Annotated in this window: 91 protein-coding genes, 13 pseudogenes and 1 riboswitch (2 of these 105 running past the window's edge); of the genes and pseudogenes, 57 read left to right on the top strand and 47 right to left on the bottom strand. The window is 59.3% G+C overall.

Annotated features, from left to right (window positions below; all coding sequences use genetic code 11):
- The 13 genes from tssM to J5M56_RS04845 all read right to left on the bottom strand — a co-directional run.
- Positions 1–1176, bottom strand: the beginning of a protein-coding gene (tssM, locus tag J5M56_RS04905; protein ID WP_207870053.1) for a type VI secretion system membrane subunit TssM. Its footprint begins 1317 nt before the window's first position; only the first 1176 of its 2493 coding nucleotides appear in the window; its start codon is at positions 1174–1176; its stop codon lies off the left edge, out of view.
- Positions 1173–2081 (bottom strand): type VI secretion system-associated protein TagF, encoded by a 909-nt coding sequence (tagF, locus tag J5M56_RS04900; RefSeq protein WP_060476444.1) that lies wholly within the window; start codon positions 2079–2081, stop codon positions 1173–1175. The genes tssM and tagF overlap by 4 nt, the downstream gene beginning before the upstream one ends.
- Entirely contained in the window at positions 2078–5878 is a 3801-nt protein-coding gene (locus tag J5M56_RS04895; RefSeq protein ID WP_207870051.1) for a type VI secretion protein IcmF/TssM N-terminal domain-containing protein, read from the bottom strand. The genes tagF and J5M56_RS04895 overlap by 4 nt, the downstream gene beginning before the upstream one ends.
- A gap of 30 nt (positions 5879–5908) precedes the next feature.
- Complete coding sequence (gene icmH, locus J5M56_RS04890; RefSeq protein ID WP_186477213.1) at positions 5909–6625, bottom strand: type IVB secretion system protein IcmH/DotU; 717 nt, start codon at positions 6623–6625, stop codon at positions 5909–5911.
- A complete protein-coding gene (tssK, locus tag J5M56_RS04885; RefSeq protein WP_060476441.1) occupies positions 6622–7965 on the bottom strand; it encodes a type VI secretion system baseplate subunit TssK in 1344 nt (447 codons plus the stop codon). The genes icmH and tssK overlap by 4 nt, the downstream gene beginning before the upstream one ends.
- The gene (tssJ, locus tag J5M56_RS04880; protein ID WP_207870049.1) at positions 7962–8681 is read right to left on the bottom strand and encodes a type VI secretion system lipoprotein TssJ; all 720 of its coding nucleotides are present in this window, start codon (positions 8679–8681) and stop codon (positions 7962–7964) included. Before tssJ ends, tssK begins: the two co-directional genes overlap by 4 nt.
- A gap of 24 nt (positions 8682–8705) precedes the next feature.
- Positions 8706–11303: a type VI secretion system ATPase TssH gene (gene tssH / locus J5M56_RS04875; protein ID WP_207870046.1), complete on the bottom strand. Its 2598-nt coding sequence runs from the start codon at positions 11301–11303 to the stop codon at positions 8706–8708.
- Entirely contained in the window at positions 11300–12370 is a 1071-nt protein-coding gene (gene tssG, locus J5M56_RS04870; RefSeq protein ID WP_186477215.1) for a type VI secretion system baseplate subunit TssG, read from the bottom strand. Before tssG ends, tssH begins: the two co-directional genes overlap by 4 nt.
- Positions 12334–14154, bottom strand: a complete 1821-nt coding sequence (gene tssF / locus J5M56_RS04865; protein WP_186477216.1) for a type VI secretion system baseplate subunit TssF — start codon at positions 14152–14154, stop codon at positions 12334–12336. Before tssF ends, tssG begins: the two co-directional genes overlap by 37 nt.
- A complete protein-coding gene (tssE, locus tag J5M56_RS04860; RefSeq protein ID WP_060476436.1) occupies positions 14154–14636 on the bottom strand; it encodes a type VI secretion system baseplate subunit TssE in 483 nt (160 codons plus the stop codon). The genes tssF and tssE overlap by 1 nt, the downstream gene beginning before the upstream one ends.
- Before the next feature lie 26 nt (positions 14637–14662).
- Positions 14663–16165, bottom strand: coding sequence for a type VI secretion system contractile sheath large subunit (gene tssC, locus J5M56_RS04855; RefSeq protein ID WP_207870043.1), 1503 nt, complete (start codon positions 16163–16165; stop codon positions 14663–14665).
- A gap of 14 nt (positions 16166–16179) precedes the next feature.
- On the bottom strand, positions 16180–16719 hold the full coding sequence (gene tssB / locus J5M56_RS04850) for a type VI secretion system contractile sheath small subunit (RefSeq protein WP_028697264.1): 540 nt from the start codon (positions 16717–16719) through the stop codon (positions 16180–16182).
- Between the two features lie 64 nt (positions 16720–16783).
- Positions 16784–17533 carry a hypothetical protein gene (locus J5M56_RS04845; RefSeq protein ID WP_207870039.1) on the bottom strand — a complete coding sequence of 250 codons (750 nt, stop codon included), beginning with the start codon at positions 17531–17533 and terminating at the stop codon, positions 16784–16786.
- A gap of 839 nt (positions 17534–18372) precedes the next feature.
- Here J5M56_RS04845 and J5M56_RS04840 point away from each other — a divergent pair.
- Both J5M56_RS04840 and J5M56_RS04835 read left to right on the top strand, forming a co-directional pair.
- Positions 18373–18465, top strand: a pseudogene (locus J5M56_RS04840) (RHS repeat domain-containing protein); the annotation flags it as partial.
- 194 nt (positions 18466–18659) lie between these two features.
- Positions 18660–19190, top strand: coding sequence for a DUF4303 domain-containing protein (locus J5M56_RS04835; RefSeq protein ID WP_060476434.1), 531 nt, complete (start codon positions 18660–18662; stop codon positions 19188–19190).
- A 366-nt stretch (positions 19191–19556) separates the two neighbouring features.
- On the opposite strand, the pseudogene J5M56_RS26695 reads toward J5M56_RS04835, so the two are convergent.
- Positions 19557–19732 (bottom strand): annotated as a pseudogene (locus J5M56_RS26695) (transposase); the annotation flags it as partial.
- A gap of 59 nt (positions 19733–19791) precedes the next feature.
- On the opposite strand from J5M56_RS26695, the pseudogene J5M56_RS04825 reads away from it, so the two are divergent.
- From J5M56_RS04825 to J5M56_RS04810, 4 genes and pseudogenes are all read left to right on the top strand, one after another.
- Positions 19792–20029, top strand: a pseudogene (locus tag J5M56_RS04825) (IS66 family transposase zinc-finger binding domain-containing protein); the annotation flags it as partial.
- Positions 20022–20468, top strand: a pseudogene (locus tag J5M56_RS04820) (type VI secretion system tip protein VgrG); the annotation flags it as partial. The pseudogenes J5M56_RS04825 and J5M56_RS04820, both read left to right, overlap by 8 nt.
- A 21-nt stretch (positions 20469–20489) precedes the next feature.
- Positions 20490–20806 (top strand): annotated as a pseudogene (locus J5M56_RS04815) (cytoplasmic protein); the annotation flags it as partial.
- A 231-nt stretch (positions 20807–21037) separates the two neighbouring features.
- Entirely contained in the window at positions 21038–21757 is a 720-nt protein-coding gene (locus tag J5M56_RS04810; RefSeq protein WP_207870037.1) for a hypothetical protein, read from the top strand.
- A 553-nt stretch (positions 21758–22310) separates the two neighbouring features.
- Here the strand turns inward: J5M56_RS04810 and J5M56_RS04805 are convergent.
- The 7 genes and pseudogenes from J5M56_RS04805 to J5M56_RS26690 all read right to left on the bottom strand — a co-directional run bounded on the left by J5M56_RS04805 (position 22311) and on the right by J5M56_RS26690 (position 26045).
- Positions 22311–22655, bottom strand: a pseudogene (locus J5M56_RS04805) (hypothetical protein).
- A 60-nt stretch (positions 22656–22715) separates the two neighbouring features.
- Positions 22716–23204 (bottom strand): hypothetical protein, encoded by a 489-nt coding sequence (locus J5M56_RS04800; protein WP_225915531.1) that lies wholly within the window; start codon positions 23202–23204, stop codon positions 22716–22718.
- Positions 23205–23275: 71 nt separating this feature from the next.
- The gene (locus tag J5M56_RS04795) at positions 23276–23455 is read right to left on the bottom strand and encodes a hypothetical protein (protein ID WP_060476427.1); all 180 of its coding nucleotides are present in this window, start codon (positions 23453–23455) and stop codon (positions 23276–23278) included.
- Between the two features lie 206 nt (positions 23456–23661).
- On the bottom strand, positions 23662–23958 hold the full coding sequence (locus tag J5M56_RS04790; protein WP_207870032.1) for an immunity protein Tsi6 family protein: 297 nt from the start codon (positions 23956–23958) through the stop codon (positions 23662–23664).
- 132 nt (positions 23959–24090) lie between these two features.
- Positions 24091–24222, bottom strand: a complete 132-nt coding sequence (locus J5M56_RS27030; protein WP_261745542.1) for a hypothetical protein — start codon at positions 24220–24222, stop codon at positions 24091–24093.
- A gap of 125 nt (positions 24223–24347) precedes the next feature.
- Positions 24348–24611 carry a hypothetical protein gene (locus J5M56_RS04785; RefSeq protein WP_020190029.1) on the bottom strand — a complete coding sequence of 88 codons (264 nt, stop codon included), beginning with the start codon at positions 24609–24611 and terminating at the stop codon, positions 24348–24350.
- Positions 24612–24620: 9 nt separating this feature from the next.
- Positions 24621–26045 (bottom strand): DUF6861 domain-containing protein, encoded by a 1425-nt coding sequence (locus J5M56_RS26690; protein ID WP_230849722.1) that lies wholly within the window; start codon positions 26043–26045, stop codon positions 24621–24623.
- A 712-nt stretch (positions 26046–26757) separates the two neighbouring features.
- Here J5M56_RS26690 and tssI point away from each other — a divergent pair.
- From tssI to J5M56_RS04730, 10 genes and pseudogenes are all read left to right on the top strand, one after another.
- Positions 26758–28614 carry a type VI secretion system tip protein TssI/VgrG gene (gene tssI / locus J5M56_RS04775; RefSeq protein ID WP_207870029.1) on the top strand — a complete coding sequence of 619 codons (1857 nt, stop codon included), beginning with the start codon at positions 26758–26760 and terminating at the stop codon, positions 28612–28614.
- 10 nt (positions 28615–28624) lie between these two features.
- The gene (locus J5M56_RS04770; RefSeq protein ID WP_207870027.1) at positions 28625–29221 is read left to right on the top strand and encodes a DcrB-related protein; all 597 of its coding nucleotides are present in this window, start codon (positions 28625–28627) and stop codon (positions 29219–29221) included.
- A 33-nt stretch (positions 29222–29254) separates the two neighbouring features.
- A complete protein-coding gene (locus J5M56_RS04765) occupies positions 29255–29722 on the top strand; it encodes a DUF1795 domain-containing protein (RefSeq protein ID WP_060476422.1) in 468 nt (155 codons plus the stop codon).
- Positions 29723–29728: 6 nt separating this feature from the next.
- Positions 29729–33955 carry an RHS repeat-associated core domain-containing protein gene (locus J5M56_RS04760; protein ID WP_207870025.1) on the top strand — a complete coding sequence of 1409 codons (4227 nt, stop codon included), beginning with the start codon at positions 29729–29731 and terminating at the stop codon, positions 33953–33955.
- On the top strand, positions 33952–34587 hold the full coding sequence (locus J5M56_RS04755; RefSeq protein WP_347709414.1) for a DUF1629 domain-containing protein: 636 nt from the start codon (positions 33952–33954) through the stop codon (positions 34585–34587). The genes J5M56_RS04760 and J5M56_RS04755 overlap by 4 nt, the downstream gene beginning before the upstream one ends.
- A gap of 217 nt (positions 34588–34804) precedes the next feature.
- A pseudogene (locus J5M56_RS04750) lies at positions 34805–37375 on the top strand (RHS repeat-associated core domain-containing protein); the annotation flags it as partial.
- Positions 37369–37848, top strand: coding sequence for a hypothetical protein (locus tag J5M56_RS04745; RefSeq protein WP_186477222.1), 480 nt, complete (start codon positions 37369–37371; stop codon positions 37846–37848). The pseudogene J5M56_RS04750 and the gene J5M56_RS04745, both read left to right, overlap by 7 nt.
- Before the next feature lie 118 nt (positions 37849–37966).
- Positions 37967–40470, top strand: a pseudogene (locus tag J5M56_RS04740) (RHS repeat-associated core domain-containing protein); the annotation flags it as partial.
- A gap of 119 nt (positions 40471–40589) precedes the next feature.
- Positions 40590–40865: a hypothetical protein gene (locus J5M56_RS04735; protein WP_207870023.1), complete on the top strand. Its 276-nt coding sequence runs from the start codon at positions 40590–40592 to the stop codon at positions 40863–40865.
- On the top strand, positions 40866–41276 hold the full coding sequence (locus J5M56_RS04730; RefSeq protein ID WP_207870021.1) for an immunity 22 family protein: 411 nt from the start codon (positions 40866–40868) through the stop codon (positions 41274–41276). It abuts the gene before it with no gap.
- Positions 41277–41571: 295 nt separating this feature from the next.
- On the opposite strand, the gene J5M56_RS04725 is transcribed toward J5M56_RS04730, so the two are convergent.
- Entirely contained in the window at positions 41572–42819 is a 1248-nt protein-coding gene (locus J5M56_RS04725) for an IS256 family transposase (RefSeq protein ID WP_207870019.1), read from the bottom strand.
- A gap of 53 nt (positions 42820–42872) precedes the next feature.
- Here J5M56_RS04725 and J5M56_RS04720 point away from each other — a divergent pair.
- The 8 genes and pseudogenes from J5M56_RS04720 to J5M56_RS04685 form a co-directional block, all read left to right on the top strand.
- Positions 42873–43495: pseudogene (locus tag J5M56_RS04720) on the top strand (type IV secretion protein Rhs); the annotation flags it as partial.
- A gap of 220 nt (positions 43496–43715) precedes the next feature.
- Positions 43716–44891, top strand: a complete 1176-nt coding sequence (locus tag J5M56_RS04715) for a M20 aminoacylase family protein (protein ID WP_207870017.1) — start codon at positions 43716–43718, stop codon at positions 44889–44891.
- A gap of 84 nt (positions 44892–44975) precedes the next feature.
- Positions 44976–46286, top strand: coding sequence for a citrate-proton symporter (locus J5M56_RS04710; RefSeq protein WP_207870015.1), 1311 nt, complete (start codon positions 44976–44978; stop codon positions 46284–46286).
- Positions 46283–47740: an amidase gene (locus tag J5M56_RS04705; RefSeq protein ID WP_207870013.1), complete on the top strand. Its 1458-nt coding sequence runs from the start codon at positions 46283–46285 to the stop codon at positions 47738–47740. Before J5M56_RS04710 ends, J5M56_RS04705 begins: the two co-directional genes overlap by 4 nt.
- Before the next feature lie 68 nt (positions 47741–47808).
- Complete coding sequence (locus J5M56_RS04700; protein ID WP_060479513.1) at positions 47809–48582, top strand: IclR family transcriptional regulator; 774 nt, start codon at positions 47809–47811, stop codon at positions 48580–48582.
- A gap of 60 nt (positions 48583–48642) precedes the next feature.
- Positions 48643–49302 carry an ABC transporter ATP-binding protein gene (locus tag J5M56_RS04695; RefSeq protein ID WP_207870011.1) on the top strand — a complete coding sequence of 220 codons (660 nt, stop codon included), beginning with the start codon at positions 48643–48645 and terminating at the stop codon, positions 49300–49302.
- A complete protein-coding gene (locus tag J5M56_RS04690) occupies positions 49299–51746 on the top strand; it encodes an FtsX-like permease family protein (protein WP_207870008.1) in 2448 nt (815 codons plus the stop codon). Before J5M56_RS04695 ends, J5M56_RS04690 begins: the two co-directional genes overlap by 4 nt.
- Positions 51736–52800, top strand: coding sequence for a lipocalin-like domain-containing protein (locus tag J5M56_RS04685; RefSeq protein WP_060479516.1), 1065 nt, complete (start codon positions 51736–51738; stop codon positions 52798–52800). Before J5M56_RS04690 ends, J5M56_RS04685 begins: the two co-directional genes overlap by 11 nt.
- A gap of 12 nt (positions 52801–52812) precedes the next feature.
- Here J5M56_RS04685 and J5M56_RS04680 read toward each other — a convergent pair whose 3' ends face one another.
- Entirely contained in the window at positions 52813–53808 is a 996-nt protein-coding gene (locus J5M56_RS04680) for an aldo/keto reductase (protein ID WP_186477233.1), read from the bottom strand.
- A 249-nt stretch (positions 53809–54057) separates the two neighbouring features.
- Here J5M56_RS04680 and J5M56_RS04675 point away from each other — a divergent pair, with 249 nt between their 5' ends.
- The 8 genes from J5M56_RS04675 to J5M56_RS04640 all read left to right on the top strand — a co-directional run bounded on the left by J5M56_RS04675 (position 54058) and on the right by J5M56_RS04640 (position 63237).
- Positions 54058–54792, top strand: coding sequence for a gluconate 2-dehydrogenase subunit 3 family protein (locus J5M56_RS04675; protein WP_186477234.1), 735 nt, complete (start codon positions 54058–54060; stop codon positions 54790–54792).
- Positions 54793–54795: 3 nt separating this feature from the next.
- Positions 54796–56580, top strand: coding sequence for a GMC family oxidoreductase (locus J5M56_RS04670; RefSeq protein WP_186477235.1), 1785 nt, complete (start codon positions 54796–54798; stop codon positions 56578–56580).
- Positions 56581–56592: 12 nt separating this feature from the next.
- Complete coding sequence (locus tag J5M56_RS04665; protein ID WP_207870006.1) at positions 56593–57831, top strand: cytochrome c; 1239 nt, start codon at positions 56593–56595, stop codon at positions 57829–57831.
- 255 nt (positions 57832–58086) lie between these two features.
- Positions 58087–59109: a LacI family DNA-binding transcriptional regulator gene (locus J5M56_RS04660; RefSeq protein ID WP_207870004.1), complete on the top strand. Its 1023-nt coding sequence runs from the start codon at positions 58087–58089 to the stop codon at positions 59107–59109.
- A gap of 68 nt (positions 59110–59177) precedes the next feature.
- Positions 59178–59963: an AP endonuclease gene (locus J5M56_RS04655; protein ID WP_207870002.1), complete on the top strand. Its 786-nt coding sequence runs from the start codon at positions 59178–59180 to the stop codon at positions 59961–59963.
- The gene (locus tag J5M56_RS04650; RefSeq protein ID WP_186477238.1) at positions 59956–60906 is read left to right on the top strand and encodes a sugar kinase; all 951 of its coding nucleotides are present in this window, start codon (positions 59956–59958) and stop codon (positions 60904–60906) included. Before J5M56_RS04655 ends, J5M56_RS04650 begins: the two co-directional genes overlap by 8 nt.
- 63 nt (positions 60907–60969) lie before the next feature.
- The gene (locus J5M56_RS04645; RefSeq protein ID WP_207870000.1) at positions 60970–62262 is read left to right on the top strand and encodes an MFS transporter; all 1293 of its coding nucleotides are present in this window, start codon (positions 60970–60972) and stop codon (positions 62260–62262) included.
- A 9-nt stretch (positions 62263–62271) separates the two neighbouring features.
- Positions 62272–63237, top strand: a complete 966-nt coding sequence (locus J5M56_RS04640; RefSeq protein WP_207869998.1) for a D-glycerate dehydrogenase — start codon at positions 62272–62274, stop codon at positions 63235–63237.
- Positions 63238–63245: 8 nt separating this feature from the next.
- On the opposite strand, the gene cprA is transcribed toward J5M56_RS04640, so the two are convergent.
- Positions 63246–64394 (bottom strand): cationic peptide resistance protein CprA, encoded by a 1149-nt coding sequence (gene cprA / locus J5M56_RS04635; protein WP_207869996.1) that lies wholly within the window; start codon positions 64392–64394, stop codon positions 63246–63248.
- A 413-nt stretch (positions 64395–64807) separates the two neighbouring features.
- Here cprA and J5M56_RS04630 point away from each other — a divergent pair, with 413 nt between their 5' ends.
- Positions 64808–65179, top strand: a complete 372-nt coding sequence (locus J5M56_RS04630) for a hypothetical protein (protein ID WP_060479526.1) — start codon at positions 64808–64810, stop codon at positions 65177–65179.
- Positions 65180–65218: 39 nt separating this feature from the next.
- On the opposite strand, the gene J5M56_RS04625 is transcribed toward J5M56_RS04630, so the two are convergent.
- Positions 65219–66406, bottom strand: coding sequence for an MFS transporter (locus tag J5M56_RS04625; RefSeq protein WP_060479527.1), 1188 nt, complete (start codon positions 66404–66406; stop codon positions 65219–65221).
- An 88-nt stretch (positions 66407–66494) separates the two neighbouring features.
- The gene (locus J5M56_RS04620) at positions 66495–67865 is read right to left on the bottom strand and encodes an APC family permease (RefSeq protein ID WP_207869994.1); all 1371 of its coding nucleotides are present in this window, start codon (positions 67863–67865) and stop codon (positions 66495–66497) included.
- A gap of 308 nt (positions 67866–68173) precedes the next feature.
- Here J5M56_RS04620 and J5M56_RS04615 point away from each other — a divergent pair, with 308 nt between their 5' ends.
- Both J5M56_RS04615 and J5M56_RS04610 read left to right on the top strand, forming a co-directional pair.
- Positions 68174–69667, top strand: a complete 1494-nt coding sequence (locus J5M56_RS04615; RefSeq protein ID WP_207869992.1) for an aldehyde dehydrogenase — start codon at positions 68174–68176, stop codon at positions 69665–69667.
- Positions 69668–69808: 141 nt separating this feature from the next.
- On the top strand, positions 69809–70309 hold the full coding sequence (locus tag J5M56_RS04610) for a peroxiredoxin (RefSeq protein ID WP_207869990.1): 501 nt from the start codon (positions 69809–69811) through the stop codon (positions 70307–70309).
- Between the two features lie 27 nt (positions 70310–70336).
- Here the strand turns inward: J5M56_RS04610 and J5M56_RS04605 are convergent, their stop codons facing one another.
- Positions 70337–72877 (bottom strand): HWE histidine kinase domain-containing protein, encoded by a 2541-nt coding sequence (locus J5M56_RS04605; RefSeq protein ID WP_207869988.1) that lies wholly within the window; start codon positions 72875–72877, stop codon positions 70337–70339.
- 209 nt (positions 72878–73086) lie between these two features.
- Here J5M56_RS04605 and J5M56_RS04600 point away from each other — a divergent pair, with 209 nt between their 5' ends.
- Complete coding sequence (locus J5M56_RS04600) at positions 73087–73719, top strand: dTMP kinase (RefSeq protein ID WP_207869986.1); 633 nt, start codon at positions 73087–73089, stop codon at positions 73717–73719.
- Here the strand turns inward: J5M56_RS04600 and J5M56_RS04595 are convergent, their stop codons facing one another.
- Positions 73720–74727, bottom strand: a complete 1008-nt coding sequence (locus J5M56_RS04595) for a zinc-binding alcohol dehydrogenase family protein (protein ID WP_207870152.1) — start codon at positions 74725–74727, stop codon at positions 73720–73722. It lies immediately after the preceding gene.
- A 304-nt stretch (positions 74728–75031) separates the two neighbouring features.
- On the opposite strand from J5M56_RS04595, the gene J5M56_RS04590 reads away from it, so the two are divergent.
- Both J5M56_RS04590 and J5M56_RS04585 read left to right on the top strand, forming a co-directional pair.
- Entirely contained in the window at positions 75032–75445 is a 414-nt protein-coding gene (locus tag J5M56_RS04590; protein WP_207870149.1) for a DUF393 domain-containing protein, read from the top strand.
- 56 nt (positions 75446–75501) lie between these two features.
- The gene (locus tag J5M56_RS04585; protein WP_207869984.1) at positions 75502–75957 is read left to right on the top strand and encodes a DUF3429 domain-containing protein; all 456 of its coding nucleotides are present in this window, start codon (positions 75502–75504) and stop codon (positions 75955–75957) included.
- Between the two features lie 25 nt (positions 75958–75982).
- Here the strand turns inward: J5M56_RS04585 and J5M56_RS04580 are convergent, their stop codons facing one another.
- Both J5M56_RS04580 and J5M56_RS04575 read right to left on the bottom strand, forming a co-directional pair.
- Positions 75983–76465: a DMT family transporter gene (locus J5M56_RS04580; RefSeq protein ID WP_207869982.1), complete on the bottom strand. Its 483-nt coding sequence runs from the start codon at positions 76463–76465 to the stop codon at positions 75983–75985.
- Between the two features lie 11 nt (positions 76466–76476).
- Positions 76477–76902, bottom strand: a complete 426-nt coding sequence (locus J5M56_RS04575; RefSeq protein WP_186477250.1) for a DMT family transporter — start codon at positions 76900–76902, stop codon at positions 76477–76479.
- 122 nt (positions 76903–77024) lie between these two features.
- Between J5M56_RS04575 and J5M56_RS04570 the strand changes: the two genes are divergently transcribed.
- Complete coding sequence (locus J5M56_RS04570; protein WP_186477251.1) at positions 77025–77954, top strand: LysR family transcriptional regulator; 930 nt, start codon at positions 77025–77027, stop codon at positions 77952–77954.
- An 84-nt stretch (positions 77955–78038) separates the two neighbouring features.
- Here the strand turns inward: J5M56_RS04570 and J5M56_RS04565 are convergent, their stop codons facing one another.
- From J5M56_RS04565 to nikA, 7 genes and pseudogenes are all read right to left on the bottom strand, one after another.
- Positions 78039–80132: an acyltransferase family protein gene (locus tag J5M56_RS04565; RefSeq protein ID WP_207869980.1), complete on the bottom strand. Its 2094-nt coding sequence runs from the start codon at positions 80130–80132 to the stop codon at positions 78039–78041.
- A gap of 593 nt (positions 80133–80725) precedes the next feature.
- Positions 80726–80926: pseudogene (locus J5M56_RS04555) on the bottom strand (sigma-54-dependent Fis family transcriptional regulator); the annotation flags it as partial.
- A gap of 44 nt (positions 80927–80970) precedes the next feature.
- Positions 80971–81786, bottom strand: coding sequence for a nickel import ATP-binding protein NikE (gene nikE, locus J5M56_RS04550; RefSeq protein ID WP_207869976.1), 816 nt, complete (start codon positions 81784–81786; stop codon positions 80971–80973).
- A complete protein-coding gene (gene nikD / locus J5M56_RS04545; RefSeq protein ID WP_207869974.1) occupies positions 81783–82553 on the bottom strand; it encodes a nickel import ATP-binding protein NikD in 771 nt (256 codons plus the stop codon). The genes nikE and nikD overlap by 4 nt, the downstream gene beginning before the upstream one ends.
- Positions 82554–83399: a nickel ABC transporter permease subunit NikC gene (nikC, locus tag J5M56_RS04540; RefSeq protein WP_207869972.1), complete on the bottom strand. Its 846-nt coding sequence runs from the start codon at positions 83397–83399 to the stop codon at positions 82554–82556.
- Complete coding sequence (gene nikB, locus J5M56_RS04535; protein WP_207869970.1) at positions 83396–84337, bottom strand: nickel ABC transporter permease subunit NikB; 942 nt, start codon at positions 84335–84337, stop codon at positions 83396–83398. The genes nikC and nikB overlap by 4 nt, the downstream gene beginning before the upstream one ends.
- Before the next feature lies 1 nt (position 84338).
- Positions 84339–85913, bottom strand: a complete 1575-nt coding sequence (gene nikA / locus J5M56_RS04530; protein WP_207869968.1) for a nickel ABC transporter substrate-binding protein — start codon at positions 85911–85913, stop codon at positions 84339–84341.
- Positions 85914–86000: 87 nt separating this feature from the next.
- Here nikA and nikR point away from each other — a divergent pair, with 87 nt between their 5' ends.
- The 5 genes and pseudogenes from nikR to J5M56_RS27210 form a co-directional block, all read left to right on the top strand.
- Positions 86001–86417, top strand: a complete 417-nt coding sequence (nikR, locus tag J5M56_RS04525; RefSeq protein ID WP_207869966.1) for a nickel-responsive transcriptional regulator NikR — start codon at positions 86001–86003, stop codon at positions 86415–86417.
- Between the two features lie 52 nt (positions 86418–86469).
- A riboswitch (cobalamin riboswitch) is annotated at positions 86470–86677 on the top strand.
- A gap of 104 nt (positions 86678–86781) precedes the next feature.
- Positions 86782–88920, top strand: coding sequence for a TonB-dependent receptor (locus J5M56_RS04520; RefSeq protein WP_207869964.1), 2139 nt, complete (start codon positions 86782–86784; stop codon positions 88918–88920).
- 48 nt (positions 88921–88968) lie between these two features.
- Positions 88969–89148: pseudogene (locus tag J5M56_RS04515) on the top strand (ATP-binding cassette domain-containing protein); the annotation flags it as partial.
- Positions 89149–89164: 16 nt separating this feature from the next.
- Positions 89165–89362 (top strand): annotated as a pseudogene (locus J5M56_RS04510) (integrase core domain-containing protein); the annotation flags it as partial.
- Positions 89363–90226: 864 nt separating this feature from the next.
- Positions 90227–90344: pseudogene (locus tag J5M56_RS27210) on the top strand (VOC family protein); the annotation flags it as partial.
- 199 nt (positions 90345–90543) lie between these two features.
- On the opposite strand, the gene J5M56_RS04505 reads toward J5M56_RS27210, so the two are convergent.
- The gene (locus J5M56_RS04505; RefSeq protein ID WP_207869962.1) at positions 90544–91107 is read right to left on the bottom strand and encodes an ImmA/IrrE family metallo-endopeptidase; all 564 of its coding nucleotides are present in this window, start codon (positions 91105–91107) and stop codon (positions 90544–90546) included.
- A 528-nt stretch (positions 91108–91635) separates the two neighbouring features.
- Positions 91636–92538 carry a LysR family transcriptional regulator gene (locus tag J5M56_RS04500; RefSeq protein WP_207869959.1) on the bottom strand — a complete coding sequence of 301 codons (903 nt, stop codon included), beginning with the start codon at positions 92536–92538 and terminating at the stop codon, positions 91636–91638.
- A gap of 101 nt (positions 92539–92639) precedes the next feature.
- Here J5M56_RS04500 and J5M56_RS04495 point away from each other — a divergent pair, with 101 nt between their 5' ends.
- Together J5M56_RS04495 and J5M56_RS04490 are read left to right on the top strand one after the other, a co-directional pair.
- Positions 92640–93632, top strand: a complete 993-nt coding sequence (locus tag J5M56_RS04495) for a zinc-binding dehydrogenase (RefSeq protein ID WP_207869957.1) — start codon at positions 92640–92642, stop codon at positions 93630–93632.
- Between the two features lie 28 nt (positions 93633–93660).
- Positions 93661–93963 (top strand): putative quinol monooxygenase, encoded by a 303-nt coding sequence (locus J5M56_RS04490; protein WP_207869955.1) that lies wholly within the window; start codon positions 93661–93663, stop codon positions 93961–93963.
- Positions 93964–94139: 176 nt separating this feature from the next.
- Here J5M56_RS04490 and J5M56_RS04485 read toward each other — a convergent pair whose 3' ends face one another.
- The 5 genes from J5M56_RS04485 to J5M56_RS26680 all read right to left on the bottom strand — a co-directional run bounded on the left by J5M56_RS04485 (position 94140) and on the right by J5M56_RS26680 (position 99624).
- Entirely contained in the window at positions 94140–95120 is a 981-nt protein-coding gene (locus tag J5M56_RS04485; protein ID WP_207869954.1) for a TerC family protein, read from the bottom strand.
- Positions 95121–95496: 376 nt separating this feature from the next.
- Complete coding sequence (folE, locus tag J5M56_RS04480; RefSeq protein ID WP_207869952.1) at positions 95497–96057, bottom strand: GTP cyclohydrolase I FolE; 561 nt, start codon at positions 96055–96057, stop codon at positions 95497–95499.
- Positions 96058–96066: 9 nt separating this feature from the next.
- Positions 96067–96456, bottom strand: a complete 390-nt coding sequence (locus J5M56_RS04475) for a DCC1-like thiol-disulfide oxidoreductase family protein (protein WP_243430499.1) — start codon at positions 96454–96456, stop codon at positions 96067–96069.
- 405 nt (positions 96457–96861) lie between these two features.
- Positions 96862–98175 (bottom strand): PAS domain-containing methyl-accepting chemotaxis protein, encoded by a 1314-nt coding sequence (locus J5M56_RS04470; RefSeq protein ID WP_207869950.1) that lies wholly within the window; start codon positions 98173–98175, stop codon positions 96862–96864.
- Between the two features lie 1179 nt (positions 98176–99354).
- On the bottom strand, positions 99355–99624 hold the full coding sequence (locus J5M56_RS26680) for a DUF6555 family protein (RefSeq protein WP_243430497.1): 270 nt from the start codon (positions 99622–99624) through the stop codon (positions 99355–99357).
- Positions 99625–100042: 418 nt separating this feature from the next.
- Here J5M56_RS26680 and J5M56_RS04465 point away from each other — a divergent pair, with 418 nt between their 5' ends.
- Together J5M56_RS04465 and J5M56_RS04460 are read left to right on the top strand one after the other, a co-directional pair.
- Positions 100043–103807: a CheR family methyltransferase gene (locus J5M56_RS04465; protein ID WP_207869948.1), complete on the top strand. Its 3765-nt coding sequence runs from the start codon at positions 100043–100045 to the stop codon at positions 103805–103807.
- 81 nt (positions 103808–103888) lie between these two features.
- On the top strand, positions 103889–104287 hold the full coding sequence (locus J5M56_RS04460) for an NUDIX domain-containing protein (protein WP_207869946.1): 399 nt from the start codon (positions 103889–103891) through the stop codon (positions 104285–104287).
- A gap of 12 nt (positions 104288–104299) precedes the next feature.
- Here the strand turns inward: J5M56_RS04460 and J5M56_RS04455 are convergent, their stop codons facing one another.
- On the bottom strand, positions 104300–104851 hold the full coding sequence (locus tag J5M56_RS04455) for an ATP-dependent Clp protease proteolytic subunit (protein ID WP_186477258.1): 552 nt from the start codon (positions 104849–104851) through the stop codon (positions 104300–104302).
- 211 nt (positions 104852–105062) lie between these two features.
- Here J5M56_RS04455 and J5M56_RS04450 point away from each other — a divergent pair, with 211 nt between their 5' ends.
- Genes J5M56_RS04450 through J5M56_RS04435 form a run of 4 tightly spaced genes read left to right on the top strand, consistent with a single transcriptional unit; the run spans position 105063 to position 108905 of the window.
- The gene (locus J5M56_RS04450) at positions 105063–105980 is read left to right on the top strand and encodes a DUF72 domain-containing protein (RefSeq protein ID WP_347709413.1); all 918 of its coding nucleotides are present in this window, start codon (positions 105063–105065) and stop codon (positions 105978–105980) included.
- Positions 105977–106762 (top strand): endonuclease/exonuclease/phosphatase family protein, encoded by a 786-nt coding sequence (locus J5M56_RS04445; protein ID WP_207869942.1) that lies wholly within the window; start codon positions 105977–105979, stop codon positions 106760–106762. The genes J5M56_RS04450 and J5M56_RS04445 overlap by 4 nt, the downstream gene beginning before the upstream one ends.
- Positions 106759–107961: a cardiolipin synthase ClsB gene (clsB, locus tag J5M56_RS04440; protein WP_186477261.1), complete on the top strand. Its 1203-nt coding sequence runs from the start codon at positions 106759–106761 to the stop codon at positions 107959–107961. The genes J5M56_RS04445 and clsB overlap by 4 nt, the downstream gene beginning before the upstream one ends.
- Positions 107961–108905, top strand: coding sequence for a lysylphosphatidylglycerol synthase domain-containing protein (locus tag J5M56_RS04435; protein WP_207869940.1), 945 nt, complete (start codon positions 107961–107963; stop codon positions 108903–108905). The genes clsB and J5M56_RS04435 overlap by 1 nt, the downstream gene beginning before the upstream one ends.
- A gap of 59 nt (positions 108906–108964) precedes the next feature.
- Here J5M56_RS04435 and J5M56_RS04430 read toward each other — a convergent pair whose 3' ends face one another.
- Positions 108965–109432, bottom strand: a complete 468-nt coding sequence (locus tag J5M56_RS04430) for a phosphotransferase system, HPr-related protein (RefSeq protein ID WP_207869938.1) — start codon at positions 109430–109432, stop codon at positions 108965–108967.
- A 124-nt stretch (positions 109433–109556) separates the two neighbouring features.
- Here J5M56_RS04430 and ligD point away from each other — a divergent pair, with 124 nt between their 5' ends.
- The 5 genes from ligD to J5M56_RS04405 are packed head-to-tail and all read left to right on the top strand — an operon-like array spanning position 109557 to position 115084.
- Positions 109557–112037: a DNA ligase D gene (gene ligD, locus J5M56_RS04425; protein WP_207869936.1), complete on the top strand. Its 2481-nt coding sequence runs from the start codon at positions 109557–109559 to the stop codon at positions 112035–112037.
- Positions 112034–113077, top strand: coding sequence for an acyl-CoA dehydrogenase family protein (locus J5M56_RS04420; RefSeq protein WP_207869934.1), 1044 nt, complete (start codon positions 112034–112036; stop codon positions 113075–113077). The genes ligD and J5M56_RS04420 overlap by 4 nt, the downstream gene beginning before the upstream one ends.
- Complete coding sequence (locus J5M56_RS04415; protein WP_186477266.1) at positions 113074–113829, top strand: PIG-L family deacetylase; 756 nt, start codon at positions 113074–113076, stop codon at positions 113827–113829. Before J5M56_RS04420 ends, J5M56_RS04415 begins: the two co-directional genes overlap by 4 nt.
- A gap of 11 nt (positions 113830–113840) precedes the next feature.
- Positions 113841–114440, top strand: a complete 600-nt coding sequence (locus J5M56_RS04410) for a class I SAM-dependent methyltransferase (RefSeq protein WP_060477373.1) — start codon at positions 113841–113843, stop codon at positions 114438–114440.
- Complete coding sequence (locus tag J5M56_RS04405) at positions 114437–115084, top strand: glycosyltransferase (protein WP_060477372.1); 648 nt, start codon at positions 114437–114439, stop codon at positions 115082–115084. The genes J5M56_RS04410 and J5M56_RS04405 overlap by 4 nt, the downstream gene beginning before the upstream one ends.
- 17 nt (positions 115085–115101) lie before the next feature.
- On the opposite strand, the gene J5M56_RS04400 is transcribed toward J5M56_RS04405, so the two are convergent.
- On the bottom strand, positions 115102–115343 hold the 3' portion of the coding sequence (locus J5M56_RS04400; protein WP_207869932.1) for a Ku protein. The gene runs 598 nt beyond the window's last position; the window shows 242 of its 840 coding nt (coding positions 599–840); the start codon falls outside the window, past its right edge — the gene reads right to left on this strand; the stop codon is at positions 115102–115104.

The raw sequence follows: 115343 nt of genomic DNA, 5'->3' as shown, positions 1-115343 counted from the left end.
CTCTGCCACATGTTGGCCGTGGCTACCCCACCGGGCCTGGTCCGCCTCCAGGGCAGCAGTGAAGTAGAAACCACGCAGCATTTCTGCGGGTTGGTACGGGTTGGTGCGCAGCAGGCTATCGACGAACTGTTCAAGGCGCGGTTTAAGGGCTGCCAATTCCAACGGGAAACGGTAGGCAGCGTCGTTTTGCCGAGTGACCTGAATGTCCTGCTGCACCAACTGCTGGTTCGCCACCTGCTGCCAGTAGCCGGTCAATTCATCCATCGCTTTGGCAAAGCGTTGGCCCCAATTGGCCTGTTCGTAGCCTTTGTGCGAGAAGGTTTTACCCATCACCTCACCCCGTGCAGCGTCATCCAGCTGGCGGTAGAACGGGGTGAAACCGGCAATCAGGTCGCTCTTGGTGAACACCAGGTAGATCGGCAAGCGCACTTCCAACAGCGCGCAGCTCTCCTGAATGCGCTCACGCAGGCGTTTGGCCACGCGCTCCAGGTCTTCAGGTGAACCCTGCAGGATGTCGGCAATGCTGACGCTGACGATCAGACCATTGAGCGGACGACGTTGCCGATGCTGGCGCAGCAGTTGCAGGAAGCCGCGCCATTTGCCGGCTTCTTCCGGGCTGTTCATGTAACGCCCGGCGGTGTCCAGCAACACTGCCTCAGCACTGAAGAACCAGTCGCAGTTGCGCGTACCGCCCAGGCCCGACACCCGGGCGCCTTCACGCTCGGCATAGGGAAAATTCAGGCCCGATTGCAGGATCATCGTGCTTTTGCCCGCCGCCGGCTGGCCGATCACCAAGTACCAGGGCAGGGCGTATAGCGCATCTTTGGCAGGGGTGCCGCGCGGCTTGTTGCTGTGCAGGCGCTCAAGGCTCTGCAACAGGCGTTCGCGTAGCAGGCTCACCTCTTCGCGGTCGGCCGGGGTGGCATTGAGCACTGCCTGGTCAGCGTCATCGCGCAGCAGGCCCTCAAGGTTATGGTGCTGGCCGGCGCCGCGGTAAAGCAGCAGTACATAGCCTGCCGAAAGCAACAGAAATACCCCGATGCCCGCCAGCAGGCTGTGCAGCGAGGCGAAGCCCAGGGCACGGCCAATCGCCCAGACCAGGAAGATCGCCAGGAAGAACGCCACCCCCAGCAGGTAGGGTTGATAACGCAGGCAGTAGTACTTGATCTTGTTCATACAGGCGTCGTATCCAGCGCTTCGACGAATTGGTCGATGATGTGTTCAAGAGGTCGGTCGTAATCGTAGGTGCACGGTGTTGCTGCCAGCGGGTTCAGCAGCTTGCGGTGCTGCTGCGCATCGGCGCAGCCCGTCAGCAGGCGATAGGCGCTGTTGGCATGGCGTGATGAAAAGCAGAACAGCCGCGGGTGCATGAAGTCGTCGGCCAGCAGGTTGACTGCCGGCACGCCTGGGTGCCCGCTCATGCGCATCAGCCAGTCCAGCCAGAGATCCGCCGTGGGGTTTTTCAGGCCGCGTTCTGCTGGCAATGGCAGCTCGATGCCGCCTTCGAAGTCGCCGTGCAGCGAGGCCCAGCAGGCCTTGAGCTGCGCCAACGCATTGGCGCTGTCGAAGTTGGGCCAGGAGCCGTGCAGGGCGCGGGCCACATCGGCAAAACTGAAGTCGCGAAGAAACTTGCCATGCACCCGGCGGAACAGGTCCAGGTCCTGTGCCTGAAGCGGTCGCAGCGCTTTGACCTGTTCGAACAGCAAGGTGCGATCGGCCCCCAGTACTGCCTGATGCAGCAACGGCTTGATCTGTGCACTGAACAGTTCACCGAGGGTGAACGGGTTGACCAGTGCCGCCCCTGGCTCGCCTTTGAGCAGTTGGAAGATAAAGAACGGGTAACGCCGCTGGCTGGCATCACGCGAACTCAGCAGGCCACCCAGTAACCAGTTGCCATTGCGCGCTCGGTAGTTGAAAAAGCACATCGGCAGTGCGTCGAACAACGCCTGCCAGTCCTCACGGTGGCGCATTGCCGCCAGTGAGGACTGCAGCCAGGCGTCGAATTCGCAGACTTCTTCCGCCGCGCCATGCAGGCTGACGAAGTCCGCGCTCGACGGCAGTTTGCCGAAGCAACCAATCATTGTGCGCCCCTGTCATTGAGGGCGCTGAGGGCCTTGACCTCACCCAGGTCGGTCAGCTTGACCCCACCGAAGTTACGCACGACCAGGCTCACCCGGCCGTTGGCAGTGTTCCAGCTGAAACGCTGCTGGATGCCGTCCAGGTCATCGACGCGGGCGCTCTCGTTCATGCGCAGCAGGCCCCAACGCCCAGGGAAATCGAACACTGTGACGCGGGTGCCGCTCAAGGTCACGACATCCAGGCGGGCGCCAGGTGCATTGCTGGTGCCGGGCCAGGCGAAGCGGCCCCAGCTGCTGCGGCCATTGCGGTAGTGCTGTTCCTGGCCGTCAAGGGTGAACACGATATCGGTGAAATTGGCCGAAGGCTCGAGCATGATCTCGAACCCGTTATCGCGATCAGACAGGCTGGCGATCACCTGGCCCACCGAACTTGCCTTGTCGATGCTGTTGAGCATGCGCGGATTGACCAGCGCAGGCCCCTTGCCGTTGCCGGCGCCCAGGCCTTCGCCACCTGCCAGGTTACCGATTTCATTGCGTTTGAAGGCTGGTAACAGGCCGCTCTCGGGGTCGACGAACCGTTGCAGGTCTTTGACCGAGGCCTCGTTGCGGCTGCCACCGGCAATCGGATAGCGGTGCGCCATGACCTGTTCCCAGGGCTTGGCGATCTGTTGCGCCCAGGCTTTGGCGATCTGCTGGCCGGCGGGGTCACGCAAGGTCGCCCAGGCGTACTGGATCGGCAGGCTGAACAGCGCCTGCAGCGAGCGCGACAGGCCGTCCTGGCTGGTGTCCACACTGCTTTCCACGTAGTTGCGCACGGTGGTGACTTCGCTCGGCTGGCCTTCGAGAGTTTCGCTGATCAGTTGTTTGCTGCTCTTACCCACATCCTGCGAGCGCTGGATGTTGTTCATGCGCACTTTGAGCTTGCGCAGCGCAGCCAGGTAACGGTCCATGATGGTGCTGTCAGCGCCTTCGGCGTTGTTCTCGGCAAACACCCGTGCCACCGGCTCGAAACGCTTGGCCAGGCTGCCGTCGTCGACTGCCGGCAGGGCAGGGGCGACATGGGTGGGCGACGCCTCTTTGGTATCGAGTAGCCCGGTAACCTTGCTCCAGAAACCATCGTCGCGGCTCGCACCTGGGGTGGGGACCGCGTGCTTCACAGGCAGGTCCCATTGGGTGTTCTCGTTGACCGCTGCCAGCAGGTTCTTGACCGGCGAATGCTGTACATCGCTGAGCAGGCCCAGATGCTCGGTGGCCGATGCCAGGTCGGCGAAATGCCGTACGCCAACGCTGCTGACCATCTTGTACCAGGCCTGGGTGTAGTCGCGCTTGTAGCGGGCCATGAACTCGCGAACGAAGTTGGCCTTCTGCACGATGGCATCACCCCCCTCACCGTCGAGCACCCAGTCCGATTCGTTGCGCAGGTTGCCAGACACCAGCTTGATCAGCTCGGGCTTGACGAAGCTGTCCCAGCCCTGACGGGTGTAGATCGCAGGTACGCCTGCCGAGCCATACAGCAGCGCCCGGCCTGGTTGCGGCACCAAGTCATTGAGGCTGAGTACGGGGAACTGGCGGCTGGATTCAAGCTGCAGGCGTAGGTACTCCCGATCCACCAGGGTGCTGGAGATCATGAACGATTTGAGGTTTTCCCGGGTTTCGGCGATCAGTTGCTCGTTGCGCGGTAGCGACGGTGCCTCGCCCTGTTCCAGCAGTTGCACATAAAGCGGTACGTTTTCATCGATCAGGCTGGCCTCTGCTGGCGAGCCCTGGGCCGCGGCACTGGCCCAGGCTTGCGGGAGGCTGGCGGCGATGAAGGCCGGCTCCGGATGGGCTTGGGGCTCGGTCAGCAGCAGGTAGAGCTTGAGCGTGTTGTAGGCGTCGATGATCGACGCCACCTGCTGCTCGTCCAGGCGTCCGAGCATTTCTTCGGAGAGCGACAGCCCGCCGGTCGTGGCCGACAAATCGGCCGCATCGCTTGCGGTGGCCAGGTTGACCTTGGCGGCGTAGGCGCCGACGCGGGTCTTGCTCAATGCCGCCTGGGCCTTGGCCGCCACGGCCGGTGCCAGGGGTTTGCGGCCGAGCTTGGTCGGGGGCGCAGCGGGAGTGAAGTCCAGGTCTTGGTTGATGCTGCTGGCAAAGGTGTTGAATGCGCGCATCTGCATCTGCAGATTGCGAGCAATTGGCTCCAAGGCCTGGCTGCGCAGTTGCGTCAGGTAAGCGGAGCGAGCCACCTGGTGGATCGCCTCGCCATGGTACAAGCCTGCGCTCAGTTGCAGCGGCACACCTTGCAGGCGATGGGCCTCAACGATAGCCATCTGTTCGCGCAGCAGTTGCAGGCCCTTGCCGGCGGCCAGTACCTGCTCGCGATCCTCTGCCTGCTCGATTTGCGCCAGCTGCCCGCGCAAGCTGTCCAGCCATTGGCGATTGTTGGCGAATGACAGAGCTTGCCAGCCAACGAACAGCACACCGGCGGCTGCCGCAAGGCCCAATATCAATGGGCTGAAAGCACCCTGGCCACCCTGGCGCGATTGGAACAGGGTCAGGTCGCGGTCAGGGAAGATCACTTTGCGGAACGTATCGGTGATGAAGTAGCTGCGGTTGCCGGCCACCTTGCCCGTACTGGCGGTGTCTTCATCGTAGGCGGCCTTGAGGGCGAATTCATCGGCGATGGCGTCTTCGTACACCTGCCCCAGTTGCTGATCGGTCTGCAGCGCGCTGGTGAAGTAAACACCGCGCAGCAGCAGCGCAGCGCTTTGGTGGGTACGTGTGAAATGTTCGAGGAACTGTTCGAGCACCCCGCTCAGGGCAGCGAAGTACTGCGGGAAGTTCAGCAGCGTGCTGTCGGCCTCGGCACCCAGCGCGATCATCTGCGCGTCGACGTGCTGGCGGACGTGGCCTTGAAGGTTTTTCAGCCGGGCTTGCAACACGGCATGCAGGCCGTTGTTGCGTATCTCTGACAGGCCGAAGGTCATGCCCAGTGGCTGCTGGCGTTGCTGTAGGTCCAGGCCGTCGAAAGCCTGATTGAAGCCAGGCAGTTGGTCGGTCTTGCTCAGCATCAGGTAGACCGGTGGGTTGGCGTCAAGGCACTGCGCGTATTCTTGCACCCGCGCCACCAGTTGTTCGGCCAGGGCGTGACGCTCCTCGCTGTTGGCAGCCAGCAGCTCAGGCAGGCTGACCACCAACACCAGGCCATTGATCGCCGATTTGCCACGTTGCTTGCGCAGCATGCGCAGGAACGCGGAGAACTCGCTGGCCGATTGGTCGTCACGCAGGTAACGCCCGGCGGTATCGATCATCACCGCATCAGGGCTGAAGTACCAATCGCAGTGTTGAGTGCCGCTTTCACTGTCGTTAGCGGTAGCGATACTGGCCGACAGCCCGGAATGGGTCAGCAGCGAGGTCTTGCCGGCCGCCGACATGCCGATCACCAGGTACCACGGCAGGTCGGACAACGCCGCTTTGCCGCCGCCACCGGCTGAGCGGTCGGTACGCAGCATGGCGATGGCATGCTTGAGGCGCTCGCGCAGCACCTGCTGATCTCGGAATTCGCCGGTGGCATTCCACGAGCGGTCGACCTCGATCTGCAGCAGGTTCTCCAGGTTGTGCTCGGCACGAATCCGCTGGTACTGGCGCAACACCACCACCAGCAGGAAGCAGGCACTGATGATCGCCAGTGCCTCAGGCACGTGGTGACGCAAGACCGGTACCAGCGGCGCTATCAGCCAGCAGATCAACAGGCTCGCCAACCACAGCAGTGGCAGGAGAATCCAGAAACTCTTCAATAGACGCAGTAATGTTTTCATGTCTTCCTGACTCGGCTACCTGAAAGGGGCTCAGGCACTGAACAGCTGGCGGATTTGTTCGGAAAGGGCGGCAACGTCCTTGTCCAGTAACCAGTCGAGGGTCAGGTACAGCGCAACGCATACCAGCGCAATCAGCGCGATGTACACCCACAACGGCACTTCATGGCGCAGCATCTGCGACACCTGGTCAGGCAAAGCCCAATCTGGTGACAGGGCTTTGGGCGCCTTGCGATAGCGTGCGATGTCCTGGCCGAGGGTGTTGGCCAGATAGCGCAGTTGATCTTTCTGGCCAATGCTGAACTTGCCCTCGAAGCCCAACGCCAGGCACAGGTGGTATACCTCCAGCACATCGATGTTCTGCTTGACGTCGCCGCGCAGTGCCTCGATCTTCTCGAAAAAGCCTTCACCGGCCAGGTGCACGCCGAAGTAGCGGAACTGCAGAGGTTGCAGTTCGAAGTGCCGGCGCAGTTCGTTGTCACCGGAGCGCAAAACACTTTCGTCCAGGAAGGCGCACAGTGCGTATTGGGTATCCTTCACTTGCTCGACGCTGTAGTTGGCGGCGCGAGCATCACGCTCAAGGTTGGCAAAGAAACGCTCGACGCTGCCTTCGAAGGCTTGCACCGAAGTCACCTGGCGGCCACGGCGCACGATCAGCGCCATGCTGATGAAGTCCTGGACCAGGTCCTTGAGCGTAGGTTTGTCGTTGGCGGCCGCGACGGCGCCCTGTTGCAGTACGGCTTCGGTCATTTGAGCACCGCCATCAATTCAAGCTTGAGGTTGGTAAACGCGCTGGGCGCGTAGAAGCAGATGCTCTGGGCATTCATCATTCGCTCATACACCGGGCCATGTGGCTCGATGGCGAAATACTGGTTGTCCAGGCGCACCGGGATCGCATTGGGCAGGCGCGCAGCGTGGTTGAGGGTGACGCCGGGCATCGCGCTATTGACCACGACTTCGATGTCTTCCGGTGAGCCGACTTTGAACGCACGCGGTACCAACTCCAGCAGGCTGGCACCTGGCATATCGGCGTGCACGGCGATGTAGAAGTCGGCTTCGACCAGCCGTGGGTCGCGCAGCTGGCCCTGCCAGTGGGACGGTTTGGTTTGAGTGAGGTCGATGACGATGCACTGGTTGGGCACCACATTGTCGAGCATCACCCGGATCATCTCGTCCAGCTTGACCAGCGAGGCAGCTGGGTCGTGGTGGTCGTACTCGGGCAGGTCGCTTAGCTGGGTATCGAGGGTGAACGTCAACAGCCCGCCGGCGAGGTCGGCGAGGAACAGATACAGGCGCTCCGGATGCAGACGCGGGTGGGTCAGCAGGTGTGCAAGTTGCGGATGCGCGCGGTTGACCGTGTTCAATAGCCAGAACAAGGTGACGTCGCTGGAGCCGAACTCGGCAATTTGGTCGGCCCGCTCACGCCGGCGCCCCGACAGAGCCTTGCTCTTGGCCTGCAGCGCACCCAGTAGGCGTTTGCCGATACCCGCCAATGTCTCATGGCTGCCCAAGTGCAAGGTGGGGTGAACGAAATGGGGGTCGAGGTTGAAGCCGCCCATGCTGTTGCGCGTGAGTTTCGCCAGCGGGCAATGGCTGTAGCCGTCAAGGCTGTCACCGTCGACCAGCAGCACGACATTCAGGCGCAAGCTGGTGATTTCGTTCTCAAGGTCGCCCTCGTTGAGGTCGGGCAGGGTGTCGAACTGTTTGCGAAAGCGCCTGGCGACCTTGTCCGCCTGGCCGTCCTCGACATAATTCAAACCGAACGGCTCGGGCAGCTTCAAGGCAGCGTAAACCTTCAACTCGTTGGCTTTGAGCAGGTCTTTGAGGTCCCGCGCGGCCGGCAGGGGATCGTGCTGCGGCGCGTCGTACAGGCTGCCGTCGGGGAATACCAGCTTCAGCCGCTTGAGTTGCAGCGAACCGTTGGCCAGGGCATCTTCGTCTACCTGCAATACCTGCACACCAAAGTGGAATGGGGTGCTGCGCAGGGTCGCCTCCGCCAATTGGTGCTGGTGAAACTCATCCTGGTACTGGAAGTGCTGGGGCAGCAGGAACATGCCTTCCGACCACATCACCCGGCTCTGCTTGCTCATTTAACGCTATCCACTAAAGAGTTGAGGGTTTTGTCCGCTGTGTTCTGGGCCGATTGGCCGGCCATGTCACGAGCCTTGTCGAGCGCTGCGTCCTGCACCTGGTCGGTAAAGGAGGGTTCGGCTTGGCCTGCCTTCTGCGCAGCCAATTGGTCAGCGGTCGGTGGCTTGTTGAGCACGTCAACGCCGCGGGTGGCGTGAATTTCGGTTTTGTCCACCAGCACCCGCAAGCCATCGGACGAGAACCAGATACCGTCCTTGCGCAGCGAGTCGGCGTCGAAGGCAACCTTCCAGCGGGCGTTCTGGTCATCGCGGAAAAACGCCGCCACGCCCACATAGCGCGCATTCTTGGCCAGCGGCCACTGGTCGATCTGGCCGATGCCGGGCAGCAGAATGATTTCCCGCGCCTCTACCAGGGTATTGCCCAAGGCCTTATCCGGGGCGTCCCACAGGGTGTCGGCATCGCTTGCAGCGAAGCGCTCCAGGTCGGTCAGCTGATACACGCGCATCACCACCGACAGCGGTTTGCCATCGCTATCAGGGTTGAGTTGGTTGCCGCCATCGGAGGTGAGGATGACTTTCTCGCTGTCGGCCAGCATGTCGGCCGCCCAGCTGTCATCCATGCGCTTGCCGATACGGTCGGTAACCCCGCAGCCAACCAGCGCCAATAACAGAGCAGCGGTGGTCAGGTGCTTGAGGGCGGTGTGCTTGTGTTGCATGACGGCTAAACCTCCTTGTACGGCTCAGGCCAGGCGATAGGCGAAATCGCCATCGCTGCCCAGCTCGATCGTCAAACGCTCGATCGGCGCGTCCTGGGCCATGCGCTCGAGTACGCGCTGCGCGAGTTCAGGCATCAGGGTCTGGGACAGAATGTTGTCGATGTTGCGAGCACCGCTGTCCACCTCTGTGCAGCGGGCGGCGATGGCCTTGATCAGCGCCTGGTCATAGCTCAATTGCGCGTTATGATTGCGGGCCAGGCGCTTGGCGATACGCTCAAGCTTCAGGGCCACGATGCGTTCCAGTATCTGGTCCTGCACTGGGTAGAACGGCACGATGCTCAGGCGGCCGAGGAAGGCTGGCTTGAACACCTGGTTGAGCTCGTCACGCAAGCCCTCGACGATGGCGGCCGGCGTTGGCAGCTCGGTGGCGTTCAGGCACGTCTGCATGATGTGCTCGGTACCGGTGTTGGACGTCAGGATGATCACCGTGTTGCGGAAGTTGATCTCGCGGCCTTCACCATCGTCCAGCACACCTTTGTCAAATACCTGGAAGAACAGTTCGAGCACATCCGGGTGGGCTTTTTCCACTTCGTCCAGCAGCACCACACTGTAGGGTTTGCGGCGCACCGCTTCGGTCAGCACACCGCCTTCCCCGTAACCGACGTAGCCGGGCGGCGAGCCTTTGAGGCTCGATACGGTGTGCGCCTCCTGGTACTCGGACATATTGATGGTGATCAGGTTGCGCTCACCGCCATACAAGGTGTCGGCCAAGGCCAGGGCAGTTTCGGTTTTGCCGACGCCGCTGGGGCCCAGCAACAGAAAAACCCCGATTGGCTTGTTCGGGTCTTCCATGCGCGCTCGGGAAATCTTGATGCGTTTGCCGATTTCCTGCAGGGCGTGGTCCTGGCCCAGCACCCGCTCGCCAAGCAAGGCTGGCAGGCGTTGCACGGTGTCGATCTCGTCACGCAGCATTTTGCCCAGCGGAATGCCGGTCCAGCCGCTGATTACTTGGGCAATGGCGCCGCTGTCGACCAGCGCGTGGACCAGCGGCTGGTCTGCTTGCACGCGCGCAAGTTCCGCGCGCAGGGTGTTGAGCTGCGTGGCATCTGCGTCATTGGCGGCATCCAGCGCCTTGAGCTGCTCGACCAACGCCAGTTCCTGCTGCCATTGCTCGTTCAGCTGCTGTTCCTGCAGCTGTTCAGCCTGCAGGGCCGCTTGGAGTTCGCCAAGGCGGCGGGCGTGGTCGTGACCTTTGTCGGCCTCATGGCCGAGCACGGCGATTTCGGCCTGCAGGTTGTCGATCTGCCGGCGGCAGTCCTCCAGTGCTCCGGGCTGCGAAGACTGCGCCAGGGCGATGCGTGCACAGGCCGTGTCGAGCACGCTGACGGCTTTGTCGGGCAGCTGGCGGCCGGTGATGTAACGGTTGGACAAGCGCACGGCCTGAACCAGCGCCTCGTCCATCACCGCCACCTTGTGGTGCTCGCGCATCTTGCCGAGCAGGCCACGCAGCATGTGGATGGCTTTGTCCTCGTCAGGCTCTTCGACCTTGACCACCTGGAAGCGGCGGGCGAGGGCGGCGTCCTTCTCGAAGTACTTCTTGTATTCAGCCCAGGTGGTGGCGGCAATGGTGCGCAGCTCGCCGCGGGCCAAGGCCGGCTTGAGCAGGTTGGCTGCATCGTTCTGCCCGGCCTGGCCGCCGGACCCGATCAGGGTGTGCGCCTCATCGATGAACAGGATTATAGGGTGCAGGCTGCGCTTGACCTCTTCGATCACGGCCTTCAAGCGGTTCTCGAACTCGCCCTTGACCCCGGCACCGGCCTGTAGCAGGCCAAGGTCGAGCGTGTGCAGGGCCACATCCTTGAGTACGCCTGGCACATCGCCTTGAGCGATGCGCAGCGCCAGGCCTTCGACCACTGCGGTCTTACCCACCCCGGCTTCGCCGGTCAGGATAGGGTTGTTCTGCCGGCGGCGGGTGAGGATGTCGACCATCTGCCGGACTTCGAATTCACGGCCCAGCACCGGGTCGATACGGCCTTCTCGGGCACTTTGGGTCAGGTTGACAGTGTACTGGTCAAGCGCTGGGGTTTTACCGCCAGGCTTGGCACTGCTGGCGGGCGTTGCTGCAGGGTTCGCCAGGGCGCTGGCCTGCTTCGACTCGGCACTGCCTTCGACCAATGCGGCCAGGTTCACACGCAGGTCATCGGCGTTGATTTTTTCAAGCTCTGGGGCCGAGGCAATCACCACCCGGCGCAGTTCGGCATCGTCGAGCAGGGCCTGGAGCAGGTGGCCGCTGCGGACCTGTGCTACGCCGTATTCGATCGATGCCAGCAGCCAGGCTTGTTCGATCATGCGGGTGATGTGCGGCGACAGCGCCGGGGTGCGGTTATTGCCCTTCTTGAAGGTGCCCAAGGCGGTTACCAGCTGCGCCTGCAGGCGCTCTGCGACGACGTCGTAGTGACGCAGGATCGGCGCCAGGTCGCTGTCGCTGTTGTCGAGCAGTTGCAGCAGCAGGTGCTCGACCTCCACATCATAGTGGTGCTCGGACAGGCACAGGGCCGCCGCGCTTTCGGTGGCCGTGCGGCTGGTTTCGTTAAGCTTGGCGAACAGAGACTTCAGGTTCACAAGGCGACCCCATCGTAAGGAATGTGGAAAACGGCGCACCGCGAAGGTTGCGCATCACGCTCAGGGCGTTTGAGCCAGCCCAGCCAGCCCAATGCAACATTGCCGCTGCGCCCCAGCTGGGCGCGGGGCACAGCCTCGCGCTTGAGGCGCGGGGCGATTTCGAAGTCCAGCTCGGCGCCTATATAGAAGCGCACCAGCTCGAGCAGTTTGCGGTAGCACTCGGTGCCCGGCTGGAACCGCTGGTAGTCGGCAAGGTTCAACGGGCCTAGCTCGATGCGGATGCAAGACTGGTAGTCCCAAACGCGGTTACCCGCGACCGCGCTTTGCCCCAGTTGCGCGTTCTTGCGCCCCAACTGGGTGCGTTGCTCTGGCTCTAGCCTCAGCCAGCGGCCAGCGAACTGCTTTACCTTGATTGGCAGCGCGAAATAAAAGCCGAGCATTACCTCAAGGTTGAGGGCGTTACGCGGCTTCTGGCTGAGCAGGCCGGCAAAGTAGTTGAACAGCTCGCGTGGCAGCGCCGAGGGTTGCTCTTCGAATTTGAGCTTCTGCGCCCGCGGGCCGAGCCCGACCAGATTGAGCAGATAGCCATCGAACCCGGAGGCGCCGTTGCGCTCGTGCTCGATGTGAAATTTGTACTTTTGCCAGGCCTCGTAGAACAGCGTGGTCATGCGGTGCGAAAAAATATCCAGAAACGCATGGGCAGCGTCGTCGCGATACTGCACGTGGCGCTCGAGCAAAAGCTCGGTATACGGGCGCGGCAGTACCCCCGATGGCCCCACCAGGCCCATGAACGTGACTTGCACTTCGGACAGCGGCAGGCCCGCCGTGGACACCTTGCCCTCGCGCTCGAAGTGCAGGTCGCTGACCTCGCTAGCGGGGAAGGCCAGGGACAGCTGGGTGCGAAAACGCAGCGGGTCTTCGTGCGGTCGGGTCGCCAAGTCCATGCGCCCGGTACGGCTGTAGTGCAGGCGGAGCAAGCGCACCAATTGGAAAAATTCGAATCGATGCGGTTCGGCTCGTGCCTGATCGATCAGACCAGGGGCTGATCGCCAGTGCGTGCTGGCCATTGGACGATTCTCTTCTCTCGTTGTTGGGAGCGCAGGCTCAGTTGGGTGAAGCTGTTCATCGAGCAGTACTGGCCGAAGAAGTGGTCCAGCACCATGCCAAACAGAAACACGCCACTGCCGATGAACTGGCTTTCGTCAAGGGTGAGGGTGATGCCAACGCCCCTCACGAAGTTCGGCCGCGGGTGGCCAATACGCGCTACGGCCGGTTCGCTGCTGATGGCTTTGATGCCGTTGATCTGTTTGCGAATGGCCGAGACATTGCGGTAGTTGTACAGCGACAGCAGCTCGAGCAGCACTTCGCGGCCCTGGCTGACCAACGACAGGTGGTTCAGCGACAGGTGCGCGATCAGCCGCCAGATCAGCCCCTTGCCCAGGGGCACACGCACTGTGGCAGTAGGTTTGCGCAGGCAGCGGATGTCCTTGATCACCGAGTTGGCCGGAATGTTGAATTCGCCGCGCTCGCCACCGAAGGGCAGCATCAAGGGCACATCACGGTTGCTGCAGGTCAGGCCGATGCTCAGGGTATCGCTGCTGGCGTCGATCAGTTCCAGGTCGCGGTCAACCACACGGATGCTCATGGCGGTGGCATCGCCCTGGTTGCGCCGGCGCGCAATCCAGAAGCTGGTGTGCGGGCTTTGCTCGCCGCGCGGCTCGAAGAACGGTTGGCAAGTCGCCACCTGGTCGATGCCGCCGAGCTTGCGAACACGGCGCACCCGGTCGATCGATACCACTTCGGCGGCATTGTGCAACCGCGTATCCGGGATGACCGGATACTCATGCTGGGTGTGGGTCAGCTTGATCGGCTCCGCCTGTTGGCGGAACAGATTGATGATGGGGGTGCAGTTGAGCTTGAAGTTGTTGCGCCCAACGTTTTGGCTCAGCCGCACCAGGCGGTCGCTGAGGTCGTAATCGCTGAAGTAGAAATTTACCTCGACCTGCTCGATCGCTTTGCCTGCAAGGATGCGGGCCAAACCACTGAGGTCGAAGAACATGAATTTGTCGGGGAAAGTGAAATACTCGTGCAGCAGGCGGTAACCCAGGAACGAGCGCTCGGAGTAATCCACCAGCCCTTCATCGCGCGCATAGCCCACTGCCTTGAGTGCTGCGGCCGGCAGGGCAACCTCGCGGGTGCGCCCCTCGTCCTGGAAGCTCAGGGTGGCTTTGGCCAAGTTGTTGAACAGCAGCTCATACAGCTGCAGCATCAGGGTCGCCTCACCGTCCAGGAAGAACCGCAAGCGGTCGACTTCCATCTGGCCAAACAACGCCTCGCCCGTTGCTTGCAGGCCGATGCGCAGGCGCGCCACCAGGTCGGCGCTGTGGCCGTTGAACGCTGAACGTTCCATTTCCACGAAGGACGCCTGATGGACGCTGATCGGCCACAGCTCCACCGGGTAACAGGTGCGGAACTTACACACCACACCTTCCACGGCGTTGGCCTGCATTTCAGTATGGCGAGGCACCAAGTAGGCCTCGGTCACTTTCTCGTGCTTACCCAGGCTCAACTCGGCAATCGACATCGAGGGTGTTGGGCGTAGGTAATGCGGGTACAGCACCTCAAGGAAGGATTCGACGATTTCCGGAAACTCGTCATCGAGCTTCTTGTGGACGCGCGCAGAAAGAAACGAGAACGCCTCGATCAGGCGCTCGGTGTGCGGGTCTTCGCAGTTGTCGCCTTCGATCAGCAACCGCGAAGCAATTTTCGGGTACTGCGCGGCAAACTCCTGGCCGAGGAAGCGCAGGTGCGACAGTTCCTTTTCGTAGTAGGGCAGCAGTTCGTCGAGCATCAGTTAAGGTTCTGCACTTTGTATTCCTGGGTGTTGACCTGCAGCACGGCGTCAAACGACACCTGGCGGCTGATGTCCTGCAGACGCAGCACGGCGTCGACACGGAAGGTCAACATACGGTGGCCATTTTCCTGGGCCAGCAATTGCACCCGCACTCGGCGAAAGCGCCGGTCGCCGGTGCTGATCGCCCGCTCCAGCTGTTGCTGGATGAGCCGGCGATCGTGAGGGTCGAGCACACTGCGGCTGATGAAGTCGGGCATGCCGTATTCAAGGATGGAACCACCGAGCTGCTTGAAGCGGTCGAGCTCCTGCGCGACCAGGGACTGGCGGGTATTTACCAGCACTTCAAGGTCGCGCACGATGCTGGCCTTGTACTCGGCCAGCGAACAGGTGCGCTGGGTGGCGGCTTCGGCCGACTGATGCGGACGATCGTCCAGCAGCCGGTCGAGCAGCGAGGGCAGCAGGCGGGCCTGATTACTCATGTGTCATCCCTGTACACAGTGGCCGATCAGCCGCGAGCGCCTTGCGGCAGCTCTGCCACCAGGCGCAGCGAGGCGGTCAGTTCGTCGAGCTGATAGTGCGGGCGCAGGTAGGTCACGGCTTTGTAAACCCCAGGCTTGCCGGGCACCTCGAACACCTCGGCGCGGGCTTCGCGCAGCGGGAACTTGGCCTTGGCTTCTTGGCTTGCGGTGTCGTCGAGCAGCACATAGCTGGCCAACCACTGGTTGAGGAAACGCTCGACATCCATGCGCGAGGCGAAGCTACCAATCTTGTCGCGCATGATGGCCTTCATGTAATGAGCGATGCGCGAGGTGGCGAAGATGTACTGCAGCTGTGCCGACAGGCGTGCGTTGGCGTTGGCGATGTCGGTGTTGTACTGCTTTTGCTTCTGCGCCGACTGGGTGCCGAAGAAGGCGGCATAGTCGGTGCCCTTGCAGTGCACCAGCGGGATGAAGCCAAGGTCGGACAGCTCTTTTTCGCGGCGATCGGTAATCGCGATTTCGGTGGGGCACTTGAGGGCGATTTCGCCATCGTCGGTCTTGAAGGTGTGGGTGGGCAGGCCTTCGACCAGGCCGCCACCTTCCACGCCGCGAATCGCCACGCACCAGCCGTAGCGGGAGAAGGCATCGGTAACGCGGGTGCCGAGCGCGTAAGCAGCGTTCATCCACAGGTACTTGTTGTGGTCGCGGCCATCGACGCTTTCGACGAAATTGAATTCTTCGACCGGCGAGGTATCCGGGCCGTATGGCAGGCGGCCGAGCACGTGGGGCAGGGTGAGGCCGACGTAGCGCGAGTCTTCCGAGGCGCGGAACGACTTCCACTTGGCGTATTCGACGGTGTCGAAGATTTTTGCCAGGTCACGCGGGCCGGACATCTCGGTGAACGAGTCCCAGCCGAACAACTCGGGGGAAGCTGCCGAAATGAACGGCGCGTGGGCTGCAGCCGCCACGTGCGAGATCTCTTCGAGCAGGTACATGTCTTCTGGGCTGCGCTTGAACTCGTAGTCGCCGATCAACATGCCGAACGGGGCGCCACCGAAGGTGCCGTACTCTTCTTCGTAGACCTTCTTGAACAACGCGCTTTGGTCGAATTCGCTGGCCGCTTTGAGGTCGCGCACCAAGTCTTTCTTCGACGCGTTGAGCAGGTGAATTTTCAGCGTGGTGCTGGTTTCGGTCTGATCGACCTGATACTTCAGGCCACGCCAAGAGGCTTCCAGTTGCTGGAATTCACGGGCGTGCATGATTTCGTTCATCTGCTCGGAGAGCATCGAATCGATTTCAGCGATGCGCGCATCGAGTACCGCGATCAGGTCCTTGCTCGGGGTCATTTCGCCCTCGAGCACTTGGTTCACCAACTCGCCGATCAGGTCGCGGGTGCGATTACGCTCGGTGTCGGAGCGGGCCACGCGGCTTTGCGAAATGATGCTGTCGAGCAGCGAAGGCTGTGGTGCGAAGTTTTCCACTTCGACCAGGTCGCCGGCCTGTTGCGATGCGGTTTGCTTGTCGGTCATATTCGGGCTCCTGCTCAGGCGCGATCGTCGCTGGACGGGTCTTTCACTTCGGCCTCACGGCCGAACTCCTTGCCCAACGTCTTGAGCTTCTCGGTGTTCTGCAGCACGTCCATCAGCAGCTCTTCGAGCTTGTCGTTGCCGCCCATCTTGTTGCGCAGGTCAGCCAGCTTGTTGCGCACTTCCAGCAGCTTGCGCAGCGGCTCGACCTGCTTGACCACGTTCTGTGGCTCGAAATCTTCCAGGCTGTTGAAGTTCAGCTCCACACCCAACTGCGTGCCGTTCTTGGCCAAGGTGTTGTCGACGCGATACGTCAGGCGTGGCTTGATGCCTTTGAGCACGCCATTGAAGTTGTCGCGGTCGATGAAGACGAACTTGCGGTCCTTGAGCTTGGGCAGCGGCTCCAGCGGGTTGCCCGAGAAGTCGCCCAGCACGCCAACGACGAAGGGCAGCTCCTTTTTCTCGATGGCATCACCGATGTCCACGTCGTAAGTGATATGGACCCGAGGCGCGCGAACGCGGTCGAGTTTGTGCTGAGTGCTTTCCTTCTTCGCCATCGTGTTCTCCAGTGCGAGCAATTCGCTGCGAATCATTGCGCGGCCCGTGACCGGGCGCGGCGCGTTACAGTCCTTCGATCGTCAGCAGCAGGCGCTGACGGATTTCATCGTTCATTTCCAGGATATTGTCGCGGCCCACCAGTTCTTCGAAGCTGGTGTTGCCGGCTATCTGCGTGCTGCTACGGATGACCGAATCGTCGGGAAGTTCCGAACGTACCGGTGAGCTGATGACGCAGAACGGCAAGTCGCCAAAGCCCTTGAGGCGCTCGAAACTAAGGCCGTAGCGCAGGCCTTCGAATAGCCGGCCGAGGCCTGGCGACTTGCTCAGGCAGTAGAACAAAACCAGGTAGTGCACCACGAAGCGGTACAGCTCGGCGCTGCTGCGGTTGGGGTCTTTGATGACGTTGCGAAACTGCGCCAGGTCGAAGGCGTGAAAACCCACCACCCAACGGGTGGGGCTGGTGATGCGAATGACCTGGCCGCTTTGCTCGAGCACCTTGTCGTATTCGAGCGGGAACAGTTCGGGGGTGGTGCTGATCAGGTTCAGTGGCACTTCCAGCTCACTGACCAGCTGGAACGGGGCGGCCGAACCGATGCGCTCGTAGAGCTCGATCAACGACTGGAAGTGGCCCTGGGTTTCGCGCCCGCTGCTGCGCTGGGCGCCTTGCAGGTATTCGCCGAACAGGGTCTGCGGACGGATCAGCGGCGCCACGGTTGCGAGGTAATCCGCCGCCTGCGCTTTCAACGCATCGGAGATCGCTCGCGTTTGGCTACGCAGCTTGATCAGTGCTTCGACATCGAGAGTCTGTGTCATCGGTGCATTGTCCATGAACCTGCTTGATCGTCCTGAAAAAACCAATGGCGTGGACCTGAAGTCGCGCCTTCAAACTGCGGCAAAATCGAATGCTGGCACATGAATATCGTGTTGCCAGTAATGCCGAGTAGGGCACCTCACTGGGCAAGAAGTTCCGGTGCCGGGTGCGATTCTTTCCCTGTTCTGTGAACTTGCGCAATGATGGCCTGATGCTGGCTATGGAAGCTTTTCGCCACAGATACCGGGACTTAGCCCTTTAAAGAAAGGGGCCATAAGCAGGATGAACACGCATAACGTAACCAGGAAAAATTTTTTGCAAGTAGTGAACTGCATCTCATTTTTGCGCGCCAGGACCACTTCGATGGAGCGGCTAAGAGGGCTGCCGAAATGATGGCCATGCGACGGAATGTGGCGCACCTCCAGCGCTTGCATGGCGGTGAGAGCGTGCTATTGGCAACTTGCAAAACACATTGGCCAAGCCCGTTGAGGTGATAAGCGATGGGCCACCCTCCAGCACGCTAAGCCTGGATTCTATCGGCGGATTTTCGCCGCTAACCGGAGGCCGCAGGGCGCGTGCTGAAAGAGGGACCGAGTCAGCTGAGCTTCATCGCGTCAGGGTCTTGAGCTTTTAGGCTGTCGATATGAGGCGCAGCTTGAGCGCTCATTGCTTGAAGGTTTCGCGCATTGATCAACAGCCTTACGGGATGAAACGCGAACTCGGGGATGCCAGTGATGAACAGCGCTCATCGGTCGGCAGCAAAGAAGCTTAGCGGTTCAATGGCACGCTCGAAGGCTCATCTCCGCGTTCAGTTAGGCTTCACGTTCGCAATACCTTCAAGTACGACGAGTTTGCCCGCCTGCTCGAAGAAACCGACCCGCTGGGCCGCAAGATCCAGTATGAATATCACCACCTGCCCACGCCGGTGACTTAGGGCGCCTACCTAGACGGCTGCACCTGGCGAGCGATTAATGCCGTAGCAAATGCAAAACCTGACGCGAGTTCGTTGGGAGCATCGGATAAAGTGATTAAGATCCAGAATTTACCCTTCAAAAGGGCGGCTTCTACAATGAGGAGCGACTTGCTAAAGTTGGCGTTGAGGATTCTGGTGACTTATAGGAGGCAACGATGGATTGGAAAGAGTTTGAAGTTGAGATTTTGAATTCTGTTAAGCGGGCAATTCAGGATTTGCTTGAGGAGCAGCCAAGCGAGCATTTTTATGCATTTGCTCTCTATACCGATAGTAGCGCTATGACTGTTGCTTTGGCGGCCAACTCTATTGAGGCGCTGGAGCTGAAACTACAGGAAGAGGACGAGGAGGAGCGCGATGAATGCCGCCCTTACTATCAATGGGCCACCTCTGAGTGGAAGTATGAAGGGTGGCGTAGTGATTTTTTTAGAAAAGCATCAGCGGAGCTGAGAGAGTCTGTTTTTCGAAATGATATTGAGGCATTCAGAAAAAATCTTTATTCGGCCATGACCAGCGTGCTCGGAGAGCTCCGGCGCTCTGATTTTTTCCATGGGTTCGTACTGAAAAATCCGACGCTCTTCGTCTCCGTCACAGATGACGATACGGCTGAGCTTGTGGAAAACCATTCGGCAAGATTGTTGAATGCGTCTAACGACTATGTCGACTTTATTAAAAGATATGAAGGGTGATGACGCACAGTCTTTGTCCCTTGGCTTGTTAAATGTGTAAAAGCATTTAGACTGCAAGCATACATGGTGGTTCTCTCTTATCCAGTGTTGCCATAACTGGCTATATTAACATTGCGAGATGGCTGCAAGCTAAGTCACCAGTAGTACTACGGCAGTGGGCATCTGCAACAGCTGAGTCTGAGGGTCAAGTGATCACCGACACGAAGCACGATGATCTGCACCGCGAGGTCTACCCTACCCAAGGCAAGCTCAGCAGTTGCTTTGGCTACGACCCCAGGGCGCGCAAGGGGCAGTTAAGGCGTTTAAATACTATTTTGAAAATGACGCTTTCTTAGAATTCTAGCTTGCAAAGCGTACTAAGATTTTTCAGGTTCTGTACGGAAATAGATGTCGGAAGCACCGTATGGAGAAAGCCAGTGAGATCATTGATGCGTAGCTTTTCGCGAGCTTCTCGAAGCGTAACACCATACAACGGCTCTCTTTCAGGGGCCAAACATGCGCTCAATGATATTACGCTGTCGGTATTATAGCCGGTCAAACAGTCAAGCTGCCGATCTTCGACGACACCGAAAGCCTGGCCGAGCTCTTGAATGAGGTTGACGACGAAGAAGTCGTTGCGCCAACCAAACTTCGCGGCAAGCGCAAGCTGCTGCCAGATGATTTGCCGCGTATCGAAGTTTTCCACGAACTGCCCCCTGCATGAACTGACTTGCGCATTTGGCTGCCGTGAACATGCCATCGGTGAAGAAGTCAGCGAACAGCTTGAAATCGTCCTGATGCAAATTCGCGTCATCCAACATGTTCGCCAAGTGTACGGCTGTCGGGACTGTGAGTCAGCGCAACACCCCGCCATGGTCTCTGCCGGCGAACAAGACCCTGAGTGGGGTCCTGACGCGCTCCACCAAAGGCAAATGCTCAAACGCCAACTTCTTCCGCTTCGAGGATAAAGCGGGCGCTGAGCAGATTATCATGCACGCCGAGCGCAACCTGGATACTGAGGTTGAAGCAGATGACAGTCTCATGATGGGCAGGAATCGAACGATCACCGTCGAAGGCAAACATTCCGAAACGATCAAGCTGGAGACCAGCATTGCGGTGGAGGAGGGTTCGTATTTTGTAACGGTGGATCAAGGGGCAGTGAAAATTAAGTCTGCAACGTCCATCACGTTGGAGGTCGGAAGCAGCAAGCTGGAAATGAAATCAGATGGCATGATAACCCTGTCGGGCATCTCCGTGGACGTTGCAGGCAGCAAAATAACTAATTTGAACAAGTCTTGATCAGCGACAAGGAAAAGTCCCATGCGTAACATCTACGACCGATTATCTGAACGGCGTGAACGTGAAGAGCACCTCGAACGTGAGCGTTTGGAAGAGGAGGCCCGTGATGCAGAACCCCCTCTGCCAGAGCGCTTTCTTACAAATGAATTGAGTTTCGTTCGTTCAGAAAGTTTAAAAGACAAAACATTTCACATCTTTACTATGACTGACGTCGGGCCGAGCCCATTCTCGTTTGTCGGCGGGCGGTCGCCGGTGGAGACGGATACGGACTTGGAGACGCATTAACACTATCCAAGATGAACCTTATGCAGGGAAAATCCTCACACATGACATGGATGTTGTCCACAGAAATGATCCGCTAATCAAAATTGAGCACAACAAGCCAGTCGTTGAACACTGGAGCGAGCAAGGCTATAATCCTAATCGCGCTGTGCGGAATAATTTATATAATGAAGTAGATAATATGAGTATTCGACTGCGCTCTGCTAATAGTTCCGATGGCGCTAAAATGGCTGCGGATGGCGTGAGGTATAGGCAGGACGTTGGGCCCGATTATGAATGAGCTTGGTATGTTCTCTAAAGATGACTTATTGCAGTCCTTTCCTTGTGTGGAAGAATACGAAGGGTGCTATTTTTTTCAGCACAAGCTTCCAAAGGTTACTTACAACTATTCTTTGAAAAGTACAGAAAATAAAGATCTTCTGGTTATATCGGAGGGCGTAATTGATAGGGCGTTTTCAGTAGCGGCTGTTGAACAAGCGCCTGATTCATTGAGTCAGGGCACGACCGTAATATTCGATATTTCTCCCAATGCTTATGGGTTTAGTCATGTGTTGGTAGTACCCAATACTTACCATGGCAGCCTTAAGGGACGACTGGAAGGTAAGCGAGATAACTTGTATCTTTGTATCCCTATACATCGATGTGAATTCTCGGGCGGCGAATCAGAGAGTGAGTTTAAGGAAATGATTCAGCGTATGATTCCTGTCTTTCGTTGGGGTAGGAGTGTTTGCCCTAAAATTAAAGTGTACTTTGATAATCCAGAAACTGAAGCCGGCACTGTCGAGGCTGGCGTGTTGATGAAGTTTCCTACCCTGCTGACAGAGATAGATAACTTGAATGATGTGGTGAATGGTTTTGTTGAAGTTACAAACTATAAGGGCGAAGTGGTGGAAGTTCTTTCTCCAAGTAAAGAAGTGTTTACGCTGATTCGTAATCGGAAAGATGAAGAAGTGCTCTCGCACTCTCAACTGGTCGAGGCGCTTAGCAGTTTTGTACTTGCTGGATGATGGGGTTTACTGGGCAGAGGTTTCTGGGTTTGACGGTTCTTTAGATGCAAATTCTTGGTCGCAACGCATTCGTAATTTGGCGAGTCGAATATTTGAACTTACGCCACCGGTTGGTGAGTTGGTTGAGCTTACTTAGGGTAGGCATTGAAAGTTCTGTATGTAGGTTGCGTGCCCTCGGGTCCCGCAGGTTATGCACGATTAGCGCTCTATGTTCGAATTATCAAATGGATTGAATTCATGTTCACCGTTGAGCGCTTTCTTGCAAAAACTTGGTCCGCGTGGCTGCTGAAGGTAATCATAGCGGTGTTGATGATTTGAGCCTGTATATATCGCGAAAGCACTGGCAATGACACAAGCGAGCATCACAGGCGGGGCCATGAGCAAGCCAAAAGCTCTATACGGGACTTCGATAACAGACGCGAGACGTCACATCCGGCCGTAAATGGGAAGCACGTGTGTGATTAGCCAATAAACGGCGAGCAGACCCACGCTTGCACACATGAGCAAGGTCAGAACAGCTCGAAACCTGAATGCTATTGTCCCAGTTTCGCTGCTAGACGAGGGGTTTGTGTCCGCCTTGAGATCCCAGCGACGGCTTGTTCCCCATACGCGCCTTGAGCTTCCGCAGGGTAGGCGATTCGCCCCCTGTCAGCTCGATGCGAAACTCGGCAAAGGCGTGCTCGAGATCGGCATGCTGCTGCAGCCCCTCTTCGGTGAACAGCTAGCGCCCAGGGATGTCGCCCCACTCCATCGGGATGCGGATGCGTTCCTGATCTGCCGCCTTCAGCAGTGGCTCCAGTTCGACGCTCAACTTCGTCGCGCAAGGGTCTTGCGCCTTCAGGCTGTCGATGATCAGGCGAAGCTTTAGAGACTTCTGTTTTAGGGTTTCGATATTCATGTTCAACCCTGCTGAGGCGGTTTCAACGAGTGAGTGCAGCATCCGCTCATTAGCTCAACTTCAGCGGCCATCGACCTGTACGCAAACGTCCTTGCCGTCGATGACTTTGCATGGCCAGTTGTCGTTGATGTAGTGATCGGGCTTGAAGCACACGCGCTCATCGTTGACCCAGAACAGCTGCCAGGCAGAGCCCGATATCAGCAGCTTCGGGCAGGGGGAGTAGCCTCTGCCAAGCAGTGCAAGGGTCGTCAGAATCATCACGGCGGGGACCACGTAGAGCAGCGTCTTCAGCGAAAGCCCGAACATCAGTGTCTGGAAGCGGTGCAGGCGTGAGCCTTCAGACGGGTCGAATTTTTTCCCGGTCCAGATACATACCGCACAGCCAACCAGCAGAATTGCCAGCGCCGGCGGTGCCATCAGCAGGCCGAACGCGAGGTAAGGCGTTTCCACCACAGGCGCGCCACGCAGTAACCTGCCGTATAGCGGGAATAGGTAGTTGATGTAGGCGTAGATCGAGAGGGCCGCGACCAACAGCATGGCGATGCTCATGCCAGCAGCCAGTAGCCTGATCTTGAGGGGCGAAAGCCCAGCGGACATTGGTGAAGAGTGTGTATTCATCGTCAGAATTTAGGCAGGTTGAACGTGGGCAGCGATGGCAGGGAGGGCATCGACGGCAGCTTGGGGGCGCTCGGCCAGCTTGGCAGATCGATCCCGTCGGGGCGCAGCTTGCGGATGACCCACCACTTGGCTTCATCGTAAAGCTCGTCGGCAATTCTACCCGCGATGTTTTTGGATGCCATAGCGTGGCGCATTGAGGGTCTTGCGCGCTCGACCTCGATTGGCGCTTGGCGGGTAGATCAACTCATGGTCCATCTGGCGTTTCCGGCTCTTGCTGACCATCGCAGGTGCGGTGCTCGGCCGCTGCAGCTAGGCATCGAACGGTGCCTGTTCGATCCAATAATACTCTTCGTAATCAACCAAGGTATGAACTCGCTAGTGGCCGAGTTCAATCAGGTAGTTGAATCGTCAAGCCGCGGGCCGACTGAATGGCCACGTAGTAAGCGTCCTTCAATACCCTGGCCAGCTCCGGGTCATTTTCCTCGAATTCCTTTGATGCAATAGCTCCAATCGTTAGCCTGTGCAGCTTGGATTTATCTTTTTCGGTATCGTCGAAAACTGCCCTGATGTACTTTAACTGGTCGACTATAGTCGCGTAAATCGTAAAGCCAGGAATGCGCTTTTGTCGGTCAATCGCCAGCGCAATTGCTTTATCTACATACTCCAGTGGTGTGGCTGGTTTCATTTCTCACCTGCTCATATTAGTTTGAAAAGTTTATTTCCGGTACAGGTTATTTGCGTCGTTCCACGGAATGGATTTCGGTCCACGTGATGTGCATGAGTTGTATCTATATGTGTTTCACTTGGAGGCATGGGGCTATTGGTCTGCGGCTTTCAGCAGTGGCTCCAGTTCGACGCTCAGCTTCATCGCGGCAGGGTCTTGCGCCTTCAGGCTGTCGATGATCAAGCGAAGCTTGAGTAATTTCTGCTTGAGTGTTTCGGTGCTCATGGTCAGTCCTGATTGGGGTAAGGTACTGCACCACTTCACCGCAGCGTAAGAGGGCGCCACTCATTTGTTGGTAGGGTCAAACGTTCATGCAATGTCGGATTTCGTCAGCATTTATCTATGTGGCACTAGATGGCCGTGCCCCGATTTTTTCCCGGCTTGATGATAAGTAATTCATCGAGTTGTCTTTTGCGGCATTTTATCACGAAAGCCAGCGCCGAATCAGGGTCATCCATGAAGGCATCAAATGTAGCTGGAGCGATGGCGTAATATTCTTCGTAGTCAACCATGCCGTTGCTGACGGGGAACGAAACGTAATACTGACCAGCGTCTTCTTCGATGCCGATTGAGTACATGTGCTGACGACTGATGAAAAGATCTTTGAATTTCATAGGGGGCCTTCAAAAAAGGGGAGCGGTATTGAACATCTTGGCGGCAATACCCGCCGCGTCTATGACGGCTTCACTGTTGCCGTCAGGTAGCTTGCCACCAGGGATCCAGAATTCGTTAGCACCGGCTTCATTTCCTGATGGAATCCGTAGATTCAACTGCTTCGGATCAGGGATATCTACCCGGACCAGTGCATTGGTATCAAGAAAATTCTCAGGCAAGCCAAGGGCTTGCTCCAACGCGCGCTTGTCACCTGCTGTCTTGGCAAGTAGTTCGGTTGCTTCGTGGCCTGGCATGATGAACGACGTACCATCTCTCTGTGCGATGCCGTATTTCTCAAGGTTGGTCTGGGTCATGAAGCGTGAGGCGCCATTTTCGAATTGGGCCAAGTGTTGCGCGACATAATCTGGGTCTAGATAAGTGGTGGGGTCGGGCCTTTCGCCTTTGGCGATTGCAAGAATATCTTCTTCGGTGAATCCAGGTTTGTATTTGGGTTTTGGCGGCTCAACAGCCTTCTGCGATAGCTCGCGAGAGCGTTCGTTGGCAGGTAGTGGTTCAGTTTCTGCACGCTTGAATGGTGTGGCGTCACGTGCTTGAAGTTCACTATGTGCCAGCAGCTTTTGCTCGTTTTTTGCCAGCCAGGCGGCCAGTTGCTTGTTGGACATTTCCGCCTGCAGCCGGGCACTGCGTATGGCGGGCGTTTCCATATTCCTCAGAATGCCCGCCTTTATCTGCCCGCGGGTCAGGTAGGTGACAATGGCCGTCAGCAGCAGCAACACCAGTTGCTCCTGGCCGCGGGCCAGTTGGCGCGCCGCACGCTCGATACGCTCCTGGGCCTGCGCTGCGGAACCGCCGCTCGGGTCCAGGCCAGCAGGCTTGAGGCCATCCTCGGCGAACCAGGCCGTGGCCATGCCTTGCTGAAGGGTCGACAGGCAGGCCGGCAGGCCCTGATAAAAATACTCGGCGATGGCGGACAGCCCCAGGCCCATGAGGATCAGGTTGCCGACCTGCAGGCCAATGCCGGCGCCGGCCACGGCCCCAGGTGCCGCGCCAACACCGAACGCGAACGCCCCGGCCACGCCGCCGGCCAGTGTACCGACCGCCACGCTGCCACCAAGGATCATCGAAACCTCTTTGACCAGTTGCAGCAGCACCGGCAGGATTTGCTCGATACCTATCGAGGACCACTTGCGCTTGAGGTTGTCCTGAATGATCGGGTAGGACAGGGCCATGGCCTGGCGCACGTTGTCGATACGCTGGCCACCGAAGTAGCCATAGGCCTGGTTGGCGCCATTGCTCACTCGCCGGCTGAAACCGTCCCAGGCTTCATGGGCGCTGTTCAGGCCGCTGTCGACGCTCTGGTTGAGCTCGCTGAATTTCTGCTCGAGATTGCGTTCGATGTCTCCCCAACTGGGGATGTTGGCTAAAAGATCCATTTTCGCTTCACTGTCCATGGAAGTGGCGGCGCTCGGCGGCGAGCGCAGCATGTCGCGTCAGACCTCAGGATGGGGGCGAAGTCCGGCGCAGAGCCCATTGTTCTCATGACAGGCGTGCGCGGCAATGATGGCAATTGAGTATCACTGCGCGGTTTTGTGGCTGGCCGCGTCCCGCAAGTGCCATTACGACCGCGTTGGCGATGACCATTTGCCGGAATTGGCCAGTGGCGAAAAATTTGAACCAATCCACGTTATGAAACATTTTTCTCCGCCAGTGGAGCTGATGCGTCAGGTAGCGAGACAGTTCGAGTTGGAGCTGTCAGGCATGGGCTCTGATCGACACCTCAAGGACCTTCTGCGACAGGCCGTTCGGCGGTAGCCGGAGCGCTTCCGGGCGCCAGTGAGGAATATGAAGGATGGCGATATGACATTGCCCTGCAGGGCGGTATTGCCCGGTTTTTCAAGGCCTGTAGTGAGTTGACAGGGCAGCTTTTGCCGGTGTTTCCTTTGGGGCTTTCTGCCTGCCTGGCATTCGGGAATGTGAACCATGTCGCATTAATTTCAATGCATGATGGCACTTTCCTTTCTGCAGGCAGTCGCATGATTCCGCAGAGCACGCGCGTTATGCGCGCATGCAGAATACGCCCGCAAGATCAGGGTTGCAGCTGAGCATCGCAAGCGCGTGCTGGCCGTGTTTTCAAGGAGATTTCGCATGATCATGGACCTGGCCTCCACGCTGCTGTCGCCGCAGAACCGCCGCCTGTTCAAGTTTCACAACCTGGCCAACCCCGAGCAGGAACTGCTGCTGGAAACCTTCAAGGGCACCGAAGCCCTGTCGCGGGCGTTCAACTACGAACTGCTGCTGGTCTGCGAAGACTCCGGCGTGCCGCTCAAGTCCATGATGGGCCAGCATGTCAGCATCGAGATCGAACTGGCCGAAGGCGGCCCGCGCTACATAACCGGCTACCTCACACGCTTTGCCAGCATTGGCAGCGACGGCGGCATGGCGCGCTATACCGCAACCCTCAACCCGTGGTTCTCGATGCTGAAGAACCGCTTCGACACGCGGATCTTCCAGGGCAACACGGTCGAGGAAGTGGTTACCGAAGTGTTCGCCCTGTGCCCGGCGTTCTCTCGTCACGAGTTCCGCCTGACCCGTCCGCAGAAGCGCTACACCTACATCACCCAGTACCGTGAAACCGACTTCAACTTCGTCCAGCGCCTGTTGGAGGAAGAGGGGATGTTCTACTACTTCGAGCACACCGCCGAAGGCCACACCATGATCATCTGCGATGACTCCAGCGCGCTGGTGGACATCCCCGAGCAACCGCAAATCCGCTTCCACAGCGCCTCGGTCACCGAGACTGCCGACTCCATCACCCAGTGGAGCGGCAACCGCCAGTTGCAGTCCGGCAAGATGGCCACGCAGACCTTCGACTACCGCCAGCCCAACAACCGCCTGCCGGTGGCGCTGAACAGCGTGAACAAGCAGGGCGATGTCGAGAACTTCGAGATCTACGACTTCCCCGGCCAGTACACCCACGGCACCTACGACGAGGGCGAAACCCTGCTGCGCCTGCGCATCGAGGCGCTGGAGCTGCGCGGCAAGAAATTCGAAGGTGCCAGTAACTGTCGGGCCATGAAGCCGGGCTACACCTTCGAGCTGCTGCAGCACTACATCCACGACCAGGGCCCGGTAGAAGACCGCCAGTTCCTGCTGATGAGCGTGGAAAGCGAAGGCCACAACAACTACCTTACCGGCCAGCAGGCCAGCTACTTCAACACCTTCAGTTGCGTGCGCAAGAAGATCCCGTTCCGGCCGCAGCTGAGCACGCCCAAGCCGACCATCGCCGGCCCGCAGACCGCGATCATCGTCGGCCCACCCGGTGAGGAGATCTTCACCGACGAGCTGGGCCGGGTGAAGATCCAGTTCCACTGGGACCGCAATGGCAAGTACAACGACCACAGCTCGTGCTGGGTACGCGTCGCCCAATCCGGTGCCAGCGGCGGCTTCGGCAGCATCCAGATCCCACGTGTAGGCGACGAAGTGGTGGTGGTGTTCCTCGACGGCAACCCCGACCGCCCGCTGATCATGGGCAGCCTGTACAACAGCACCAACACCCCGCCATGGTCGCTGCCGGCGAACAAAACCCAGAGCGGCTTCCTGACCCGGTCGATGAAGGGTGACGGCGGTACCGCCAACTTCTTCCGCTTCGAGGACAAGGCCGGCGCCGAGCAGATCATCATGCACGCCGAGCGCAACATGGATACCGAGATCGAGCTGGATGAAACCCATGATGTGGGGAACAACCGGACGATCACGGTGGGTGGCACGCACACCGAGCAGGTCAAGAAAGACACCGTGGTGCAAGTAACCGAAGGCTCTTATACGCTCCAGGTGGACAACCAGTTCATTCAGGTGGCAGCCAAGCAGCACATCATCCTCCAGGTGGGCGACAGCAGCATCACGCTGACGCCGGAAGGCATCGAGATCAAAGGCAAGGTCATCACCACCACCAGCTCCGACATCACCAAGATCACGGGCGCGCCGGTGCGAATCAACGACTGAGGCCAGGCGTATGTACAAACCCTCGATCTATGACCGCATTTCCGCCCGGCGCGAAGCGCTGGAGGAGCAAGAGCGTCTAGCCAAGTTGGCAGAGGCAGACCAGGCGGCCAGTGCGAAACCAGAACAAGAGCCAGAAGCCGTGCCAGTGCCGGTAGCGCTGCGGAATGTTGCCAGCGGGTTCACCTTCTGCGGTTTCCACTTGCAGTTTCCGGGTGGTTTTCGTTTTCGCGACATCCAGACAACGATCGAACACGAAGGCGAGCTCGTCACTCTGAACATCCGCCGCCGTGACGTGCGCGCTGGCCAGGATTTGGAGCACTTGTTCGAATCGGCAGTTCGGTCCTTGCGCGAGTCGAACCCGCAAATGCGCGTGATCCGCCAGCGCGATTGTCATGTGGCAGGTAGCCCGGCAAAGGTGCTCGATTTCCATTTCAAGGCCGGGCAGCAGCCCCGTCACGGCCGCCTTGTTGGCGCACTGGTCCCTGTCGAAGGCAGTGAAATGCCGCAGTGGCTGGATATCGCCTGCGTAATCGATCCCACCAGTTCAGGCTTGAGCCAGTGGTTGGCTGAGTTCGACCGCATGCTCGATGGCCTCGCACTACGCTGACCTCACTTTATTGTTATCAGGAATTTTCATCGCATGGATTACGAGTTGCAGGAAGGCAGCATCGCGCTGCCAACAGGTTTCGAGGACCGCACGGTCAATATGTTTGTCCTTGGCGCCAGCGTCCCGGCACCGTTGAGCATCACCATCTCCAGGGACACCTTGCTGCCCGATGAGGCGCTGCAGGCCTATGTAGAACGTCAGATCAAAATGCTCACCTCGAAGCTGCGCGGTTACACCCGCATGGGCAACAAGGCCGTTTCACTGTCGGCAGCCGCGCCGATCGCCGGCATCCAGATCGACGCCTACTACATGAACCAGGGCCGCCCGCTGTACCAGCGCCAAGCCGCCTTCATCATCAGCCCCGGGCGTGCGCTGATCTTCTCGACCACTGCACAAGCGGACTTCAGCGCGCAGCAGAACCAGGATTGGGACAATCTGCTTGCCAGCTTCACTGCGCGCACCCCGGCACAAGCCAGCGCCGAGTCCGGCGAACAGGAGTAAACCCTCATGTTCGAAGCGGCCAGGTTCGGCGACGAGATATCGCACACCAGCGCACTGGGGGGCTTTCTAATTGGAGCCGCCTTGGGCATCGCGCTGGTGGCCACGGTAGCCATTGCCACATTCACCTGCGGGTTTGGCGTGGCCTTGTTGGCCGGCCTTGCAGCCGGTATCGGAGGCAGCCTGCTGACCGCCGCCGGAGAGGCGATAGGCAGTATGTTCTCGTCCCCCTCAGGGACGATAACCACTGCCTCACACAACGTATTCATCAACAGCCTGAAGGCCGCCCGCGTCGAGAAAAGTATCGGTGCCTGCGACAAGCATCCCGGGCCTGTGCAAATCGCCGAAGGCTCGACCAACGTCTTCATCAATAGCGTTGCCGCTGCACGCAAGGGTGACAAGCTGACCTGCGGCGCGACCATTTCCGGCGGCTCGGCTAACGTCATCGTTGGCGGCGGTACCTACCGCTACTTGCCTGTGGATGACGAAATTCCTCAGTGGCTGCGTACCACCGTCGATGTGCTCATGGCCATTGCCGGCGCCGCTGGCGGTATCGCCCAATTGATCAAGGCTGGCACCCAGGCCGGCATGAAGGCCGTCATGCCTTGCGCCCTGAAATTCACGGCAGGCTTCATCGCGGGGGAGGTGGCCAGCCGCTACGTGGTCGAGCCTGTGGTCCGCAGGGCCATCGGTGGCCTGGTCGGCAACCCTGTCGACCTCACCACTGGGCGCAAGCTGATCCCCGATGAGATCGACTTCAGCCTGCCGGGCCTGATGCCTATCGAATGGTCACGCTTCTACGCCAGCGACCTCACTGTCGACAGCGTGCTGGGGCGCGGCTGGGTACTGCCTTGGGAGCAAAGCCTGCGCCGCCAGGGCTCGTTTATCTACCTCACCGACAACCAGGGCCGCGAGGTCCCATTCGTGACCCTGCAGCCGGGTGAGCGCATCTACAACCCGCACGAACAGGTGTACCTGGTGTGTACCGAGGGTGGCCATTACATCCTGCAGACCCTCGACAACCTGTTCTTCTACTTCGGCGAAGTCCCCGACAGCAACACCGAAGTGCCGTTACAACGCATCGAGAATGCTCTGGGCCACTTCCTGCACTTCACCCGCACGCCCGACGGCACCCTGACCGACGTCAGCGCCACCGGCGGCACCCGCATCCACCTGCACTACGATAACCCCCTGGGCCGCCTGACCGACATCAAGCGCGTGATCGACAACCAGGCGGTCGAAACCCTCACCCAGTACCGCTACGACGAACACGGCCAGCTGAGCGCGGTGATCAACCGCAACGGCGACACCGTGCGCAACTTCAGCTACGCCGAAGGCCTGATGGTCACCCACAGCAACGCCCTGGGCCTGGGCTGCCACTACCGTTGGGAAACACTCGGCGATAAACCACGCGTGGTCGAGCACTGGACCAGCGATGGCGAGCACTACCATTTCCGCTACGACCTCGATGCCCGCACCAGCTGGGCCACCGATGTGCTCGGCCGCGAGCTGGAAGTGCAGTACAACGCCGACCACCGTGTCATCGCCAGCCGTGACTACGGTGGCGAGCGTTACGCCATCGAGCTGGACGAGCAGGGCAACATGGTCGGCCTGGACCTGCCGGACGGCAACCGGCTCGCCTTCCAGTACGACGAATTCGCCCGCCTGCTGGAAGAAACCGACCCGCTGGGCCGTAAGATCCAGTACGAATATCACCACCTGACCACGCTGGTGACTCAGGTCACCTACCCAGACGGCAGCACCTGGCGAGCGCGCTACGACGACAAGGGCAACCTGCTTGCCGAATTCGATGCCCTCGGCCAGATGACCGAGTATCTGAACAGCGACGACGGCCTGCCGCACACCATCATCGATGCCACCTACAAGTCCAAGTACCTGTGGTGGAACAGCCTGGCCCAGGTCGAGCGTTATCAGGACTGTTCGGGCAAGAGCACTTACTACCGCTACGACGAGCGTCAGCACCTGGTAGCGGTGACCGATGCGCTGAGCCAGACCACCACCCTGGAGCGCAAGCCGGACGGCGAGGTGGTGCGCATCAGCCATCCGGACGGCACGAAGGAAACCTTCAGCTACAACGTCTACGGCCAGGTGCTCAGCCATACCGACGGTAAGGGCCAGACCACCCGCCTGATGCGCACCGCACGCGGTTTGCCCAGCAGCCGCGAGGATGCCAAGGGCCAGCGAGTACGTTACGAGTACGACAAGGCCATTCGCCTGACCGCGCTGGTCAACGAGAACAACGCCACGTACAGCTTTGCCTACGACGCTTCGGATCGGCTGAGCGAAGAGGTGCGGGTAGATAACCTTACCCGGCGTTTCAGCTACAACGTCGGTGGCCACCTGACGCGACTGGATGAAATCGGCTACGGCGAAAATGCCGAGCGCCCCGAGCGGCACACGCTGTTCGAGCGCGACACCATTGGCCGGTTGGTCGGCAAGATCAATCTCGATTCTCAGCAGCAGTTCACGTATGACGAGGTTGACCGCTTGCTGAGCATCGAGCGGCAGCCCAGTGGTATGGGCAAACAGCTTGGGGTGACCGAGGAAAAGCTGGAGTACGCCTACGATGTGCTGGGAAGGCTGACACAAGAGATCACGCCCGATGGCACGCTGGGTTATGAGTACGATCCGCTCAGCAATCTGACCACTCTGACCCTGCCGGATGGGCGCAAGGTCAACCACCTGTACTACGGCAGCGGTCACCTGCACCAGTTGAACCTGGACGGCCAAGTGATCAGCGACATGGAGCGCGATGACCTGCACCGTGAGGTCTACCGCACCCAGGGCAAACTCACCAGTTGCTTTGGCTACGACGCCATGGGGCGCAAGGCTTGGCAGTTTGCTTCTACCTTGCCCGCTGACAAGCTGTCCCAGGTGCACAACACGGGTATCAATACCTCGCTGCTGGTGGAGCATGCGTACAACCCGATCCACCGCCGTTACCAGTACGACCCGGCCGGAGAACTGGTGCGTACCCTCGACAAGCTGCGGGGCGAGATCAAATACGAGTACGAAGCCAACGGGCAACTGCGCAGCCGTGATACCGGTTCACTGGTGGGCAGCGAGGAGTTTCGCTACGACCCGGCGGCGAACAGGCTGGACTTCAATGCGCGGCAGTTTGACAAGGTCAAGGACAACCGGATCAAGCAGTGGCGGGACCAGGAGTATCGCTACGATCCTTGGGGCAACCTGATCGAGAAGCGCTCGGGGCGCAGCAAGCTGCAGAGTTTTAGCTACGACTGCGAGAACCGGCTGGTGCGGGCGCAGACGCTGGTTAACGGTAAGCTGGAGAGTACCGGGCAATACCGGTACGACAGCCTGGGGCGGCGGGTGGCCAAGCAGGCTGAGATCAACGGCGAAGTCGAACAGAGGCGCTTCCTGTGGCAAGGGTTGAGGATGTTGCGGGAGGAAACGCCTGGTCAGAGCATTTTGTACCTGTATGAGCCGGGTAGCTATGCGCCGTTGGCGCGCGTGGATCAGGTTGAAGGGACAGAACAGAAGGTCTACTACTTCCATACGGATCAGATTGGTACGCCGTTGGAGCTGACGGATAGCGAAGGCCAGATCGTTTGGCAAGCGACCTATCGTTCTTGGGGGGAGATAGAGCAGCTGGCCATTAGTGAAATCGAGCAGAATCTCCGCTTCCAAGGTCAATACTTTGATAGTGAAACGGGACTGCACTACAATACGTTCAGATTCTATGATTCCGAGGTTGGGCGTTTCATTACCCAAGACCCCATAGGGTTGGGTGGTGGCATTAATGTTTATTCATATGCTACAGATCCAATTCAAGAAGTTGACCCGCTAGGATGGTGCTCGACAAAGCTGGGCAACAATATGGGGGCCAGGAAGGGTGATGGCATGGCGAATCATCACCTCATCCCTGAAGAAATCATGAAGAAGCCGCGTTATGCAAAAATGTTTAACAAGCTTCGATCAATGGGCTTTGGCGACGACGGCGCATCCAATGGAATATTCTTGCCTGGTAGCAAAAAACTGACGGAGAAAATTGACCTCCCAGGGCACTGGTCTAATCATGCTAAATATACAAAAGTAGTGGAGACTAAAGTCTCGGCTTTGAATGATGCATTTAGGGCTGGCAAAGTTTCTGATACTCAGTTGGTGCTGGGTATTGGAAAGATTCAGAATTTCGCAAGAGAAAATCTCATGAATAATAATTTTGTAGTAGATGCTGTCACTGGGAGGCTTTTGTGAGCAGTTCCAAATATTACGTTATGCGATACTGCTCGCAGGATAGTGGCTGTCCTATTGTATTGTCGGGCTTTTTCAATTGTGATGAGTTTGAGTGGGATTCTTTCGAGCTCAATCCGATGGCGCTAAACATAGAGAACAGATATTCATTAGAGCTTTCTGGTTTGGAAATGTCACTTGGTGATCTGGATTTTGACTATTACCAATTGGGTGAGACTTTTGTCTCCAAAAAATTTTTAGGTGTCTGCGATAAGCTGGGAGCAAAGTACAAGGCTATCCCATTGGAGATTTCCTTTAAGGGGGATTCTCGGAAAGATGAGTTTTTTATATTTCTTCCTGGTGAAAGCTTGGCGGCATTAGATAAAGCCAAGTCGGTATTTGAGGTATCTAAAGACATGGAGAGCGGCGTCGAAATTGAAAGTCCGATTTATCCAGGCTCTGTGAGTATTGATAGTATTAAGAAATTTGTCATCTCTCCAACGCTGGATGCGGATATTTTTAGATGTCAGGAAACTTTAGAGTTATTCTGCAGTGACAGCTTTAAGTCTGCTGCAGGCGATTTGAAGGGTCTTGCATTTGAGGCTATTGATGAAAATTATACATACGACGCGTGGGCAGAATTAAATGATATTTGATTGTATTTTTAGTTGCTTTTAAAGTCAGTGTGAGATGCGGTTGTCAGATAGTTAGGAAGGCTCTTTAAAGCTGTGAGGCAACGTTGGTGCTATCTAAACTCAGGTGGCCCATTGTTCTGCTAGGCCTTACTGGAAAATTAGTGCAGCGAGCACAACTCCGTCGCATCCAGTTGTGGAACTTGGCAGTTTAAGTTATCCCATAGATCAAGGCGAGTAGGGCAACATGGTCGGCCTGAGCCCGCCGCACGGCAACCGGCTCACGTTCCAGTACGACGAGTTCGCCCGCCTGCTCGAAGAAACCGACCCGCTGGGCCGCAAGACCACCTACGAATATCACCACCTGACCACGCTGGTGACTCAGGTCACCTACCCAGACGGCAGCACCTGGCGAGCGCGCTACGACGACAAGGGCAACCTGCTCGCCGAATTCGATGCCCTCGGCCAGATGACCGAGTATCTGAACAGCGACGACGGCCTGCCGCACACCATCATCGATGCGACCTACAAGTCCAAGTACCTGTGGTGGAACACCCTGGCCCAGGTCGAGCGCTATCAGGATTGCTCGGGCAAGAGCACGTACTACCGCTACGACGAGCGTCAGCATCTGGTGGCCGTGACCGATGCGCTGAACCAGACCACCACGCTGGAGCGCAAGCCGGACGGTGAAGTGGTGCGCATCATCCATCCCGACGGTACCAATGAAACCTTCGGCTACAACGTCTACGGCCAGGTGGTGAGCCACACCGACGGCAAGGGCCAGACCACCCGCCTGATGCGCACCGCACGCGGTTTGCCCAGCAGCCGCGAGGATGCCAAGGGCCAGCGAGTACGCTACGAGTACGACAAGGCCATCCGCCTGACCGCGCTGGTCAACGAGAACAACGCCACGTACAGCTTTGCCTATGACGCTTCGGACCGGCTGAGCGAAGAAGTGCGGGTGGATAACCTGACCCGGCGTTTCAGCTACAACCTCGGCGGCCATCTGACCCGACTGGATGAGATTGGCTATGGCGAAAATGCCGAGCGCCCCGAGCGGCACACGCTGTTCGAGCGCGACACCATTGGCCGGTTGGTCGGCAAGATCAATCTCGATTCTCAGCAGCAGTTCACGTATGACGAGGTTGACCGCTTGCTGAGCATCGAGCGGCACCCGAACGGACTCGGCAAGCAACTTGGGGTGACCGAGGAAAAGCTGGCGTACACCTACGATGTGCTGGGGCGGCTGACGCAAGAAATCACGCCCGATGGCACGCTGGGCTACGAGTACGATCCGCTCAGTAACCTGACCACCCTGACCCTGCCGGATGGCCGCAAGGTCAACCACCTGTACTACGGCAGCGGTCACCTGCACCAGCTGAACCTGGACGGCCAAGTGATCAGCGACATGGAGCGCGATGACCTGCACCGTGAGGTCTACCGCACCCAGGGCAAACTCACCAGTTGCTTTGGCTACGACGCCATGGGACGCAAGGCTTGGCAGTTTGCCTCAACCTTGCCTGCAGACAAGCTTTCACAGGTGCACAACACCGGTATCAATACCTCGCTGCTGGTGGAGCATGCGTACAACCCGATCCACCGCCGTTACCAGTACGACCCGGCCGGAGAACTGGTGCGTACCCTCGACAAGCTGCGGGGCGAGATCAAATACGAGTACGAAGCCAACGGGCAACTGCGCAGCCGTGATACCGGTTCACTGGTGGGCAGCGAGGAGTTTCGCTACGACCCGGCGGCGAACAGGCTGGACTTCAATGCGCGGCAGTTTGACAAGGTCAAGGACAACCGGATCAAGCAGTGGCGGGACCAGGAGTATCGCTACGATCCTTGGGGCAACCTGATCGAGAAGCGCTCGGGGCACAGCAAGCTGCAGAGCTTTAGCTACGACTGCGAAAACCGGCTGGTGCGTGCCGAGACGCTGGTTAACGGTAAGCTGGAGAGTACCGGGCAATACCGGTACGACAGCCTGGGGCGGCGGGTGGCCAAGCAGGCTGAGATCAACGGCGAAGTCGAACAGAAGCGCTTCCTGTGGCAAGGGTTGAGGATGTTGCGGGAGGAAACGCCTGGTCAGAGCATTTTGTACCTGTATGAGCCGGGAAGCTATTCGCCGTTGGCGCGCGTGGATCAGGTTGAAGGGGAAGAACAGAAGGTCTACTACTTCCATACGGACCAGATTGGTACGCCGCTGGAGTTGACGGACAGCGAGGGTGAGATCGTTTGGCGGGCGAGCTACCGCTCGTGGGGTTCGGTAGAGCAGCTGGCCGTTAACGAAATCGAGCAGAATCTGCGTTTTCAAGGGCAGTATCTTGATAACGAAACGGGACTGCACTACAACACTTTCCGTCACTACGATCCTGAGGTAGGGCGTTATGTTTCTCAGGACCCTATTGGTTTAGATGGTGGGCTAAATCTTTACCGCTATGGTCAAAATCCGATAGGTTGGATTGACCCATGGGGATGGGAGTGTTGGAGTACTGCACGAAAAAACTATTGGAAAGCTGAAGCCAAAGCACCTAGTCGGACTTATTCACCTGCTAATCTGGTGCGTATGGCTGAGGGGAAGGCGCCCAAGATGACGGTTGAAGTGATTTCTCGTAAAACAGATAAGATATCAATAAGAGAATATACTTTAGAACTTCATCATAATGATATCCCTCAGCGAGTGGGTGGGGAGGGTGTTCATGATTCGTCTAATTTGCTTGCGCTTACTCCTTGGGAGCACGAGGCTGTCGATCAATTTAGGCATGTAGGATCGGATCTGATTAGGGTAATAAAAGGAGTTGATGTATGGTAGTCGACAGTGGTTTGTTGGCGGAGCGTATAGTGGGATCGCCCATTTATAAAAAATTGCTCTCGGAGCTTGTTGATGTTTTACATATTGAGGTTGAGTCGGAATACACGGAGGTATTTGCTAGGCTTGACTCTGCTAAGGTTGCAAGGGCAAAAGTCGATATTGATGAGTTAATGTTAGCGTTAACTGATAACTTCGACCTGTTACGGGGATATTCTATTTCTAAATTCCGGGCATTATCCGCTGAAGAAGAGGATGAGGAGGAATACCCCGCTGGAGCAGAACCTTCAGAGGACGAAAAAAGCAAGACCCTTTCAGTTGGAAAGTACTCGCAAGGGTTTCTGTTGACAAATCTCATTGAGTATGTATTGGCGAAGTCTAGTCGCGAGCAACTACTAGAATATCTTAAGCTTTCGAGAATCCCTCGAGCGAAAAAATATGCTGACCAGCTGTTTAAGTTGGTAAAACTCGTGTGATGTAGATTATTTAACTGGCACTTATTGCTCGGAGTGCTTCGTAGTTGTTATTTTTCGGTACGAGTTGGTGGCTCTCTAAAAATGTACTAGCTTGGATTTCGGGATTAAACCCCCGAAATACGCCGAAGGCCTGATGGTCACTCACAGCAAAGCCCTGGGCCTGGGCTGCCACTACCGCTGGGAAACCCAGGTGGCAAACCACGGGTGGTCGAGCACTGGACCAGCGATGGCGAGCACTACCATTTCCGCTACGACCTCGACGCCCGCACCAGCTGGGCCACCGACGTGCTCGGCCGCGAGCTGGAAGTGTAGTACAACGCCGACCACCGCGTGCTCGCCAGCCGTGACTACGGTGGCGAACGCTACGCCATCGAGCTGGACGAGCAGGGCAACATGGTTGGCCTGGATTTGCCGGACGGCAACCGGCTCGCCTTCAAGTACGATGAATACGCCCGCCTGCTGGAAGAAACCGACCCGCTGGGCCGCAAGACCACCTACGAATCTCACCACCTGACCACGCTGGTGACCCAGGTCAGCTATCCGGACGGCAGCACCTGGCGAGCGCGCTACGACGACAAGGGCAACCTGCTCGCCGAATTCGATGCCCTCGGCCAGATGACCGAGTATCTGAACAGCGACGACGGCCTGCCGCATACCATCATCGATGCGACTTACAAGTCCAAGTACCTGTGGTGGAACACCCTGGCCCAGGTCGAGCGTTATCAGGATTGCTCGGGCAAGAGCACTTGTTACCGCTACGACGATCGTCAGCACCTGGTGGCGGTGATCGATGCGCTGAACCAGACCACCACCCTGGAGCGCAAGCCCGACGGCGAAGTGCTGCGCATTAGTCACCCGGACGGTACCGCGGAAACCTTCACCTACAACGTCTACGGCCAGGTAATCAGCCACACCGACGGCAAGGGCCAGACCACACGCCTGATGCGTACGGCGCGTGGCCTGCCGAGCAGCCGCCAGGATGCCAAGGGCCAGCGGGTACGCTACGAGTACGACAAGGCCGTGCGCCTGATCGCGCTGGTCAATGAGAACAACGCCACGTACAGCTTTGCCTATGACGCTTCGGACCGGCTGAGCGAAGAAGTGCGGGTGGATAACCTGACCCTGCGTTTCAGCTACAACCTCGGCGGCCATCTGACCCGACTGGATGAGATTGGCTATGGCGAAAATGCCGAGCGGCCGGAGCGGCATACGCTGTTTGAGCGTGACACCATTGGCCGATTGGTCGCCAAGATCAATCGCGATGCGCGTCAAGACTATGCGTACGACGACGGCGACCGGTTGCTGAGCATCGAGCGGCAGCCGACCGGGATCGGCAAGCAGCTTGGGATCACGGAAGAGAAGCTGGAGTACGCCTACGATCTGCTGGGGCGGTTGACCAAAGAAATTACCCCCGACGGCACGCTCGGCTACGAGTACGATCCACTCAGCAACCTGACCACATTGACCCTGCCGGATGGCCGCAAGGTCAACCACCTGTACTACGGCAGCGGGCACCTGCACCAGTTGAACCTGGACGGCCAAGTGATCAGCGATATGGAGCGCGACGACCTGCACCGCGAGGTGTACCGGACCCAGGGCAAGCTCACCAGCTGCTTTGGCTATGACGCCATGGGGCGGAAGGCCTGGCAGTTTGCCTCGAACTTGCCGGCCGACAAGCTCTCGCAGGTGCACAACACCGGTATCAATACCTCGCTGCTGGTGGAGCATGCCTACAACCCGATCCACCGTCGCTATCAGTACGACCCGGCGGGTGAACTGGTGCGCACGCTGGACAAGCTGCGTGGCGAGATCAAGTACGAGTACGAAGCTAACGGCCAGTTGCGCAGCCGCGATACCGGCTCGCTGGTGGGCAGCGAAGAGTCCCGTTACGACCCGGCAGCCAACCGCCTGGACTTCAATGCGCGGCAGTTCGACAAGGTCAAGGACAACCGGATCAGACAGTGGCGGGATCAGGAGTACCGTTACGATCCGTGGGGCAACCTGATCGAGAAGCGCTCGGGGCACAGCAAGCTGCAGAGCTTTAGCTATGACTGCGAGAACCGGCTGGTGCGGGCGGAGACACTGCATAACGGCAAGCTGGAAGGCCGGGGTGAGTATCGCTACGACAGCCTGGGGCGGCGGGTGGCCAAGCAGGCGGAGATCAACGGCGAAGTCGAACAGAAGCGCTTCTTCTGGCAAGGGTTGCGGATGCTGCGTGAGGAGACGCCGGGACAGAGCATACTGTACCTGTATGAGCCAGGCAGCTATGCGCCGTTGGCGCGGGTCGATCAGGCGGAAGGGGAGGAGCAGAAGCTTTATTACTTCCATACTGACCAGATTGGCACGCCGTTGGAGTTGACGGACAGCAATGGCAAGATCGTTTGGCAGGCGACGTATCGTTCTTGGGGGGCGATAGATAGTCTGCCGGTCAGGGAAGTCGAGCAAAACCTACGGTTCCAAGGTCAGTATTTTGATTGCGAATCGAGCCTGAATTACAATACTTTTCGGTTCTATGATCCAGAAATTGGGCGATTTGTCACTCAAGATCCAATAGGTGTCAGAGGCGGTGCTAATTTATATGTTTATGTGCCGGCGCCGACTACTTGGGTTGACCCTTTGGGTTGGGTGCCTTGGGAGAAAAACGGGTTTGATAGCTGGTTTAATAGCGTCTCAGTTCAAGATATTGTTGATAATAAAAAGCTGTAGAAGCCGCCTTTAGAAATCCGGGAGGTAAACATGAGATGTTCCCTGTCTCTATAGCGTCGAAGGCAAAAGAACTTGGCTTTACCGCTCAAGAGCTTAAAGAAATGACAGTGCCAACCAAAGATATTACTTTTGTGGGTGTGACAGACAAACATGGTAATCCTGTGCCGGACGGTCCGCACCATGGTAGTAGGGCTGGAAGGCTGTTCCATAATAATTTAATTAAAGACCTGAATGATGCGAAAAGCAAAGCTCAAGCGCTTAGCGTGATCGATTCACATCACAGCAAACACATGAAGCTAGGAGCATGCTAAATGGATTCTTATGATATTGATCGGTATGAAAAAGTTCATGTTTGGGTAGGTACAAATTTTTCTTCGGAGGATGAATATCTAAAGTATTTTGAATTGGACTATTCTGTGGATTTGGATGGTCCAGCATATAAGGTTTGTGGGTTTTGCAAAGATATTGGTTTGAGATGGTATGACGAGGATTTCATAGGGATTATGCCAAGAAAAGCGGAGGAGGTGAATTTAGAGGAGATCTTGCTTGAATCTGCGGTTGATTCCAGTTGCATTGCAGATCTAAAGGCGGAGTGTTTGAGACTTGGAATTACTAAGGCTAATGCAATTTTCTGGTACTCTGATGGTGGCACGGAAATTTCCAAACCGCTAAAGTCGAATTATAATGGTTTGAAGTATGTTGGGTTATATGAGGGCGAATAAGCTCGACGAAGGTCCAGAAGAACCTGGAATTGGCGCTCTGCGTCAACATTTTTAGTGTTTGGATCTGATTTTCGATGTGCGGTTATGTGTTGTTTTTAATTTAAAGTTTTTGTTGTGAGTACTAGGGTAATAAGGATTCGAACTTTAATAACTAATAGTTTATTTGGCTCTGCCAAAGTATAGGTAGAGCCGATATTCTTTCACTGCATGTGCCGCCGGGCGCATCTACAACCGGAAGTGTCAGATTTTTTGTGTGCGGGCCGGTAACGGCCTGCCGTCAGGCAGGCCCTGACTTTCACCAAGTCGCCCTGATGAACCGATCTCCGTACAAAATCGCGAATTGATTCATTGCACTTTTCCAATCATGCGCCGCTGAGCCCCAGTTCGCCGTGATGTTTCGCAGCCCCAGCCAGATCAGCTTGGTAGCTGCGTCATCGTTCGGGAAATGGCCTCGGGTCTTAATGATCTTGCGCAGCTGGGCATTGATACTCTCGATGGCGTTGGTGGTGTAGATCACTTTCCGGATGGCTGGCGGGAAGACAAAGAAGGGAATCACTCGATCCCAGGCGCGTCTCCAGGCCGCAACGACCGTTGGATACTGCTTGCCCCAGGGCCCGTTTTCAAACTCATCGAGTGCCTGCTCAGCCGCTTCGGCGTTGATGGCCTGGTAGATCGGCTTGAGCGCCTTGGCCAGTGCCCGGCGCTTGTCCCAGGCCGCGTAGTCCAGGCTGTTGCGGATCAGGTGCACGATACAGGTCTGCAGCGTCGCCTCTGGAAACACGGCGCTGAGAGCCTCTGGCATGCCTTTGAGGCCATCGGTCACGGCAATCAGCACATCCTCGACACCACGTGTCTTGAGATCGTTGAAGACCTTCATCCAGAACTTCGCACCCTCGGTGTTCTCGATCCAGATGCCCAAGATATCGCGCGTCCCGTCGGGTAGAACGCCCAGCGCCAAGTAAATGGCCTTGTTGCGCACCAAGCCTTCTTCGCGGATCTTCACCCGCAGCGCATCGAAGAAAATAACCGGGTACATCGGCTCCAGTGGCCGTTGTCGCCACGTGCCAATCTCTTCCATGACCTCGTCTGTCACAGAGCTGATGAAGTCGGGTGAGACCTCTGTTCCATACTGCTCGGACAGAAAGGCCCGGATCTCTCTGACCGTCATGCCACGGGCGTACATGGCGATGATCTTGTCATCGAAACCGGTGTACCGCCGCTCATGCTTGGGGATGAGAATGGGCGCAAAACTGCCGTCTCGGTCACGAGGAATTTCCAGCCGCAGCGGGCCATCACCGGTCAAAACCGTCTTGCCACTCTTGCCGTTACGCTGATTGGTTTCATCCTCTGGGCGCTGCGCGCCCGGCGGATAGCCCAGGTGGTGGCCAAGTTCGGCATGCAGAGCGCGCTCGATCAAGGCCTTCTTGAACGCCGCAGAGGCATCCTCGATAGCCTCTGCGGTCATCAGACCCTCACCGAACTGCTCCAGCAGCTCTTTGGGGATTTTGGGCAGGTCACGCAAGGGTTTCTTTTTGGTTGGCATACATGCACCTCTTACTCATGTTATGCCCGAACACAAAATTTCTGACACCCTCCTACAACCCGCACGAACAGGTGTACCTGTATGCACCGAGGGCGGCCACTACATCCTGCAAACCCTCGACAACCTGTTCTTCTATTTCGGCGAAGTGCCAGACACCAACAGCGAAGTGCCGCTGCAACGCATCGAAAACGCCCTCGGCCACCTCCTGCATTTCACCCGCACGCCCGACGGTACGCTGACCGACATCAGCGCCACCGGCGGCACCCGCGTGCACCTGCACTACGACAACCCGCTGGGTCGCCTGACCGACATCAAGCGCGTGATCGACAACCAGGCGGTCGAAACCCTCACCCAGTACCGCTACGACGAACACGGCCAGCTGACCACCGTCATCAACCGCAACGGCGACACCGTGCGCAGCTTCAGCTCCGCCGAAGGCCTGATGGTGACCCACAGCAACGCGCTGGGCCTGGGCTGCCACTACCGTTGGGAAACCCAGGGTGGCAAACCACGGGTGGTCGAGCACTGGACCAGCGATGGCGAGCACTACCACTTCCGCTACGACCTCGACGCCCGCACCAGCTGGGCCACCGACGTGCTCGGCCGCGAGCTGGAGGTGCAGTACAACGCCGACCACCGCGTGCTCGCCAGCCGTGACTACGGTGGCGAACGCTACCGACATGCCCGCGACCGCCAGCATCCCCTTACACCTGCAGTGCAGCGCAAATCCTCGCCTACTGCCCTATGTGCGTACCACTAGTTCCACCCCGTGGAACCACATTAGTTTGTACTCCCTCACCACTCGCGCTTATCTGTCGCCTAACACGACCTGCCAGCTCCGTCGTGATCTCAAGCGAACAACAAGAACCGGGCCCCACCCGCGCGAGGAGATTCCCATGCAGCGACATCAGCACATCCTGGCTTGGCTTAACGACGTGGCCTGCGACCTGCACGCCATCCGCCACGACATCCACGCCCACCCTGAACTGGGTTTCGAAGAAAGCCGCACGTCGGCGCTGGTTGCCTCGCTGCTGCAGCAGTGGGGTTATGAGGTGCATACCGGTATCGGCAAAACCGGTGTGGTAGGGGTGCTGCGCAATGGCAGCAGTACGCGCAAGCTGGGGTTGCGTGCCGATATGGATGCGCTGCCCATTCACGAAGCTACCGGTGCGGCCTACAGCAGCCGTCACCAAGGCTGTATGCATGCTTGTGGGCATGATGGGCATACCACCATGCTGCTCGGTGCAGCGCGTTACCTAGCTGCGACGCGGCAGTTCGATGGCACGTTGACGCTGATTTTTCAACCTGCGGAGGAGGGCCAGGGCGGGGCCGAGGCGATGCTGGCCGATGGCTTGCTGCAGCGCTTCCCCTGTGACGCGCTGTTTGGCATGCACAACATGCCGGGGCTGCCGGCCGGGCATTTGGGCTTGCGGGAAGGGCCGATGATGGCCTCGCAAGACTTGCTCAGCGTGACCATCGCGGGTGTTGGCGGGCATGGTTCCATGCCGCATCTGACTGTCGACCCCCTGGTGGCCGCAGCCAGTGTGGTGATGGCGTTGCAGACCGTGGTGGCGCGCAATATCGATGCCCAGGAAGCGGCGGTGGTAACCGTTGGCGCGTTCCAGGCAGGCGAGGCTGCCAATGTGATCCCGCAGCAGGCGTTGCTGCGCCTGAGCCTGCGTGCGCTGGATGCGCAGGTGCGGGCGCAGACTCTTGAGCGGGTGCGGGCGATCATCGTCAGCCAAGCGCAAAGCTTTGGCTGCACGGCCAGCATCGAGCACCGCCCGGCCTACCCGGTGCTGGTCAACCATGCAGCAGAAAATGCCTTCGCCGAGCAGGTGGGGGTAGCGCTGCTCGGTGCTGACAAGGTCGATGGCAACACCCGCAAGCTGATGGGCAGCGAGGACTTTGCCTGGATGCTGCAGCGCTGCCCCGGTGCCTACCTGTTCATTGGTAACGGCATGCAAGGGCCGATGGTGCACAACCCCGGCTACGACTTCAACGACGACATTCTGCTGACCGGCGCCGCCTACTGGGCCGCGCTGACCGAGAGCTGGCTCAAGCCTGCCTGATTGCCCCTGTGTTGACGACTGCCGCTCGGCCCTGGGCGCGGCTGCGCCTGGGCGATCACTTGAACAAAAAAGGGAGCGTTCCCCATGCAGATTTCCAACACAGGCGCCTCGCGTACCCGGCAAGTGGTCGCGGCGGTCATCGGTAATGCGCTGGAGTGGTATGACTTTATCGTGTATGGCTTTCTGGCGAGCATCATCGCCCGCCAGTTTTTCCCTTCTGACGACGAATACGCTTCGCTGCTGATGGCACTGGCCACCTTTGGCGTGGGCTTTTTCATGCGTCCGGTGGGTGGCGTGCTGCTGGGGGTTTACGCCGACCGCAAGGGGCGCAAAGCGGCGATGCAGTTGATCATTCGCTTGATGACGGTGTCGATCGCCATGATCGCGTTCGCCCCAAATTACCTGGCCATTGGTATGGGCGCGCCGCTGTTGATCGTGGTCGCGCGGATGCTGCAGGGCTTTGCTACCGGAGGCGAGTATGCCAGCGCCACGGCGTTTCTGGTGGAGAGTGCGCCGGCCCATCGCAAGGGGCTGTATGGCTCGTGGCAATTGGTGGGGCAGTGCCTTGCGGTGTTCAGTGGGGCGGCGATGGTCGCACTGGTCACTCACCTGTGTACGCCCCAGGCGCTGGATAGCTGGGGCTGGCGAATTCCGTTCGTGTTCGGCTTGCTGATCGGCCCGGTGGGTCTGTGGATTCGCCGGCACATGCAGGAACCGGAGGAGTTTCTGCAGGCTCGCAAGCAGGCCAAGGGCCAGGCGCCGGGCCTGTGGCGGGTGCTGCGCGAGCACCGGCGCAGCCTCCTGGTGTCGATGGGCCTGGCCTGTGGCGCGACGGTGTCGTTCTATGTGGTGCTGGTGAACATGCCCACCTTTGCCCACAAGAACCTTGGGCTGCCGCTGGATCAGGTGTTGCTGGTACAGATGCTCGCCGTCGGGGTGATGACCGTGGTCATCCCCCTGGCCGGTGCGCTCTCGGATCGGCTGGGGCGTCGGCCCGTACTGATGGCCTTCACCCTGGCATTCTTCGTCATGGTGTACCCACTTTATGTATGGGTGGCCGCCGCACCTTCGGTACAGCGCTTGCTGGTGATGCAACTGCTGCTGTGTTCGGTCATTGGAGGCTTTTTTGGCCCGGCACCCACCGCACTGGCCGAGCAGTTCCCGGTAGAGGTGCGCTCTACCGGTGTGTCGGTGGCGTACAACGTGGCGGTGATGGTGTTCGGTGGCTTCGCGCCGTTGATCGTGACCTGGCTTAGCCAGGTTCTAGGCACACCCGTGGCCCCCTCGTTCTATGTGCTGTTCGCCTGCCTGCTGACCCTGCTTGGCACCTATTGCCTGAAAGAAGCACCGCGCGCCGGCAAGGCCGGGAACTACAACCTTGGAGTGAAACCGTGAACGCGCTTGCCCTCGACCCAATCGTTGCCCTTGATGCCGAGGCCTTGTCTCAAGCCATTCATGCTCGGCAGGTCAGTTGCCGTGAGGTGATGCAGGCTTACCTGGGCCACATCGAGCGCTGCAACCCCCAGGTCAATGCCTTGGTCTCGCTGCGCTCGCCCCAGGCCCTGCTGGCCGAAGCCGAAGCGTGCGACCTGGAGCTGGCGTGCGGGCAGTCCCGCGGTTGGATGCATGGCATGCCCCAGGCAATCAAGGACCTGGCCGCCACGGCCGGGCTACGCACTACCCTGGGCTCGCCGCTGTTCGCCGAACACCTGCCGGCCCACGACGCCATCAGCGTGGCGCGGGTGCGGGCCAGTGGCGCGATCATCATCGGTAAAACCAACGTGCCGGAGTTCGGGCTGGGCTCGCAGAGCTACAACCCGCTGTTTGGCACCACCACCAATGCCTACGATGCCAGCCGTGTGGCCGGAGGCAGCAGCGGCGGCGCTGCGGCAGCGTTGGCCATGCGCTTGCTGCCAGTAGCCGATGGCAGCGACATGATGGGCTCGCTGCGCAACCCGGCTGCGTTCAACAACGTGTTCGGCTTGCGCCCGTCCCAAGGCCGGGTGCCGTATGGCCCGGCTCCGGAGCTGTTCGTGCAGCAGCTGGCCACCGAGGGGCCAATGGGGCGCAGCGTGACCGATGTCGCCCGCTTGCTGACAGTGCAGGCTGGGTATGATCGGCGGGCGCCGCTGTCACTCAATGATGGCGAGCGGGATTTTGCGGCGGGGCTGCAGCGGGATTTCACCGGTGTGCGAATTGGCTGGCTGGGCGATTACGACGGCTATCTACCCATGGAAGACGGGGTGATGGCCCTGTGCGAAGCAGCCCTGGCCGATTTTGCCACCTTGGGCTGCAACGTCGAGGCTTGTCAGCCGGCCTTCGACCTGGCGCGTTTGTGGCAATGTTGGCTCACCCACCGCCACTTCCTGGTGCACGGCAGCCTGGCGGCGGCCTATGCCGACCCTGGCAAACGGGCGCTGCTCAAGCCCGAGGCGCAATGGGAGGTGCAGGGTGGCCTGCAGCTTAGCGCTGCGGCGGTCTATCAAGCGTCGCTGGATCGCAGTGCGTGGTACCAGGCCTTGCTCAGCTTGTTCGAGCGTTACGATTATCTGCTGCTGCCATCTGCCCAGGTGTTCCCTTTCGACGCAGCCCTGGCCTGGCCTGAAGTGGTTGGCGGGCGGCCCATGGACACCTATCACCGTTGGATGGAGGTGGTGATCGGGCCAACCCTGGCGGGCTTGCCAAGCATGAGCGTGCCGGTCGGTTTCAATGCCGCAGGCCTGCCGACGGGCCTGCAGATCATAGGCCCGGCCCAGGCAGACCATGCTGTGCTGCAACTGGCTTACGCCCATGAGCAACTGACCCGCTGGGTGCAGCGGCGCCCACCGCCAAGCCTTGTGAGCGGCTGAAGGGCTGACGCGGCCCGTATCTTGCTGGGCATGATGATCATCCACGCAGCGCCAGGGAGGTCACAGACATGGGCATAGCGACAGACACCGGTGGCGTGCGTTCGGTCGAGCGCGCGCTGGCCATCGTCGAATTGCTGGGTGAGCATCAGGCATTGGGGTTGGAAGAGGTGCATTACCTCACCGGCCTCCCGAAGGCTACAGCGTCACGCATGCTCGCTACCTTGCAGGAGCAAGGCTGGGTCTACCGTGGTTTGAATGACCGGCGCTACCGCCTGTGCGCCCGCCGCTTGTTCGGTGACCGCCAGCAACGTTTCAAGCGCCAGTTGGTGGAAAGCGCAGCGCCTTTGTTGCTGGAGCTGAGCGAGCGCACTGGGCTGGTGGCCGACTTGTCGTGCTTCGATGGTGAGCGCCTGGAGGTGATGGAAAGCGCCATACCGCAAGTTTTGCGCAAGCGTTATCCGAACAACTGCCATATCGTTGGCCAGCATGCCAGCCTGTTTCACTCGGCCATGGGCAGGGCGTGCCTGACAGAGCTGGCGCAAGAAGAGGTTCAGCGCCTGGCAGCCCATGAGCCAATGGCTGCCGAGGCCGTGATGGATGACCTGGAACGGGATGTCAAAAAGGGCTTTGGCCAACGTACCGAGGGCTATTGGGAGTATCCAGTGCGGCTGCCGTTTCTGATCCGGGCAATTGCCTTGCCGGTGCGGATACATGGGCAATTGGCAGGCAGCATTGCTCTGCACTGGCCGTTGGACCAAGCGCCAGTGGAGCAAGTGTTGGACCTGCATCTGAGCAGCCTGGCGGCGACTGTCGTGGACGTGCAGCATGCCTTGTTGAACTAGCGCGTGCCGGCCGGTTCTACCGTCGGCAAGCACTAGTACAACAGCCAAGGTACCTTTCCAATGCTGGTCATCGAGCACCTGCACAAGGCTTTCCACACCGCCCAGGGCCCACTCCCGGTGCTGCGTGGCGTTGACCTGGCCCTGGCAAGGGGGGCAAGCCTGGCCCTGATGGGTGAGTCCGGCAGCGGCAAAAGTACCTTGCTGCACCTGGTCGCCGGCCTGGACCGCGCCGACAGCGGGCGCATCCTCATCGACGGCGAGCCCTTGGCAGCCCACGGCGAGAGCACCTTGGCCCGTTGGCGGCGCGAAGGAATAGGTTTGGTGTTCCAGCAATACAACCTGATCAGCAGCCTGGATGTGGCGAGCAACCTGGCTTTTCAAGCGCGCTTGGCCAAACGCCTAGACCGGCAGTGGGTAGCCTACCTGGCCGAGCAGTTGGGGTTGACCAGCTTGCTCGGGCGTTACCCGGAGCAGCTTTCCGGAGGCCAGCAGCAACGTGTGGCGATCGGCCGAGCACTGGCCAGCCGCCCGGCGCTGTTACTTGCCGACGAACCCACCGGCAGCCTTGATGAAGCCAGCAGCGACGAAGTGCTGGCATTGCTGCTGCAACTGGTCAGCGATGCCGGTAGCAGCCTGCTGATGGTGACCCACAGCCCACGTCTTGCCGCCTGCCTACAGCAGCGCTGCGTGCTGCACCAAGGCCGGGTGCAAGGGGCATGAACACGCTACGGGTTGCCCTGCAGGCCCTGGCCAGCCACTGGTGGCGGCACCGCTTGCAAGGCGTCAGCCTGTTCACCGGGCTATGGCTGGCAACCGCTCTGTGGACTGGGGTGCAGGCCCTCAACACGCAAGCGCGCAGTGACTATGCCCGGGCCAGCGCTTTGTTGGGAGGGCCGGCACATCCGCAGATCGTTGCGCGCGACGGGCAGCGCTTCGACCAGAGCCTCTATGTGCAACTGCGCGGCCAAGGGTGGCCTGTGACGCCTGTGCTGGAAGGGCGCCTGAGCTTGCCGGGCGAGGCGGCGGTGGCCATCCGCCTGATTGGCATAGAGCCGCTGAGCATGCTGCCGGGTATGGGGGTTGCCGGCGGCGAGCTTGCCAACTTTGACCTGCAGGCTTTCATCGGCCCAGGCGGGCAAGCGCGGGTAGGGCCGGACACCCTGGGCCAATTGGCCGGTATCCAGCGCACAGCCGACGGGAAGGCGCTACCGCCTTTGCTGCTCGACCCACAGTTGGCTCCCGGCGTGATGCTGGTCGATATCGGCGTCGCCCAAGCCTTGCTGGGTGCGCCAGGCCAGCTTTCGCGGTTGGTCAGTGGCTGGGACCAGCCATTGCCGCCGGCTGTCGCTGAGCGGCTGAAAGTCCAGCCTGCGGGTGATGACACTGACCTGCAACGGCTCACCGCAAGCTTCCACCTGAACCTGACTGCGTTGGGCCTGCTGGCATTCGTGGTTGGCCTGTTTATCGCCCATGCTGCTATTGGACTGGCGCTGGAGCAGCGTCGGGGGCTGATCCGCACCCTGCGCGCTTGTGGGGTCAGCCTGAAGGTGCTCTTGGCCGCATTGGCGCTGGAACTGGGCCTGTTCGCCGTGGCTGGCGGCCTGGCAGGGGTGCTAGCCGGTTATTGGCTGGCAGCGCTGTTGCTGCCGGACTTCGCGTCCAGCTTGCGTGGGTTGTATGGCGCGCAAGTCTCTGGGCAGTTGCATCTACCGTTGTCTGGCTGGCTGCTGGGTATTGCGGTCAGCCTATTTGGCGCGCTGCTGGCGGGCCTGGACAGCCTGCTGCGGGCCGCGCGCCTGCCCTTACTGGCCGTTGCCCAGCCCCAGGCTTGGCGATTGGCGCAATTGCCTTGGCTCAAGCGCCAGGCGCTGGCGGCCTTGGCCTTGGCCGTGTTGGCTTTGGCCTGTGGGGTATTGGGCAACAACCTGCCCAGTGCCTTTGCGCTGCTCGCAGCCCTACTACTGGCTGCGGCATTGGCACTGCCGGGGCTACTTGCGCTGTTGCTGGCCGGTTTGGCGCGGGTAGGGCGCCGGCCTTTGGTGCAATGGTTCATCGCTGATAGCCGCCAGCAGCTACCGGCACTGAGCCTGGCGCTGATGGCACTGTTGCTGGCCTTGGCTGCCAGTGTCGGTGTGGGTGGCATGACTGAAGGGTTTCGCCGCACGTTCGTGGGCTGGCTCGACCAGCGCCTGGCTGCAGACCTGTACGTCACCCCACGGGACGATACCCAGGCGCTGCAGCTCTATCAGCAGTTGCAGCACGACCCCGATGTGGCTGCAGTGCTCCCGGGCTGGCGCGCGCAATGGCGTATGCAGGGCTGGCCAGTGCAGGTGCAGGGGGTGATCGACCATCCTTTCTACCGTGACCATTGGCCGCTTCTGGAGCAGGCAACCGATGCCTGGGGGCAACTGGCCAAGGGGCAGGCGATCATGCTCAGCGAGCAATTGGCGCGGCGCCTGAATGTGAAGCTTGGGGATACGATGCAATTGCCGGTCGAACCTCCCCAGCTGGTGAACGTGGTCGGGATCTATGCCGACTACGGCAACCCGAAGGGCCATGTACTGGTCAATGCCCACTGGCTTGGCCAGCAGGTTGCAACGGCCACCTTGAGCGGCCTTAGCCTGTTGATCCAGCCAGGCCAGGTTGCCAGTGTCGAGGGTAAGTTACGCCAGCGCTATGCCCTGGATGACACGCAATACGTCGAGCAAGCCCGCCTGAAAGGCTGGTCGACACAGGTATTCAGCCGCACCTTTGCGGTCACTGCGGCCCTTAATAGCCTTACCCTTGGCGTTGCCGGGTTGGCGCTGTTCATCGGGCAGCTCACGTTGGGCCAGCAACGGCTCGGGCAGCTGGCGCCGCTGTGGGCGCTAGGCGTGCCGCGCCGCTGGCTGGCCTGGCTAAGCCTTGGGCAGACGCTGATGCTCAGCGGCTTCACCGTGCTATTGGCCATTCCCCTCGGTTTGCTGCTGGCCTGGTGCTTGGTGGCGGTGGTCAACGTGCAGGCGTTTGGCTGGCGGCTGCCTTGGCATGTGTTTGTCAGCCAGTTGGCGCAATTGGCTGCGCTGGGGCTGTTCACCAGCCTGCTGGCCAGCGCCTGGCCATTGTGGCAACTGGCCCGGCGCCAGCCAGGCGACTTGTTGCGAAGGTTCGGCGATGCGAGTTGAAACCGGGGTGTTGCTGGCCTGCCTTTGGCTGGCGGGGTGCGATGCGCCTGCGCCGCCGGCCAACAGCTACGCCGGCCTGGGTGACGAGGCGGCGGCCTTCAAGCAGGTGAGCCGTGGTACGCCGTTGGTATTCCCGCAAGATCACGCCGCCCACAATGGCTACCGCATAGAGTGGTGGTACGTCACCGCCAACCTGCAGGATGCCCAAGGCCAGGATTGGGGCGTGCAATGGACGCTGTTTCGCTCAGCCCTGCGCCCCGGCGCCGAAATCCTTGACTGGAGCAGCCCCAACCTGTGGATGGGCCATGCAGCCTTGACCAGCCCCCAGGGCCACCAGTTCAGTGAAACGCTAGCCCGAGGTGGGGTCGGCCAGGCCGGCGCTGAAACTGGGCCGTTTCGGGCATGGATCGATGATTGGTCGCTGCAGGGCGATGACGGCCTCCAACGCTTGCAGATGCGCGCCAGCGGCCCAGGCTTTGGCTATGACCTGACCCTGGCCAGCGACCATCCGCTGGTGCTTCAGGGTGACCAGGGTTATAGCGAAAAATCCGGCAAAGGGCAGGCCTCCTACTATTACAGCCAGCCGTTCTACCGTGTTCGCGGTGAGGTCGAACGGGGCGGGCAGCGCATAGCGGTCACGGGGCAGGCGTGGCTGGACCGGGAATGGAGCAGCCAGCCGTTGGCCGCCGGGCAAAGTGGTTGGGATTGGTTTTCGCTGCACCTGGAACGTGGCGCCAAGCTGATGCTGTTTCAGGTGCGTGAGGACCAAGCCCAGCCCTACCGCGCGGGTACCTGGGTGGGCCCGGATGGGCAGGTGCATGCATTGCAGGGGGCGCAGGTGGCGCTCACGCCGCTGGCCTGGAGCGAGCAGGGCAACGGTAAGCGCGTGCCGACCCGCTGGCGAATACAGGTGCCCTCCACAGGCTTGGATGTCACCGTCGAGGCGGTGCAGCCCAAAGCCTGGATGGGCACCCGTTTCCCCTATTGGGAAGGGCCGGTGCGCGTCACTGGCAGCTCAACAGGCCGAGGCTACCTGGAAATGACCGGCTATTAGACAGTGGGCCGCTCACTTGAAGCCCGTCACCTGGTGGGGCACATAGGGCGCTTCGAGCCTGGCGATTTCCTCAGCACTGAGTTGGAACGCCAGCGCTGCAATCGCATCGTCGAGTTGTGCAACTTTCGAGGCGCCAACGATCGGCGCCGAGACACCGCTTTTGCCCAGCACCCAGGCCAGCGCCACCTGTGCCATCGGCACACCGCGCTCGGCTGCGACTTGCTCGACCACATCGATGACCCGGCCATCTTCCACTTCGGTTTTTTCGTAGAACGACTGCCCGGAAATATCGCTGCGGGTGCGCGCGGTCTGCTGGCCATGCGGGCGGGTCAGCCGGCCGCGAGCCATGGGGCTCCAGGGCATCAGGCCAACACCCATGTCCCGGCACATCGGGATCATTTCACGCTCTTCTTCACGGTAGATCAGGTTGAGGTAGTTCTGCATTGACACGAAGCGGCTCCAGCCGTTGCAGGCTGCCACCTGCTGCGCTTTGGCGAACTGCCAGGCGTACATCGAGGAGGCGCCGATGTAACGGGCCTTGCCGGCTTTCACCACATCGTGCAGGGCCTCCATGGTTTCTTCGATGGGCGTGTGGTAGTCCCAGCGGTGGATCTGGTACAGGTCGACGTAGTCAGTGCCCAGGCGGGTGAGGCTGGCATCGATGTTAGCCATGATGGCCTTGCGCGACAGGCCCTGCTCGTTGGGGCGGTCGCTGCCCTGCCACATGTTGGCGGGGTAGAACACCTTGGTGGCGATCACCGTTTCGTCGCGGCGGGTGAATTCCTTCAGCAGCTTGCCAAGGATCAGTTCCGAGGTGCCGGCCGAATAACTGTTGGCCGTGTCGAAGAAGTTGATGCCTTGCTCGACGGCGTGGCGGATGATCGGGCGGCTGTCGGCTTCGCCCAAGGTCCACGGGTGGGTCCCGGCATCGGGTTCGCCGAAGGTCATGCAGCCCAGGCAGAGTTTGGAGATATCCAGGCCGGTGTTGCCCAGTTTGACGTATTGCATCTGCTGATCCTCAGTGGTGGGTGGGGCGCCGCATACACGCTTAGCGATGCCGGCGTGTGAGTAATGCTGCAGCGCACGCGGTCCATAGTTCGGCTGCACGGTACTGGAAGGGTACGGTACACCCCGATGAAACCGGTTTCAAAACATTTCCAAAGCGGCTAGATTACTCGGCTTTCTCGAGGGCGGGTGCCCTCGGCCGCACTCCAGATGGCGCAACCCAAGGCCACCCATTGCTGATGAGGATTACAAATGGCTGAGCAAGCCCCTGACAACCCGCGCCGGGATTTCCTGCGCAAGACCTTGACCCTGATCCCGGTGGTCACCGTGGCCAGCACCGGCTTAGGTGCCAGCCAGTTGCTGGCTGAGCCTGCGCACGAACCCAAGGTGCCGGCCACACCAGCGGCCGGGGCTTACCAGCCCAGCTTTTTCACCGCAGAGGAGTGGGCGTTCGTGCAGGCAGCGGTATCGCGCATCATTCCCGCCGATGAGCTTGGCCCTGGTGCGCTGGAGGCTGGCGCCGCCGAATTCATCGACCGGCAGATGAACACGCCTTACGCCACCGGGGCTCAGTGGTACATGCAAGGCCCGTTCAATGCCGATGCCGCCCCAGAGCTTGGCTATCAGCTGCAACTGAGCCCTCAGCAAATCTGGCGCCTGGGTATCGCCGCCACCGATGCATGGTGCAAGAACGCCAGCGGCAAAACTTTTGCCGAGCATGACAGCGCTACCCGCGACAAGGTGCTGACCAAGCTAGAAGCCGGTGAGATCGTTTTCGAACAGCTGCCAGCCAAGGTGTTCTTCAGCCTGTTGGTGCAGAACACCCGCGAGGGCTTTTTCTGCGACCCGATTCATGGCGGCAACAAAGGCATGGTTGGCTGGACGCAGATCGGCTTCCCAGGCGCGCGCGCCGATTTCATGGATTGGGTGGAGCGCAACGAGCCGTACCCGTTCCCGGCAGTTTCCATCCGTGGTGAGAGGGCATAAGGCATGGCCAACGCAATGAAAAAGGCCGACGTAGTGATCGTGGGCTTTGGCTGGACGGGCGCGATCATGGCCAAGGAACTCACCGAAGCAGGGTTGCAGGTAGTCGCCCTGGAACGTGGGCCGATGCAGGATACCTACCCCGATGGCAGCTACCCGCAGGTGATCGATGAGCTGACCTACAGCGTGCGCAAGAAGCTGTTCGTCGATGTTTCCAAAGAAACCGTGACCATCCGCCACAGCGTCAACGATGTCGCACTGCCCAACCGTCAGCTTGGCGCCTTCTTGCCGGGCAAGGGCGTCGGCGGCGCGGGCCTGCACTGGTCGGGCGTGCATTTTCGCGTAGACCCGATGGAGCTGCGCATGCGCAGCCATTACGAGGAACGCTACGGCAAGCGCTTCATCCCCGAAGACATGACCATCCAGGACTTTGGTGTCAGCTACGAAGAGCTCGAGCCGCATTTCGACTTTGCCGAGAAGGTGTTCGGCACCTCGGGCCAGGCGTGGACGGTCAACGGCAAGCTGGTGGGCGAGGGCAAAGGCGGCAACCCCTATGCGCCAGACCGCTCCAACCCGTTCCCACTGCCGGCGCAAAAGAATGTGGTGTCGGCCAAGCTGTTCGAGCGCGCCGCCGCAAGCCTGGGTTACAAGCCATACAACCTGCCGTCGGCCAACACGTCCGGCCCTTACACCAACCCGTATGGCGCGCAGATGGGCCCCTGTAATTTCTGCGGCTTCTGCAGCGGTTACGTGTGCTACATGTACTCCAAAGCCTCGCCTAACGTGAACATTCTGCCGGCCTTGCGCCAGGTGCCGAATTTTGAGCTGCGGACCAACGCCCATGTGCTGCGGGTGAACCTGGACGACAGCAAGCGCAAGGCCACAGGCGTGACTTATATTGACGCCCAGGGCCGCGAGGTCGAGCAGCCGGCGGACATCGTGATCCTGGCCGCCTTCCAGTTCAACAACGTGCGGCTGATGTTGCTCTCGGGCATCGGCAAGCCTTACGACCCAGTCAAGAACGAAGGTGTGGTCGGGCGCAACTTCGCCTACCAGAACATGGGTACGGTCAAGGCGTTCTTCGACGAGAACACCTATACCAACAACTTCATCGGTGCTGGCGGCAACGGTGTGGCCATCGACGACTTCAATGCCGACAACTTCGACCACGGCCCGCACGGCTTCGTCGGCGGCTCGCCGATGTGGGTCAACCAGGCGGGTAGCCGGCCGATCTCAGGTACTGCCAACCCCCCCGGCACGCCAGCCTGGGGCAGTGCCTGGAAGAAGGCCACGGCGCAGTATTACACCCACCAGGTATCGATGGATGCCCATGGTGCGCACCAGTCCTACCGTGGCAACTACCTGGACCTGGACCCAACTTATCGCGATGCCTACGGCCAGCCGCTGCTGCGCATGACCTTCGACTGGCAAGAGAACGACATCAAGATGAACCAGTTCATGGTCGATAAGCTCAGCAAGGTGGCCCAGGCGATGAACCCAAAGTCCATTGCCATTCTGGGCAAGAAGGTCAAGGAGCATTTCAACACGGCCAGCTACCAGACCACCCACCTCAACGGCGGCGCCATCATGGGCACCGACCCCAAGACCAGCGCATTGAACCGCTATCTGCAAAGCTGGGACGTGCACAACGTATTCGTCCCCGGTGCATCGGCATTCCCCCAGGGCTTGGGCTACAACCCCACCGGGCTAGTGGCGGCGCTGACCTACTGGTCGGCCAAGGCGATCCGCGAGCAGTACCTGAAAAACCCCGGCCCGCTGGTAGCGGCTTGAGGAGCGATGCACATGAAAAACCTGTTGATCGCAACCCTGCTGCTGGGCACCAGCGCCGCCGTGCACGCTGACGATGCTTTGGTGAAAAAAGGCCAATACCTGGCCCGTGCCGGTGACTGTGTGGCCTGCCACACCGCCAAGGGCGGCAAGCCCTTCGCTGGCGGGCTGGCGATGCAAACGCCGATTGGCACCGTGTATTCCACCAACATCACGCCGGACCCTAGCGGCATCGGCCATTACAGCTTCGCCGAATTCGACCAGGCCGTGCGTAAAGGCATCGCCAAGGACGGCAGCACCTTGTACCCGGCCATGCCGTACCCGTCCTATGCGCGGGTCAGTGACCAAGACATGCAAGCGCTGTATGCCTATTTCATGCAAGGCGTGGAGCCAGTGGCACAGGCCAATAAGCCCACCGATATCCCGTGGCCATTGAGCATGCGCTGGCCGCTGGCGATCTGGCGTGGGCTGTTCGCCCCAGAGGTGCAAGCGGGGCAGGCACCAGCGGCTGCAGACCCTGTTGTCAGCCGTGGCGCCTACCTGGTTGAGGGCCTGGGCCATTGTGGCGCTTGCCACACGCCGCGGGCTTTGACCATGCAGGAAAAGGCCCTGAGCCCGGCGGACGGTGAGCAGTTCCTGGCCGGCAGTGCACCGCTGGAGGGTTGGATCGCCAAAAACCTACGTGGCGATTACAAGGATGGCCTGGGCAGTTGGAGCGAGGCGCAGCTGGTGCAGTTTCTCAAAACGGGGCGCAGTGACCGCAGTGCAGTGTTTGGCGGTATGAGCGATGTGGTCGAGCATAGCATGCAGTACATGAGCGACGCCGACCTGACCGCCATCGCGCGCTATCTCAAGACCTTGCCGCCGAGCGACCCTAACGACAAGCCTCACGTCTATGACAAGCAGGTGGCCGATGCGCTGTGGCACGGTGATGACAGCAAGCCGGGAGCGTCGGTGTACATCGACAACTGCGCGGCCTGCCACCGCACCGACGGCCAGGGGTATACCCGGGTGTTCCCAGCCCTGGCAGGCAATCCGGTGGTGCAGACGGCCGATGCCACTTCGTTGATTCATGTGGTGCTGGCGGGCGGCACGGTGCCGGCAACCCATACCGCGCCGTCGAACTTCACCATGCCGGCATTCGGCTGGCGCTTGAGCGACCAGGAAGTGGCTGAGGTGGTGAACTTCATTCGCACCAGCTGGGGCAACCAAGGCAGCCAGGTCAGCGCCAAGGATGTAAAAGAGCTGCGCTAGCACGGGCTGGGCTTTGTGGGAGCCGGGTCACCTCGCCACTGCATTGCGCGGTGGCGGGTGCGGTTTGCGGGTGAACCCGCTTCCACAAGGCAGCTTCCTCACCGCAATCCAAAAGCTTTGCGAATGCTAGCGATCAGGGTTGCTACACATTTTTCGGCGCAGCAGCGCAAATGGTAGTTGCCGAACGCCCAGAGTTATGCTGTATTGAAACCGGTTTCATTGACCTTCGCCGACAACAACCACAAGGGCCTTGCAATGACCGATTCACCTTCATACCCGCGCGAGCGCGTGACCATCAGTGAAGTGGCACGTGTGGCTGGCGTTTCCAAGGCCACGGTCTCACGCTATATCGGTGGTGACCGCCAGTTGCTGGCCGAGGCGACCGCAAAGCGCCTGGAAGAGGTGATCGAGCGCCTTGGTTACCGCCCCAACCAAATGGCGCGGGGCCTCAAGCGCGGTCAGACGCGCCTGATCGGCATGCTGGTTGCCGATATTCTCAACCCTTACTCAGTGGCCGTGATGCATGGTGTGGAAACCGCCTGCCGTCAGCATGGCTACAGCCTGGTGGTGTGCAACACCAACCGTGACGACGAGCAGGAGCGCCATCACCTGACGGCGCTGCAGTCGTACAACGTCGAAGGCCTGATCGTGAACACCCTCGGCCGCCACCCCGGTGAGCTGCTCAATCTCCAGCGTGACATGCCCTTGGTGCTGGTCGACCGCCAACTGCCAGAGCTCAAGGCTGACCTGGTGGGGCTGGACAATGCCGATGCCATCGAGCAGGCACTGGACCACCTTCAAGCGCGCGGCTACCGCGACATCCTCGCCGTCACCGAACCGCTCGATGGCACCAGTTCGCGCCTGGAGCGGGTGCAAGCGTTTACGGCATCGATCAGCAACCGCGCCGGCATGCGCCAGCAGTTGTTGGAGGTCGACGCCGGCTTGCCGGCCAACCTGGGCGCATTTCTGGCCAGCAATGGCCATGGGCGGCAAGCGATTTTCACCTTCAATGGCGTGGCCACACTTGCAGTGACCCGCGCGCTGCATGAATCCGGTTGCAAGCTGTTCAGCGATGTCGGCCTGATCGCCCTGGATGACCTGGACTGGTACCCCCTTGTTGGAGGCGGCATCACCGCTCTGTCTCAGCCTACCGAACGCATCGGCGTAGCGGCTTTCGAGTGCCTGCTCGAACGCCTGCGTGGCAATAGCGACATGCCACGGCGCATCGATTTCAAGGCACAACTGATTACCCGAGGTTCCACCCAAGTAGACAAATAAGCCGGTGCAGCTTGCTGCCCAGCTTAGTGCACGCTAAAAATGAAACCGGTTTCATAAGGACAAAAACAATGCACTCGAACCCCGTTTCCATCAGCCTCTCCAGCTACGGCGCCGACCTGGTGCGCCAACGCGGGCAGATGAGCTTTATCGATCTGTTGGCAGCCGCCGGCGTCAGGCGTATCGAACTGCGCGAGGAATTGTTCGACGCCCCGCCGGATCCTGCCGCGTTCAGCGCGGCAATCACCAGAGCTGGGCTGGAAGCCCTCTACTCGTCGCCGCTCGAACTGTGGACGGTGCAGGGCCAGCCAGACCCACGCCTGCCCGCCAAACTCGCCCTGGCAAGGGCGTTAGGCGCGGTGGCGCTGAAGGTGTCACTGGGTCATTACCGTGAGCGCTGCGATCTCGGCGCCTTGCAGGCCTTGTTTGCAGAGGGTGACCCGGTGTTGCTGGTGGAAAACGACCAAACGCTCCAAGGCGGGCGCATTGAGCCGCTGGTGCGTTTCTTCCAACGTGCCCACAGCTGGGAAATACCGCTTGGTATGACCTTCGACATCGGCAACTGGCAGTGGCAGGGGGAGTCCGCGTTGCAGGCCGCCCGGCAACTGGGTAAGTGGGTGCGCTATGTGCATTGCAAGGCCGTGCAGCAAAGCCCTGATGACCGCTTGCACGCCGTGCCGCCTGCTGAGGCCGACCTGCTGGCCTGGGAGGCGTTGTTCGATGAGTTCAGCCCTGGCCTTGTGCGGGCCGTCGAGTACCCACTGGTCAGCGATGACCTGTTGACCTTGACCCGTAACCAAGTCAACAGCCTGGCAAGGCTTGGGCTGGGTGCCAGCAAGGAGGTGAGCCATGCTTGACCATGACGTGTTGTGCTTTGGCGAAACCATGGCCATGTTCGTGGCCGAGCAGGCGGGCGAGCTCGCCAGCGTCGGTGCGTTCGGCAAGCGCATTGCCGGCGCCGACAGCAACGTCGCCATCGGCCTGGCCCGGCTGGGCTTTCGCGTACGTTGGCTGAGCCGGGTAGGCGATGACTCGCTGGGGCGTTTCGTGCTGGCCAGCCTGCGCGAGGAGGGCTTGGATTGTAGCCGTGTCGAGGTAGACCCCAGCCGCCCGACGGGCTTCCAACTGAAAAGCCGCTGCGACGACGGCAGCGACCCGGTGGTGGAATACTTCCGCGCCGACTCTGCCGCGAGCCGCTTGTCCACTTCGCTGCTCGACCATGAGTTGACAAAGGCCCGTCACCTGCACGCCACCGGTATTCCACCGGCGCTGTCGGCCAGCTGCCGAGCACTGTCCCACGCCCTGGTCGATGCCATGCGCGCTGCGGGGCGCAGCATTTCCTTTGACCCCAACCTGCGGCCATCGCTGTGGCCAGACCGCACCACCATGGTCCGGGAGATCAACGCACTGGCGGCTAAAGCCCATTGGGTGCTGCCCGGGCTGGAAGAAGGACGTTTGCTCACTGGCCAGCATACCCCGGCCGACATCGCTGCCTTCTACCTCGATCAGGGGGTGGAGCACGTGGTGATCAAGTTGGGAGATGCCGGTGCTTACTACCGCAATGCCCGTGACGCAGGGCAGGTCGCCCCAGTGCCGGTTGCCAAAGTGGTGGACACGGTCGGTGCCGGGGATGCCTTCGCTGTCGGTGTGGTCAGCGGGCTGCTCGAGGGCCTGCCGCTGGCTGAGGCGGTCGCCCGCGGCAACTGGTGCGGCAGCCGCGCGGTACAGTCGCGCGGCGACATGGAAGGCCTGCCACACCGTCATCAATTGCAAGCGCACGAACTGCGCAGAAGTGCCTGAACCGCTTATCGCCGGCTAGCCGGCCCTGTTGCGACAAAAACAACAAGCTCAGGAGTATGTTTCATGCAATCGACTCGCCTTGCACCACGCCGGTGGTGGTACATCATCCCGATCGTTTTCGTTACCTACAGCCTGGCCTATCTGGACCGCGCCAACTACGGCTTTGCCGCAGCGTCGGGCATGGCCGACGACCTGAAGATCACCCCTGTGCTGTCCTCGTTGCTGGGGGCACTGTTCTTCCTCGGTTACTTCTTCTTTCAGGTGCCGGGGGCTATCTACGCGCAAAAGCGCAGCGTCAAGAAGCTGATTTTCGTCAGCCTCATCCTCTGGGGTAGCCTGGCGACACTGACTGGCATGATCAGCAACGTCTACCTGTTGATCGCCATCCGCTTTTTGCTTGGGGTAGTGGAAGCTGCGGTGATGCCGGCCATGCTGGTGTACCTGTGCCACTGGTTCACCCGGGCCGAACGTTCGCGGGCCAACACCTTCCTGATGCTAGGCAACCCGGTGACCATCCTGTGGATGTCGGTGGTGTCTGGCTACCTGATCAAGCAGTTCGACTGGCGCTGGATGTTCATCATCGAGGGGTTGCCAGCAGTACTGTGGGCCTTTATCTGGTGGCGCCTGGTCGATGACCGGCCTACCCAGGTGACCTGGCTGAGCGATGCCGAAAAGGCCAGCCTGCAGCAGGCCCTGGCGGCTGAGCAGCAAGGCATCAAACCGGTGAAGAACTACCGCGAGGCGTTCCGTTCGCCACAGGTGATCGTGCTGTCGCTGCAATACTTCTGCTGGAGTATCGGTGTGTATGGCTTTGTGCTGTGGCTGCCGTCGATTCTCAAGCAGGCAGCCAATGTCGATATCGTCCAGGCCGGCTGGCTGGCCTCGGTGCCTTATGTGGCTGCGGTGCTGGGTATGCTGGCTGTTTCCTGGGCCTCGGACAAACTGCAAAAGCGCAAGCGTTTCGTCTGGCCCCCGCTGTTGATCGCTGCCGTGGCGTTCTATGGCTCGTATGCGCTGGGAAGTGAGCACTTCTGGTTGTCCTATGCGCTGTTGGTGGTTGCAGGGGCTTGCATGTATGCGCCTTACGGGCCGTTTTTCGCCATAGTCCCTGAGATATTGCCGAGCAACGTAGCCGGTGGTGCCATGGCGCTGATCAATAGCATGGGCGCATTGGGTTCGTTCGGGGGTTCCTGGCTGGTGGGCTACCTCAATGGCGCCACTGGCGGCCCGGGCGCCTCCTACCTGTTCATGTCAGGGGCGTTGCTCACGGCTGTCGCCCTGACCGTCTTGCTGAAAACCTCACCCAACTCAGGCCGGGCCAAACGCGGTGGCCCGCGCCTGGCCGTGAGCCAATAGGGAACCGTCATGAAAAAACGTATCGTTCTATACAAACGCCTGTCCGACGCTTTGCTGGCCAAGCTTGAACAGCAGGTGCAGGTGACTTGGGTGGATGCCCATGCACCGGACGGCATGGCCCGGTTGCGCGATGCCTTGCCAGGCGCGCACGGGCTGTTGGGCGCCAGTGTGCGGCTGGGCAGCGACCTGCTGGACCTTGCGCCGCAGCTAGAGGTGATAGCCAGTGTGTCAGTTGGCGTGGATAACTACGACATCGCCGACCTGACCCGGCGTGGAGTGAAACTGACCAACACGCCGGACGTGCTGACCGAAACCACCGCCGATACCGGTTTTGCGCTGATCCTGGCCACTGCGCGACGTGTCGTGGAACTCGCGGGCTGGGTGCGGGAGGGGCGTTGGCAGGCGAGCCTTGGGCCGGCGCACTTCGGCACCGATGTGCATGGCAAGACCTTGGGCATCGTCGGCATGGGCCGAATTGGTGAGGCGCTGGCGCGGCGCGGCGCGGCGGGGTTCGGCATGCGCGTGCTGTACCACAGTTCGCGGCCCAAGCCCGAGGTGGATGCGCGCTATGGGGCGCGCTACTGCAGCCTGGAGACGCTGCTGGCCGAGGCCGATTACCTGTGCCTGACGGTGCCGCTCAGTGCCAGTACCGCAGGGCTGATCGGCGCGCAGCAACTGGCGCTGATGAAGCCTGAGGCAATCCTGGTTAACATCGCTCGCGGCCGGGTGGTGGATGAAGCGGCCTTGATCGATGCTTTGCAGAACAAGCGGATTCGCGGTGCTGGGCTGGATGTGTTCGTTCAGGAGCCGTTGCCTGCCGATTCGCCACTGTTGCAACTCGATAATGTGGTGGCCACGCCGCACATCGGCTCAGCAACCCATGAAACCCGGGAGGCCATGGCGCGATGTGCGGTGGACAACCTGCTGAGTGCCCTGGCGGGCGAGCGTCCGCCTAACTGGGTCAACGGCAACTGATCAGGGCGTTATTTGAAGTCCCACTGCATCTGCGTGGCAATGCTGACCCCTCGGGAGGATTTCACGCAGACATCCAGGTAGTCGGTGAAGCGTGGAGGCATGGCAATGCCTTCTTCCAGCAGGCGGCTGTTGTCGAACAGGTAGTTCAGATCGGCAAAGCCGCTGTACAGGCGCAAGGCGCGCAGTACCAGGCGCGGGTTGGCCGGGCCGATGCGCGCTTCGAAGTCCTGGGCCAGGGTTTTCAGGTCATCGACATCGACCTTGCGGTAGCGCTTGCCCACCGGTTGCGCGCCATTGGCGAAGGCGAACGCGCGGTCGATCTCGCCAAAGGTGCAGGCCGCCTGATGGCCTGCGGATATGTGGTACAGGTTGTGCTCCAGGCGCGGCTTGAGGGTGAGACCAATCAACGCTTCGGCGCAATAGTCGACCGGGATCACATCGATCTGCTCGTCCAGCTCGCAGGTGAAGCTTTCCAACGCGAACCCCATGCGGAATACCCAGAAGATGCTGGCCGAAGCCTGGCAGCCGAGGGTGCGGTGGCCAACCACGATCGATGGGCGCGCCACCACCAGCGGCAGTTGCGGCAGTTGCACGCGCATGCGCCGTTCGATCTCAGCCTTGGAGGCGGTGTAATCGACCAGTTGCTGCTCGGCTGCGGGAAATTCCCAGGATTCGCTGATCGGCGATTGGCGCGCAGGACCGCAGCTCATGGCTGTGCCCACGTGCAGAAAACGCTTGAGGCGCGATGAGCGGCTCATCACCTCGGCGAAGGCGTAGGTGCCTTCGACATTCACCGGCCAGATGTTCGGGTTCTTTGAGAACGACGCCACGGCTGCGCAGTTGATCACCCGGTCGATCTGCATCAGCCGTGGTGTCGCCTCGGCCAGCCAGGCGGTGTCGAGGAAATCGCCACAGATTATCTGCTCGTCGCGCAGTGCCAGGCAGTTGCGCTCTGTCACGCCATGCTGTCGCAGGTTGGCCCGCAGGCGTTCGAGCCCTTGCCCAGGGTTGTCGGCGCGGACCAGGAAACACAAGTTTGCGCTGCGCCCATTGGCGATCAATTGGGCAGTGACGGAGCCACCGAGAAAGCCGGTGGCGCCAGTCAGCAACAGTTGCTCGTGTTGTTCGAAGTCGATAATAGCGGCAGGCGCGTTCATAAACTTCCTCTGAAAAAGTTTATTGGCGGATATTGAGGGTCAAGCTCGTGCAAAGGGCCCGCAGGGGCTGGCGTTCAGCTCGGAGCGTGGGCGATTGTCAGGGCGTTGGGTGGGGCATTGCAATTAACGAAGTGCACGCTTTGAATGAAACAAAAGTTATGCAAAGTAGCACCGCTAAACAACTAAAAGGGGGCAGTTAAGTTTGCCAGCTTATAGGTTCTAATTCAGTGATGAAGTTGTGAAAAAAATGCTGACCGGGTTTGACTCGACCTTTCTATGGCAATGACGGCCCACGAAAATGAGCCGTTGATCGGGAAAAAGCGCTTTCTCCCAGGCGAAGTGCCACTTTTTCGACATCATTACACTCACACACCTACGAGCTATCACTTTAGAAGGATGGGGGTGCCAAAAAAATGCCGCTGATGTTCACGCCAGAACAGCAACTCAGGACCTGCGCCCTGCTCGTGATGTGCCCGCGCGTGGGCGAATTGTTCGCGCTGATGAACCAAGCGCTGGTGCAGCCAATGCCGCACTGCTCGGGCTGGGAACTGTCGGAGACGCTGTTGGCGCGGATCGAGGACATGGTAGACAACAAACCCCAGGCCATGGCCTTTTTTGCCTATCAACTGCAGGCCTGGAGCAAGGAGGGCTACTTGCCAGCGCAGGACATCACCGCGCTGTACATGATGGGTAAGGCCTTGCATGACCCTACCGGGGAGAAGCTTGAGCTGGCACCGTCGACCCGAAGCGCACTGGAGCGCTTGATCAGCATGGCCCAGCGCTAGCTCAAGCCCCGCCGCGGTCAGGCAGGGGCCGGGTGGTGTTCAATGCCCGCCTTTCATGCGCCGCGCTACACAGTAGATCAGCAGCCCGGCCACAGCGGTAGCGGCTCCGATGTAGCCTGTGCTGGTCCAGCCCAGGCCTGCACTGATGGCCATACCGCCAAACCAAGGGCCCAAGGCATTGGCCAGGTTGAAGGCGGCATGGTTGGAGGCGGCAGCCAGGCTTGGCGCTTCATGGGCAATATCCATCAGGCGAATCTGCAGCGGTGCGGCCAGGGCGATCATGGTGCCCACCAGGCCGATGCCCAGTAGCACCGACCACAAGGCTTGGGCTGCGAAGCTGAACACCAGCAGCACAGCAGCCGACCACACCAGCACAATGCCTACGGCGCGGAATTGCAGGCGGTCGAACAGCTTGCCGCCGGCAATGTTGCCGATGATGCCCCCTGCACCGAACGCTGCCAGGCCGAAGGGTATCCACTCTGGCCCCACTTGGGTGACCTGAAGCATGGTCGGTGCCAGATAGCTGAACACACAGAACATGCCGGCAAAGCCGATCGCTGCGATGCCCAGTGCCATCCAAACCTGGGGCAGGGTGAACGCTTTGAGCTCTTTGCGCGGGTCGCTGCGCGGCTCATCGTGAGGTTGCGGCACATAGCGCCAAACCAAGCCGATGGTGCACAAGGCGATGGCGCCAACCAGCACGAACGCCGAGCGCCATCCGAAAAACTGGCCGAGGAAGGTCGCGACCGGGTTGCCCAGCAGCATTGCCAAGGTCAGGCCCATCATCACCCGGGCGACTGCCCCAGCGCGTTGGTCGCTCGCCACCATGCTTGCCGCTACCACCGCAGCGATGCCGAAATAAGCGCCATGGGGCAGGCCGCTGATGAAGCGAAAGGCAACCATGCTAGTGAACGATGGAGCAAAGGCCGTGGCCAGGTTGCCGATGGCATACAGCGCCATCAGCAACAACAGCATGTGCTTGCGCAGCAGCTTGGCGCCGAGAATCGCCAAGGTCGGGGCGCCGACCACCACACCCAAGGCATAAGCACTGATGGCATGGCCGACTTGTGGCTCGGTCAGATGCAGGTTGCTGGCGATGTCAGGCATCAGCCCCATAATGGCAAATTCGCCCGTGCCGATGGCGAAGCTGCCCAGCGCCATCGCAGCCTCCATCTTGGCGACGGCGCCCTTGGAAGCGGCCAGCGGCGGTAGTTCCTGAACAGACATTGCGGTCCCTTAATGAAACATACTGAAACGTTTAATCAGGGATTGTAACATTCAAGGAAATTCAGGTCGCTGGCGATGGCGCGAGCGGTTATTCCGCCATCTGCAAGTCTGGCAGCTTGACCGTGAAAGCCTTGGTCAGGCCCAGCAGGCAAAGCAAGCCCACACCCATCCAGCACAGCCCGATGGTGAAGGACATGCTCGACAAGCTGGTCCACAACCAGATCGTGCTGAGAAACCCAAGTGCCGGGATGGCGCCGTACCACAGGTAATTGCGCATGCCGCGCAATTTCTGGTCGATCAGGTAGTGCTTGAGTACAGCAAGGTTCACTGCCGAAAACGCGAACAGGGCGCCAAAACTGATCATGTTGGCCACAGTATCCAGGGTGATGAACAGCGCTATCAGCGAGAGCACACTGACCAGCATGATCGCCGTTGCCGGCACGCGCTTTTTGCTGACCAATCGGCCAAACACCCGTGGCAGCGCGCCATCGCGGCCCATGGCGAACAACACTCGGGACACGCTGGCCTGTGACACCATGGCCGATGCGAAACAGCCCGCCACGTAGGTTGCGGTGAACGCGGTAACCAGCATTTCCCCACCCACACGGCGCATCACATCCACCGAGGCCGAGTCCGGGTCGGCGAAGTTTGCCCAGTCGGGGAACACCATCTGGGCGAAGTACGACACCACGAGAAACAGCAAACCGCCAATCAGCGACACAGCCATGATCGCCTGGGGGATACGCCTTGTCGGGTCAGTGGTTTCCTCGGCCATGGTCGACACGGCATCGAAGCCTAGGAACGACAGGCACAGCACCGCCGCCCCGGTCATGATCAACGGCACGCTGAAACCGTCGTGGTGAAACGGCGCCAGCAGTGAAACTGGCGCCGCCTGGTCGTCGAGCTGACGGATCGACAGCGCGACGAACACCACGATAAACACCAATTGCGCCACGACCAGGATCCAGTTGACCCGAGTGATGGACTCGATGCCGATCAGGTTGAGAAAGGTCACCAGCGCTATGGAACCTGCCACCCAAACCCAGGCATGAATTGCAGGGAAATACTCAGACATGTAAATGCCGATCAACAGGTAACTGAGCAAGGGTAGGAAGATGTAGTCCAGCAGCAAAGTCCAGCCAGCGATGAAGCCGAAGTGGCTACCGAATGCCTTGCGGGTGTAGGTGTAAACAGACCCGGAGTAAGGGTGCGCCTGGACCATGCGGCCATAGCTGTAGGCGGTCAAGAGCATGGCGGCGAGGGTCATAACGTAGGCGATGGGCAGGTGCCCTTTGGTCATCTGGGTGACCAACCCATAGGTCGTGAAGACCGCAAGGGGGACCATGTAGGCCAGACCGAACAGCACCAGCGCGGTCATGCCCATGGATTTTCTGAAGCGGCTTGCAACTGGGTTGGAGCAAGGGTGCTGGTGCTGGGCTGTAGTTGTTGTTGTATGCATGGCTGACTCCTGAAAGGGATGCAGGAAGCTGCAGTAAGCGAGCGCGCTCGCTACGGCGGAACACGTTGGCTCAGAGGGGGTGCATGGGGTGGGTCGGCTGGAATGCTCCCACACTCGCCAAGGCCTCGAAATCACCCTTTCGGGGGAGCAGCCTGCGCCCCCGGCGCGCTACGTGGCGCCTGGGGTTGATGAGTATTTTCCTAGGCAAGTGGCAGCAAAAAGCTGGTTTCGCCAGACCTGCGGCCAGGCCAAGAATGTTCGCGAGACCCATAACAATTAGACCGCAGGGACGGTCGTCAGGAGTGTGTATGTTCGATTTGGGATACTGGCAACAGCGCGCTGCGGGCCTGAGCCTGCGGGACAAGGCTCTGATCGATGGGCGCCAGGTCGGTGCGGCCAGCGGTGCCACCTTCGATGCGATCAACCCTGCCACTGAGCAGGTACTGGCTCGTGTGGCTGGGTGTGAACAGGCCGAAGTCGACATGGCCGTCCAAGCGGCGCGCAAGGCGTTCGAGCAGGGGCCGTGGCCACGCATGGCGCCCGCCGAGCGCAAGAAAGTGCTGCTGCGCCTGGCCGAGCTGATCATGGCTCATCGTGAAGAGCTGGCGCTGTTGGACTCGCTGAACATGGGCAAGCCGGTCATGGATGCCTACAACATCGATGTGCCGGGCTCGGCCCACGTCTTTGCCTGGTATGGCGAGGCGCTCGACAAACTCTACGATCAGGTTGCGCCCACCGCTGCCAATGCCTTGGCCACCATTACCCGTGAAGCCTTGGGTGTGGTCGCTGCCGTAGTACCGTGGAACTTCCCGCTCGATATGGCCGCGTGGAAGCTGGCCCCAGCGTTGGCTGCAGGCAATAGCGTCGTACTCAAGCCGGCAGAGCAGTCGCCGTTTTCTGCGTTGCGCCTGGGCGAGCTGGCACTTGAGGCAGGCTTGCCGGAGGGTGTGCTCAACGTGGTCCCGGGGCTTGGCGAAACGGCAGGCCGCGCGCTGGGGTTGCACGCTGACGTGGATTGCCTGGTATTCACCGGCTCCACTCAGGTGGGCAAATACTTCATGCAGTACTCGGCGCAGTCCAACCTTAAGCAAGTGTGGCTGGAATGCGGCGGCAAGAGCCCGAATCTGGTATTCGCCGACTGCCAAGATCTGGACCTGGCCGCCGAAAAGGCAGCTTTTGGTATTTTCTTCAACCAAGGCGAAGTGTGCTCGGCCAATTCGCGGTTGTATGTACAGCGGGCGATCCATGACGAGTTCATCGAGTTGCTCCAGGCCAAGGCCCGCCAGTGGCTGCCAGGCAATCCGCTGGATCCGGCAAGCCGCGCAGGCGCTATTGTCGATGCCGAGCAGGCCAGCCGTATCGCCAGCGCCATCGGCTTGGCCAGCGAGCAGGGGGCGCGCCTGGTGTGTGGTGGGCAGCGCCTGACCATCGGCGCTTCCAACAACTTCATCGAGCCGACCATTTTCGCCGATGTGGACCAACGCATGAGTTTGGCCAGGGAAGAGGTCTTCGGCCCTGTGCTTGCGGTGAGCGCGTTTGATAGCGAAGAACAGGCCATTGGCCTTGCCAATGACAGCATCTACGGCCTGGCGGCCTCGGTATGGAGCGATGACCTGAACCGCGCGCACCGGGTTGCGCGGGCGCTGAAGGCTGGCACGGTATCGGTCAACACCGTGGATGCCCTGGATGTGACGGTGCCCTTCGGCGGTGGCAAACAGTCCGGTTTCGGCCGCGACCTTTCGTTGCACTCGTTCGACAAGTATTCGCAGTTGAAGACTACCTGGTACCAACTGCGTGGCTGAGCCTTTTAGCGCCTGTGAGATCGAGCGCCGCCCAAGAGCTCAAGCCGAGCCCCTAGGCTTGAGTGAACAGCATTATCATGTACCGGCGGGGACGCTTGCTGCATCATGTCGCCCGCCCCCCCATTCAACCAGGAGACCGCAATGATTCAGCTCGGCGAACACCTGCCCGATTCCACGCTGTACGCATACAGCAATGGTGATGGCGCCTGCCCGATCGGCCCAGATGCCTTTTCGGTACGCGAACGCTGCAAGAACAAAAGTGTGGTGATTTTTGGTTTACCCGGCGCCTTCACCCCCACGTGCTCCGAGCGACATGTGCCAGGTTACGTAGCGCAGGCACAGGCACTGTTCGCAGCTGGCGTTGACGAGATTCTGTGTGTGTCGGTCAACGATGCATTCGTCATGAATGCCTGGGGCAACAGCCTGCAGGTGGGCGATGCGGTGCAGATGATCGGCGACGGCAACGGCGAATTCAGCGCTGCGCTAGGGCTGATCCAGGATCTCTCGGCGCGGGGGATGGGGCGCCGTTCACTGCGCTATGCGCTGTGGGTGGTCGACGGTGTGGTCAAACATATTGCAGTGGAGGCGCCCGGCAAGTTCGAGGTCAGCGACGCGGCCAGTACACTGGCTGCGATACGCTGACGGTCTGGGGCGCCTGCCTGCTGCCGGTCATGGAGCAAGCAGTTCTTGCAGGCTGGCCAGAATGGTATTGGCATCGTAGGGCTTGCGGATCACTTTCACGTGTTGCAGGTGCTGGGCAATGCTGGCGCCGTCGCCATAGCCGGTGGCGAACACGAACGGCACACCTCTTCGCGCCAGTTCATCTGCAACATTGACCGAAGTCCCAGTGCCCAGATTGATGTCCAGTATCGCTACATCGGGTGTTCGGCTGGCCAGCACCTTCATGGCTTCGCTCTCTGAGCCTGCGGTGATGACATCGGTGACCTGGGCGTCGTTGAGTATCTGCTCCAAGCCCACGGCAATCACCAACTGATCTTCCAGGATGAGTACACAGGCATCGTTGTACGCGGCCAGCACGTTGCTCTGTTGCGCTAACTGCGTGACAGGGCAGGGGCTCTCGGGGTCTGTGCTCAATGACAGGTGCCGGGACGGGATCTTGAAAAAGCCCTGCAGCCCTTCAGGCAGGTATTCGACTCTGCTGGTGCCACCTAGGTCGAATGGGATGCTGCGGTCGATCAGCACTGTGCCAAAGCCTGTGCGCCTGGGCGCAAGAACCGTTGGCCCATGGTATTCACGCCAAGTGATGTCGCAGGCCTGACCGGCGTCGAGTTCCCACGTGACACTGAGCTTGCCACCGGCTCTGGACAGTGCTCCGTACTTGGCCGCATTGGTGGCGAGCTCGTGCAGCACCAAGGCCATGACCGAATACGCCCGCGCATCGAGAATCACGTTGGGCCCATTGAGCTCAATCGCGCCGGCTGACGTGCGGTACGGCGATAACTCGGCGTCGAGCAAGGTTGCCAGGCGCCCCCCACCATCACCGCGCACGACCTGGTCGTGGGCCAGGGAAAGTGCGTGGATGCGGCCTTTGAGGTTTGCCACATAGTCCTTGATGCTCTGCTGCTCGGACACGGGGTGAGCAACCAGCGCACCGATCAGTGACAGAATGTTCTTGACCCGATGGTTGAGCTCTTCATTGAGCATGCGCTGGCGGATATCAGCCTTCGAGCGCTCATTGGCGAGCAGTTCAGTGTTGTGCAGCACCACTTCGACGATCGCTTTGCGAATTGCCTCGCCAAATTGCCGATCCTGTTCGCTCCAGGGCACCGACTGCTGATGCACGGTTTCTTTCCAGATCGCGAAGCTCTTGCGTGGCGTCAAGCGGTCGCCAAGTGCACCTGTCTCGTACGTTTTGTTCGGGTCGCCGGCCCAATCCAAGGTTTCCACGACCTCCTTGCGAAACAGCATGAGGTAGTCCCTTGGCGTTTGCGACATCGGGATAATCAGCACACCGGAGGCTTGCGTGGCGTATTGTTGGGCTGCAGGGTGCGTCATCGAAAGCCGGTTGGATGCCCAGGTCTTGCCCGCGGCAATGCTCTGTGCAAGGGCCAGCAGGTCGGCGATGGCAGCGTGGGGCGGCGTCAGCCCGTTCGACACCCAGCGCCCTTGGATCGACATGCCGATGCCGTCGCAGGGTATCAGCGACTGGAATTGACCGAGCCGCGACTGGAAGAACGTCTCGATGTTCGCAGTACGGTTGGCATCGCTGAGCAACGCATCCAGCGCCTTGTGGACGTTGACCGCCGCGCTCAGGTGCTCACGGGTACGCAGCGTCTGTATGTGCAGCGAGAAGAACTCACCGAACATTTCGGCCGCTACCCGTTGCCCCATGCTCAGCGAACGGGGTGAGTAATGGTGGCAGGCGATCAGCCCCCATAGTGCGCCATCGACGATCACCGAAATCGACATGGATGCGCCGACGCCCATGTTGGTCAGGTATTCACAGTGCACCGGTGACACGCTCCGCAAGTGAGCGTAGGAAAGGTCTAAGGGTTCGCCGGATGGATCCAACACCGGGTCGATCGCAACGCGCTGGTAGGCGACGTCGGAAATGACCCGGATCGGGTTGCGCAGGTAAAGGGCGCGGGCCTGTTGGGGAATATCGGACCCGGGGAAGTACTGGCCGAGGAAGCTTTCCAGGTCGCCGCGCTTGGCTTCGGCCACAACCTTGCCGGCACCGTCACTTCCCAGCTGGTAAATCATCACCCGGTCATAACCGAGCACCGCACGCACGAACCGGGCGGCATCTCGGAACAGTTTCAGTGGCTGGTCAACCTCACGCAATTGAGCAATGAGCGTACGTGCCATTTCGATGGGCTCGGCGATGCCGGCGCCAGCGGGCTCGAACTCGATGATTGCGCTGCCCTTGAATAAATGGGTCGAGACATCGAACGTGCGGCCCGACGGCAGCACCACGCTGAAGGTCTGCGAGGGGCGTGCGCCCTCACGGGTGCGGGCGAGCGAATTACGCAGGGTGTGTGCCACCTCGTGGCCGAGCAGGGCGCTCAGTTGCTGACCATTGATTGCACAGGTCAAGCCGAGCATTGTCGGCAGATTTACCGAATGGCGCAGTACCACGGTCGCTGAGGCATCGCAGGCCAGCAAACAGCCGTGGGGCTGAATGCTGCCAGGGATTTGGATTGGCTCTCGATCACAGTTAGTCAGATTGATCTGGGGGTCGAAGGGCATCGGTCCTGTGCCGTTAGGTGAGGTGAGTATTTCACCTACAGTACAGCATCGCTTCGCTCAAACGCCGCGTAAAAATTCAAAAAAAGCTGGAAAACACTGAAGGAGTACAAATGTGCTCTTGGCCTTGCGGCTGCTCAAATGCAATACCTTGAGTGTTTCGATGCATCATACTCACCCTCTCTTCAGCAACTAACCAAACCTTGCCAAACATGCCCCGTCCTTTATTCATTGCGCTGGATGGCCCCAAGGGCACCGGCAAAACTACGTTGCTGGAGGCGGTCACCCAGGCATTGAGGGCCGCCAACCACAAGGTGGTCAGGCTGTGCGAAAAGAAAAGCGACCCCTTCAGGGGGCCGACCATGACGTTGGTGAATCAGTTGGCCAGAAACCACAGCCAGGCCCTGGAGTTGCAGGTATGCGAGCGCCTGGCCGAGAGTCGCGCGTGGATTACCAGGAATGTGTTGCCCAAGCAGCCTGGCGACAGCATCATTCTCATCGACCGTTGGTACCCCTCCGATGCCGCTTTTCGCCGGTCGGTGCCCTTTTCGCAAATACTGCGAATGAACCGCGAACGCAATGTGCAAGTGCCGGACTTGCACGTTGGCGTGGTCACTTCGCCCGATACCTCGTGGGCGAGGGCTGCGGCACGCAACCGCGGGTTGGGCAGTACAGTGATGTACAGGCTGCAAGAGCAGGTCGCCTGTACCGAAGCCTTCGAGCGGGCGGTTGCGGATCAGGGCTGGATGCTATGCCGCAACGAGGGCACCATCGCCGAGGCCACGCGCCAAGTGGTCACAGCGATCGAGGATGTCATCGAGGCATCCCTCGGTCGTTATCCCTGATCAAAATCCCTCAAGAACGATTTTACCTTTGGCCTTGCCGCTCTCGATGAGCGCATGAGCCCGCTTGAGATTAGCGGCGTTGATGGTACCGAAGTGTTCGCCCATGGTGGTCTTGAGTACCCCTTCATCGACCAGTTGCGAAACGCGCTGCAGCAGATGGTGCTGGTTGACCATGTCTTGGGTCTGGTAGAGCGAGCGCGTGAACATCAGCTCCCAGTGCAAGGACAGCGATTTGCGCTTGAGCGGCACCACATCGAGCTGTGCGGGATCGTCGATCAATGCGAGCTTGCCCTGAGGCCGGAGCACCTCGACCAATTGAGCCAGGTAGGTGTCGGTGTGCGTCAGGCTGATTACATAATCAACTGGATCGAGTTCCAGCGCTGCTAACTGCGGTTGCAGCGCTTGCGAATGATCGACCACATGATGCGCGCCCAGCGCCTTGACCCATTGTTGCGTCTGCGGCCGGGATGCGCTGGCAATCACTGTCAGTTGCGTAAGCTTGCTGGCAAGTTGAATCAATATCGAGCCAACACCCCCACCAGCACCAATGACCAGAAGACGTTTGCCCTGGCCGCCGTCAGCTTCAATGCCCAAACGGTCGAACAACAGTTCCCAGGCTGTGATGGAGGTCAGGGGCAGGGCGGCGGCGCTAGCGTTATCCAGGGTACGGGGCTTACGGCCCACAATGCGTTCGTCTACCAGGTGATACTCACTGTACGTGCCAGGCCGGTCGATGGCACCGGCATAGAACACTTCATCGCCCGGCTGAAACAATGTCACTTCGGCGCCTATTTCGCGTACCACCCCAACCGCGTCCCAGCCAAGCACTTGGGGTTGGTCTGCGCCCCGGCTTGCACGGATTTTGGTATCTACCGGGTTGACGGCAATCGCCTTGATTTCCACCAGCAGATCGTGGGCCCCAGGCTTGGGTACGGGTAACTCGGCGTCGTACAGCGACTGTGGGTCTTCAATGGGTAAACCGGGTTGGGTGTAGACGATGGCCTTCATGGGCTGGACCTCTTGATGGATAGCGAACAAGCCTATTCGTTTGAATTGGCTGAAAAAACCGCTCGAACGCAGTAATACTTTCACACTTATAGTGAAAATTCGGCTGTCATCCTCACGGCTTCAGACTGATGAGACAAAGCCCGCCTGTGCTGAGCTTCATCATCACTTCACCTTGACCTCTTCGGTTTATTCGACCCCCCAGTTGCGAAGGGCTCTTGTCGGATCGGGGGTAAGATCAGCTATTGCGATTTTTTCTGCTTCAGCTAACTTGTACAGATTCCTGTACAAGAATGAGTGTTTGTACATGTTTTATAAGTGGCCATTGACACTGTATTACGATGGCGCCTGCCCTTTGTGCGCAAGGGAGATTGCCTTTCTACGCAAACGGTCCACTGAGGCGAGGCTGTGCTTGGTGGACATCCGCAGCCCCGATTTCGACCCAACGCCTCTGGGTTTGACGGTGGCGCAATTAACCTCGTGCTTGCATGCAAGGTTCGCCAGCGGGCAGTGGGTCACGGGCCTGGATGCCACGCTCTGGGCATGGCGCGCAGCAAACGCAGCCGTATGGGTCGCGCCATTGGCATGGCGACCATTACGTCCCTTGCTCGAAGTTTGTTACCGGTTGTTCTGCCGTTTGCGTCCGAGCTTGCACTGGCTACCGCACCCCGACGGTGCAAGCCGATGCAACAGCGGAGCATCCAAATGTGACACGCGTTAACCGTGTACGATTTTTCAGTACCCTGCATCGGTTTTGCCGCAACTAGAGAGGTGCCCATGAGCGAACTTTCTTCACCCCTACCGCCAGGTCGATTTACCGTGCTGGGCTACGGTGGGCTGCTACCGTTCATTGCTTTGACGGTACTGATCATAAGCAAGGCTTCGTTCGAGGCCTTGGCAGCAGTAGCAATCGTGAGCTATGGCGCTGTAATACTAAGCTTCATCGGCGCCCTTCACTGGGGGTTTGCCATGCTGCTCCCAGGCCTGGAGGCCAAGGAGCGTCAAAACCGGTTGCTGTGGAGTGTAATCCCGGCATTGCTCGGTTGGGCCTGCACACTGATGCCTGCGGCGCTGGCTTGTTTTGCTCTGGCCTGCGGGTTCGTGGCTCATCTTTGGCAAGATCGCAGCCTGCCGCAGAATCTACCCGCCTGGTACCGGCCAATGCGCCTGCGTTTGACGGCGGTGGCAGCCCTGTGTCTGTCACTGTCCGCGCTTGCACTCACGTACTCCTGACAGACGTGTACAAGGCTGCCCCCACTCACTCTGCGAGTGATGCCTGCATCTGTCGATCGCTCTCGCGAACGGCATTACTGCGATAGATAAGCACCAGAGCGATGGCAAGCAGCACCAAGGCAGCAAGCCGGTTGGTGCCAAGTGGAATGACCGGATTGCCAAACCAACCAAAGTGATCGATCAGCAAACTCATCAGCAGTTGGCCACTGATGACCGATACCGTTGCCACCGCAGTACCCACACGGGGGATAGCAAAGACGATAGCCAGCATGTAGATCACCCCGAAAAACGCGCCAGTGACCTGCCAACGCGCAACGGTGAACAAATTCCAGGCGTGTGGCGGTTCCAGAAAGAATGCCAGCAAGAAACTAACCATGGTGCCCATGACAAAGGTCAACCAGGCACTTTCCAGCACCCCGACATCTGCGCCAAGGCGACCATTGACAGCCGATTGCGCGCAGAGCACGGCACCACCGAGTACAACAACCAACAGCATCACAACAACCATTACGGTTCTCCTCAGTGAATGAGCCACAGCGCGGCAAGGATGGCGACCAAGGCGCCTACCCGATATCGGTCGACATGGCGCTTGGCGCTACCGAGCAAACCCCAATGGTCGATGATCAGGCTCGAGCCAAGTTGACCGAACAGAATCCCCACCATGGTCAACCCAACACCAATGTGAGGGGTGGCGATGGTCAATGCGCCGACGTATATCGGCCCTAGTACGCCGCCACTGAGCATCCAGCGCGGCTGTGCGAACAATGTGCTCAAGCGCGGGCGGCCAAAAATCAGCCCGAAAGTCAGCAGTAGTGAGCCAATCGCAAAGATCCCCAACGTGGCCCAAAGGTGACCGACCTGCGAACCTAATGGGCCCAGCAGGCCGGCCTCGACTGAGAGCCCCATGCCTGCCAGAACAACTAACGGAATGATCCAAAAGCGCATTATCAAAGCCATCTCGTGGGTAGAATTGGCAGATGATATTTTCTTGCTGTAAGTGCCACAATTGAGCCGTATAGCAAGACATAATTGCGATTCCAGCAATGCTATAGAGGCGATCGACCCGTATGCACCTCAAAGCCCATCGGTACTTCGCCATGGTGGCTGCAACAGGCAGTTTTGCGGCCACCGCGCGGCACTTTCAGGTACCCGCATCGTCCGTTTCACGATTCATAGCTGCCCTTGAAAAAGAACTCGGGCAACAACTGCTGTACCGCAATACCCGTGCGGTCAGCCTCACCGATGCCGGCGAGCGGTATTTTCTGCAAGTTCGCGAAGTGTTGGAGTTACTGGACGCAGCCAACGAAGATGCTGCAGGGAAGGGGGGTGACATTCGCGGGCTGGTTAAACTCAATGCCCCGGTGGCGCTGGGGCGGCTGCATCTAGCCCATTTGGTCGAAAGGCTACATGCACAATACCCCGAGCTGATTGTCGAACTGATGCTTTCGGACCTGTACATCGACCCGGTTCTGGAGGGTGTCGATATCACCATCAGGGTCGGGCATCTGGAGAACTCGGCACTCATAGGCCGCAAAATCTGCGATCAGCGCTACGTGCTGTGTGCAAGTGCAGCGTATCTTGCCAAGCACGGCGCGCCTCACACCCCGCAAGAGCTGAGAGCCCACAGCTGCCTGGTATACAAAGGGCAGGCAGGGATGCAGCGCTGGCACTTCAGACGACAACCCGATCACCAGCTTGAGGTGATCGATGTGCAAGGCCCCCTGCGCAGCAATAATGCTGATGCGCTCGTCGAGGCTGCACTCGGTGGAATGGGCATCGTGTTATTTCCGACGTGGTTATTCAGCAGAGCGTACTTCAGCGAAGGGCGCTTGGTGCAATTGCTGCCTGAGTGGACGGGCTCCATCGAGCCGGTGACGAGCCAGATTCATCTGATTTCACCTGAAAACCGACTTCGTTCGAAAAAAGTCAGAGCCGTATCGCAGTTCTTGCTCGATGCCATAGGGTCGCCGCCCTACTGGGATGACATTACGGTATAGGCCAGCGGCCACTACGCTGATTGGACGCGTGCTGATCTGACGGGCTGCGTGCATGACTCAGCAGCCCGATGACCAGCTCGATCCTCAATCGCTTATCGACGCGCTTTTGAAGGGATTGCCTTTTGCCTGCAAGTAGAGCCTGCCCATCGCCTTGGAGGCGAAGTCGGTGATGTGGCCAATGTCTCGGTAGATCGGCAGGCCATCGATCAACAGCTTGCACTGGCCATCTGTGCATTGAACATCCTTGGGGTCAATTACCAGCAAGTTCGGGTGTGCTTGTTTGGCGTCCATGAACAGTTGCGCAAGCCAAGGGTTTTCTTCAGGTTGCGCAACGCTGGTGGCGCAGTGTTGTTCCTTGATCGTACTTCTGAGTTTGATCGTGCGGTACAGGCAATCATTGGCGCCTTCGGGCATGACGATATTGCTCTTGAGTAGCACGGGCGTGGCGCCGGACTGCGCGATGATTTCCAGGCTCTTGAGCAAAGCGGCCTTCATCCGTTCGCGCGAGAGGGCCTCAGAGCGCGGATCGTCAATCGACCACACCACCGCGCTGCTGTCGGCATATGTGTCCCACGTCAGGCCGATAATCACGTAGTCATAGTGGTTTTGAGCAATCTGCTGGTGATAAGCGGTCGCAGCCGCGTTGCATTTCTTGTAAAGCGCATGCTTGTATTTCCACCAGTCATAGAGATAGACATCGGGCAGGGCCAGGCAGCCTGGGTAACCTTGAGCGGTGACGGAGATGCCGGCGTCCTTGCTGAGCGTGTCCACCAAGCCCCAGAAATGGTTGGAATAAGAGTCGCCCATCAGCAGCGCGCGCTTGCCGGCACCTGGCAGGCCCAGTACACAACTGCTGTCGGAGCCGTCGGTAGCGCCGCCCAGGCAAGGTTCGCGCTGGGGGATTTCACTTGCCTTGAGGCGCGGCAGGATGTCCGTCGCAGCGCTGCCAAAACGCTTTATCCACCCATCGGCGCGGTCGCCTGCCGAGTGCAGCGCTGAGAACGCAATGGCAGGGATGACGAGCAGAAGGATCAGAGTCTTGCCAAACCCTAGGCGTACCCGGCGTAACGGTTTTTCGATCAGGTAATAGGAGGCGATACCTAATGCGAGCGATGCGCTGAAGTAGCCGGCGAGCACCGCCGGGGTCTTTTCCAAGCCCAGGTAGGTGATGATCGCGATCACTGGCCAATGCCATAAGTACAACGAGTACGAAATGGTCCCGACGAACACCAACGCAGGCCAGCTCAACAAGTTGGAGCTGATGCCGCTTTGGCCAACCTGCGCACAGACCAAAAGCGCTGTCGCCACGCAGATCACGATGGCGTAGATGCCTGGGTAAGCTGTCGTCGGTATGGACTGGGTGGCGGCGTAGATCACTACGCCCAACGCTAGCAGGCCAAGGGCCGACGCGCTGAAGCGGCTGAGCCGTTGCCGGTCGTTGGCGAACACCGCGGCGCATGAGCCGATCAGCAGCTCAAAAATGCGCGCCAGGAACGCGTAGTAGCTTTTGTCGGGCGTGGCCTTGGCGATCAACAAGGCCATGGCGATCGAGCTGATGGTGAGTATCACGACCGCGATCTTCAATCGGTGCGGCGCCAGATAACGCGTCAGCGCCATCAGCCCGAGCGGCAGCACGATGTACCACTGCCATTCCACCGCCAGCGACCAGGTGTGCAGCAAGGGTAGCGTGGCCGCTTCTGGGGTGGCATAACCGTCGGTAGCTTTCGAGAAGAATTGGTTGGACAGCAGCAGGCTGGTGTACTTCTCGCTTTTCAGAAAGTCGACAAAGTCCTTGGGCAGGTATAGCAGGCTGGCGACGCCGAGGGTGACGATCAAAAGCGTCAATATGGCCGGCTGCAGCCGCCATAAGCGTCTGACGTAGAACTGCTTGAGGCTGAATTCACCCCGGCTTGCCGCGTTGAGGATGATCGTTGTGGTGAGATACCCCGAGATCACGAAGAAAATGTCGACGCCGATGAACCCGGAGGGGAACAGGGACAGGCCACCGTGATAAATCAGCACGAGCAACACAGCGACGCCGCGCAGCCCGTCGATATCCGCGCGGTAAGACGTTGGCTGCCGGGCGGATTTGACCGTGTCTGGATTGGCGTGGGGTTTATCAGCCTGTTCGCCCGAGGGGGCCGGGGCTTTGAGTATCAGATTCTGATCGGTCGACACGGTGCCACATCCTATTGCATTGAGGGCTCTTTGACGCGGCAGCGCACGCGAACAAAAGGTTGCGAGTCTAGCAAATGTGCATTACGAAGCGTCATCGATTCTCTTGGCGTCATCCAGGACAGTCTTACGTCAGTTTTTCGATATATTGGGTTCAGGCAATGGAGGAGGTAAATGAAGCGATTCAGCGGGTAGGCGCCCTGAAGTTCATCGCAAGCACGGCGTGACGGCAGATGGGCAGCGTCAGTGCATCGCCATCGGCTAGGTACTGCTCAAGAATGCGCTGATTCTGTTGATTGACGAGGCCACTTCAAGCCTCGACTCGATACCCGAGCGCTTCATCCAGTGCAACTGGACGAAATCATGCAAGACAAGACCGTCGTGGTTGTTGCGCATGGTCTTTCGACCGGCGCTCATCTGGACCGCATTCTGGTGTTCGACGAGGGGGCCGGTGTTGGAAGATAACCGGCATGACCATTTGCTGAGCCAGGGAAGTTGCTATGCGCAACTGTGGAGTCAGCAAGTTAACGATGAAGTGGGTCCAGGCGGTGTGAGTGAAGGCTCTGCGAGCACCGTTGGTGGCGCTCGCGTGATGGTCAGACAGACAGGTGCAGCACTCGCTCACCGGGTTGCGCCTGGGCGGGGCGACGTCTATTAACCTTCAACTCGCCCAAGTTGATCAGCAGCGTGCGGGTGACATTACGGCTCAGGCCCAACAGCTCAGCGGTGTGCACCTGATTGTGATGGCAGAAACGGTACGCTGCGCCCAGCAATGTGCGCTGGACCTGCTCGTGCAGGTTTTCCAGCTGTCATGGGCCGATCGCATTCAGTGCTAAATTGTTCAAACGCGAGACCGCCTGACCTTATCGTTGGTCTTTCTGGGACGCTCAGGCAGCACTGCGGCTTGCAGCTGCTGCCCGGCGGGGTGGTCGAACGCCAGATCACCTTTCACCACGCGGTCCTCGACGATGCGTCCTGCGTCCAGCACGACCACCCGCTGGCAGAAGTAACGCACCAGGCTCAGGTCATGTGTGATCAGCATGAACGCGGTGCCGTTGTCGCGGCGCAGTGCGTCAAGGCGTTGCAGCAGTTGCAGTTGCAGGGCCCGATCCAGGTTCGACAGTGCCTCGTCGAGTACCACCAGTTTTGGCGAGATCGCCAGTGCGCGGGCAATGTTGGCCCGCTGTAGCTGACCACCGCTGAGCTGCTGCGGCAGGCGTTCGGCATGCTCGGCGCCAAGCCCCATCTGCTCCAGCAACTCAACGCAACGAGCGTGGCGGGCTGCCTCATTCAAGTCGCTCAAATGACGCAGGGGCTCGGTGATGCTCCAGCCGATGCTACGTTGCGGGTTAAAGGCGCCCGGCGCGTCCTGGAACACCAGCTGCACGGTACGCTGGAAGGCCCGTGCCTGTTCGCCGCGCAATTGGCTGACGGGCTGGCCGGCGAAAGTCACCTGGCCCTGGCTTGGGGTTTCCAACCCAAGCAGCAGGCGGGCGAGGGTGCTTTTGCCATTGCCGCTGCTGCCCAGCAAACCGAGCGATTCGCCTGGTTGCAGCTGCAGGTCGATGCCGTCTAGTACTTGGAGCCAGCCGCGTTTGTGCAGCAGGCCGCCGGTGCGGTAGCGATGGCTCAGGTTGTGGGCGTGCAGCAGGCTCATAGGTGGCTCCCACAGAGGGTCTGGTGGGCGTCGAGAAGCGTTCGAGCGGTGGCGCTGGCCGGGTGCTCGAACAGCACGTGCACGGGCTGGCGTTCAACGATGCGGCCAGCGTCCATCACGGCTACCTGATCGGCGCAGCGGGCGACCACGCCCATGTCGTGGGTGACCAGCAGCACGCCCAGGCCATGCCGTTCGACCAGCTGCATCAGCACGTCGAGAAAACGTGCCTGGCTCAGGGCGTCAAGGTCGCTGGTGGGCTCGTCGGCCAACAGGAAAGGGGTTTCGGCCATCAGCGCCAGCGCGATCATCATGCGTTGCAGCATGCCGCCACTGAGTTGAAAGGCGAACGATTGCAGGACCCGTGCATGATCTGCCAGGCCCACGGCGCTCAGGCACTCTGCCATGCGCTCGCGGGCAGCGGCGCCGGTGGTGCCGCGCAGGCGTAGCGTCTCCCGCCCGTGGCTGGCCATGTCGCGTACTGGGTTGAAGGCGCTGCGCGGGTTTTGCAGCACCAGGCTGGCCAGGCGGCCGCGTGCCTGGGCGGCGCTCACGGGCTGGCCGTCGAGCAGCAACTGGCCCCGCGTGCGCACTACGCCGGCCGGCAACAGGTCGAGCATGCCCAGGCAGCTGAGCGACTTGCCCGAACCACTCGCCCCGACCAGGGCACAGACTTCGCCGCGGCGCAGTTGCAGGTCGACGCCATGCACCAGCCGTCCGGCTTGAGCCTCGATACGCAGGTCACGCACTTCAAGGGTCGATGGGGTCATCTAGTGGAGCTCCCGGGTCGGGTCGAGGCGGTCGCGCAGGGCATCGCCCAGCAGGTTGAAGGCCATCACCGAGAAGAAGATCATCAGCCCCGGTAACAGCAGCAGTTGTGGGTGGGTCCAGATGAATTCCTTGGCATCGTTGATCATCACGCCCCATTCGGCTGTCGGTGGTGTCACCCCCAGGCCCAGGAAGGACAAGCCCGAGACGTGCAGCATCATGTGCCCGATGTCCATGGTTGCCAGCACCAGCAGCGGGCCGGCGATATTGGGCAGAACATGCTGGCGCAGACGGTTCCAGCGCGAAGCACCGGCCAGCCGCGCGGCCAGCACGTATTCGCGTCCACGCTGGGCGATCACCATGCCGCGTACCATGCGTGCATACCAGGCCCAATGCGACAGGGCAATGGCGACGATCACGTTGGTCAGGCCGGTGCCGAGCAAGGTGACGAAGAAGAACGCCAGCACCAGCGTCGGGAAGGTCATGAACATGTCGCACAGGCGCATCAGCCACAGGTCTATCCGCCCGCCGACGAAACCCGCTACGCCGCCCACGGCCAGCCCGAGGGCCAGGACAAGTGCCAGGGTTAGCATCACGCTGCCCAACGACAGGCGAGTGCCGACGATCAGGCGCGAGAGCAGGTCGCGGCCCAGGTGGTCGGTGCCCAGCCAATGGCTGGCGTCCGGCGGCAGCAGGCGCTGGCTGAGGTCGACCAGGTCGGGATCGTGTGGCGCCAGCCACTGGCCGAGCATGGCCAGTACCACCAGCAGGCCGACCAGCACCGAACCCAGAACCAGGCCAGCATGACCGGCCAGTGCCGGTCGACGAATTACCGAGAGCGTGCTCATGCGCTTGCGCCCTCCAGTCGGCTGCGCGGATCGAGCCAGGCGTAGCACACGTCCACCACGAGGTTGCAGACCATCAGCAAGCCGGTCAGCAGCAGGGTGAAGCACTGCATCACCGGGAAATCGCGGTTGAGCACCGCCGAGACGGCAAAGCGGCCCACGCCGGGCCAGGCGAAGATGGTCTCAATCACCAGCGCGCCCCCGATCAACTCGCCCACGTGCATGCCGGTGGCGGTGACGAAGGGCAGCCAGGCGTTGCGCAACACATGGTCGCGCCACACCTGACGCTCGGGCAGGCCGCGGGCGCGGGCATAGGTGACATGCCGCTGGCCGCTGGCTTCGAGCAGGCTGGCGCGCAGCAGGCGGGCGTTGATCGACATCGACATCAGCGCAATGGCCAGCACCGGCATGATCAAGTGCCCGGCCGTGCCGCGCCCAAGTGGCGGCAGCCAACCCAGCCACAGCGAGAACAGCGCGATCAGCAAGAATGCCAGCCAGAAGTTGGGCATCGACACGCCTAGGAAGGTCACCGCGCGCACCGCATGGTCGGGCCAGCGGCCCTGCCAGCGTGCCCCCAGCAGCCCCAGCGGAATCGATAGCAACAGTGTGCAGGCCAGGGCCAGGCCACCCAGTTGCAAAGTGGCGGGCAGGTAATACAGCAGGTCATCGAGCACCGGGCGGCCGGTGAGGAAGGAGATCCCGAAGTCCAGGTGCAGGGCGTTCCACAGCCAACTCAGGTATTGCGCGTACAAGGGCCGGTCCAGCCCCAGGGTGTAGCGCACCTCGGCGATGGCCGCATCGGTCGGTGGGATGTGCGACAAGCGCAGGTAATCCAGCGCCGGGTCCGTGCTGCCCAGGTGTAACAGCACGAACACCAGCAGCGACACGCCGAACATCACCGGCACCAGCAACACCAGGCGCATCAAGATATAGCGCAGCATGTCAGGGCTCCTGCCTGGGTGTCATGGCCTCGAACGGCACGTCGAACAGGGTGCTGCCGAACTGCACGTGCGCCACCGAGTCACGCCGCACGCTGATGGCGGTGAGGTGCGAGATCGGCAGGTACACCGCCTGTTCGTGAAGGGTGGTGAGGATGAAACGGTATTGCTCGGCGCGTTGTCGCTCGTCGGTGCTGGCCAGCACCTGGCCGATGCGTTGGTCGAGCTCGTCCTTGATCGCCAGGCCGCGCTGGGCCATGTAGTCGGCGTGCCCGGCATAGCGCATCGAGCTGACGAACGAATGCGGATCGTAGGGCGCGCCCCAGGTATCGGCGAAGATCATGCCGAAATCACCGTCGCGCTGGCGGCGGACCAAGCCACCTTCTTCCACGGCGCGCAGTTCGATGTGGATACCGACCTTGGCCAGCTCGCCCTGCAGCACTTCGGCCAGGCTTTTCTGCAGGGCGCTGGTGCCGAGAAACACCAGTTCGATTGTAAGTGGCTCGCCGCCCTTGCTGCGCACGGACGCGCCGGGGGCGAGTGTCCAGCCTGCGGCCTCCAATTCCTGCATCGCCTGAGCGGGGTCGTACGGGTAGGGTTTCAGACCGATGTCTGCGTACGGCATGTTGCTGGCGAACAGTGTGTCGGCCTTGGGCTCCAGGCCGTAAAGGATCTTGTCGATGATTGCCTGCTTGTCCACCGCCTCGTTGATCGCCTGGCGCACCGCCAGGTCGCGGGTGGCACCACGGCCAGTGTTCATGGCCAGCGTGCGCGTAGCCAGTGGCGCCGACAGTGCCGTGGCATAGCCCTGCTCGCGCAGGCGCACGAAGGTGCCTGCGGTGATCTCGCCTGCGGCGCCCTGGATCAGTTCCACTTCACCAGCCTGTAGCGCCAGCGCACGGCTGTTGGGGTCGGGGATGACCTTGACCATGACCTCGTCGTAGGCCGGCTTCGGCCCCCAGTACAGCGGGTTGCGCTCGAAGCGGTCGAACTCGCCCAGACGAGACTCGGCACGTACCCAGGGCCCGGTACCGACGGGCTGCCCAGGCTTGGCAGCAGGCGCGCCGAAGCGCAGCGGGCGAACCTGGGCCAGCTCCATCAGGGTGGGGTAGTAAGGGTGCTTGAGCACCAGGCGCAAGGTCAGCCGATCAGGGGCCTCTACGTGGTCGAGGGTGCTGACCAATTCCATCCAGCGGTGGCGTTGGCGGTTGGCCAGGGCCGCATCTAGGTTGGCCTTGGCGGCCGCAGCATCGAACACACTGCCATCGCTGAAGCGCACCCCGTCGCGCAGGGTGAAGGTGTAGGTCTTGCCGTCTTCGGAGATCTTCCAACCGGTGGCCAGCCACGGCTCGACAGTGCCGGCGTGGGTGTAGCGCACCAGTGGTTCATACACCATTGCCTGGGCGTACATCTGATTCGGCGAGTAGCCGCGCGGGTCGAGCGGGCCCGCGTTGACGGGCCAGGAGTACACCAGTGTCGGGCTTGGCGCCTGGGTGTCGGCGGCTTGAGCGAAGGTACTCGCCGCGAGCCAGAAGATGCCCCACAGGGCGGGCTTTCGTTTGCCAGGCTGCTGCTTCACACTGCGTCCCCCACTTCTACGGAGGCCGTAGGCTAAAGAGTGGTGGGTATGATGTCTATGTAAAATCATCTTACTGGAAGTTACAAAATGCAACGGATCACCATCACGCTGGACGAAGATCTGCTGGATCTCATCGATCGGCGAGTGGATGCGCAGGGTTATCAAGGGCGCTCGGAGGCCATTCGCGATCTGCTGCGCAGCGGCCTGCGCGAAGCCGAGGCATTGCCCGAAGAGGCGCCGTGCGTGGCGGTGGTCAGCTATCTGTACGACCACGCCAGCCGCGAATTGCCCAAGCGCCTCAACCAGACCCTGCATGCCCACCATGAACTGACGCGCTCCACATTGCACGTGCACCTGGATGCCGGCCATTGCCTGGAAGTTTCGGTGCTGCAAGGGCCGAGCGGGGCACTTGAGCGCCTGTCCCGACAATTGACGGTGGAGCGTGGGGTCGAGCATGGGCATGTGCATGTCCTTCCCGCACCGCGGCATGGGGAAGGTGAGTGAGGCCGTCCCTTGAGTTGCCGCCTGCGCTTGACGTAGCGGCACTTTGATGTTCCCCTGCGCGCCTATTTCAGGTGCCCCTTGCCGTCGAGCCTGGGGTGAAACGGGAAGCCGGTTCGTCATCGCGTGATGATCAGTCCGGCGCTGCCCCCGCAACGGTATGCGAGCGAAGCATTCGAAAGACCACTGTGCCCTGGCATGGGAAGGTGAATGCTTCATGACCCTCGCGAGCCCGGAGACCGGCCTGAAGCATATATAGGCAACCCGCGGTGGGCGGGCGCAGGCCGGTTTGCGTAGGCGCACGCCTGCGTTTCCCTGTGCGTTTATCCCTCCGGGCTTCTTCCATTCCTGCTTCAAGTGGAACGACATGTCCCGACTTTCGCTGTTCAGTCCTTTGCCCGCTTCTATGCGGCGTGCCAGCCTGGCGCCCTGCCTGTTGCTGTGCGTTTCGGCCCAGGCCGCCGAAACCGATCAAGCCCTGGCCTTACCGGCCACCGATGTGACCGGTGTCGCAGAGGTGAACCCTCAGCCAGACCTGCATACGCCGACCACCAGCGGCTCGCGCCTGAATCTCACTGCTTTGGAGACGCCTGCCAGTGTCACTAGCATCAGTTCGGCGCAAATCCTCGAGCGCAACAATGCCAGCGTCCAGGACGCGGTGACCCGCTCCCCCGGTATCACCTTCATCGGCACGCCCGGCAACGGCGGCACGGCCCTGTCGGCGCGGGGCTTTACCGGGCACAGTTCGACCATGCAGTTGTATGACGGCACCCGCCTGTATGTCGGAGCGGGCACGGTCACCTTCCCGGTAGACACCTGGTCGGTTGAGCGTATCGACATCCTGCGTGGCCCGGCGTCGGTGCTGTACGGCGAAGGCGCTACCGGCGCGGCGGTAAACGTGGTGCCGAAAAAGCCGTTCGAGGGTGAGATCCGTAACCATCTTCGCCTGGGTTACGGCTCCGATGATCGTCGCCAGATGGCCCTGGACAGCGGTGGTTCGCTGAGCGATACCCTAAGCTATCGGCTGAATCTGAACAAACTGGCCAGCAACGGCTGGGTCGACCGTGGCGATTCGCAGAGCCTCGCCCTCAGTGGCTCGCTGCGTTGGCAGCCGCATGACGACTTGAGCGTCACCCTCAGCCATGACTACGCCGACCAGGACCCGCAGCAGTATTTCGGCACGCCGCTGGTGGACGGGCATTTGCGTGAGTCGCTGCGCGACCACAACTACAACGTCGACAACGCCGAAGTGCACTACAACGACCAGTCCACGCGGTTGGTCACCGATTGGCAGATCAACGACAACCTCAGCGCCAGCAACCAGCTGTACTTCCTCAAGGTCCAGCGCCGCTGGCGCAATGCCGAAAGCTACACCTGGCAACCGGGTGACCAGATCCTGCGCAGCAACTTCATCAGCATCAAGCAGACCGAAGAGCAGATCGGCGACCGCCAGACCTTCACCCTGCAGCACTCGCTGTTTGGCCTGGACAGCCAGACGGTGGTCGGCGCCGATTACAACTCCATCCGTTTCGTGCGCAAGCACGACTTCGGCAACACCCTGAGCGACACCGTGCCGCTGTCCGGTTCCGGGGGTGGCGAGTACATCAGCAATGACCCGTTCCGCAGCCGTGAAGCCAACCAGGCCCGGCAGTTCTCGCTGTTTGCCGAGAACCGCACGCAGTTGACCGATCGACTGTCGCTGATCACCGGCGTGCGCCGCGACCAGGTGCACCTGAACCGCGAGGACTTGCTCGCCGACACCCGCAGCGATCGCAGTCTGTCGGGGGACAACTGGCGGGCGGGGCTTGTGTTCGCCCTGACCGAGGACCTGTCGGTCTACGGCCAGTACGCCACTAGCACCGAGGGCGTGAGCAACCTGCTGACCCTTAACGCCGCCCAGCAGCAATGGGACCTGAGCACGGCCAAGCAGACCGAGGTCGGCATCAAGCAGATGCTGCCCGAAGGGCGAGGGGAGTGGACGCTGGCGGCGTACCACATCGTCAAGAAGAAGTTGCTGAGCACCGACCCACTGAACCCGACATTGCAACAGCAGGTAGGCCAGCAGTCATCGGATGGCCTCGAGGCGACCCTGGAACTGCGCCTGCCGTACGAGCTGCAACTGTCGGCGAACGCGGCCTGGGTACGGGCCAGGTACGACGAGTTCGCCAGTGCTGGCAACGACTATTCGGGCAACCGGCCGATCAACGTGCCGCGGCGCACGGCCAACCTGTGGCTCAGCAAGGACTTCGGCGAGCGCTTCAGCGCAGGCGCCGGGGCCCGTTACGTCGACAGCCGCTATGCGGACAACGCCAACACCGTCAAGGTGCCAGGCTACACCGTGGTCGATGCCAACTTCGACTGGCACGTACAAGCGGACCTGACCTTGGGCCTGCAGTTGAACAACCTGTTCGACCGCCTGTACGCCACCAGCACCGACAATAATGGCCGGCAGTGGTACCTGGGCGAGCCACGTTCGTTCTTCGTCACGGCGGACTACAGCTTCTGACACGATTGCACCGGCCAGCCGGCCGGTGCCTTGCTGAGGTGGCACGGCATGACAACGCTGAATATCGAAGCCCTGGACTGGGCGTTGAAGGCGCCGGGGCGCCAGCCAAGGACGCTGCTGCAAGGCGTGGACCTGAGGGTTGGCGCCGGTGAGTTCGTCGGCCTGATCGGCCCCAATGGCAGCGGCAAGAGCAGCCTGCTGCGCTGTGCCTATCGGGCCTGCGAGCCCAGCGCCGGGCGTGCGCCAGAGCATGAGCCGCCGAGGCAACTGTTGGGATAATGCACCGATGGAGCGAGTCTTTCACAGCTTGAAATTAGAGTGGATACCGACCACGGGCTACCTGACCGGGCAGCAAGCTCAACGAGACATTGGCCAATACCTGATGAGCCACTACAACTGGATTAGGATGCAATTTAACATAATATTCATTATGCGCATCTAAGCATTGGGCTACCAGGGCGGTGTGTGGACAGATTTGAAGACAGGACTACAGTCCTAGGAAGTAATTCCCAAGACGTTTTCGGAACTAATCCCTCAACTGCGCTGTTTTTCCTTCGATTTCAAAATTTGCTTCCAGCCAGCGTGCCGTTCGTAAGACCGTCGCTTACGTGCTGGCGATTTTCCCCTCAGTGTTTCATGAGTAGTTTCTGTTATCGCAGTGGCCACCATCTGCTGTCCAAGCCGGCACGATGCTGAACCGCGTCCGCACATGCAAAAATCCACTGTCCATCACGACGTTCGTACCACCAGTAATCGACGTCGCCAGTGCTTTGGTCTTTCGACGTCACATGCAGATGCTTAGAACCCCGGGGATGCTACGGAATGTGGAAGCATGCTTTTCTGGATGCGAGGCTTAAGCATCTCTTTACCGCAGCGGGATCTCATGAGCGCTTGATTTGATGGCGGACAGGTCCGCTAGTTGGCGCCAGAGCGTGGAGCTCTCCAATGGGCGCGTTTCACACTGAAATGCCGGTTTGAAGGCCTATCCATGGGGGTTATAAGCCACTTTTATTACGTGTAAACCACTGTAGTTAATACGTAAGAAAAGCGCTGGAGATTAACCCCAACGCCTAGTAACAGATTCTGTAGGTCTCTACTGCGCACCAGGGGGGTCAGGCAGTTCGTGAGGATGACCGATCATTTGAGGTCGTAAGCTAACCTCCTCCAGCCTCTTTTTCTCGTAATGTAGTTATAACTCCACTAAATGACTATTTAGTATAGTTATAAGGCGTGCGCGTCAACTCATTGCTCTAACATTGTCCGGGCCGGAATGCATTTCGTCAGTCCTCCTGCGCTGAGTTTGCCCGTGATCGATCACCTAGACCATTTCGTAATCACCACCTTCGACATGCAAGCCTGCACGGACCTCTACACCCGCGTACCGGGCATGCAACTCGAAAACCTTCGGTGCCGGCCGCCTAGCGCTCGGGCCGATCCTTTCTGTGCGTTCGCGACCCTGACCTCAACCTGATCGAGATATCCCAGCCGCTAATATTTGCCGAACGGGGCCTTAGCTTCTCGTATAGGCTGGACACCCAGCGGCAGCGACTGCTGCCGGGGTATTCGACCCAGAGGGCATACTCCTCCACAGGTTGACGCATACTTCCCTAGCGACCGGAGCGCTTACCCTTTGACTAGACGCGAGTGGGCCGCGGAAGTTGGGCGCGAGCTGTCGGCATCCCCACCCTGCCCCTTCAAGACATTCAGCATCAGGTCAAAGGTCAACTCGTTGATCTCCTCAGGCGGAATGGCCAGCTGCGCGGCCACCGCCGATTTGCTCAGCCCTTCGGCCCGTAACGCCGCGAAAATCTTTACCAAAACCTCCGAGCGCTCATGTTGCATCGGCTGCGGCTCCTTGGTGCGGTAGCCTTGCTGGGCAATCTGAATGCATAAGGTTCGATAGGTCCAATCCGAGCTGAGGCCCAGGCCGTGCAAGCGATGGTTCAATGCGGCAACCGAGACGGCCCATACCCGCTTGAATTTGATCAAGCTGTTCAAGGTGATCGAGCGCGGTGCACTTGCCAGTACGCTTGCGCGCGGCATCAGAAATGCCGACGCGAAAGCGTTCGCCTCGCGCTCCAAATCAGGGCCCTGAGGATGGGCGTGTTGGTGCCTAACCAGATGGCCCAATTCATGCGCCGCATCAAACCGGCATCGTTCCGCTGACTTATACGTGTTGAGGAACATTAACGGGCGCTCCCGCTCCACATGGAGAATGCGTCAACTTCCTTGGCGTCGATGGCTAGTGAGTAGACCCGAACTCCTTTCGACTCCAGCAAAAGAATGAGGTTTTTAATCGGCTGCTCACCGAGCTGCCTGAGCTAGACGATGTGCTAGATTCGCCAGCGGGAGGTTCTTTCAGCGGAGTGACTGATGAAGCGCTGTCAAAAATCGCCGACGTAGAGTCTCCATCTCTGCGTCGACATGCGACAAAAACCTGATGTGATTTATGTTACTTCCGTAAAGAATGGCCCTGCGCCGACGCGCTAATCGTTCCACTTGCGAGAATCGTTGACGGTTAGGCCATGTCCGGCACTCACCGCTTCGGACGATCCGCAAGGGCCTTTGCGATCAACGGGTGATAGCGTGCGAAGCTGACAGTAACAGCTTCAGCGAAGTTCATGTAGCATGGCAGCATGTGCAGGCTTTACCATGCAGTAATTATCCCAAGACACTGCTGGGGTGAGGTCGTTGACGCTCGTGCCCCACTCAAACTCATATTACCTCGGCCTCAATCGGATGCATCGTGGCCCATTCTTTGAAGTGCTCGATGAATGCTCGCACAGGTGGGGCCATATTCTCCCTGGACGGGTACATGGCATAGACGCCTACATTCGGCTCCACATTCCAGTCGGGCAACGCCTCGACCAACCTGCCTGATACAAGATCGGGTTTGACATGCCAATCTGCCAAGAGCGCAATGCCATGGCCATCCAACGCCATCTGCCTGACGACCTCCGCCTGGCTCGATTCGAATCGGCGCTTGATCTTGATCGATTGCTGGCTTCCACCTTTGGACAGTGACCAATTAGCTTCTTTCCCTACAATGAGACCATCCAGACTCGAAAGGTCTCTGGGCAACCGGGGTACCCCGACCTTGTCCCAATATCCGGGAGCACCACAAATCACTCGCCGTGAATCGCTGATACGCTGTGCAATCATGGAAGAATCCGCCAACACACCATGGCGGATGGCCAGGTCAAAACCTTTTGCGACGACATCGACGATCTGGTCAGTAGGGTGAAGATCTACTACAACCTTTGGATAGGCAACCAGAAAGCTGCTCAGCACTCGAGCAAGGTAGCCCTGTGCGAACGTGGCAGAAGCTGTGATACGTAACGATCCTGAGACGTCCTGCGCTTCAGAAAAAGTCCGCTCCACCTCCATGACGCCATCTAGTATCTGCCTAGCAAACCGTTGGAGCTTTTCGGCATCAGCGGTTGGACTTAATTTCCGAGTCGTTCTGTTGAAAAGCCTTCGCCCAAGCCGATGCTCAAGGGCAAGCAATTTCTTGCTCCCTCCCGCTGCTGTGAGATCCAGCCGCTGAGCCGCCGCACGTATGGTTCCCTCCTCATACACGGCAAGAAACAAACGGAGCTCATCGAGGGAATCGAGCATGAAGATTAACAACTTTTAAGACCGAATGAAGCAACAAGAATAGCATATTCACGAATTTGCATCGCTGATAGATTTTGAGTTTTCAAGCGGAGCGACAATCAATGCAAGCAATCGTGATAAACCAGCACGGCCAGTCGGATGTATTTGAAGAAATCGAAACACCTCCCCCTTCAGCACGACCAGGCCACGTCGTCATTGATGTTATGGCCACCAGTGTTAACCCAGTTGATACCAAGATTCGCAGCGGGAGCGAAGGCACCGCGGGTCTCACCTTTCCAGCTATCCTTCATATGGACGTCGCCGGCATCATCAGCTCCGTGGGTGAAGGCGTTAGCCAATTCAAGGTAGGTGATGAGGTTTATGGATGCGTCGGAGGAATCGTGGGTATTCCTGGCGCCTTGGCGGAGCAAGTTGAAGCTGACGCAAGATTGATCGCTTTCAAACCCGCCTCACTGGATTTTGCTGATGCTGCGAGTCTTCCGCTCGTGGCAATCACTGCCTGGGAGGCTTTGATTGATCGAGCCTCTATCCAGCCGGATGATGCAGTTTTGGTTCATGGCGGAACGGGTGGCGTCGGCCACATCGGCATTCAGTTGGCTAAACTGATGGGAGCCCGTGTAACCACTACGGTCTCGACTGCACAGAAAGCAGAGATTGCCCGATCACTGGGTGCCGACGAGGTGGCCTTCTATCGGGAAGAGTCGCCAGAAGAATACACCAGCCGTATTACCAACGGCTCTGGCTTTCACACAGTGTTCGATACGCTGGGCGGCGCCGTGCTCACGAATTCGCTGAAGGCTGCCAAGCTCAAGGGTCATGTCATATCCATTATCGGCTACGACACCTACGACCTCACAGATATGCATTTCAAGGCACTACGGCTGGACTTAGTCTTCATGGCTGTATCAATCATCCATGATCTTGACCGTAGTCATCACGGCAAGATTCTCACGAAGCTAAGCAGTCTGGTGGATCGCGGCTTAGTCAAACCCCTTATCGACGAACGACATCCATTCACAGCTGAAGGTGTGAAAGCAGCTCATGCCCGCCTGGAGTCCGGAGAGGCTATAGGTAAAATCGTCATCACTCGGTAAACCGGTTTCCCCCTTGGAGCGAGATTATATGCCTAACAATTTACCCATTGTGATTATCGCAAGATTGAAAGCGGAAGCAGGTCTGGAACGAGAACTGTTAACCGAGCTCCGCAGCTTGGTCGAGGCATCTCAAAAAGAAGAGGGATGTATCCAGTACACCCTCCATCGATTAGAGGATGTACCTACCGACTTCTTGATTTATGAGATCTGGAAAAGTCCGAAATCTTTGGATGAGCACACGCTACAGCCGCACTACCTAAATTTCTCCTTGAAAGCAGCAAGTATGCTGGCCGAGCAACCGACCATCGATAAATTCGAGAAAGTCATGTAGCAGCAAAATCTAGAGCAACCTCCCTTGCGGATGAGACTCAATTTTTCGCAAGGGATTACCTGAAAAAGCTGGAACATCGGAATCCCTAAGCCACAGCTATAGAGCTGGATCGGTACTCTGAGTTGTAAGAATCTGGTTTCTTTTTTCTCGCCGTAGCCGTGAGCCTAGGTAGCGGGTTAAAGCTTGCCGAGCTTTCTAGTTTTCCAAAGAGACAGCAACACACCGCCAATCAGAAGGCCAATTGTAACGCTCAGAGAAATCTCTGCAGGTACCTTGCCCACGATATCGTGAAGGAAAATCTTCGTACCTATGAAGACAAGCACCAAGGCCAAGGCATACTTAAGATAAGCGAAGCGGCTTATCATCGCAGCCAGCGCAAAATACAGCGCCCGCAACCCTAGTATGGCAAAAATGTTAGAGGTATAGACAATGAAGGGATCCTGAGTGATAGCAAAAATCGCGGGAACGCTATCAACAGCGAAGACCAAGTCAGCACACTCAATAAGAATCAAAGCAAGAAATAGCGGTGTTACCCATAACACCTTTTTACCTGAGTCATTGGGCAGCCGCACCAGGAAATTCTGACCATGCAATTCCTTGGTTACGGGCAAATGACTACGGAGATACTTGACGAACCGGTTATTCTCCAGATCAGGCGCATGATCCACACGAGCGAATAGCATCTTTATCCCCGTGAAAACCAAGAAAGCTCCGAAAAAGTAAAGTATCCAGCTGAACTGCGCAATGAGCGCGGCCCCCAAGCCTATCATAATGGCCCTCAAGACGATGACTCCCATAATCCCCCAGAACAGCACTCTATGCTGAAACTCTCTAGGGATGGCCAGGAAGCTAAATATTAATGCGATAACGAATACGTTATCCATCGACAGGGACTTCTCAATCAGGAAGCCAGTCACATAGTCCATACTGGCGTCGCTGCCTTTCTGGAAGTAGACCCAAACAGCGAACAGTAGGCCCATGCTGATATAGCCAGCTGATAGCAGCAAGCTCTCTTTGACGCCAATCTCTCGATTCCCTCTATGGAGAACCCCTAAGTCAAGCGCTAGCAGAGTTAATACCACAGCAAAAAAGGAAAGCCAGAGCCACAGATCAGTGCCCAGGACATCCTGAGAGAGATACGCATTTAGGGCAGTCATGAGCCCCTCCTATATAGTCGTAGTTTAACAACTATGACTCCGACATGGCGGCTACTAACCGTCAGAGGGGCCCGGCGTCACACATCAAGATTTTATCCAATCAAACAACCTTGCAAGAGGAAAAATTTTACTAATTATTTCTCCAGTATACTCGGCATTGGATCATCCCGAGCTGCCGAATCACACATCAAAGGTCACTCATTGATGGCCTGCAAAACCCGCCAAGCGCTAGACCGATTAGTTAGCAAGCGCTTCTGGCAAACGAAAGCACTGAAAGCCGTCACGCACAGGGCTGACCTTGTCTAGGTGGTACCGCCTCAACAAACGGCAGCAAGCCACTATTGCCCAAGACTTTAAAACGACTTGGAGATAACTTTCAGGTGTGTCGCCCAATAAGGTTGAGAAATTCGTGCCGGGTAGGTTGAGAGTCTCGGAACTCACCCAGCATTACCGATGAAATCATCACTGAGTTCTGCTTTTCTACACCTCGCATCATCATGCACATGTGCTTGGCCTCGATAACGACGCCGACACCTGCCGCATCAGTCACTTCCTGCATGGCACACGCAATCTGTCTAGTCAAATTCTCTTGAATCTGCAAACGGCGAGCAAACATATCAACTAAACGCGCCACTTTGGAAAGCCCTAATACTCGTCCTGTTGGCAGATAGGCGACATGCGCTTTCCCAATAAACGGCAACATGTGATGCTCGCACAATGAGTACAACTCAATATCGCGAACCACCACCATCTCATCATTCTGACTTTCGAATAAAGCGCCATTGACTATCTCAGCTAGGCTCTGGGTATAGCCATTGCATAGATATTGCATCGCTTTGGCAGCACGCTGAGGTGTGTCCAAGAGCCCTTCTCGTTGCGGGTTTTCACCAACCCCAACAAGGATTTCACGATAATGCTCGGCTAGCGAATGTGACATTTGTATTCCTCACCTTTGCAACGTTGCCATACCCTCGGGATGGGGTAACAAGGCCAAACTTGGTCTCAAACGACAGAACACCCTGTACAGAACTGAAAGCAAAGGACATAGCGGACGCCAAGCCAGTGGAGCTGGCCACATCCCAACACCGGCAGCACGCCCGCTCCAAAGGCTAGCGTCCAAGCCTGTTACCCAATGATCGTTTGCAAACCTAGCGTGCAAGCACGATCTCAATTGCTCAATAGACAGGCCCTGAGGTATCGAATCGAAGTCATCGCCATGGATATCGATCAGGATGAGCTTTGCTGCAGTCGAATACCTGCGCAGGAAGGCCACCTCCCTGGCGCACCATGGATAGGAACCGTCGAAATGAAGGGGCAGAGGCCATCGGGAATACATGTACAATATCTCAATTCTGTACAGTTGTTGTATAAGTTAGCGGAACCCGTGAAATTAGCAATGGCCGTGATGACGGATCACCTCACAAGCTTGCATCCGCTTGAGGCTGGCGGGATCTGCGCCTTTTACAGATTGCGGTAGGCGACCTGAGTCATCAGATGACAGTCGAGATCGGAACGTACTGGTTTATACGAGAGTGCGATAGTTGCATCGCTTTTGAGGCGCTGCGAAAGCCAGCTAGCGCAAACCAAAGTTGGAGGTGTCGTCTAGAAACGGAGTGATTGAGGAAGACACCATGGGCAGCTACATGACTGTCCAAAGCAAAGACACCACAAAGAGCGTGCCTTTTGCGTTGGCCAGTCCGTGACCGAAGCACATCGGTAGTGACCGTCAATGGGCGCGCGTCTACTTCACCTCGTTAGCGAAGCGCCCAACAGCTTCCACTACCTGCTTTGCTCCATTTTGAATTTCAAGGATAACCTTGCCCGCCTCGTTGGCGAGTATCAAGCCCTCCTCAGCTTTCGCATGACTGCTGAACATCTGGGCAACGGCCTCATCAGCAAGCTCCTGGTTTTGCTGAACGACGTTCACAATCTCTTCGGTCGCCGAGCTGGTGTGGCCTGCGAGCTTTCGGACTTCATCAGCAACAACAGCAAAGCCCCGCCCCTGCTCTCCGGCACGTGCCGCTTCAATCGCCGCATTCAAGGCAAGAAGGTTAGTCTGCGACGCAATTCCGCCAATGGTTTGAACGATTGAACTGATCAACGCAGATTGCTTACCGAGCGCCTCGATGCTGTCGGTTGCGAGCTTCATTTGCTCAGCGATACTTCGCATCGTGGCTACCGTTCGCGTTACCACGATAGCGCCGTGCTCGGCACTTGAATCCGTTCGTTGCGAGACATCAAAAGCAACGCCGGCAGCAGCTTTAACCTCTTGTTCTCTAGCTACCTGGTCGGTAACCACACTCGCAAATTTCACGACCTTGGCTAGCTTGCCCTCGGTGTCATGCACAGGGTTGTAGGTTGCCTCCAGCCAAATATCGTTGCCACGCCCGTCGATTCGCTTGAAGCGATTCGCGACGTACTCTCCACGGTTGAGTGTCTTCCAGAAATTTACGTACTCATCGGATGCCGCTTCTTGTGCCGAACAGAACAAGCGATGATGCTTGCCGACGATCTGGCCCAATGAGTAGCCCATGGCATCGAGGAACTGTTTGTTCGCCGTGATCACGGTGCCATCCAATTTAAATTCAATGACAGCGGTTGACCTAACCAGCGCTTCGATCAGAGCCTGGTTCTCCTTGCTCCGCTCAACGGTGCGAGTGATCTCACTGCCGTAGCCCTGGACATGAGCCAAGCCTCCCTCTTGGTTTCGAATAGGAAGCCAGTAGATTTTCAACCATGCAAGAGTACCGTCAGCCCGGAGGTATCGATATTCGTCATTGACGGGTTCGAATCGCGCCACAGCTTGATTGAAGGCGTGGAAGCAAGGGAGATTTTTGACGTAAGGCGGAACGATTTCTGAAAGTGGACGGCCATGTAGATGGCCGCTTGAGTACCCCAGGGTCTCCAAGAAACTTCGATTGACTGCACAGATCCGGAACTGAGAATCAAGTCTTATAGAAAGCATCCCTCTGTCCATTTGCTCGACCTGCTGACGTAGCAGATTCAGCTCCGCGCTCTGCTCCTGCAGCGTTTTTTTGAGTTTGCGGTTGAACAATTTAAGGCTCCACACATGCTGAATCAGCAATTATCGACACAGGCCGCTTTTTCTTGAGCGGCTAGTCAGCTTTTGATGGGGTTTGGGCGGGCGGTTCGGCAACAACGTTATGATTTCCAGTGAAGACATAGGGAGGGAATCTCGCACTGACACCAGCCGGAGCCTGTGGAAGCACAGTTGGCCTCAAGAGGAGGAAGAATGGTGTCACGTGGAAACCGCTGAAAATCGAAGATCTCTCCACGATTGCAGATCAGGATGGCAACAAACGCTGAGGATTTTCGCCTATAAAGATGGCCCAGGCGTCATACGAGTGTTGATGCCATTTTACAGCATCGTCCCAGAGGACACCGTTGATTTCACCCCGAGAAACTAGATGCCTGAGCCTGGAATTTGAAGCATCCAATTCAAGGAGGTGCCTATGAGCGGTGTACCGAAAATCGTCGTGGCTTAGCATTGGACTGATGTCCTGAAGGGCTGGCTCGAGGATACGCGCCGATGTCCCTGTACATCATTATGACATCAACCCGAATTGCTAGTTCTGACTTTACCGAACACCCTACGCCGCTGCCACGAAAGCAAGTCCGTGAAGACTGGCCGTCATTGAGAAAGGTCTGCAAGCATTGCGCAGAGCCTGGTGTATCTCAGCTAAAGCGCGCTCTGCCGTGGAGCGAATGCCTTGAGGACTCTTTTCCACTGCTCGTTTGGGTTCGACGTCAGGTTATAACTCGACTAAATGACTATCTGGTTTAGTTATAGAATTGCTCTATTTGCTGCCCCTCGTCTTTCGCCGTGAACTCTGGCTATGAGCAGGCATAATTCAAAATCTGAGGTGACAACGTTTGCTCAGCTAAGGCTTTACATACCGCCGGTCGGAGCTCATGTCCGTGCAAATGATCAAGCTTAGCTTTCGAAGCTCTCACCTGATACGGGGTGAATAATCGTCTTACCCTCACCCCTTTCAAGCCACGCCCATGGCGGGCTGTTTAAAAGAGCGAGGGCACGGTATGAACATGACAATGAGAATGGGAGGCGGCAACGTCCAGGATGACTGGCCAGAACTGGATCCTGCCAAGCATGAAGATCGGACTGATGACTCAAAGGCTGACCAACACCCGGAAGACGACGCGCGTAACAGGCCCGGGGAACCTGCCAGCGATCCCGAATCGGGTGCTTGAAAGCTTAACCGGTTACACTCGTATCGCCGATCGCCCGGCTGGGCTTGCTACCGGATAGTCGCCAACTTACGTCGGTTATTCCGTACCGCTCCGCCATAGGTCGGCTTACCTTTCTAATTTTCTCCCGACCAAACTTTGGGATGATCCCGATGCCTGCATCGCAACTTGCCCAGTGCCAAGCCTCGGCGTTATCGATTTTCTCGAGCCGGATGATGAAGCTACGGGGGTCGCCGTGCAGCAGGTAATCGATAATGTACAGCTGGGGACTCGGCATTGCGCAGCCCTCCTCTTCTCCATGGATGACAATGCATTGAGTGATAGCACTGGAGAAAGATTCAAAAAAATTATCGGGTACTTCAACGGGAACCGTTGATGAGCGCAGTGCGGGGCCTTGATGACCGGTGTCACCTATGCGGCTCCTATGATGACAGGCCTATCCTAGGTCCGAACGAACTCATAACGGAGCTGCTCGATCCGATTGCGGTTGGCTGACCGAAGGTGCCAAACGTTCGTCTCAAAAAGGATCGTGTGCCAAACGTCCAGCTTCTATATGCTCCTTGTTGCCCAGCTAGGACTCTTGGGCTGCCTGTGCCCTGGCGCCTCGCGGCCCTGCCGAGGGGCGGCATATAATGGACCCAGGCGCCCGCAGCCATGTCCTCGGGCCAAATTTTTGGTGTGCACAAGGCATTTCCATGACTGATCAACCCGCATCGCCGCAAAACCCTGCCTTGAGCCCCAGCCACTTGGACTTTCCGGTGGTCGGCATTGGCGCCTCGGCGGGTGGCCTGGAGGCCATTCGCACCTTCTTCCAGCAGATGCCAGGCGATTGCGGTATGGCATTCGTGGTCGTGCTGCATTTATCGCCCGACCATCAGAGCGTGGCAGATCGGATCATTCAGGAAACGACCCCGATGCCGGTGCGCCAGGTCACCGAACCGGTGCCGATCGAACGCAACCACGTCTATGTGATTTCGCCGGCCAACCGCCTTTCCACCAACGACGGCTACCTGCGGGTCACCCCTGCCAACCGTCGGCGTGGCGACCACGTTGCCATTGACCTGTTCTTCCGTGATTTGGCCGATGTTCACAAAGATCACGCTTTCTGCGTAGTTTTGTCAGGCACAGGCGCCGATGGTGCTGTGGGGCTTTCCAGAATCAAGGAACAGGGCGGTGTGACCCTGGCGCAAACCCCTGATGACGCGCAATACGACAGCATGCCTAGGGCAGCGATCGAAACCGGCTTGGTCGACCTGGTCTTGCCGGCCGCCGAAATGCCGCAAAAACTGATGGAGCTGTGGCGTACTGCTCGCCAGGTGAAACTGCCAGAGATCGAAGACGATACCCTGCCACCTGCCCTAGGTACCCGGGCCGGTGATCCTCGAGCCGCAGAACCACTGCTCGACGAGATCCTGCTACAGCTACGCAATGCCACCGGTCATGATTTTCAGCATTACAAACGCGCCACCGTGTTGAGGCGTATCGAGCGCCGTCTTCATGTGACCGGGCAGACCGATCTGCAGGGTTATCTGCACTATTTGGAGCAAAACAGCAGCGAAGCCGAGGCGTTGCTGGGCGATATGTTGATTGGTGTAACCAACTTCTTCCGCGATCGTGAGGCATTCGAGTCGCTGGAGCGGCATGTACTGCCGCAGTTGGTCAGCGAACGCGGGGACACTCGTGAAATCCGTGTGTGGTCGGCTGGCTGCTCCACGGGTGAAGAAGCCTATAGCCTGGCGATGCTGGTGTGTGAGCAACTGACGCTGGAAAAGCGTGACAGCAAGGTTCAGGTGTTCGCCACCGACCTTGACGCGCGGGCGATCAGCACCGCCCGTGCAGCCTCCTACCCCGAGGCTATCGTCACTGATGTGCCCCCTACTCGTCTTCGGCAGTTCTTCGTCAAGGAGGATCAGCACTACCGCGTACGCAAGGAAGTCCGCGAGAAGGTACTGTTCGCCCGCCATAATCTGTTATCCGACCCACCTTTCTCGCAGATCGACTTGATCGTCTGCCGCAACTTGCTGATCTATCTGGACCGCGAGATCCAGCACGACATCCTGCAAATGTTCCACTACGCATTGCGCAGCGGTGGTTACCTGTTCCTTGGAACTTCTGAATCAGCAGATGTGGTGGGCGATCTGTTCACCCCGGTGGACAAGCGCAACCGCATTTTCCGCGCCCGTGACGTCAGCGCGGCTACTCGCAGCAGCAGCCGGCAGCTGCCCAGAACGAATTTCAAAGGTGTGGTTCAGGAGCAACAAACCAAAGCCAAGCCTGAACGCAAGCCGTCGTACGCGGAGATGCACCACCGCGCACTGGCCAGACGCACCCCGCCGAGCCTGATCATCGACGGCGACGGCAACATTCTGCATATGAGCGAAGGCATCGGGCGCTACTTGCAACTGGCCGCTGGCGAGCCGAGCCGCAATTTGCTCTCACTGGTACTGCCTAGCCTGCGCCTGGCGTTGCGCACCACGTTGTTTCAGGCCCGCCAAGGCACAGAAGCCGTTACCTCAAGGCCTGTCGACCTTGGCGAAGGTGAAGAACGCCAGCAAGTGGAAATTACCGTGCAGCCTTACAAGGATGAGTTCAGCACAGGCGAATGCCTGCTGGTGGTTTTCGAGGTGCGTACGCCCGACCCCACGCTGCCGTTGCCCGGTGTGATCCGCCAAACCGACAGCATGGTTCTGCACAACCTGGAGCGTGAACTGCTGCGAACCCGCCTGCAACTGCAAGAAACCATCGAGCAGTCGGAAGTATCGAGCGAGGAGTTGACCGCCTCCAACGAAGAAATGCAGGCGATCAACGAAGAGTTGCGTTCGGCCAGTGAAGAGCTGGAAACCAGCAAAGAAGAACTGCAGTCGATCAACGAAGAGTTGCTGACTGTCAATTACGAACTCAAGAACAAAGTCGAAGAAACCGATAAGGTCAATGACTACTTGAGCAATCTGATTGCCTCTACCGACATCGCCACGGTGTTCGTCGACCGCAACCTGCACATTCGCTGGTTCACGCCGCGAGCTACCGATCTTTTCAACATGCTGCCCGTGGATACCGGGCGCTCGCTGCTGGATATCACCCACCGCCTCGACTACCCCGCCCTGGCTGATGACGCCCACGCCGTAGCAAAAGGCGAAACCACCATCGAGCGAGAGATCGGCGCCCAGGATAACCATTGGTATCTAGCCCGTTTGCTGCCCTATCGCTCCAGCGAACAGAAGATCGATGGCACAGTGCTTACCTTCATCGACATCAGCAAGAACCACGCCGCAGAAGAGCGCGTGCGCCTGGGTGAAGAACGGCTTAGTAAGCAGTTGGCTGAATCGCAAAGCTCCAGCCACATGAAAGACGAGTTCTTCGCGGTGATGTCCCATGAGCTCAAACACCCGCTGAACCTGATACAGCTCAACGCCGAAATCCTGCGCCGGCTTCCTACTATCAGGAATATGGGCGCTGCGAGCAAAGCCGTTGCCACCATTTGTGAGGCCGTCACCAGTCAGGCGCGCATTATCGACGACCTGCTCGATGTCGCACGTATCCGCACCGGTAAGCTCAAGCTCAAAACCGAGCCAGTGGACCTTGGCGCGGTGGTTCAAGGCATACATGCAGTGGTCATGAACGAAAAACACCCTTGCCCGGTGCGTCTCGAATTACCTGCTGACGACTCCTCACTGATGATTGAAGGCGATGTTACACGCCTGGAGCAGATCATCTGGAACCTGCTGAACAATGCGCTGAAATTCAGCCCGCCAGGCCAGGAAATCAGCCTTGTACTCGAGCGCCATGGCAGTCACGCGCGGCTGCTGGTGATCGATCAGGGCGTGGGTTTGAGCTGCGATGACCTCGAGCATATTTTCGACCTGTTCAGCCAGGCCTCGCCGCAGTCATCCTTGCATGGTCGCGAAGGCCTCGGTATTGGCTTGTCCCTGGTGCGCCAGCTTGCAGAGGCCCATGGCGGCACCGTCGAGGCAACCTCAGCGGGGCTTGGCAAAGGCTGTACGTTCATTGTCCGCCTGCCATTGTGTGATTATGGCCCGCAACAGCGTATCGATACGCCTGAGCCCGTCAACGAAGGGCGGCTGCAAGGCGTAACGGTGTTGCTGGTCGAGGATTCGCCAGAAGTCCTTGAAGTCATGCAGCAGTTGCTGGAGATGGAGGGCGCCGAGGTGATCGCCTACAGCGACCCGGTGAAGGCGCTGGAAGCGGCCGCCAACGCGCAGTATGACGTGATTATCTCCGACATCGGCATGCCTGGCATGGACGGCCATGCGCTGATCAAGGCCCTGCGCGGCCTTGCTCATCTGCAGCACACACCCGCGATCGCCCTCACCGGCTATGGTGCGAGCGCTGACCAGCACAGGTCGCGACAATCGGGCTTCGATCGCCACTTGAACAAGCCCGTCGGTTATGACGAGTTGGTCCAGGCTATCGAGTCCCTCAGTGGCTCAGTAACCTACTGAGGCAATTGCAGTTGCAATAGAACGTTTAGTGCCTGCGCGCGGACTAACCCACATAAGTTGGGAATTGCCGCAGGAGGCTGAGTGAAGCCAGTCAAGCACCGCGTTAGCATCATTTGTCGCCATGGCAAGCAGTCGCAGAAATGGCTTTGGGTTAGAAAGCCCAAAGCACCTTGGACATTGCCAGGCGGCAAAATTGAAGCCGGAGAGACGCCACCCCAGGCGGCGATACGGGAATTACAGGAAGAAACGGGGCTGCAGGCCGATACATTGACCTTTTTAATGCGCTACGAAGGTGAGGCGCGCATGCACTATGTGTTCGAGGCGGACTTCGCCCAAGCGCCAAAGCCTTCAGCTAATAACGAAATCGCCGAGTGCAGTTTTGGGCATCCGGAGCGCATGTCGTCGCTCAACGGCGAGATCAAGGCGTTGATCAAATCACTTCTGGCCTGCGACCGGACGCTCGCCGACTCCATTCGCTGAACAAGCAATGCCTCAGGCATGCACACTCCACTGAGTGGCCTGAGCTTCTATCGGTAGTTCATCGATGGCGTGGATCATACCGCTTGCCAATGCCTCGTCAGGCCCCAAGATCCGCGGAGCCGCCATCAGATAGCGTGGCACATCCAGTACTTCGCTGGCACCCTCAGTGCGTTCGGCGACAATTTGCGCGTATAAACGCAAGTCATAGTCAAGGCTCATGGCGTATTCCGCCATTCGGGCATGATCTACCGAGCCGTGCAGCGTCCAGTGGAATGGGTGAAACAGGAACTTGCTGTGCCTGCAGGCCGTACGGTGCTCACCGGCCAGGAAAAGGATGTTGCCCATCGACTCAACAGTGCCCAGGTTGTGGGTGTGCACACTGATTGGCAGCGACCGCAGGAAGTTGTAGAGGGTAAAGCCATAACTGCACTCCCCTCCCATGGTGGCGATATTGAGTTGCAGCACCTGCGCACCTTGCCCAATGGCACGCGAGCAGGTGTTGATCAGGTTGCCACAGGTGGATGAATTGATCGGCCCGGTGTAGTGAATGATGTGTCTGGCCATGTTTGTCTCCAGTGTAGGGACGTTACCCCTGAGCGCCCGCCAAGGTGTTGCGGTGCGGCAACTGCACTGTGCGGTGGAATCGCCCAAACCGCCAAAGTTCAATTCTGCACAATGCCCATGTCTTTCGATCACCTTCGCTGAACCCTCGCCCCTCTGAGTCGGTCGCACCATTTGAACGGTACTCGACGAATCAGGCTATGAGGACATGAGCGTGAGCGATATCCGCATCGGTATTTCCGGATGGCGCTATGGCCCCTGGCGCAAGGACTTCTACCCAAAGGGCCTGCGCCAGGATAGCGAACTGGCATTTGCTTCAAGGGCGGTCAACAGCATCGAGATCAACGGCTCGTTCTACAGCCTGCAGACTGCGCAGCGCTACACGAATTGGCGTGATCAAGCGCCCGATGGCTTTGTGTTTTCAGTGAAGGGCCCTCGCTACATCACGCATGTACTCAGGCTAAAACATGTAGAGACGGCGCTGGCCAATTTTTTCGCGTCTGGCCCGCTACTGCTGGGTGACAAGCTGGGTCCGTTTCTTTGGCAGTTTCCGCCGAACATGAAGTTCGACGAGCAACGGTTCAGCCACTTTCTGCAGTTGCTGCCCAAGGACCGAAAAGCCGCCCGCGAGTGTGCCCTAGGCTGCGAAGAACGCCACAGGGACCCTGCAGCAACTGCAATCAAAGGTAACGCACGGCTACGCCATGCTGTGGAAATCCGCCACGAGAGTTTTCTGTGCGAAGGTTTCATCAAGCTTTTGCGCAAACAACGTGTGGCCCTGGTTGTGGCTGACAGCGCAGGTAAATGGCCTTATGTCGAGGATGTAACGGCTGACTTCATCTACATGCGCTTGCACGGGGACATCGAACTCTACAGCAGCGGGTATACCGCACGGGCACTTCGACGCTGGAAGCAACGCATCCAGGCATGGGCGCGAGGCAGCCAAGCGGACGACGCGCATTTGATCGTAGCGGGGGCTCCGCCCAAGCGGGCCTCGCGGGATATTTACTGCTATTTCGACAATGACCAGAAAGTGCATGCGCCCTTTGACGCCCGTCGCTTGCTGGAAAAGCTCAAGCTCGATTACGACCTGATCACCGAACCGGGTGTGACGCCTGAGGTGCAGCTTTGAACAACAATCAGTTATCACCCAGCCCGGCTCTGGACGGCGATACCGCCGTGCACCGTTTGAATGTGCTGACGATCAATGTCCACAAGGGCTTCACCCAATTCAACCGCCGATTCATCCTGCCCGAGTTGCGCGAGGCCGTGCGCGCCACCAACGCTGACCTGGTGTTTCTCCAAGAGGTTCACGGTAGTCACCAGCAACACGCCGAGCGCCATCCAGACTGGCCGCAGGCCCCACAGTACGAGTTTCTCGCTGACAGCATGTGGCCGCAATTCGCCTATGGCCGTAACGCTGTTTATCCCTACGGGGATCACGGCAATGCGCTGCTGTCGAAATTCCCGATCACCCACTACGAAAACCTTGACGTGTCGATTCAAGGGAACGAGCAGCGCGGGCTGTTGCACTGCTGCTTGCAGGTGCCAGGCCACGAGCAGGTACATGCCATCTGCGTACACCTGGGCCTGCGTGAGGCTCATCGGCAAAGCCAGATCAAGCTGCTGCTGCAGCGGCTGGACAGCTTGCCGGCACAAGCGCCGGTGATCATCGCTGGTGATTTCAATGACTGGCGGCTTAAAGCTGATGCCGTGCTCTCGCAGCATCTGGTCGAAGCTTTTGGCGAACATTTTGGCAGCCCGGCTCGCAGCTTTCCTGCGCGCCTGCCGCTGCTGCGCCTGGATCGCATTTACCTGCGCAACGCTATGCCGGCCAGTGCTCAGGTGTTGTCCATGTATCCCTGGTCGCATTTGTCCGACCATGCCCCTCTTGCTGCGGAGATCGACCTGTGAACAGACCTTGGGTGGACGGTAACCATGTCCAACTGTTGATCAATGGTGAGCAATATTACCCGCGCGTGTTCGAGGCAATGGCCCAGGCCCGGGAAGAGATCTTGCTGGAAACTTTCATCATCTTTGATGACAAGGTTGGCCAGCAATTGCAGAAAGCGCTCATCGACGCTGCTAGCCGTGGAGTCAGGGTGGAAGTCGTGGTAGATGGCTACGGTACTGGGGACCTCCCGGACACCTACATTGCCGCGTTGACCGAGGCGGGCGTGAGCTTCCACGCCTTCGACCCGCAACCCAAGCTGGCGGGCATGCGCACCAACCTCTTTCATCGCCTGCACCGCAAGATCGTGGTGATCGATGGCGAGCTGGCCTTTATCGGTGGCATCAATTACAGCGCCGACCATCTGGGGGATTTTGGCCCCATGGCCAAGCAGGACTACGCCGTGGAGGTCACAGGGCCCGTGGTGGCTCAGGTTCATGCTGCCAGCCGCAGGCTGATGGCTCCGGTGCTGGAGCCGCCAAGCGACGTGCGCCCAGTGACGCAACCAACCGGCCAAAGCACGGCGGTGCTGATAGAGCGCGATAACCGTATGCGCAGCACCGATATTGAAACCCACTACCTGCAGGCCATACGCTCGGCCCAGAAGCGCGTGGTCGTGGCAAATGCTTACTTCTTCCCAGGCTACCGGCTGTTGCGCGAGCTGCGCAATGCCGCGCGGCGTGGCGTTGAGGTAACCTTGATTCTACAAGGCCAGCCCGACATGCGCTGGGTCCGGGCCCTGTCCAGGCTGCTGTACAACTACCTGCTACAAGGTGGCGTAAGCATTCGTGAGTACTGCCAGCGTCCATTGCACGGCAAGGTGGCACTGGTCGACGACCAGTGGGCTACCGTCGGCTCGAGCAATCTCGACCCCCTGAGCCTGTCCTTCAACCTGGAAGCCAACTTGTTCATCCGCGATCCGGCTTTCAACCAAGCGTTGTACGAGCATTTGCACAGCCTGGCTCAGGAACACTGCAAGCCCGTTACCCTTGAACGTATGGTACGCGGCTACTGGTGGCGAGCGCCTTTGATCTTCGCTTGTTTTCACATCGTCCGGCACTTTCCGCGCATCGCCGGCTGGTTCCCCGCGCATCGTCAGCGCTTGAAGTCGCTGCAACCGGAAATTCAGGCCCAAGGCGAACTTCATGAGGGTAATACGTGATGGCGAAAAAATCCTGGCAGGTGTGGGGCAAGCGATTATTCACCCTAGCGTTCATGATTCTGATACCGGTGCTGCTGTACATGCTCGCGCGCAACCTGGACTGGAACGAGGTGCGCCAATCCCTGCTTGCGTACAAGCCGAGCACGCTGGCCATCGGGCTTGCAATGGCGGTATGCAGCTACCTGATTTTCGCCAGTTACGATCTGCTGGCAAAGGCGTATACCGGCCATGACCTTCCGGCGCGGCAGGTGCTGCCAGTGGCGTTCGTCTGCTACGCCTTCAACCTCAATTTCACCACCTGGGTGGGAGGCGTTGCCTTGCGCTACCGGCTGTACAGCCGCCTAGGGCTGGATACACCCACCATCACGCGCATCCTCACATTAGGCCTGTTGACCAACTGGATGGGTTACATGCTGCTAGCCGGTGGCGTATTCGCGCTTGGCCTTGTCGAGCTTCCCGGCAACTGGGCAGTGGGTACCGGGGGGCTGAGGCTGATAGGCGTGCTTTTGCTGGCCATCGCCATCGGTTATCTGCTGGCGTGTGGCCTTGCGAAGAAGCGCACATGGCGCTGGAGGGAACATGAAGTCACCCTGCCCTCGCTGCGCTTGGCACTGTGCCAAGTAGCGCTGGGCGCTAGCAACTGGGCGGTGATGGCGTTACTGATTTATTGGCTACTGCCAGGGGAGCACTTCTTCCCCTCGATCCTCGGTATATTGCTGATCAGTTGCGTGGCGGGGGTGGTCGCTCACATTCCTGCAGGTTTGGGTGTGCTCGAGACGGTATTCCTTGCTTTGCTGCATGGTCAAGGCCAGGGCTCGTTAATCGCAGCGCTGCTGGGCTACCGGACACTGTATTACCTGATTCCTCTGGTCGTTGCCTTGATGACCTATTTATTGCTTGAGAAACGCGCCAAAGCCATGCGCCAGCGTGAACATCCGGCCTGAGGCCGTGCCGGCATGGGTTCGTGAAGAGACGGTCAGGTGCCGTCTCTTCACGCATTCACTCAACGTGCATCGCCCTCTTCGTCTTCGACCACATCATCGGTCCAAGGCTTGCCATCCAGGGGGGCTGAACGCGCCAACTCGGCCTCGTCGAGCCCAAACCCACCGCCTATTTCCTGCGCGTCTACCTCGCGCAGGTCCATGTCAGCCGGGCCATTGCCATCGCCTGGCTCAAAGGGGTCGCGAGCGCCGGTTTCATCCAGCAAGGTATCAGGGCTCAGATCATCATAGGTGACGTTGTCTTCGTGCAGGCTATCGCTTAGTGCCTCACCGCCAGTCATGCCGCTTTCGGCAACCCGTTGGTCCGGGAACTCCTGGTCGATTTCCGAAGCGGGTCGTTCGTCGCCGACTCGCCCCTCACGATGGTCGTGGCGATCACTGAAATCCAGTTCGCGCACACTGCCCATACGGTCTTCGGTGTCATCGATTTCAGTGGGTGTGTAGGGTTTCAGATCATCAGATCGGCTCATTGCGGTTCTCCATCAGTGACATACAGATTGTCGACTGCTGCAGCCCTGCGATGATTCAGAGTTTTTTTGAACTACCCTGCGCCCGGCTCCCTCCCAACCTACAGATGCCTTCACGGAGCCGACCATGGCAAAGCCTCTTGCAGAATACGCGCGCAAGCGCGATTTCGACGCGACGCCTGAACCTAGTGGTCAGCGCAGGCGCGGCAAGCGCGCGCATGCCTTGCAGTTCTGCATTCAGAAACACGACGCCAGTCACCTGCATTACGACTTCCGTTTGGAACTTGATGGGACGCTGAAAAGCTGGACGATCCCCAAAGGCCCTTCGCTGGACCCAAAAGTGCGGCGCCTGGCGGTGCATGTAGAAGACCACCCGTTGGACTATGCCAACTTCGAAGGGCACATACCGCAGGGCCACTACGGCGCCGGTGACGTCATCGTCTGGGACCGGGGTGTCTGGGAACCCGAATGCGATCCGCGCCAGGGCTATGCCAAAGGCAAGCTGCGTTTTCGCTTGCAGGGTGAAAAGCTGAGCGGTGTCTGGAACCTATTCCGTACGCAATTGGCCGGCAAGAAGGAGCAGTGGATGCTGGTCAAGTCCCAGGACGGTGAGGCACGCAGTGAAGCTGAGTACAGTATCGTCGAGGCTCAGCCGGACAGCGTGCTAAGCGACCGTGGGCTGCTGCCGCGGCGCACGGCAAATGCCAAGCGCACACCCGTGCGGCGCAAAGCCGCTAACGCCGAGCTTGCACAACAGCTCAAGCCCCAGCTGGCTACCTTGGTCGACTCGCCACCGGCTGGCGACTGGCGTTATGAGGTCAAATTCGATGGATATCGGATACTTGCGCGCATCGAAGGTGACGATGTCCGGTTATTCACCCGCAACGGTCATGACTGGAGCGCCAAAATGCCCGCCCAAGTCGCGGCGTTGCGGGCGCTGGGCATCGACTCGGCGTGGCTCGATGGCGAAATGGTGATCAGCGACGAAGACGGGAAGACCGACTTCCAGGCTTTGCAGAACGCCTTCGACACCGAGGATGACGAGCAGATCGGGTATTACATCTTCGACCTGCCGTTCTTGGGTGGCCAGGACTTGCGTCAGCGTCCACTTGAAGATCGTCGCGATGCGTTACGGCAATTGCTTGAGCACAATGAGTCGGACAAGCTCAAGTTTTCCGAAGACTTCGACCAGCCTGTCGATGCCCTGCTCGACAGCGCTTGCCGCTTGGGCCTTGAGGGCCTGATCGGTAAACGAGTCGGCAGCCACTACATGAGTCGGCGCAGCCCCGACTGGGTAAAGCTCAAGTGCCAGCGACGGCAGGAGTTCGTGATCGTTGGCTTTACAGATCCCAAAGGCAGCAGAGCGGGCTTCGGCGCGCTGTTGCTGGCTTTGCACGACAAGCAAAGCGGCCAGCTGCAGTACGCGGGTAAAGTAGGCACCGGCTTCACCGGGGCAACGCTTAAAAGCATTCATGAGCGGCTCAAATCCCTAGAGGTCGCCAAGCCCACTGTGCATAAGGGGCCAACGGGCGCAGAAGCCCGCGGGGTGCATTGGCTCAAGCCGCATCTGCTGGCGGAAGTCGCCTATGCCCAGATGACCCGTGAGGGCTTGGTACGCCACGCAGTGTTCCATGGGCTACGCGAGGACAAACCGGCCACCGCAATCAACGTGGAGCGCGCAATGCCCGCCAAGCAAGGCTCAAAACCCAAGCAGGGCAAGCAGCCAGATCAGCTGGCCGACTTGCGCCTGACCCACCCTGACCGGCTGATCGATGCCACCGTGGGTGCCACGAAGCGGCAAATTGCGCAGTATTACGCGCAAGTCAGCCAGTGGTTGTTGCCACACCTCAAAAGTCGGCCGGTTGCATTGGTCCGGGCACCGGAGGGCCTGACAGGTGAGTTGTTCTTTCAAAAGAATGCCGGGCAGTTGCATATCCCGCACCTGGTCAATTACAGCAAAGCCGACGCAGGCCAAGCGGCAATGGTCATCAACCGCGCCGATACCTTGATGGGGGCGGTGCAGATGAACATGCTCGAACTGCATACCTGGAATGCGACCGACAAAGACTTCGACAAGCCCGATCGCTTCGTCCTAGACCTCGACCCAGACCCTGCGCTGCCCTGGAAAGCCATGTTAGAGGCAACTCAACTGGTCCTTACCCTGCTCGACGAGCTGGGTTTGCAGGTGTTCATCAAAACCAGTGGCGGCAAAGGCATCCACTTGGTCGTACCCATTACCCGGCGTGCGAATTGGGATGAGGTCAAGGATTTCAGCCAGGCGATTGTCAATTACCTGGCCAAGCTGTTCCCCGACCGCTTGAGTGCGGTTTCCGGCCCTAAAAACCGTATCGGTAAAATATTCATCGATTACCTACGCAACGGCAAAGGCGCCACCACGGCATGCGCCTACTCGCTGCGAGCCCGCGAGGGGCTGCCGGTGTCTGTGCCGATCTGGCGCGAAGAGTTGGCAGGGCTCAAAGGCGCCGACCAATGGCATATCGGTAACCTGCACGAGCGCCTGGTCGATCTCGACGACCCTTGGGCCGGGATGAGCAACGTTCGTCAATCGATCACTGCACGTATGCGCAAGCAAATGGGAATGGCATGAGCATCATTCAGGATTTCGACCTCACCAACCTCGACCGATTGTTACGCACCTTCGGCGAGCGACCCCAACCTCTCAAACTGGACACGCAGCTACCAGAGTTGATGCACGCACTCAAAGCCGATCAGCTCGACCTACTGCCACTGCCGGGGCAAGGCAACACCTTGCGCCGCTGGCAGACCTTGGCGCGGGTTGCCGGTTGCGACTTGGCACTGGCTAAACTCTATGAGGGGCACACCGATGCGCTGGCCATTCTGGCCGAATGTGGTGCGGCGCACCTGGTTGGCGACGGTATATGGGGCGTCTGGGCTGCTGAACCGCCGGACGCTCGCGCACGGATTGTCGCGCGTGACGGTGATCAGGTGCAGCTGGGCGGTCGCAAGGCATGGTGTTCGGGGGCCCTGCAGATAGACAAAGCGTTATTGACTGCCTGGGGCGACGATAAGCAGCCGCAGTTGGTAGCGATCGAGCTGGGGCAATCTGACCAGAGTGTGGTGATCGACCATTGGCAAGCAGTGGGGATGGCCACCACGGCTAGTATCGAACTTCAGTTCAGCAATACGCCCGCCATCGCCGTTGGCCGCCCCGGCCAGTATCTGTCGCGCCCCGGCTTCTGGCACGGGGGCGCAGGCATCGCAGCTTGTTGGTACGGCGCGGCCGAGGCCTTGGCCGATTACCTGCGGGCGCATTGCCGCAAACCCCATGCCGACGCACATGCCCATGCCCACCTCGGCGCGGTGGACGCTGCCTTGTACGGCGCCCGCGCTGCGTTGCGTGAATGTGCTCAGTGGATCGACCTGCACCCTGACGCTGACGCAGGCTTGGAAGTTTGCCGCACTCGCGCTCAAGTCGAGCAGGCCGTCGAACAGGTGATCCGCCACGTGGGCCGCGCGCTGGGTGCCACACCGTTTTGCCGTAACAGCCATTTCGCCAGGCTCAGCGCAGACTTGCCAGTGTACATGCGCCAAAGCCATGCCGAGCGCGATCTGGCGGCGCTGGGTGAACAATTGACACAGATGCCTGCAGGAGCCTGGAAGCTATGAGCCAAAACTTGATTCAAGCTAGCAGTGGCACGCCTTGGGCTGACTGGCAACATGCCGCCCATCTGGCAAGGGCCACATGGATCAGTCCTGCGCAGCTGTGCCCCCCCGGGCGCCGCCTGGTGCTGGTCGCACCGCACCCCGACGATGAAATTCTCATGGCGGGCGGATTGCTGACCCACTTTCGCGGGCGTGAAGAGGACCTTCTGTTGATTTCGGCCACCGATGGTGAAGGCAGCCACGCGGGCTCCGAGCACTGGACCGAACATCGGCTGCGGCGCCAGCGACCGCTGGAGAGCCGCCAGGCACTGATGCAGCTTGACTTGAACGTCAACCATCTGGAGTGGCGCAGGCTTAATCTGAAGGACGGGAATTTGCCGCGCGAGGAAGCTTTCCTGGTCAACCACCTGACTCAGGCGCTGCGCCCGGACGATGTAGTGATGGCCACTTGGCGGGGCGACGGCCACTGCGATCACGAGGCCGTTGGCCGGGCCGCAGCCCAGGCAGCGCAGGCGCGCAAGGCGCAACTGGTCGAAGTGCCCGTATGGGCCTGGCACTGGGCCCAGCCGGATGATCCACGGCTGCCGTGGCCACGCGCGCACCGCATCGAGTTGGACGAAAGCGCCCTCGCACGCAAGCGTAAGGCCCTAGCTGCACACGTCAGCCAGTTGACACCGGACGATCCCCGCCCGCCCGTACTGCCAGCCAGCCTGCTGGACTGCCTGCTGCAACCCTTTGAACTGATGTTCCTGTAAACGGAGTTGCCATGAGCCTCGATCCCCAGTACTTCGCTGAACTGTATGCTACCAATGAAGATCCATGGGCTTTTCGCACACGCTGGTACGAAAAACGCAAACGCGATGTGCTGATGGCCAGTCTGCCGCGTCAGTGCTATCAGCGGGTGTTCGAGCCTGCCTGTGCCAATGGAGAGCTCAGTGCCTTACTGGCAGAGCGAAGTGCTGAACTTCTGTGCCAGGACTTGGATCCCACTGCCGTGAACCTTGCCCGCGAGCGCCTGACCGATGTGCCGAACGCTTCAGTCGAATTGGCTCGCTTGCCTGGTGACTGGCCCGCAGGCCAATTCGATCTGATCGTGCTGAGTGAGGTGGGATACTACCTGGACCCCACCGATTGGCTGCAGGTCATTGAGCAATGCCTTGCGAGCCTTACCTACGACGGTGCCCTGCTTGCCTGTCACTGGAAGCACCCCATTGCCGGCTGCCCGCAAGATGGCCGTGAGGTGCATCAAATGCTGGCCAAACACCTGCCGCTATTTCCGCTCCTTCGTCATGACGAGGCCGACTTCATGCTCGAATACTGGTCCTGCCAACCCAGCGTGGTGGACTTGGACGAGACGTGCATATGATCGGCGTAGTGATCCCCGCGCACAATGAAGCCCGGCGCCTGGGGCGCTGCCTGAGCGCGATGGCTACGGCCGTCTTGGCAGCGCGAGAAGCAGGTCATGGGGTACAGGTATTGGTCGTTCTCGATCGCTGCGTGGACGGCAGTGCCAAGGTGGCCGCCAGGTATGATGTCGACGTGCTTGCAGTCGAGGCCGGTAGCGTTGGAATGGCTCGCCGCTTAGGCGCCGAGTGGATGTTGGACCGCCATGCGACCTGGTTGGCCTGCACCGACGCCGACAGCCAGGTGCCGTCGCATTGGTTGTTGTCACAGCTGGCCTGCACGGCAGATGCGGTGTGTGGAACGGTGCACGTTGCCCGCTGGCAGCCTTGGCAGCGGGCGGCGCTACGTAAGCTCTATTTGAGCCGCTATGAAGCGCGGGAAGGCCATCGCCACATCCATGGTGCCAATCTGGGCGTGAGTGCCCGAGCCTATGAACGTGTCGGCGGGTTTCAACCACTTGCCGCCCATGAAGATGTGCAGCTTGTGAGGGACCTGGAGGCCGATGGCGCGCAGATAGTGTGGACGGCCAAGCACAGCGTTGCCACAAGTAGCCGAACCAACAGCCGGGCCCGTGAGGGGTTTGGCGACTACCTGGCAAGCCTTTGATCCACCAAGCGCTCGAGTCACGACGCTTTTCGCGAGCGTTTGGTGGTTTTCTTCGTGGCCGCAGGTTTCTTGCCACCTAAGCTGCGCTTCAACAACTCGGTGAGGTCGATGATATCGGCGCCTTTCTCGGCTGCGTCGCCCTCGCCTTTTTCCACCACGGCGATCTTGCCTTTACTGGCCTTTTCTTCAACAAGGTCCATGATCGTCTGACGAAACGCATCGTGATACTCGTCGGGCGCCCAGGGCCCGCTCATGTCCT

The organism is Pseudomonas sp. 51_B, assembly GCF_017491595.1.
GTDB classification, from domain to species: domain Bacteria; phylum Pseudomonadota; class Gammaproteobacteria; order Pseudomonadales; family Pseudomonadaceae; genus Aquipseudomonas; species Aquipseudomonas promysalinigenes.
This window is presented reverse-complemented; position numbering and strand designations above follow the sequence as displayed.

What these genes read in the sequence shown, in the direction of transcription:
- tagF (WP_060476444.1), bottom strand. Translation starts at nt 2,081, where the DNA reads ATGATTGGTTGCTTCGGCAAACTGCCGTCGAGCGCGGACTTCGTCAGC.
- J5M56_RS04895 (WP_207870051.1), bottom strand. Translation starts at nt 5,878, where the DNA reads ATGAAAACATTACTGCGTCTATTGAAGAGTTTCTGGATTCTCCTGCCA.
- icmH (WP_186477213.1), bottom strand. Translation starts at nt 6,625, where the DNA reads ATGACCGAAGCCGTACTGCAACAGGGCGCCGTCGCGGCCGCCAACGAC.
- tssK (WP_060476441.1), bottom strand. Translation starts at nt 7,965, where the DNA reads ATGAGCAAGCAGAGCCGGGTGATGTGGTCGGAAGGCATGTTCCTGCTG.
- tssJ (WP_207870049.1), bottom strand. Translation starts at nt 8,681, where the DNA reads ATGCAACACAAGCACACCGCCCTCAAGCACCTGACCACCGCTGCTCTG.
- tssG (WP_186477215.1), bottom strand. Translation starts at nt 12,370, where the DNA reads ATGGCCAGCACGCACTGGCGATCAGCCCCTGGTCTGATCGATCAGGCA.
- tssF (WP_186477216.1), bottom strand. Translation starts at nt 14,154, where the DNA reads ATGCTCGACGAACTGCTGCCCTACTACGAAAAGGAACTGTCGCACCTG.
- tssE (WP_060476436.1), bottom strand. Translation starts at nt 14,636, where the DNA reads ATGAGTAATCAGGCCCGCCTGCTGCCCTCGCTGCTCGACCGGCTGCTG.
- tssC (WP_207870043.1), bottom strand. Translation starts at nt 16,165, where the DNA reads ATGACCGACAAGCAAACCGCATCGCAACAGGCCGGCGACCTGGTCGAA.
- tssB (WP_028697264.1), bottom strand. Translation starts at nt 16,719, where the DNA reads ATGGCGAAGAAGGAAAGCACTCAGCACAAACTCGACCGCGTTCGCGCG.
- J5M56_RS04845 (WP_207870039.1), bottom strand. Translation starts at nt 17,533, where the DNA reads ATGACACAGACTCTCGATGTCGAAGCACTGATCAAGCTGCGTAGCCAA.
- J5M56_RS04835 (WP_060476434.1), top strand. Translation starts at nt 18,660, where the DNA reads ATGGATTGGAAAGAGTTTGAAGTTGAGATTTTGAATTCTGTTAAGCGG.
- J5M56_RS04810 (WP_207870037.1), top strand. Translation starts at nt 21,038, where the DNA reads ATGTTCTCTAAAGATGACTTATTGCAGTCCTTTCCTTGTGTGGAAGAA.
- J5M56_RS04800 (WP_225915531.1), bottom strand. Translation starts at nt 23,204, where the DNA reads ATGAGCATCGCCATGCTGTTGGTCGCGGCCCTCTCGATCTACGCCTAC.
- J5M56_RS04795 (WP_060476427.1), bottom strand. Translation starts at nt 23,455, where the DNA reads ATGGCATCCAAAAACATCGCGGGTAGAATTGCCGACGAGCTTTACGAT.
- J5M56_RS04790 (WP_207870032.1), bottom strand. Translation starts at nt 23,958, where the DNA reads ATGAAACCAGCCACACCACTGGAGTATGTAGATAAAGCAATTGCGCTG.
- J5M56_RS27030 (WP_261745542.1), bottom strand. Translation starts at nt 24,222, where the DNA reads ATGAGCACCGAAACACTCAAGCAGAAATTACTCAAGCTTCGCTTGATC.
- J5M56_RS04785 (WP_020190029.1), bottom strand. Translation starts at nt 24,611, where the DNA reads ATGAAATTCAAAGATCTTTTCATCAGTCGTCAGCACATGTACTCAATC.
- J5M56_RS26690 (WP_230849722.1), bottom strand. Translation starts at nt 26,045, where the DNA reads ATGGATCTTTTAGCCAACATCCCCAGTTGGGGAGACATCGAACGCAAT.
- tssI (WP_207870029.1), top strand. Translation starts at nt 26,758, where the DNA reads ATGATCATGGACCTGGCCTCCACGCTGCTGTCGCCGCAGAACCGCCGC.
- J5M56_RS04770 (WP_207870027.1), top strand. Translation starts at nt 28,625, where the DNA reads ATGTACAAACCCTCGATCTATGACCGCATTTCCGCCCGGCGCGAAGCG.
- J5M56_RS04765 (WP_060476422.1), top strand. Translation starts at nt 29,255, where the DNA reads ATGGATTACGAGTTGCAGGAAGGCAGCATCGCGCTGCCAACAGGTTTC.
- J5M56_RS04760 (WP_207870025.1), top strand. Translation starts at nt 29,729, where the DNA reads ATGTTCGAAGCGGCCAGGTTCGGCGACGAGATATCGCACACCAGCGCA.
- J5M56_RS04745 (WP_186477222.1), top strand. Translation starts at nt 37,369, where the DNA reads ATGGTAGTCGACAGTGGTTTGTTGGCGGAGCGTATAGTGGGATCGCCC.
- J5M56_RS04735 (WP_207870023.1), top strand. Translation starts at nt 40,590, where the DNA reads ATGTTCCCTGTCTCTATAGCGTCGAAGGCAAAAGAACTTGGCTTTACC.
- J5M56_RS04730 (WP_207870021.1), top strand. Translation starts at nt 40,866, where the DNA reads ATGGATTCTTATGATATTGATCGGTATGAAAAAGTTCATGTTTGGGTA.
- J5M56_RS04725 (WP_207870019.1), bottom strand. Translation starts at nt 42,819, where the DNA reads ATGCCAACCAAAAAGAAACCCTTGCGTGACCTGCCCAAAATCCCCAAA.
- J5M56_RS04715 (WP_207870017.1), top strand. Translation starts at nt 43,716, where the DNA reads ATGCAGCGACATCAGCACATCCTGGCTTGGCTTAACGACGTGGCCTGC.
- J5M56_RS04710 (WP_207870015.1), top strand. Translation starts at nt 44,976, where the DNA reads ATGCAGATTTCCAACACAGGCGCCTCGCGTACCCGGCAAGTGGTCGCG.
- J5M56_RS04700 (WP_060479513.1), top strand. Translation starts at nt 47,809, where the DNA reads ATGGGCATAGCGACAGACACCGGTGGCGTGCGTTCGGTCGAGCGCGCG.
- J5M56_RS04695 (WP_207870011.1), top strand. Translation starts at nt 48,643, where the DNA reads ATGCTGGTCATCGAGCACCTGCACAAGGCTTTCCACACCGCCCAGGGC.
- J5M56_RS04690 (WP_207870008.1), top strand. Translation starts at nt 49,299, where the DNA reads ATGAACACGCTACGGGTTGCCCTGCAGGCCCTGGCCAGCCACTGGTGG.
- J5M56_RS04685 (WP_060479516.1), top strand. Translation starts at nt 51,736, where the DNA reads ATGCGAGTTGAAACCGGGGTGTTGCTGGCCTGCCTTTGGCTGGCGGGG.
- J5M56_RS04680 (WP_186477233.1), bottom strand. Translation starts at nt 53,808, where the DNA reads ATGCAATACGTCAAACTGGGCAACACCGGCCTGGATATCTCCAAACTC.
- J5M56_RS04675 (WP_186477234.1), top strand. Translation starts at nt 54,058, where the DNA reads ATGGCTGAGCAAGCCCCTGACAACCCGCGCCGGGATTTCCTGCGCAAG.
- J5M56_RS04670 (WP_186477235.1), top strand. Translation starts at nt 54,796, where the DNA reads ATGGCCAACGCAATGAAAAAGGCCGACGTAGTGATCGTGGGCTTTGGC.
- J5M56_RS04665 (WP_207870006.1), top strand. Translation starts at nt 56,593, where the DNA reads ATGAAAAACCTGTTGATCGCAACCCTGCTGCTGGGCACCAGCGCCGCC.
- J5M56_RS04660 (WP_207870004.1), top strand. Translation starts at nt 58,087, where the DNA reads ATGACCGATTCACCTTCATACCCGCGCGAGCGCGTGACCATCAGTGAA.
- J5M56_RS04655 (WP_207870002.1), top strand. Translation starts at nt 59,178, where the DNA reads ATGCACTCGAACCCCGTTTCCATCAGCCTCTCCAGCTACGGCGCCGAC.
- J5M56_RS04650 (WP_186477238.1), top strand. Translation starts at nt 59,956, where the DNA reads ATGCTTGACCATGACGTGTTGTGCTTTGGCGAAACCATGGCCATGTTC.
- J5M56_RS04645 (WP_207870000.1), top strand. Translation starts at nt 60,970, where the DNA reads ATGCAATCGACTCGCCTTGCACCACGCCGGTGGTGGTACATCATCCCG.
- J5M56_RS04640 (WP_207869998.1), top strand. Translation starts at nt 62,272, where the DNA reads ATGAAAAAACGTATCGTTCTATACAAACGCCTGTCCGACGCTTTGCTG.
- cprA (WP_207869996.1), bottom strand. Translation starts at nt 64,394, where the DNA reads ATGAACGCGCCTGCCGCTATTATCGACTTCGAACAACACGAGCAACTG.
- J5M56_RS04630 (WP_060479526.1), top strand. Translation starts at nt 64,808, where the DNA reads ATGCCGCTGATGTTCACGCCAGAACAGCAACTCAGGACCTGCGCCCTG.
- J5M56_RS04625 (WP_060479527.1), bottom strand. Translation starts at nt 66,406, where the DNA reads ATGTCTGTTCAGGAACTACCGCCGCTGGCCGCTTCCAAGGGCGCCGTC.
- J5M56_RS04620 (WP_207869994.1), bottom strand. Translation starts at nt 67,865, where the DNA reads ATGCATACAACAACAACTACAGCCCAGCACCAGCACCCTTGCTCCAAC.
- J5M56_RS04615 (WP_207869992.1), top strand. Translation starts at nt 68,174, where the DNA reads ATGTTCGATTTGGGATACTGGCAACAGCGCGCTGCGGGCCTGAGCCTG.
- J5M56_RS04610 (WP_207869990.1), top strand. Translation starts at nt 69,809, where the DNA reads ATGATTCAGCTCGGCGAACACCTGCCCGATTCCACGCTGTACGCATAC.
- J5M56_RS04605 (WP_207869988.1), bottom strand. Translation starts at nt 72,877, where the DNA reads ATGCCCTTCGACCCCCAGATCAATCTGACTAACTGTGATCGAGAGCCA.
- J5M56_RS04600 (WP_207869986.1), top strand. Translation starts at nt 73,087, where the DNA reads ATGCCCCGTCCTTTATTCATTGCGCTGGATGGCCCCAAGGGCACCGGC.
- J5M56_RS04595 (WP_207870152.1), bottom strand. Translation starts at nt 74,727, where the DNA reads ATGAAGGCCATCGTCTACACCCAACCCGGTTTACCCATTGAAGACCCA.
- J5M56_RS04590 (WP_207870149.1), top strand. Translation starts at nt 75,032, where the DNA reads ATGTTTTATAAGTGGCCATTGACACTGTATTACGATGGCGCCTGCCCT.
- J5M56_RS04585 (WP_207869984.1), top strand. Translation starts at nt 75,502, where the DNA reads ATGAGCGAACTTTCTTCACCCCTACCGCCAGGTCGATTTACCGTGCTG.
- J5M56_RS04580 (WP_207869982.1), bottom strand. Translation starts at nt 76,465, where the DNA reads ATGGTTGTTGTGATGCTGTTGGTTGTTGTACTCGGTGGTGCCGTGCTC.
- J5M56_RS04575 (WP_186477250.1), bottom strand. Translation starts at nt 76,902, where the DNA reads ATGCGCTTTTGGATCATTCCGTTAGTTGTTCTGGCAGGCATGGGGCTC.
- J5M56_RS04570 (WP_186477251.1), top strand. Translation starts at nt 77,025, where the DNA reads ATGCACCTCAAAGCCCATCGGTACTTCGCCATGGTGGCTGCAACAGGC.
- nikE (WP_207869976.1), bottom strand. Translation starts at nt 81,786, where the DNA reads ATGAGCCTGCTGCACGCCCACAACCTGAGCCATCGCTACCGCACCGGC.
- nikD (WP_207869974.1), bottom strand. Translation starts at nt 82,553, where the DNA reads ATGACCCCATCGACCCTTGAAGTGCGTGACCTGCGTATCGAGGCTCAA.
- nikC (WP_207869972.1), bottom strand. Translation starts at nt 83,399, where the DNA reads ATGAGCACGCTCTCGGTAATTCGTCGACCGGCACTGGCCGGTCATGCT.
- nikB (WP_207869970.1), bottom strand. Translation starts at nt 84,337, where the DNA reads ATGCTGCGCTATATCTTGATGCGCCTGGTGTTGCTGGTGCCGGTGATG.
- nikR (WP_207869966.1), top strand. Translation starts at nt 86,001, where the DNA reads ATGCAACGGATCACCATCACGCTGGACGAAGATCTGCTGGATCTCATC.
- J5M56_RS04520 (WP_207869964.1), top strand. Translation starts at nt 86,782, where the DNA reads ATGTCCCGACTTTCGCTGTTCAGTCCTTTGCCCGCTTCTATGCGGCGT.
- J5M56_RS04505 (WP_207869962.1), bottom strand. Translation starts at nt 91,107, where the DNA reads ATGTTCCTCAACACGTATAAGTCAGCGGAACGATGCCGGTTTGATGCG.
- J5M56_RS04500 (WP_207869959.1), bottom strand. Translation starts at nt 92,538, where the DNA reads ATGCTCGATTCCCTCGATGAGCTCCGTTTGTTTCTTGCCGTGTATGAG.
- J5M56_RS04495 (WP_207869957.1), top strand. Translation starts at nt 92,640, where the DNA reads ATGCAAGCAATCGTGATAAACCAGCACGGCCAGTCGGATGTATTTGAA.
- J5M56_RS04490 (WP_207869955.1), top strand. Translation starts at nt 93,661, where the DNA reads ATGCCTAACAATTTACCCATTGTGATTATCGCAAGATTGAAAGCGGAA.
- J5M56_RS04485 (WP_207869954.1), bottom strand. Translation starts at nt 95,120, where the DNA reads ATGACTGCCCTAAATGCGTATCTCTCTCAGGATGTCCTGGGCACTGAT.
- folE (WP_207869952.1), bottom strand. Translation starts at nt 96,057, where the DNA reads ATGTCACATTCGCTAGCCGAGCATTATCGTGAAATCCTTGTTGGGGTT.
- J5M56_RS04475 (WP_243430499.1), bottom strand. Translation starts at nt 96,456, where the DNA reads ATGTATTCCCGATGGCCTCTGCCCCTTCATTTCGACGGTTCCTATCCA.
- J5M56_RS26680 (WP_243430497.1), bottom strand. Translation starts at nt 99,624, where the DNA reads ATGCCGAGTCCCCAGCTGTACATTATCGATTACCTGCTGCACGGCGAC.
- J5M56_RS04465 (WP_207869948.1), top strand. Translation starts at nt 100,043, where the DNA reads ATGACTGATCAACCCGCATCGCCGCAAAACCCTGCCTTGAGCCCCAGC.
- J5M56_RS04455 (WP_186477258.1), bottom strand. Translation starts at nt 104,851, where the DNA reads ATGGCCAGACACATCATTCACTACACCGGGCCGATCAATTCATCCACC.
- J5M56_RS04435 (WP_207869940.1), top strand. Translation starts at nt 107,961, where the DNA reads ATGGCGAAAAAATCCTGGCAGGTGTGGGGCAAGCGATTATTCACCCTA.
- J5M56_RS04430 (WP_207869938.1), bottom strand. Translation starts at nt 109,432, where the DNA reads ATGAGCCGATCTGATGATCTGAAACCCTACACACCCACTGAAATCGAT.
- ligD (WP_207869936.1), top strand. Translation starts at nt 109,557, where the DNA reads ATGGCAAAGCCTCTTGCAGAATACGCGCGCAAGCGCGATTTCGACGCG.
- J5M56_RS04420 (WP_207869934.1), top strand. Translation starts at nt 112,034, where the DNA reads ATGAGCATCATTCAGGATTTCGACCTCACCAACCTCGACCGATTGTTA.
- J5M56_RS04415 (WP_186477266.1), top strand. Translation starts at nt 113,074, where the DNA reads ATGAGCCAAAACTTGATTCAAGCTAGCAGTGGCACGCCTTGGGCTGAC.
- J5M56_RS04410 (WP_060477373.1), top strand. Translation starts at nt 113,841, where the DNA reads ATGAGCCTCGATCCCCAGTACTTCGCTGAACTGTATGCTACCAATGAA.
- J5M56_RS04405 (WP_060477372.1), top strand. Translation starts at nt 114,437, where the DNA reads ATGATCGGCGTAGTGATCCCCGCGCACAATGAAGCCCGGCGCCTGGGG.